We start from the raw sequence: 106,277 nt of genomic DNA on the forward strand, positions 1-106,277 counted from the left end.
TTCTCCCCCCCCCCGCCGGTCTGGCCGGCGGCCTCAGGAACCACGTTGAGCGTTGACAGCACGTCCACCGACAGGACGACTAGACCTTCCGGCAGCCCATAGTCGCGCTGGATGTGCGTGATCTGAGCGCAGCATTGCCGGCCGCTGTAGGTCTGCGTCTGCCGGTCAAACTCGCAGAGGAACAGCTTGTCGCCGACCTGAAAGCCGCGGTCATCCCGGCGGACTTCGGCGCGCTTGCGTCCGGACACGATGTCGCTGAACGGCGTTGGGTCGGCCTTCAGTTCGTGGAGGCGGGTATCAGCCATTGGCGGCCTCCAGAACAGCGATGAGAAGCGCGAGAGCGGCGGTTGAGCCGCGATGGCAATCGCCCGAGCACACCATATCGGCGGGGTCTCGACCCTCATTGATCGACGGGTGGAAGGCGTTGCCATAGGCGGCGAGAGTGTCGTGGTCGCGGGCGCCGACGAAACCCCAACCCTCCGGCACCAGCGCAGCTACGACGCCAAGCAGGACGGCGCGTGGAGCGCGTCCGGACAGAACGGCAACGATGATGCCGAGCAGCGCGAGCGCGGTATCCCCGTCTGTGATGAATTGGTAAATGGCATCCCGGATCACTGCGCACTCTTCGTCGCGCGTCTCAGCGGATCGGGCGCGGGTGATGAGGTCAGCGGTCATGATCGGTCTCCTTCAGCATCAGCGCCGCCTCGCGCATGGCCGGTTGCGCGGCGCTGATGCGCTTGCGGACGGCCTGAACGGCGTCTCGGTGGGACTGGTCGTTGCGCGTGTAGAGGATTACTCGGTTGATGTCGTTCAGGGCGTCCAGCATGGCGCGGGCGGTGCCGATCAGGTCAGCGGCCATTGACGTCCTCCTTCGTCTGCAGGGCTGCGACCAAGACTTCCTTGGCAGCTCGCGCGTGCGCCTCAACCTCTTCCGCCCGCGCCTTCACATCGCAATTCGGGTCGGCATGCCATTTGGCGATGTGGCGAGCTCGGTAGATGGCGCAATTCAACTGACCCATGGCGTTGGTATGCGCCTCCCGCAGCGCCCTCTCCCGCTCCTGCGATGCGGCCAACTCGCCACGCACGCGCTCCAGTGTGCATTCGGTGGCGCCGGCATCTTCCGCCAGACGGTGGCATTCGGCATTGGCGCCCTGCCAGTCGGCTATCGCCTCGTCCCGCTCTGCCGTCATTGCGGCCAGGGAGGCTTCTGCGGTGGTGGCGCGGGCCTCCATCGCCGCATAGTCGGACTGCCATTCGGCCTTGATGCGCTCCACGTCGTAGGGCTTGCCGTCCATCACGAACGCGGCGTCGAAGGCGGCTTTGAACTCCAGCACGGTCGGCATGTGGTCCGGATCGGCGAAGAGCCCGGCCATGGCCTGGATGCCGTCCCACACGCGCTTGGTGGTTGGCTCGTCGGCCATGACGCGGAGCCGCTCGATCTCCGCCCGCTGGGCCTCGGAGTGCTGTCGGATCGCGGCGGCGATGTCCTTCTCGCCGCACAGGCGCATTCCGCTTTCGTGTGACCATCCAACTCGGGCCGCCAGTTCTTCGGGCGTCGGCGTCGCGGCGGTGGGGGTGGCGGTCATTGGGCGGGCTCCTGGGGCTTGCCGTCAGCTTCCCACTCGGCCTTCCAAGCAGCCCGGCAGGAGGCATGGTCCTCGCGGTATGCGGTCTCGTTGTCGTAGGCGGCCACGTCATAGAAGCCGGGGCGGCCGGCGATGGGGCGAAGCTTGATGGCGCCTGCGATCAGCTTCTCGCCGTCACAGTCGTAATCGACTTGAAAGCTCCACCCGAGTGCTTCCATGCGCTCCTTGATGCTTGCTGGCTCAGCCATCACCGGCCCTCCCCTGAGCGGAGGAAATCCTGCGCCTGCTTGAGCACGGTGTAGCTGTCGGTGCCGGGCTGCTGCGCCTCGTCATCCATCTCGAACAGCGCGGTCATCTCTTCGAGGATGCGCCGGCACTCGGCCGTCTCGGTCGTGTCCTGCGCGGGCTGGGCACCAAACACCATGTCCTTGACCGCAAAGGCCCGAACTTCGCCCTTGTCCAAGTCGGTCGCCTCCATCAGCCATTGCGGATCGGGGTGCCATTCCGTGGAGCCGAAGAAAGTCCGGATCGGCTGGACGCGGCGACGGGCGTATTCGCCGCGCCAGTTCGTGTAGCCGAATTCCAGGGGCGGCGCGCCGTCCTGCGCGGGCTGTGCGCCGGGAGCGGCGGCATAGAGCGGCGTGACGCGCCATGCGGGCTTGCCCTCGTGCATCGCCTCGGCCCGGCGTTCCGCGTGCTCCCGAACCTGGGTAAAGAGAGGCTTGTCGTCCGGGAGGATCAGGTCTTCGCACATCCATGCGACGGGCTGCGCTGCGGACGGGGCGGCAGGCGCCGGAGACGGGGCGGCCAGAGCGGCCGCCAGTTGCAAGCGCATCCGCTCGATGGCGCAGCGCTCCATCATCTCAGGATGGCTGCTCCCCACCCAAAGCTTGTGCGCGCTGTCTCCGACCGGCTTTGTCAAATCACGAACGACATGCGTAACCTGTCCGTTGATCTCATATGTGAAGCCCTGGATGCGGTCAGGCTTTCCCGCTTCGATGGCCGCTCGGCACATGTCGTCGGAAATCGTGGTCGTGGTGGTTTCGGTCATGGCGGGCCTCAGGCGGAGGGGGTGGCGGAAGCGATGGCCGCGAGTTCGGCCTTTGCCTCATCAAGGACCTTCTGTGCGTCCGTCAGCCGCTTCTGCGCCGCGGCGCGCTTGTCGTTCTCCAACTGCTCAAGGTACCAATTGGGGATCGGCAGCCCGGCTGCCCGACACCGCGTCACAGGGAGTTCTGGGTTCCAAGGCATGCGCTGCCTTTTTGTCGTCCAGAAGCGCTTCCATTCCGTCGCGAGTGCGGCCGTCCCTTCTTCTTCCGACAGGCATGGGACGGCGGCGTGGCCTTCTCCGCCGATGCGGTAGACCCATGGGGTGCTGCCGGCAGACCTGTCGAGGGTGACCTTCAGTTCATCGGCGGGGGCAAAGCCCCCGCCGAATTGCTTCTTGAAGGCAGCGTTGGCCGGGCGGAGGGAAGGGCCGGCGTCGCTGTCCAGCATCACGAAGTGCGTGACCTTTCCAGCAAGCCACGCCGCCACGATTTCAGCGGGCCGGCAGGCGGCGATTGCCTTGGCCGTCGCCACCCTCTGGCGCTCAAGCGTCAGAGCTTCCTGCCGAGCAGCGGAAAGGCGCTCATCAATCTCAGAGAGTTCGCCGCGCCGCTCAGCGACCCGCGCATCCAGCACTTCGACCGGAGCCTTTTTGAAGACGGCTCCGACGACGGTGATCCGGTCGGACACCCACGGTTCGCCGTCGCTTTCGTAGACATGGCGCACGGCATGCTGCCCTCCGTCGAGGGCGCCGGCATACTGGCAGAGGCTGCCGTCTGCCAAATACACTTCATCACCAATCTTCATGGTCTTGTCGGTCATGCTCATTGTCCTCTATCAGCGTCCAGCCATAGGCGGCGCGGTGGGTTCAGGCGGCCGGGCTGACGGGTTCCTGCTTCCATGCCCAATAGGCGCGGGACAGGCGGTCAAAGCGTTCGGCTGCGTCGTGGTCGGTGTTCAGTTCGCGCTTGCTGCCGATACGGCACAGGGCCTTTAGGGCACTGTCTGCGAGATCGGCCGGCGCGGCGTCGAATGTCGGAGAGACGTAGGCTGGGAAGCGCTCGCGGAGAAAGTCGATGAACAGCTTGTCCTGGCACAGCATGGCCGCCCTCTGGCTGAACGGCAGTTCCGTCCATTTGCGGCGGTCAGGCTCGGCAGGGGTGGCGGCCTGCGGCTCCGGTTCGGTGGCAGGCGGGGCGGGGTTGGTGAACGGGGCGCTTTTCAGCCGGGCGATTGCCACCCAAACTTCCCGGTCAGGCCGTGGCAGGCCTCCAAGAAGCTCCAAGGCCTCGTCCGCTCGCTCCAAGGGCAACTCTATCACAAACTGAGCGACCTTGCGAGTTTTCACCAGCTTGAAGTCTGAAAATGTTCCCGCAGTTACTGCATCAGTCACTTTGTCACCTCTTCGACAAAGCTCAGGCGGTAAATGCGCGCATCGTATCCCTTCGGGACATTCCCGCGTCGGACACGGAGTTTCGCTTCATCCTTAGCGTCGGCAAAAGCGTCGAATACCCTTGGGTCTTCCCACAGAAAGCCGTTTTGGTCCTCAATCAGCAGGGCAAAGTTGCTCATCGGTCATTCTCCGGCATAGCGGCGCGGGCATTCAGCGTCCTGCGGGCGCGCTCGCCACCACGGCACCAAGCCCGGTAGCGATGTCGCAGCCACTTCATGACGATGTTCTCAGCGATCCAGACAGCGTGCCCGCGCGGGTCGTTGTCGAAATCCGAATGGCAGGTGTGGCAGAGGTCCAGCGTGAGATCGTCGGAAGCCTTCAACCCCATGCCGGCGCTTTGCTCGATGCTGACGTGGGCAGCGACGACGGCACCGTTCCAAAGCTGACCGCAGCACTCGCAAGCGCGCCCGTTGGAACTGTCCAGATAGGCGCGGTCCCTGATGCGCTCCGGCTCGCCAAAGGCAAGGGCGGACTTGTCGATCCTCCCCGGCTTGCGGCCTCCCTTCGGAAAGGGAAGCGCGCTTGTGTCGATGCCGGAGGACTGGCGCTTGGCGGTGGTGCGGGGGAGCATGGCCTACTCCGCCGCTACCGAAGGCGTCAGCGATTGCCGGCGGCTTTCCACGCCAGCCTTAAGCGCCTCGTAGGTGTCGGGATCGTCCGTGCCGATCTGCTTCAGCGTGGGGCCGCAGTTCTTGACGAATGCGTTCAGCGCATCGACGGACGGAGCCAGACCGATCCGGCGGCGGAACTCTGCAGCCCACGACTTGGCGTCCTTGGCGGAGAAGGCGCCAGTGTCGAAGGGCTTGGGGCCGCTGTTGCGCTTCTCATCCTCTTCCCGTTCGTTCAGGTCGCGATATTTGCTGTCGTCGAACAGCCCCATGTAGACATCGGCGGCAAGCCCGATGGACAGAAGCGCTTTCCCAAGCGCGTCGGTCATCGCCATCTTGGGCGCTTCGTCATTCGGAAACGTGTTCTGCCCCCGCTTGAGCGTCAGCACATCCCCGCCCCACTGCGGGCCGGTCCAGCGGGCGTTGCTTGGGGCGCCGTTGACCGCAGGCCATGCCGGCGCTTCCCCGGCGGGGACGTACCAGACGCGCACGCAGACGAACACCAGACCGTCGGTGAAGTGAATGCCGACCTGCTCCCATCCCCAGCCCTGCCCGACAGGGCCGAACACCTGCGTCATCCGCTCGATGCGCCAGCAAGGGTCGATCTGGGTTCCACGAAACCCGCCGGTCTTCTGGAAAGGCTTGGTCGCCTTCCTGTCGATGACGCGGAGGGTGTCCCACAGGGCGGTGTTGGCGGTGTCGGTCATGGTCAGGCGTCCTTCGGCTGGTTGCATTTTGCCTCCGGGTCCTTGCGACCGAGGCCATATTTGCATTCGTCGCAGGTCAGTTCTGAGCCATATTCGCAGTCGTAATCCCTGCCGTTTGGGGTGTCGATCATGTAGCCACGGCACTTCGGGTGTCTGCCATTGGTTGGCGTCGGGCCGAACATTGCTCAACTCCTCCGGATCGTGATGGAAGTTCCGCCGTTGCTCATCACGGCGAACGGGAAGCTGTATCCGTCATTCAGCGCGTCCTTCAGCATGGTCTTGTCCACCTCGGACTTGACCTTGGCGAAGCCGGCTTCGATGGCGGCGGCTTCGTCGGTGACGATGACGGAGGCAGGGCGGTTGCCGACCGAGACAGTCGCTTCCGGAAGGCTCAGCTTTTTCATGCCGGCGGCTTCCATCGCAGCGAGGATGGCGCCGCGCATGGTGTCGGCGCTTTCCTCCAGCCGCTTCTTGCGGGCCTGCCGCGCCTTGATTTGCTCAGCGACGGCAGCGGCGGCAGTCTCGTATTCCTCGATCTGCGCCAGCACGGCGGAAATGGCGCGGTCCAGGTCGCATTCGCCTTCCAGCGTATCAGCGAGCGCCTGTGCATCTTCCGCCAGTGCCGGGAAGCGGCGCATCAGCTCGTCACGCAGGATGGAGGCGTTGCGCGTCTCGTGGCGCAGGTTGTTCATCGCATTCATCGGAAGCTCATCGGCTCTGAGTTGTTGAAAATCCCGACGACATCACTGCCGGCGTCGATGAGGCAGGCGTCCACCCATTCCAAGCCGTCCACCTTGGCGCCGATCAGGTCGCGGGTTATGGCATGAGCTCGGGAGATGAGGCGGTGGAGTTCGGCGATCTGTTCGCGGTTCTCCGGATCGGCGGCGCGGGCGTTGAAGGCCATTATGCGGCCTCCTCTTCACGGTAGCGTTCGTTGCAGGATGAGCACGTCTCGCCAAGCAGGTGACAGGTGCAGTCGTCATGGTGAACGATGGGGCAGGATGCAGCGCTGATGCCGTTCAGCCGTGAGCGAAGCCGATCCAAGGCGTCCAAGGCGTTGCGGTTGATGGCGACGCGGTGCCGGATCGTGTGCCATTCAGCATCCCGCGCGTCGATTGATGGGAACCGGCCGTAGGATGCTTCCAAGCCGGCTTCCGCTGCCCGCAGCCCGTCGTTCAGGGCGTCGCGGATGATTGCTAGATCGTCCATGGCATGCGCTCCTATTCGGCAGCGATTGCGGGGATGGTGGCGTGCTCATCGACGTAGCGGTCCAGCTCATCCAGGGCATTGGCGAGGCTGCCGTTCTGGTAGCTGCCGTCAGCGCAAGCCGTGACGCACTTTGGAAAGGCGTACTGGTCGGGCTTGTACCAATGGTGGATGGAGGCATCGACCGCTCCGTTCTTGTGAACCTCGTAGGCAAGGCGGAAGTACCCGTCGATGCCAATCGCGTCGCCCATCCTCTTGGCAGCGGCGGCCATGCGCTCAAACACTTCGATGGCGGGCATCTCGGGCTGGCGGATCGGAGAAATCATGTTCATGGCGTGCCTCACAGGCTAAGGATGAGGATGCCGCCCCAAAGGATGACGGCGCAGACAGCGGAGACGGTGACGCGCACAGCGAGAAAGCCGGCGGCGTCGTGATCGGTGGGGGAGGGGCGGAAGTTCATGGCGTCACTTCCACAGCCAGTCAGCGAGGTGGCGGCCCGACTGAATGCCGAACCCGACAAAGACTAGGCATACAAAGACGCCTACAGCGTCCCAGAAGCTGAAGTTCGCCATGGCTCAGCGCTCCCAGCGTGCGGAGGCGATGGCCTGCAGCGCGATGTTGGCCGCGGCAATGGCCTTGGCGTCGGCGCTGTCGTTGCAGGTTTCGGCGATCTTCTCCAGCGCCTCCAGCAGGGAAGGGGCGGCTTCTCCCCGGTTCATCAACTCCGCGATGGTCTGTGCGCCTTCCTCACCAACAATCCTGTCAGCAACGGCGCAGCGAAACCCAAGCGTGATGGACGTGCCGGTATCGGTTTTCTCTTCAATGGGCCGCTTGTGAATGTTGCGGCCTTCTGCGTAGTAGAGGGGCTTGGTCATCTGTCACTCTCCAATCAGCTTGCCGAAGCAGCCGCGTTAGCTGCTTGGGGAAGCCGGCCCTGACTGGCAGGGCCGCGGTGGGGGTCAGGCTGACCGCTTGGCGAGTTGGCGCAGGCGGCGGGCAGCTTCGCGCTTGCCGGCATGGCGGCGCGGCTCCGGGGCGGGCTCCGGCGCGATGATGGAAATGCGTTCCGGCCGCGGCTCAATCGGCTCGGCACGCTTGAGGGTGATGACCTCTTCGCCGCGCCGTTCCTGCTCCAGCATCAGCAGCGAAGCCATCGCGGCAATCCCAAGGCCGGAAATGTGGTTGAAACGCATTGTGTTGTTCCTTCGGGGAAAAGGTGGCCGCCGGAGTTGTTAGGCCGGCGGCCTAGTGCACCAGGGAGGGCCGGGGATGACGCCCCACCGGCGGGCGATGGGGTCAGACCGGGGCGTAGCGCGGCATGTGCTTGCGGGGGCGCTGATGGGCGTCGTGGTCGCGGCTGGACCGGGCTTGCGCATTCACGATCTCGTTGTGGATCGCGCGGACGGTGGCGTTCAGCTGCTTCTTCCAGTAACGGCTCATGGCTGTCGGTATCCTTGTGTGTTTGTGTGGGTGTGGGGAGAGGGTCAGGCGGCGCGGGCGGCGTAGATCGCGGCGATTTCAGCCTGGATGGCAGGCGCTTCCATTTCGGTGGCAAGGCAGCGGTACTGGTTCTCCAGGGCGTCCCAGCTATCACCGCGCGCCCGGCGGATCGTGACGCCGTAGTTGTGGGCCTTGATCTCGGCTGGCAGGCCATCGCGGTTGCGGTAAATCCACTCAATGGCGGCGCGTTCGGTGGCGGTCATTTGCGGTCCCCGGTGTGGCGCGGTGCGCTGTGTTCCGATGACCAGAAGCTACAACTTCCGTTGTGGATCGTCAACAACAAAAAGTGTGAAGCCGCGAAAAAGTGGGGGTGGCATACTAGGTTGCGCTCAGCTGCCATGGCTCGCGCTTCTGGATGGAGAACTAGATGAGATGCGCTTGGATGGTTGGGCTGCTTGCGATTGCCTTATCCGGCTGCGCAGGCGCGCCACCCGCTTATCAGGCGACTAGGTATTGTGCGGCTAAAGACGGCTTTGCATTCGAAACACGGTCGGCAAGCTGCGCCCCGCTGGCGCAAGAGGTTGCATTCAGTGAGTATCGAGCGCTGAAGGATAAATGGGAGAAGCGGACTAGCGAGCCGTCGAGCGTTGCAGTCAAGCCCTCAGCCCCTGTCGGTTGGGCCGCCAAGAAGGTGCCGGTCACCGCTGCGCTCCAGGCCGCGGCGGAGGAAGCGGTTAGGAAGGACCTGAAAGACCCTGAGTCTGCCCGGTTCCGGCCGCCATTTATGGCATTCAGAGATGAGAGCGGAGACATCGCCGTCTGTGGCTATGCCAACGCCAAGAACTCCTACGGTGGATATGTCGGCTTTGAGCCGTTCAGGGCGTTCATCGGTGAGCGGAAGAACGGCTACTTCGCAGCTGGGGCAGTGTTCGGCGGCGGCAGGTATCCGCAGACATTCTACGAACTGCACCCCATGTGCGATGCGCGGAACTGGTGATAACGAGACGCTGCGTCATCCCGCCGCACCCAACTTGTCACAAATGCGACAAGTTTTGTGACGTAACTATATCCGATGAAACCCGCATAAACCATAGCGTTTCGCTTGGCTGCATACCCACTTATGCGTGCAATGTTACTGCCTTAAAATGCGGCAGTCCGTGCATTCGTAGGCAAAAAGCGGTAGTGTTGCCGCCGTTGCGCCAGACGGCGTGACGGCGGGGCTACCGCCTCCTACAGCGGGCGCCCCCTTAGCTACTAGTCCTTGCTGGCCGCTAGGACATTCGACCGTCATGCACCCCGCCACAGTCGCGCGCTGCATACGGAGATATGTCATTTGGTGGAGCTTATGACCAGTATGCTGTTTTCCCCATCGCGGCATTCACGCCCGGTTTACCACAGCGCCCGCGCCGTCATATCAGCCCGTGATGCCGATCTGCTGCGCCACCCATGCCGCGCCTCCGTCATCGACCTGGAGCGATTATTGGACAAGCTGGAGGGGTCGCACGCGCCGCGCGACGGGTTTTGAGAAACTTCCGGATGGCGCGCTTGAGATTGCATTCACGTTTTGTTCTAATCGGTTCCGACAAATGGTGAGGTGCGCTTTGGGCCAGTCTGAGCGTGGTTATATGTTGGATGAGATTGCCGCTGAGATTGACGGCGCCCCCGATGACATGAGGGCGAGCCTGTGGGGTGTCGTTAGGCTTCTTGCCCCGGCGCTTTCTTCGCCCGGCGGACGGCATCAAGGATCATCTGCAGGTTCTCGTCGGGAACGCCCTTAAGCTCTTCCTCAATGCGCTCCCGGCTGGCTACGGGCTTCTTGTCTGGGGACAGACCCTTTAGCCAGTTCGGGCTTACATTCAGCGCGTCGGCAATCTCGACGATGAATTTGGGATTGAGGGTAAGCCCGCTCTCGATCTTCCCAATCGTCTGCTGCTTTTTCCCAATGCGGTCAGCAAGCTCGGCCTGACTTAGGCCGGCTTCCAACCGAGCTGCGCGAACGCGATCTGCAAGGGTATCCATAGCCAGCATGATACAACGCCCGTTGTGAAGTGGCCCGACACTTTTTGGTGTTGACGGCGTAACAACGAAAGTTGTAACGTTCTGGGCATGGAACACACCGCCAATCCCATCGCCCGAGCCATTGCCATCGTTGGCAGTCAGTGCGCCATGGCTTCCGCCGTTGGCACGACCCAACAGAATGTCAGCCGCATGATGCGGAACGGCCGGGCCAGCCCGAAATTCGCGCCGCGCATTGAGCGCGCGACCGGCGGGCAGATCACACGTCATGAGCTTTGCCCTGATGTTGATTGGGGAGATGACGTCAATGCCACCCACTCCCACCATGGAGCCACCGCATGACCGACCTGATCCATCCCACTGGCGAAGTCATCCATGTTCGCGGCGAGATGCTGAGCCTGACGGACATGTGGCGCGCCGCCGGCTGCCCGACTGACCGCCGCCCCGGCGATTGGCTGGACTCTGCCGATGCAAAGCGCTTCGTCAGTTTCCTTGCCGACACGCTGAACCTGGGGATTACCCACGACGGCGAAAAGGTGGAAAATTCCCACCTTTTGCGCATTGCCAAGGGTCGTAACGGCGGTACCTCTGCGCATTGGCAGATCGGCCTTGCCTACGCGAAATACATCTCGCCTGAGTTCCACATGTGGGCGAATAGCGTTGTCCGTGAGCGCATGGAGGGCAAACCCACGGTCGCTGACGAACTCACCCGCCGCATCGACGGCATCGCCCGCACGACGGTCCACAAGGTCACTGCCATTGAGAAGGTGGTTACGCTGATGGCGTCCGCCCTCGAAGAGCGCGACCGTGAGATTGCCGAACTGACGGACATCGTGAAGGGGCTGGTGAAGTGCGCTGACGGTCGCTTCGCTGCTGTCGATGCCGTCCCGGCCCTTCAGGTCGCCGTTGACGCCAAGGTCCCCAAGTCCGGCCGCCGTCCCATCGTCAAGGCCATCAGCGACAGCCTGTCCCGCCACAGCGCGGAGCGTGGACACGTCGTCCGCCGTGACGCTCGCAACACCAAGCTCTTCACCGTTCATGCGGTGAACGAATGGCGCCTGTCCGGCGGCGATCACCTGATCCGCAAGCTGGCGGCTGACAGCAAGCCCATCGGCGGGCTGTTCGCCATCGACGGCGGCAAGTCCGCCTAACCTTCCCAACCAAGGAGAGACTGAGTGAACGACCACCCCACGAAGACTGCCATCATGTCCGAAGCCGCCATCAATGCCGCTCTTGAAGCGACGCCCGGTGAGCGTGTGACGCTGGAGTACATGCAGAGCCGAATTGTCTCGAAGGACTTCACCGTCCTGCCGGACAGCACGGTCACCATCTGCAACATCACCTTGGACAACGGCTATTCTGTGCGCGGCGAAAGCGCATGCGTCGATCCGGCCAACTTCAACCGCGAGATCGGCCAGCACTACGCCGAGAAGCAGGCCATCGACAAGCTGTGGCCGCTGTTCGGCTTCCTTCTCGCTGAGAAGCGTTTCCGGTCCGCCTGATCCCACAAACACCACGGGCTGCCCCCGATCCCCATCAGTTGGCAGCCCGCAGTTAATCACTGAATGAGGCGTACTATGACCCAACATACCACGCTGGTCAAATCCTACCCCTATCCGGACTGCGCCGTCACTGACGCAGACGGCTGGCGCTCCTACCTCACCCGTGGTGACCGCTTCCACCTTTTCGCGGTCTGCGCTACGGCTGTCGGTGTCTACGTCGCCGTGCTGGCTCTGGTCCTCTCGATGAAGGGGGCGTGAACGATGCGCCAGATCACCATCGAAGAGGCTGAAAGCGTCGCCGGAAAGAGGCTGGACCGACGCCGGAAGTACGCCACCACGGATGACGGGAAGCCCGACGACTGCACCGGCCATCTGCTGTTCTCGCTTGGCAGTTGGACGGAGACATGCACCGGCTGTTTTGAGAGCGAGGACGGCTATCCGATTGGCGCATATGCGCACGACCCGAAACACGGATGCTACGTCGGGGATGGCTGCCCGGAGTGTGGATACACCGGCAAGCGCCGCATGGTCATGTGGCTCCCCCACATCGAGCCGGTGGAGGGCTAAGCCATGCGCATGGGCACTGCAGTCCTCATCCTTGGCGCCGTCTGCATGGCAATCGCACTGGCCGTTGGCGTCGTTGAGGCTCACCTGATCCCCCGTCTCATTGCGGGAGGGCGCTGACATGCCCTCCCATAGCCAATTCCTCAAGCTGGCGCGCCCATGTGACCATCTCATCGGCGGCGCCACGAAGCTCCTCATCGGCTGCGGCAAGTCGGAGCATCATTGCGTAGTTCAGCAAATCTACCGGCTTCGTGAACGGCAAGGTCGGCTCTCCCGTGTCTCTTTGGTGACGAAGCTCTATGCACAGAGCGGTAGCCATAAAGCGACAGTGCCAGTAGCTGCCTTCGGCATGCTTCGCCGCGTCTTTTCGGTAATCAGCGGCACGGGCAAGGCCGTTCGGCGGGCAACGGCGGAACGCTGCTACGGCCATGGCTCAGCGCTTTCCGAAGGTATCGACCACAGCGATTGCCAGTCCTTCGGCTTCCGGCTTGCGATTGGTGATGCTGCCCAGCACGGCCAGCGTGTTCAGCACTGCGGACAGCAGGCGGGCGGCGTCATCACCCTTCGGCGGCGTGATGTTGAGCCCGCTCAGTCCCTTGGCGTCGCTCGGGTTTTCCATGGTTCCGTCTCCATTCAGTCTGTGTACGGACATTTTCGCGCGGGAGGGCAGCAATGAACATCATGCCCACCGGGAACATCTTCCCGACCGCCGGGAAGGCTTTGCGGCCTTCCAAGCCGAAGCTCAGAGACGCTATCGCGCACGGCCTGCACGCTGCCCTGAACGCGACGTTTGCGCCGTTCCTTGGCGGCTCAAAGGCGCTGTCTGCCGCCGCGGAGCGGGACGCCAAGACCTCCTACAACTGGCTTCACGGCAAGACCGTGATGAGCGCCGTTGACTTCCTGATGGTGGCTTTCCGCTGCCCGAAGTTCCGTGCCGAAGTCCGCAAGATGATTGCCAAGGTCGAAGGGCGGGCCGGTGCGGTGCGCAGCAAGTTCAGCAGCATGCGACTGCGGTTCCGCCGTCGGAAGGCGGTGGCGCCATGAACCAAACACCAATCGCTGGTCCGCCCCCGTCAGGTGCCAGCGACGGCGGGGAGGCGCCGGCAAGTGAACTCCCCGCCACCCCATCCCAGCGCCGAGACGACGCGCTCCTTATCGAGACAAGCTCCGGATACCGCCATGACGACCTCTAACAACTTCATTTACGCCGCCCCGGATCGCACCGAGCGTGACGCCGCCATGCGTCGAGACGCTCTGGCGCTGAAGTCCATCGTTGATGACGCCATCGCTGCCGGGCGCGCCACCATCCGCACGATTAGTCCGGTCGATGTCGAGAACTATGACCGCCTGATCGCTGGCATCCGCTTCGCCGAAGACAGCGCCCGCAGCAAGCGCGGCCACATCGGTGCCAAGCGTCCGGCTAACCGCAAGGCCCTGGCCTGGAAGAATGGGGTGTCGGCATGAGCAAGATCATCCCCGCCAACATCAAGTTCACCGACGACCAACTCCGCGCATGGTGCGCCGCCGGCATGACCGACCGTGAAATCTGCGCCGTCGCCAAAGTCAATCCGTCTACCGTTAGCTGCCGGCGCCGCGCCCTTGGCATCGCCATCAAGTCGCAGCGCATCGACCCGGACATGGAGCCCGGCGTCGAGAGCGCCGACCGCTTTCTGAAGGCGTTCGCGCGCCGCTCCAGCCGCCTTGCTCTGCCGGAGAACTCCAAGGCTGCCGAGATTGCCAACAGCTTCGGCCGCCTGTCTCCCGCCGTTCCGGCCATGTCCGCGGCATCCAGCCTGTGCATGGAGGCGTGACATGAACTCCAAGCAGCGAGAAGCCATCGTCCGTGACCTTCACGCCAAAGGGATGACCGACGTCGAAATGTCCATAGAGAGCGGCATGCCGACGGCGACCATCTGGCACATCCGCCGCAGGATTGGCCTTGCATCTAACAGCGCTAGTCCGGTTGGCATCCCATCCCGCACCTCGAATGACGACATCCGCGCATGGATGGAAGAGGGGCTGTCGCGCGCTCAGATGGCGGAACGCAGCGGTCTCGCGGTATCCACGATCAAGGGGCGCTTGCTGGAAATTCGGCAGGCCAATGGCGCCATCCCGAGGACCAAGAAGGGCTCTGATCAGACGCAGCGGTTCCTCTCCGCCTTCCGCCCTGGCTCCTACGCCCCTCCGACGCATTCCCGCATGGCGGAGACCAGCAACCGCGACGGGCGGATCATCGGCCTTCCTGTGGCGATCTGCACCGCCTCCAGCCTGTACGGAGCCTGACATGGCGACGCTGGATACCCGCACCCTTGCTCCCCGTCTCGCTGCGATGCGGCTTAACCGGGAGATCGCCCAAGAGCTTGGCGTCACTGAGGATGACGTTCGTGCCAAGCTGATCGACCTGTGCGTCCAGTACGGTCTTTCCAACAAGCGCGACCTGTGCCGCCTCGCCAAGCGGGGCGCGCTGCAATGAGCCGCTCCGCCCGCGCCATACCTCTGTCCTGCCTCGGTCCTGACGCCCTGCGCCAGATCGACAACGTGCTCTTTGCTGAGCGCGCACAGAAGGAACTGCGGGCGGAGAAGAAGGCCAACAAGTACGGCGCCAAGCGGACGAAAGTTGACGGCATCTGGTTTGACAGTGCCGCCGAAGCCCGTCGCTGGCCCGTCCTGAAACTCGAAGAACGCGCCGGCCTGATCACCAGACTGGAGCGCCAAGTACCCTATGAACTCGTCGTCAACAACCAACCCATCTGCAAATGGATTGCCGACTTTCGCTATGTCCGAGACGGGGAAACCGTCGTGGAGGACTGCAAAGGCGCAAGGACGCGCGACTTCATCATCAAGTCGAAACTGATGAAGGCGCTGTACGGCATCCGCATCCTGGAGACAAAAGCATGAGCAACACGACCAACGCCCGCCTTGGCGCCTACGCCGACCGCCTGGAGCGCATCAAGACCGAGATCAAGGGCCTGCAGGACGACCTGAAAGACCTGAAGGCCGAGATGAAGGGCGAAGGCATCAACCAAGACGCCGTGGACAAGCTGGTCGCCATCCGCATGAAGGACAAGAGCAAGGCGGACAAGCAGATCGAACTCTTCCAAGACATGCTGCTGTACGCACCGCACGTCGGCGTGACCATGGACTTGGTGGAGCCGAACCCCGCCGATCCGACGCCGCTGGAAACCGCCATCGCCGCCGCGCCTCTGTCGCTCGAAGAGATGGCGGAGAAGGTGATTGAAGCCGCCCGCGCTGGAGACCCGCGCGCCCTGTCGGTGATCGCCGCAGCGAAGGTCAGCCCCGATGCCATGGCTGGCGTTGCTGGCGTGATGGCCGGTCAGCCCGGATACTTCGGCACCTTCGCCGTTGGGGGCGCGGCATGACCCCGCTGGAAGCCATCGTGACCTACGCCAAGCCCCATGGTGCGGGCTATGCCGCCGATCTTCGCCGCGGCTACGACGCTGCCGCTCAGTACCCGCTGCTGACCCGCGCTTGGTGGTCGGCTCACCCGATCAACGGCATCAAGGCGCCCGTCGTGTGGCCGCCGGTACAGGGAGATGCGCAATGACAGCCTGCAAAGAAAACCCGTTCCTGCCCGAGAACTGGAGCAAGCCGTTGGGCCGTCATTCCCGTCGCGCACTGACTTCGGACGAACTTGACCGCACCGTAGAGATTTATCGCCAGAAAGGCGCGTCCAAGGCGGCTGAAGAGATCGGCATCGGCATTCATGGAGTATATCACAGACTTCGACGTGCAGGCGCAGAGAGGGATGGCCTGCGCCGGAAGGCTTCCAAAGCAAATGAGCGGGCAAAGGTGATTGCCTCTGAAGTTGATTTGCAAATGGCAGCTTTGCACGACGCGGGCAAATCACTCAGAGAGATAAGCAGACAATTCGGCGTTTCATTCCAGCGCGTTCATCAACGCGTCTCCCGCGCCAAGTCTTGCTCTTTGGAGACAACCGCCGACATCCGCCACTATCCGGAGGCTTGAGCCATGGGAAAGATGCTGTCCTATCGCCTGAAGCCCGTCGCGCCGCGCAAGAAGCAGTTCAGCGAAAAGCGCCTCGATCTGGTGTTGAAGACATCCATTCGGAAGAACGTCGATCCTGACCGTCTTGGCGCCGTCGAATGCACCATCGCCGGCAACATGATGCGGAGCATGATGCACTGGCTTCTGGCGCATCCGCGCTGTTTCGGAGAACTGCTGTCGCTGGCGCAGGAGACGATGCCGGTCTTTGAGGCGTCCGTCCGTGAACCTCTGGTCGGCCGGTTCCCGCTGAACGTCGCCGAAGTGCTGGTCAACATCTCCGCCGACGCCTGCGTCTTGGTGAAGATGAAGTGCATCGACGACGACATCGACCCGGACCTGTTCGCCTACACCATGTACTTTTGGCTCAAGGAGCTTCTGGAGCGCGGCCCGGAACGCGGCGGCCTGTATTTCCATGACGACGGCTCGTTCAACAAGGCGTGGTCCCGGATCGCTGACCATCTGGCGCAGGATCAGGACAAGCTGAACGGAGCCGCGAAGTCCTGCCAGAAGCGCGCCCGGCGGTTTCTGGAGGCTTTCCAGTCCTACGGCTTCTTCGTGGACCCGGCCGCCGCAGCCCATCCTCTCCGGGAGGCCGCGTGATGTCCACACACAGCGACAGCCCCAAATACAGCTACCCCCGCTCGGAGGGGCGGGGGAGCGGTTCGGTCGGTCACTGCTTCTGTGTGGCTGGCTCGTCTCGCCAGTTGTCCAGCGCGAAGTCCAGCAGCGCCAGGATGGCGTCGTTCCGGTTCTCGAACCTCTTGTCGAAACGGAAGCGGTTCACCCGCTCCAGAAGCTCGGGCGACATGATGAGGGTGGTTCGGAACGGCTTGGCGTCGGTCATGACCGGCAGCGTATGCGGCGCGAGCATCATCGTCAAGAAACTCCTGTTGATTAGCGTATTCACTGTGAATATAATACGCTGACTGAAGACGATATTCAATGAGCGCGGCGTCTGGCTGCATGCTTTTCCGAGGTGCCACGATGAGGACCGTTCCCAAGCGCCCCGCCACCGCCCGCCGGTTCGTCGGCCCGCGCACGGTTCAGCAGTTGATTAACGGGGTGAGCATGGATCTTGACGGCATGTCGCCTCACCCGACTGCGGCAGAGGTTCAGGGCGTCATTGACCGGCTGGCCGCGATCCGCGACCGCATTCTGTCGGAGGCGCCGTGATGCCTTCCGCTATCGATTGGTCTCCACGCACTCGGACGGTTGCCGCCATTCTCCGTGGCGCCCGTCCCTCCGTGCAGAAACTCACCATCGCCAAACTGCGGCAGAGCGGCGTCATCCACGCCGACGAAGAAATCTTCCTCTACGCGCGTCTTTGCCTGAAAGGGGCGTGACATGACCGAACAAATCGACCTGCGCCACATCCCGTACATGCCGCTGGTGATCGACCGTCTCCGCCGCTCCAAGGCGTGGCTCCAGTGCAAGCGGCGTCCTGACTTGGCGTTCTACATGATGAACCTCTGGATGCACTCCTGGCACGAGGTGCCGGCCGGCAGCATCGAGGCCGATGACGACGTGCTGGCCGATGCCGCCATGTGCTCGCCTGAACGGTGGGACGAGATCAAGGGCGCAGTGCTGCGCGGATGGGAGCAGGGAGAGGATGGGCGCCTCTATCACCACGTCGTGGTGGAGCTTGCCGACGAGGCTGTTGGCAAGATGCGCAGCAGCCGGGCGCGGACCAAGAAAGCGCGCGAAACCCTTGAAGCCAAACGCAAATCTGAACAGTCGCACGACGGTGACGATGATGGTGACGGTTCTGTCACTGAGTCTGTGACAGACGCTGTGACAGAGACTGTTACAGGCGACGAAGGGAAGGGAAGGGAAGGGAAGACTTCCGGTATTACGGTTCCTAACGGAACCTCCATACCGGGCGCTGATGCGCCGGACGGTGATCTGTTCGCTGGCGCCATCGACCAACGAGACCCGCCGAAGGTCATCTCCATCGATCCAGTCAAGGCGCTCTTTGACCGCGGCGTCGAAATCCTGGGACAGGCTGACGTTCCCGAGAAGGCGGCGCGGCAGATGATCGGGCAGCTTCGGAAGGCGAAAGGCGACCGTGAGGCCATGGCGATCATCACGGACGCGGCCCGGGCGACGCTGCCAGTCGATTACATCCAAGGCGCCATCAACCATGGCAGGCCGGATAGGCGCTCCAACCGCTACGGGCGCGACCAACACGGCATGCTGACCACTGGCGCGGCGATATGAACGAAGACCTTCTCCGGGCAGAAGGTATCAAGCTCCGCAATACCAGTCCCGGGAACCACAAAACCGTTTGTCCGAAGTGCAGCGCGAACCGGCGGAACAAGTCGGACCCGTGCCTCTCGGTCAAGATCGAAGCAACTGGAATAACGTGGCACTGCCACCACTGCGGCGACAAGGGTCACAGAGATGTTGACGACAAAGGCGATAGAACTCCTCGAAAGCCGCCACATCGATCCGGAACTGGCGGCAAGGCTTGGTCTGAGCAGCTTCACCGATCAAGGTGGTGGTGAAGGCATTCAGTTCCCGTACATCGTTGGCGCTGAGACGGTGAACAACAAGTACCGGACCCTGGACAAGCGGTTCCGGCAGGACAAGGACGCGGTTAAGGCGTTCTTCAACTTCAACGTCATCTGCGACCCGACGCTTGCCGACCAGCCGCTCATCATCACGGAAGGCGAGTTTGACGCCATAGCGGCGATCCAGGCCGGCTTTCCCCGGGTGGTGTCGGTTCCGGACGGTGCGCCCAAGGAAGAGATCGGCGACGCTGAGACGACGAAGTACGCCTATCTGGACCACGCCAAGGCCGCGTTGAAGGACGTGCGCGAGATCGTGCTCGCCACGGACGGCGACGGCCCGGGTACGGCCCTGATGAACGATCTGGCGCTGCGTCTCGGCAAGGCCCGGTGCAAGTGGGTCCGCTACCCGAAGAAGCGCGGCACCGATGACCGGCTGAAAGACCTGAACGACGTTCTGATCCACTACGGCGACAAGGGTGTGCGCGCGGTCATCGACGGGGCGCAGTGGTGCAAGGTCGATGGCATTTACCGCATGTCGGAGCTGCCGCCCTACCACAAGGCCGAACCCGTCTCGACCGGCTTCCCGTTTCTGGAGGGACATTACCGCGTCCGCCGCGGTGACTTCTGCGTCATCACGGGCGTTCCGAACTTCGGCAAGTCCACGTTCGTCAACGACCTGTGCTGCCGGCTGGCGGAGAAACAGGGGTGGGTCATCGCCATGGCGTCATTCGAGCAGCATCCGCAGGCAGACCATCGCCGGGCGCTGCGGGAATGGTACTGCGCCCGGCCCGAGCGGGAATGCCTGCCAGAGGAGATCAAGAGCGCCGACGCTTGGATTGACCGGCATTTCGTGTTCATCGTGCCGAGCGATGACGATCTGGCGAACCTGCAATGGACGCTGGACAAGTGCGCCGCCGCCGTCATCCGGAATGGCGCGTCCGTCGTCGTCATCGACCCGTGGAACGAACTCGACCACGACCGCCCGTCCGACATGAGCCTGACCGAATACACCGGCAAGGCGATCAAGGAGTTTAAGCGGCTGGCGCGGTCCCTGGACATCCACGTCATCGTCGTGGCCCACCCCACGAAGCTGAGCAACCCGGGAGGTGAGACGCCGTGCCCGGGGCTCTACGACATCAGCGACAGCGCGCATTGGGCCAACAAGCCTGACGTCGGCATCGTGATCCACAAGCGAGACCCGGCGCACACGGCGGCCATGTGCAAGATCGTGAAGTCCCGATACCACGAAGAGATTGGGCGCCCCGGGACGGTCTGGATGGAATACGACCGCCGGTCCCGCCGCTTCAACCCGGGTGAAGACCCGTCCCAATTCGAGCAATTCGAGGAGCGCATGCAAAAACGTGGCTCCAAGCGCGCGTCCAAGTGACCGCCCTTTCCTCCTGGGAGAAGACCCAACCATGACAACCTATGGAGACCGGGCGCCGTGATTTACCTGAGCGGAGCAATTCGCCCCGAACTCGTCGGGCTCCGGCCTGACCTGGGCGTCATGATGCAGCCGGGTATGGGCAACAAGCCGGATTTCCGGAAGACCAAGCGCGGCTGCGACAATGGGTGTTTCGCCAAGCCGGAGAAGTTCGTGCTGGACGAATATCTCGCGTGGCTCGCCCGCGATGCTGACACTGCCGACCAATGCCTGTTCGCGACTGCGCCTGACGTGGTTGGTGATGCAGTGGCTACGTGGCAGCGCAGCGCTCCGGTCTTCCAGCAAATCCGCGAACTTGGATATCAGGCCGCGCTTGTCGCCCAAGACGGCATTGAGCATACGCAAATCGAGTGGGAAGCCTTCGATGTCCTTTTCCTCGGCGGCACGACCGCATGGAAACTGTCCCACGCCGCCAAAGACCTGACGGCCGAAGCCAAGCGCCGTGGGAAGTGGGTCCACATGGGCCGCGTCAACAGCCTTGTCCGCCTTCGGACAGCTGGGATGTGGGGCTGCGACAGCGCAGACGGAACCTTCCTTGCCTTCGGCCCAGACAAGAACATTCCGCGCCTTATGGCGTGGCTTGACCAAATGCGTCGTGAGCCAGTCTTAAACTTTGGAGCCGCAGCATGAAAACGTACACGGTAAATGTTCCATTCACCGGAGTAATAACCCTCTACATTTCGGCGGATAGCCCATATGAAGCTGTCGCGATAGCAAAGAAAGCAAGTATCAGTTTTTCTGTAATTTCTGATTATCATTCGGACGGTCGTGGACCTGAGTTTGGTGAACCTATAATCGTGGAGGATTAACATGTTTATCACGCACGAACTCGTAGCCAAGTGCAGCTGCCCCAAAGACCATAAGCCGGATTTGTACGAGGTGACAGTTACGACGCGCCGCGTGATCCCGGTCGAAGACATCATCGCCGCTCTGGAAAGGCTTGAGCCTGTCGAGCAGTACCAAGAACAATTCACCGTCGAGTTGGCCCGCGCCATTGGCGCAGAGGTGAAGACTGTCGGCTTCCATTCGGGAGTTAAGACCACATGCGTAGCCTGACCGGAATTGTGGCGCTTGCCGCCTACACCGCCACTATCCCCGCCGCCAATTGGCTGATCGGCAACGCCGGCACTGTCTGCGTGCCGCAGGGGCCGTGCCTGATCCCCGTCGCCCCCGGCTTGATGGCGCCTTCGGGCGTCCTGATGGTCGGCTTGGCGCTGGTCCTGCGTGACCTCGTGCAGCACCAACTCGGCAAGGGTTGGGCGGTGGCGGCCATCCTGTTCGGCGCCCTGCTGTCCGGCTTGCTGGCGCCCGGCCCGCTGGTGGTTGCGAGCGCCACCGCTTTCCTGCTGAGCGAGTTGGCCGACTTCGCGGTCTACGCGCCCCTTCAGCGCCGCCGGCTGATGCTGGCCGTGGCCCTGTCCGGCGTGGCTGGCGCCGTCGTGGACAGCGGCGTGTTCCTCTGGCTGGCGTTCGGCGACCTGTCGTTCATCGCCGGTCAGGTTGTCGGCAAGCTCTGGATGACCGCCGCCGCTATGCCGGTCATCGCCATGGCTCGCCCGCTCTTCGCTCGGGAGGCCGCCCAATGACCGCGACCAAGAACTCCACCCGCCAGATGCACGTCTACCGCGGCACCCCGCATTGCTTCGTGATCGGCGGGGAGGCGCAGGCCCGCGCTCTGCCGGCCGATGGCGAGCCGCGCGCCCGCTGGGCATTCGACGGCGGGGAAGCATGTGGCGATCACATGGACGCCGCCTGGAGCGCCATCGCTCTTGAGCACACACCCGGCTGCGCTTCCTGCTGCCGCAAGCTCAGAGCCGAACTCATCAGGGACGGCAAGCTGGAGCCTCACCAGCGCGTCATAACCAACCCGCAGAAGCGCGCAGCGTGAAAGTGGGGGTGCGGGTTTCTGTGCCGATGCCGCCAGAAGCCCGCCTGCAAACATCGACGAAATTCACAACGACGAGGGAACCATGATCACCGCCACTCTAACCGGCGACGACACCGCCGAAGCCCTGGGCATCACCGTCACCCACCGCACGCCCGTCCTGGCTCTGTGCCGCAAGCTGGAGGAAGCCGGACACGCTGACCAGCCGATGACCGTGCTCCGTGACGGCAAGCCGGTCTTGAACGTCTCCAGCATCCACGGGGCGGCAAAGCGGACGGTCATCGAGACTGACAAGCTGTCCGCCCGGTTCGGTAAGTTCGTGCCCTTCGTCCGGTTCTTCGAGGAACAGGCAGAGGTGGCGGCCTGAACACTCGTTCCGCCTCTCATATCGCGCCGATGGATGCGGTCTGAGGGTGTGGCCGCTACCCATGTAGCCGGGAAGGGCAGAGGCCACTCAGAGACGCGCTGATGAGTCGGCGGAGCGGGCAGGGCATGCGGCGGAATGGCGACGTTGCCAGCGTTAAGACTACGGCAAGCATTGAGGCAAGGGCGCCATAATTGAGGCAAGGGAAAAGTGGGGCGGTTGCAGTTTTGCTCTTCACGCGCCGCAAGTTGTGCTACAATCCAGCCCTAGAAACAGTTCGGGCCGGTTGGGCGCTGTAACGCCACCGCCGGCCCTAACCACTACGATAAACGGGAGTTCAACGATGGCTGTTGATGAATTTGCCGGGAACGGCGCTGAAATGCAAGCGGAGACACCGGAAAGCATATCGGCGCAACTGCGGGCGCTGACAGACGAAACAATGTGCTTCGACGGGCCGGCGACCTATGCCCTGATCGGCCGGGCTGCCGACATGCTGGATGACCTTGCCGCCCGAGAGAACGAAGTGGTGAAGATGGCGTGGGATGCCGGGCAGGCGCAGGCCGTGGAAGCCGCTCGCGAAGAGGGGCGCCAGTCCGCCTTTGCCGCTATGGTCGAGGAAGCCGCCGCTATCACGCTTGGCGCCGCCACCGACCGGCCGTCCACCTACAGCGAATTCATGAATGCGATCCGCCGCGCTACGGACGGTGTGCCGCCGAAGCTCCGCAGTCTGTCATACACCGAGAAGCTGTTGATTGCTGGCGAGATGCTCGTGCGTGATCCGTCTGGCGTGGCAATGGCCGCTGCGGAGTTCAAGGCGAAGGAGCATGCGAATGGCTGACCATCGAAACCATGGCCGCGTTCGCCTCCGTCTTGGCGATGGCGTGAACGGCGAAGACACCATAGGCGTGACGCTTTTCGGTGATGAGTATTCGATGCCGGCGGCGGAATGGAGCGAAATAGCGGGCCGTATCAGTGCGAAGGCGCCGCGAATGAATGGCAGAAATTCGCGGCTGCGGAACACGGCGATGATAGTTGCAGGGGCTTTCCTCATGGGCTGGGCATCTGGCGTCATCACCGAAAAGTATATCGTGTCGCAGGCCCAAGGGAGCCACAGCCATGACTGACGCACCGAAGCTGACCGCCCGTCAACAGCAGGTTTACGACGCGCTCACCAACGATTGGGCCTGTTCCTATGACGTGGCGAGGAGGGCCGGCATTCGCACTCAGAGCCCAACTGAGACGGCCGCGCGGCACTGTATAGCGCTGGTCAAAATGGGGCTTGTGGAAAGAGGGACGGCGCGGTGGTTTGCCAATTGGAGGAAGAAGCAATGACGGCAGCGCGCGAAGCTCTAGAGCGCCTCACCAAGTGGCGTGACACAGGCGACGATCAGGGGGGCTACACTGCTGGAAATCGGGCGTTCGCCAATGACGTGATTTCCCTGCTGGCTTTACTCGAATGGCGGCCTATCAGCGAGGCGCCGAAGGACCGGACCACTATCGTTCGCTGGCACAAGCTGTGGAAGTGCCCGGTGGCTGTGGAGCGCAACGACGGGCGCTTCGTCTATCCATTCGCCGATGCCCCGGAATGGGTATCAGCGGGGCAGGACAAATTGTGGCCGGAGGAAGCCTTCCTCCCGTTTTGGAAGCCCGCAGGCGCCGCCCCTCAGGAGGACAAGCCATGAGCAAAGTCACCGTCCACAAGATCGTGATCAAGGTGGTAGATTTCGAGGGATCGAGCGCCGAAGACGTCGCCTATGCGGTCAGCAACAACAAGTACTTTCCTGGCTCAGTTCTGTCGCACCAGACGGCGACAACCGAATGGGACGGCGACGACCACCCGCTTAATCGTCGCATGACGATGGATGAATTCGACGCATGGATGGCCGCGAACGGTGGAAAGGAGGTGCCCCATGGCTGAGACCATCACCCCGGAACAGCGGGCGCTCATGGCGTTCCCGAACGGCTGCATCCGTGGCCGCACGCTAAAACTGACCGACGCGGTCATGGAGGACATTCGCAAAGCGACTGCCGACGCCATCCGTGCAGCCGAGACGGCAGCCGTAGACCGGTGCGTCGAAGCCTTGCGGGACATGGGCATGCACGAAACCGCCCTGATGCTCCGCGTCACGATGGAGGCCGACAATGCCGTGTGACCACGATCCAAACGACGCCACCGTCCTTCGCACCCCCGTTGACGTGGTAGCCGCTGTATTCGACCTAGAGCCGGCGCCGGCCGCCACGATCAGCGCTGAGGAGATCGCGGAGCTTCGCCCCACCGCTGCTGAAGTCGCCTTTGGCCGGAAATTCGCTATTGGCGCTGAGACGTTGGCGCGCCTCCTCGACGCCATCGAGGCGCTTACCGCCAAGAACCAGCGCCTGACTGACGCGCTGAACACGAGCGTTCTGGGGGCGTGCGAGGAAATAGACGACAGGCTCAAGCCGGAGATCGATCGGTTGACCGCCGAGAATGCCCGGCTGACCAGCGAGAACCGTGATCTGCGGGCGCAGTGCCTCGCCGACTTCGGGCAGAAGTACCAGCCGGAGACCTACGCCGCAGCCAGGGACGGCAGCATCCCCGCAAGCCCGCTGGACGATCCCGAATACCCCGCGCTGATGGCAGAAGCGCTGCGGCAGGCAAAGGCGGGAGACTGACGCTGCCTAGTATACAGGTAGGCTCCCGCTTTGTCGATAAAGTCACCGGCTATCACGTCACGGTCACAGATTTAACAGAACGTGACGCTTGGTGCCGGTTCGACTTTGGCGACGGGAAATGCGGAATGGTCATTTCCCGTGACGCTGCCGCTGATGCGGTGCGCGAATACACGTCGCCGAAAGATTAGCCCTTCGGCGGCGTCTGCCGTTGTGCTATACTTCCGCCAACGCGAATAACCCGCCGTAGGATGGAAGATGGCCGCCCTTCAGCCCGTTCCGAACGCCCGCCGCGTCGGGGTGATTAGCCACCAAGCGCCCGTCCGGCAGTGCCAGGATGAGGTGACGGACTTAGGGACGCCGGAAACCCGGAGGCGGCTCCAAGCGGACAACTGCTTGGTCATGTATCACAAGGACCAATTGGATCAGCAACAGTATGACGCCACATGCCTCATCCGCATGGCGTATCTCCTGATCACCAAGGGCATGGACGCCCGCGTCGCTACGTACGGCGAGACGTTCGGCGGCGGAAAAGACGACTATGAGAGCGTCTATGCCGTGATGGTGCAGGAACACTATCTGGACTGGATCGACGCCATGGCGGAGCGTGCCGCGGCCAATGCACGGGCCAAGCGCGGCGGGAACCGGTGGCGCACGTGGCTCCCCATGGCGGTGATCATTGACGGCATCACGTGCTCAGACATCGCCCATCAGCGCGGAATGAAGCCGCAGACGGTGGCTGAGTATCTGCGGGACGCGCTTGACCTGTTCAATGACGTGCGGTTCGGCAAGCTGCGACGTGAAGAAAAGCGGGCCGCCTAGCAAACATTCGCTCTTGCCGATACCGACTTTGTGCTAAAATAGTCGGGCCGCAGCGGTGCGCTAACACTTGCTGCGGCCCTGACCAACACGAACAAGTGAGGTTCGCTATGGCTGAAAACACTTTGCCCCAAACCAATGCGTCCAAGCAAGGCGCTCGTGATGCCGCCTGTAAGGCAATTTCCATCAACGATGGCGGGGCGTCGCGTCCCGAATGCGAATGGCCGCTGTGTGACTGTGACCCGCACGCTGTGAAGGTGGTTTCAGCGCTTGATGAAATGGGGGGGGCGCGCCGCCGCGCCGGCCGCCCCGATCTCCGGAGACTTTGAGCAAGTCCTTCGCGAGATGGAAGGCGTTGCGATGGAAGAGGACGCGGCTTCTGAATTTGACGATAAGCAGCTAGATCTTATCGCTAACTGGCACGACAGGCTTTTGGCTTCGCGCGTGATTGCGACCAATAAGCCGACTGTTGCGAAGGCCAATCGGGCATGGGTTGGAAGCTCTGCGGAGTCAACTGCTGATGGTCTGTGCCGTGAACTTGCCGCGGTTCTAGATGAGAACTGGATTTTCCTTGCCGTTCACGCTCAGTCCTATGCAGCGGGAAGCGGGCATCCCATGGCGCTGGTGCACGCTGAAATGCTGGCCCGCGTCCATGCTGTGATGACGAAAGCCCATGCTGCCGGCTACGTCCCGAAAGCCAACACGACACGCCTGCCTGTGATCCTTGCCGAGCACGGCTATGACGCCGCCGCCCTCGTGTCTGATGGCGCCAAATCGTCGGCAAATAACCCGGTTGCGCCACATCAACACATTTTCCCTTGACCGTTAGGGGCAGTTGAGCGTACGTTCCAGATAGTCAGTACAATTGCGCCCGGCGATAACTCGCTCGGGCGCTTTGTCGTTTGGGGCCAGCGATGCCGGACACTCCGCCGCCACCCCAAGAAGACACCGCCGTGCCCACCGACAAAGCAGAGCCCGAATATGCCGCTGCTGTCGCTTTGTATGCCGCGATTATACCACGCCGGCCCTTTATGATTGGGGCATGGCCTGAGGACTGACGCCATGCCCGATCCCGCCATCTCACCGGAAACAGTCGGGATCGCGACGGGTGGCGGAGCTTTGGCCCTTGCCGGCCGCATGCTGTGGGGTGTCTGGCGCGGGTGGAAAGAGACAACCCGCGATGACCGCCGCGCCGCACAGGCTGACAAGGCGGAGAGCGACACGATCAAGCGCCTGGAGGCTCACATAGCCCGCATGGAGCAGGCGCAGGCAGCGGCAGAGGAGCGGCATACGGCGGAAATCGCCCGCCTGTCAAAGCGCATTGCCGATCAGGACGCCCGCCTCGAAGAGATGACCAAGCGCCTTGACGACGCCCTAGACGGCAAGGTCAAGGCAATGCTGGAGGCCACACAGGTCCGGGAAGAGAACGCCCAGCTCGAAAGCCGGCTGGCGCAGACCACCATGGACCACGCCAACCTCATGATCGCCCATGCGGAATTGGTGGATTGGCTCGTCCTCAGCGCTGACGTCAATGACGGCCTACGGCAGGCGCCAGAATACCTCAAGGCCAAGGGCTGGTTAGACCACCACAAGCGCACACGATTATCGGAGAAGGCGGCCTAGCGTTGCCATCTGAGCGGCCATTTGTCTGGCGGAAGCCTCTCAAGCAGTTCCAGGGCTGCCATCCACGACTGTGGCGGCGCCTCATGCCCATTGGTCACGACAGTCACATGAGCGGGCCGGTAATCCATTGCCCGCGCCCATCTGGCTTTCCAGCCCCGCCCACCAAGCAGCGCCTCGGCCCGGCGGCAAAAGTCGGTGAGTTGTGGCGCCTGCCTCGCTGAAGCCATCGGATAGCCTCGTTTTGTTTCGTAAATCGAAACATCTTCGCACGGAAGGCCGCTCATGACCAGTTGCCAAGAGGTTTGCGACGCCGCTTCCCACTGCGCCCCATGCGAGGCGCTAGACGATGCCTTCCGACGCATCGACGCGACGGGCAGGGCCTACGTGGAAGGTCTCGACGAAAGCGGGCGCTACGCTGTCCTGAATGGCCGTGTCTATCGCCGCGCTGAATGGGAGTGAGCCATCATGGTCACCGAGCTAGGCCGCATCTCCCGCATATCGACCCGCCGGGCCTATGTGGTGGCGGACATCGAGGGGCACGAACTGGTTCACGAGACCCGCGACGCCGGCTTCTACGATCCGCCGCCCGCGATCGGTGACACGCTCATCCGGCTGGCTGATGGCACGCTGTCGCATCGGCCCGCACGGAGCGCCACGCACAATGACGACATGCCTATCTGCGGCCCGGCCGCGCTGAACGACAGCCTGGACAGACTGGCGCAGACGCTCGCTGAGCGTGAGAGGGAGTGGTGACGATGGACTTTGGTGACGCTATCCGCGCTCTCAAAGATGGGAGGCGCGTGGCCCGCTCTGGCTGGAACGGCAAGGGAATGTGGCTCGGCTTGGTGCAGGGCTATGACTACAACGAGCTCAAGGGCTCCGCCATGGTCGCGGCTCTTGGCTGCACGAAGCTCCCCTGGATCGGCCTGAAGACGGCTGACAATTCGTTCGCGCCGTGGAACGCCAGTCAGGCGGACGTGCTGGCGGATGACTGGTCCATCGTGGAGTGATCGCCATGGCCCGATACATCGCCGGCCGCTGCCCCGCCTTTGCCCGCGCCTCAGACGGCAAGATAGACGCCAGTACAGAGAAGGGCGCCGCTCGCTTGGCCCGGAAGATCGAAGCGACGTGGAGGCGGGCAGGTGTCCAAGGCGTCAAGGCATGGGTGGAGCTGGTTCCGCCCGCTGAAAACGCGATGCCACGCCCGGTGATCCGGTCCAACCTCGTCAACGCCATGCCTCCGAGGTGATGACATGACCGACCCCCGCAAGGCCAAGACGCTTGGCGACGCGGCGCAGAACCCGGACGGCACGTTCAACGGCGCCCGCGCCCTATCGTGGCTGTCTGAGGCGCTGAACCCTGGACGCGGCGCATCGGAGGCGGAGGTGCAGGCCATCTACGACAGGATGCATGCCAAGAAGGCCAAGCCGCTATGACCCGCTCCATGGCCCCCACCATTGCCAAGCTGGAAAGCATGGCGCGCACGGCATCGGAGATCAGCAGCGCCAACCGCCGTGCTGGATACGAGGAAGGCAAGCGCCACGCATACAGGGTCGTCCGACGCTGGATCGTCGGCTTGCTGGCGTGTGGCGGCATCGTCGCTTGGGTGATCGGATAGCCATGAACCGCAAAGCAGACAAGCGGCTGACCAACCTACGGCCAACGCTCGCCACCTTGGACACACGGGCGGCCAAGCCCATGCCCAAGACGGCAGACCCCTTCTACCTGTCCCCTGAGTGGAAGGCGCTCGTAGCCAGACTGATCCAGCAACGGGGCAGACGCTGCGAGATGTGCGGCAAGACCCATGAGGACGACGGCACGCCAACCAGACTGATCGGCGACCACGTCGTGGAGCGACGAGACGGGGGCGCAGACCTAGACCCTACCAACATCCAACTGCTGTGCTCCAGAGAGGGGGGCAACGGCAGGGCTCATGAGGATGGCAAGGTCGGCGGGTGCCACGCTCGGAAGACGGCAAGGGCACGGAATGAGCGGATGGCGCGGCGTTGGGGGTGAAAAAGGGGCGGCGATGCGAAAAATCGTGCATCTATGACCTTTTTCATACTTGACAGGCGCAGATTGCCATGGGGAGTGGGGGGTTTACATCCCAAAGGCTGGTTTGGACGCCGCTACCGGTCCGGGCGCATTCCGAGATTATCTGCCCTTGGTATGAATTATGACCGTCATTTAACCCAAATGGCCGTTTGAATTTATGATTTTGCGGCCAACGGCTTGGATGGAGGAAATCAAATGCCGAGAGGGGGGTATCGGCCGGGAGCTGGGAGACCGCCCGGCTCTGGCAAGACGCGGACCAAGGATCGCGCCGTCATCAAGAAGCTGAAGGCTGCGGAGGCGTCTGTGGTTGTGGAGGTTCCTGCCCCTGAGGCGGATGAGCCGGATCGCGCGCCGCCCGCTGAGGTCGCGCCTGTCGCCCCAAAGGTTCCGGGGCGGTTCAAGTCTGCACTTGAATGGATTATGGACGTCATCAATGACCCGGACGCGCCGCTTGACGCGAAGGTCCGTTTGGCTTCGGCGGCTCTGCCGTTCCAGACGCCGCGGCTTGAGCCTGTAGGGCAGGGCAAGAAGGAGCAGAAGGAAGAGGCCGCAAAGGCTGCTTCCGCTGGTCGCTTTGCCACGCCGGCTGCGCCGCGACTGGTGGCGGACAATACGAAGGGGTAGCCGATGGACTGGTCAACAGCGTGCCCGGATTGGGAGCGGCGCATACTTGCGCGCGAGAGCCTGATCCCCTTCGCGCCGTTGTTTCAGGATCAGGCGGACGCGGCGCTTGACGTGTTCAACTCGCTCCGGATCGTGGATGCCCCCGGCAGCCCGACAATGGGAGAGGCGGCACGCCCTTGGCTTCAGGACTTTGTAGGCTCCATCTTCGGGTCGTACGACGAGCAGACGGGGCGCCGGCTGATCACGGAATACTTTCTTCTGATTAGCAAGAAGAATGCCAAGTCAACTGGCGCGTCCGGGATTATGATGACCGCCCTTCTGCGCAACTGGCGCATGAGCGGTGAGTTCCAGATCATTGCCCCGACCATTGAGGTCGCCAACAACAGCTTCTTCCCGGCGCGGGACATGATCCGGGCGGACCCGGAACTGAACGACTTGCTGCATGTGCAGGAGCATGTGCGGACGATCACGCATCGGCAGACGAAGGCGACGCTGAAGGTCGTGGCGGCAGACAGCGACACGGTGTCTGGCAAGAAGGCCATTGGCACACTGATTGATGAGCTGTGGCTATTCGGGAAACGGCCTAACGCTGAGAACATGCTGCGTGAGGCAATCGGCGGTTTGGCGTCGCGGCCGGAAGGCTTTGTCATCTACGCCACGACGCAGAGTGACGACCCGCCGGCCGGCGTGTTCCGGCAGAAGCTCCAATATGCCCGACAGGTTCGTGATGGAAAGATCGCCGACAAGCGGTTCCTGCCGGTCCTGTACGAGTTCCCTGATGAACTGTTGAAAGACGGCAGGCAGAAGGACAAGTCGTATTTCTACGTCACCAACCCCAACCTTGGGGCATCGGTCGATGTCGAGTTCCTAGAGCGCGAGTTCGACAAGGCGTCGGCCGCTGGCGAGGAAAGCCTGCGAGGCTTCCTGTCCAAGCATCTGAACGTCGAAATCGGCTTGGCGCTGCGCTCCGACCGATGGGTTGGCGCTGACCATTGGGAAGCTGCTGCTGACAAGTCGATCACCCTGGATAGCATCCTGAGCCGATGCGAGGTGGTTGTGGGTGGTATCGACGGCGGCGGCCTGGACGACTTGCTCGGGCTGGCCGTGCTGGGGCGTGAGAAGGGTTCACGGCGTTGGCTGCTGTGGTCCAAGGCGTGGGCGCACGAAACCGTGTTGGAGCGTCGCAAGAGCGAGGCCCCCCGGCTGCGTGACCTTGAACGGGCCGGCGATCTGGTCGTGGTCTCCGACATGGAACAGGCGTTCTCCGAAGTGGCGGACATCCTGGCGGTGGTCGATGCCTCCGGCATGCTGGCCTATGTCGGCCTGGACCCCATGGGTGTCGGCGCACAGGTCGATGCTCTGGCGCTCGTCGGCATCGGTGGCGAGGATGACCCGTCTCCCAAAGAGCGGGTGGTCGGCATCTCGCAGGGCTGGACGCTGAACGGCGCCATCAAGACGGCGGAGATCAAGCTTGCGTCCGGCGCGCTGAAGCATGCCGGGCAAGACCTGATGGCGTGGGCCGTGGGCAACGCCAAGACGGAGCCAAAGGGCAACGCCATCACGATCACGAAGGCGGTTGCCGGCACGGCCAAGATCGATCCGCTGATGGCGGCCTTCGACGCTGTGGCGCTGATGAGCAAGAACCCGCCTCCCATGGGCGGATCGATCTACGAAACAGAGGACCGGTCAGACGGCCTGCTAGTCATCTAGGAGCACACACATGGCACTCTGGTCCGGCCTCTTCCGCGGGCGCGGCGCCGCTGCGGCTGTCGAGAAGTCGTCGGCCGGGGCGCCGACATACGGCGCGATCCCCCCGCTTGGTTCCGTGCCGAGCGCAACGGGACTTCTGGTCAGCCAGTCCACGGCCATGACGGTTTCGGCCGTCTATGCCTGCGTGACCATCCGATCCGAAGACGTGGCGCGCTGCACCCCGACCATGTATCGCGTCAAGGACGATGGCGGCCGGGAGAAGGTCAAGCCAAACGATCATCCGGTTGCCCGGTTGCTGGTGCGCCCAAACCGCATTCAGACGTGGTTTGAGTTCTCGCAGCAGATGGAGGCCGGGCTTGCTCTGAGGGGCAACGCCTATGCCGCCATTCTGCGTGACCGGCGCGGGCAGCCTACCGAACTGATCGCCATCAACCCGGACGCTGTTTTGGTGCTGGAGGCGGTGGACGGGTCAATCTTCTACAACGTCAACCGCATCGGCCTCTTCCAGATTTCGGTGTTGCGTGACTTGCCGGTAGCAATACCGGCAGAGGACATCTTCCACCTTCGCGGCCTGTCCTTCAACATGCTGGCCGGCGCATCGACCATCGGCCTCGCCCGCGATGCTGTCGGGCTGGCGATGGCTCTGGAGCAGCAGGCGGCCCGGTTCGTTGGCAACGGTGCCCGGCCATCTGGAGTGCTGAAGGCAAAGGGAAAGCTGACGGTTGAGGCGGCGCAGCGGTTGAAGGCATCTTGGAATGCCTTCGTGTCCGGCGTCAGCAACGTTGGAACCACAGCCGTCCTTGAGGAAGGGATGGAGTGGCAGCAACTCCAGCTTACCGCCGCCGATCTGGACTTCATCAAACAGCGCGAGTTGCAGATCGCAGAGGTGGCCCGGTTCTACCGGATGCCGCTGTCCAAGCTCGGGTTGGGTGATGCTCAGAAAGCTGGGCAGTTTGCGCAGACGCAGCAAGAATACGTTGCCGATGCGATCATGCCGAGCTTGGAGCGGTGGGAAACCAAGTTCGCCCAAACCTTCGACCTCGATTTGCAGGGGTACGAAGTGGACATGGACGAAAACCGGCTCCTGAGGGCGGACGTGCAGACCCGCTACAACAACGCCCGCATCGGCCTACTGTCCGGCTTCCTGTCGCCGAACGAAGTCCGCATGAGCGAGGGCCTTGGCCCGGTTCCAGACGGCGACACGGTCATGCGCCCGCTGAATATGGCTGCGCTGGGAAGCGACGCCACCGGGACGGCCCCGGATGGAGCCGGAAAGCCGCGAGATGGCGAGTTGCCGGCGGATGCGACGGACGGAGCCGCGCCGAAGGGGGAAGAGGAATGACCACACAGCGCAAGTTCATGTCGGGCTCTGTCGCGGCAGATGCCGGGCTTGGCCCCCGTCAAATCCGGGTGATTGCAAGCGACGCCACCGTAGACCGGGCTGGTGATGTTCTGCGTCCGGAAGGCGCGCAACTGACCCGCTACATGATGAACCCGGTGGTTCTGGCGGACCATGACCCGACCAAGCCAATCGGTACGGCGGCGCCCGAAGTCAAGAACGGTCGGGTGGAGGCGGTCATCACCTTCGCTCCGGAAGGCGTATCCGCCAAGGCTGACGAATACTGCGGGCTGGCGAAAGCTGGCGTCCTTGGTGCTGTCAGCGTGGGCTTCCAGCCCATCGACACCGAGCCCATGAAGGGCGGCGGCGTCTTCTACAAATCGTGGGAACTGATGGAGCTGTCCGTGGTCGCCGTGCCCTGTAATCCTTCCGCGGTCGTCATCGAGCGATCCGCTACCGTCACCCTGTCTGCCGATGAACACGCCGCCTTGAAGGCTGCTGCCGAAGCGCCCAAGAAGATCGTGGACGAAATCCGCGCTCTGGCGAAGTCGGCACCGAAGGGACAACGTGGCGCGCTCCGCCATGCAGCCAACCTTGCAGAGAAAGCGGCTGGCGACATCGTCACGAAAGAAGCCCCGAAGCTGACGCGCAAGGGCCTCTACGAAGTCGGCTGGCTTGCTGGGCTGCTGTCTGAGCTTGGATGGCTGGAGGAATGCGTGGAATGGGAGGCCGCCTATGAAGAGGACGGCAGCCCGATCCCTGACATGCTGGCTGATGCCATGCGGCAGCTTGGACAAATCCTCATCGCCATGACGGTCGAAGAGGTGACGGAATTGGTTGTCGAAGAGGACGCGGAAGGAACCGCGGAAGGCGAAGAGATGATGACCGCCAAGAGCGTGTCGCAGGCTCTAACGCTGAAAGCCGGGCGCGTCCTGTCCGCCAAGAACGAGGCCGACCTTACCACGGCCCGTGATCTGATCGACAACGTCGTGTCGCAGGTTGCGACCGAAGAACCCGAGACGGCGAAAGCCGCTCGCATCCGCGAGGCGGAAGCCCTTCGGCTCCTGATCGCTTAACCCATTCCCGCCGCTGATCGGGAACCATGGCCGCCTCCGGGCGGCTTTTTCTTTGCCCTGGAGACAAGCATGAAGATTGCTGAACTCCGCCTTGCCCACTCGAAGGCGGCGGACGAACTCGTGACCCTGGCCGCCGATGGCGGTGAGGCTTACGAAGCCAAGAAGACCGAAGTCGTGAAGCTGGCTGACCAGATCAAGCGCGTTTCGGAAGCGCAGGAGATCGCCGCCAAGTCGGCCGTTCCGGTTGCCGGTCAGGATACCCCCACCGTTCCGGCCGCCGCCGAAGGTGACCGCTACGTCAAGGAGAAGAGCCTTGTCGTCGGCGGTGTCGTCAAGATGCTCGGCATGGGCAACGGCAATGTCTACGGCGCCCGTCAGGCGTCGAAGGACATCTACGGCGAAAGCCATCCGGTCACCAAGGCCCTGGCTACCAACGTCGGCGCGTCCGGCGGCTTCATCGTCCCGCCCGACTACATGAACGAGATCATTGAACTGCTGCGTCCGGCCGCTCAGGTCCGCGCCGCCGGCCCGCGCAACATCCCGATGCCGCGCGGCACGATGACCATCCCCGGCCAGTCGGCCGCGGCTACCGCCAGCTACGGTGCTGAGAACGCCCGCATCGGCGCCAGCCAGCCGACGCTGAACCAGATCGTCGCCAGCTACAAGAAGCTGACCGCCCTGGTACCGGTGTCCAACGACATGATGCGCTATGCGGACCCGGCCGTTGACGCCTTCGTGCGTGACGATCTGGTCAAGGTCATCGCCCTGCGTGAAGACCTCGCCTTCCTGCTGGGCGACGGTACTCAGGATGCCCCGCGCGGCTTCCTGTCGTTCGCCAACGGCTACGCCGCGCAGGGAGGCGGCACGGCCGGCGCCTACAGCGCGGCCGGAAATTCGACCGCTGCCAGCGGCGGCAACTTCATCACTTCCACCGCGTCCTACACCCTAGCCACCGTGGCGCAGGAACTCGGCGGTCTGGTGAACAAACTGGACGTTGCCAACGTGCCGGAGCGCCGCCGTGTGTGGTTCATGCACCCGCGCAGCAAGAACTACCTGATGAACGTCCAGAACAGCTTGGGCGTCTACGTCTACCGTGACGAGGTGATGCGCGGTTCGCTGTTCGGCTATCCGATCCGCACGACCACGCAAATCCCCGTCAACTACTACAACGGTGACGGCAGCCACACGGATTGCTCCTTCGTCTTCTTGGTGGAGATGGACGAGGCCATGATCCTCGACAGCATGTCGCTGGAACTGGCCGTGTCGCGCGAGGCGTCTTATGTCGGCGCCGATGGCAACACCTACAGCACGTTCCAGAACGACCAGACCCTGATCCGGGCCGTCACGGAGCATGACTTCCAAGTGCGCCATGACGCGGCCATTGCGGTGGCGCAGTTCGTCCGCTGGGCGCCCGCCATCTCCTAATTGAGCAGGGGCCGGCATGCCCCGGCCCCTCTTCTGACCGAAGAGGATTTTCGACATGACGGACATCGTCATTCAGCACAATGTGGGCGCTTACCTGAAGGCCAAGATCGGGTCGGCGTTCGTTTCTGCCACTGCCGGCGGCACTGGCGACAACGCTTCCGTGAACGGCGCTGCGGTGGACCGGCTGAGTTCGTCCACGGGCGCCCTGGCTGCCTCTGGCGTCTTCAACGTCTTCTATTCGGCGACCCTGGCCGCGACCAAGACGCTGAGCCTTACCGCCCTGAAGGTGCAGGACAGCGCCGATGGCTCCACTTGGGCCGACTACCTGACCCCGAGCGCCCCCGGTGTCGTGGCAACTGGCGCTTCCGGCGGATCGACCGAGACCGGCGTCTCGACCCTGGCGGTCGATCTGAACAGCGCACGCCGATATGTCCGCGTGGTGTTCACTCCGGACCTGTCGGCGTCCGGGACCGACACTGCGTCGCTTCTGGCGACCGCTGTCCTGGCCGGCTACGACCGCATCCCGTCGTGACCATAGAGGCCCGGTGGGAAGCCGGGCCTCCCCTGGAGGTTCCCATGCAAACCGTGACGTTCACCCGCGATATGAGGCCGTGGCGCGAAGGCGACAGCGTGCCTCTGCCTGATGACGTGGCTGACGCGCTTGTGGCGAACGGCGAAGCGAAAGACGCCCGCCCGTTCCCCGAGACCGCTACGCCCGTCGAGACTGCCCGCCGTGGCCCCGGACGCCCGGCCCGTTACATGACCAAGGGGGCATGACATGGCCGACCAGTACGCCAACCTTTCGCCAGACCTCGCCAGCCCGTACATCGGCGGGTTCGCTGTGTCCCCGAGTGACAGCGCTGTGCTGTCCCAGCCGACGCGGGCGGTCTTCGTTGGCGGCGCGGGCAATCTCGCTGTGACCTATCTGGACGGATCGACCGACACGCTCCAGTCCGTCACGGCCGGATCAATCCTCCCGATCCGCGTGACCAAGGTCATGGCGACCAACACGACCGCCACGAAGATTTCCGGATTGTACTGAGAGGTATCATGTCCGTCTCGATCATCACCACCGTCATCACACCGGCGTCGTCGTACGACCTGATCGACCTTGCCACAGTGAAGGACGATTGGGGTATTAGCGGGACGGGCGACGATGCCTTTCTGACCCGGTCCATCTCCCGGTGCTCTGCCGCCGCGGCGCAGTTCTGCAACCGCGTCCTAGCATCCGAGACGGTGAAGGACGAAATCCGCATCGACCGTGACCAGTATCCTTATCAGGTCCCTGGCGGCGTGCAGTTCCTTCAGCTTTCCCGCTGGCCGGTGTCGTCGGTGGCTTCTGTGGTCGAAGGCGTCGGCGACAACACCACTACGCTGGTTGCCGGCGACGATTACACGGTCAATAAGGCCAACGGCCAGATTACCCGCATCGGTTCGCAGGGCTACCCCATCGTGTGGCCCGCGTCGCTGATCGTCGTCACCTACACCGCCGGCTATGCCACGGTCCCGAGCGACCTTCAGGACGCCGTGTCCCGTATGGTCTGGACCCGCTACGCCGAACGCCGACGCGATCCGTTCGTGCAGCGTGTCCGGGTCGATGGCGTGGACGACGTGACGTACATCACGCCCAAGGCCGATGCCGGCAACCTGTCCGCCGATGTGTCGGACATTCTGGACAATTACCGGGTTCCACAGATCGGCTGATCATGGCAGCGCAAGACACGATTGCCCGGCTGGACGCCTCGCTGGAGCGGGCGGGAACCGACATCAAGATATTCCGTGCGGCGTCCTTCGTGGAGTGCCGCGCCCGTGTCCGTGGCCTGTCGGCGCAGGAGCTACGTCCCGGCAGCACGAGCGGTCAGGGCGCGTTCCGCGCGATCCTGTCGCCAACGGACTTCGCGGGCGGTGCTGTCCCGTTGCCCTTGAAGGTGACGGACAAGGTGCTGTGGAACGGCTCGCAACGATCCATCACCTACGTGTGGCCGGTCATCATGGACGGTCAAGTGGTGCGCATCGAAGCCGACTTTATGGGGTGACCGATGGCCTCCAACATCGACGTTGTGCGCCGGCAACTCCAACTTCTGAAGAGCGACCTATCGCCGCAAGAATTTGTCAAGATGCACGCCGCGACAGCTCGCGCGGCTCGCGCTGAGTTGGAGGCTGAACAGGGCAAGTATCCCACCACTGTTGTGGTGGATGGTCATCGCGGGGCGTCTGAGGACACTGTCCAGTATGGCGGCGTAATCCAGTATGAATTCCACCCGGCCGGCGATGTCATCGACGCCACTTATGCAGCGCTCATGGAGGCCGCCCCGGTCAAGACTGGCAACTACGCCAAGCACATTTGGATGTATGTGAACCGCGTGCGCCGTGATGCTGCGACAGAGGGCGCAACGGTGGACATCATGCCCGGCGACGAGGTGGTGTTCATCGACACGGTTCCGTACGCCCGCAAGATTGAAGGTTGGCGCGGTCGAAGAAGTCAAAGCCGCCCTGGTCTTTCCGCTCAAGCGCCAAACGGCGTTTTCGAGATTACGGCCAGAGCGCTGAAAGCCCGTTTCGGCAACTACCCGGTCAAAATTGACTTTGACTATCGTGGGGTCATTGAAGGCGGCATCGCTGAAGCTGGTGAAGCGAAATCGGCCGTGCGTGGAAAGAAGGGCCGCTTTGTGGCGAATGGTGGCACTCAGTCGGCCAACCGCTCTGAAAACCGTTGGCCTTCCATCGTCATTGAGGTGCTGAAATGATCGGGCCGGTCGAAAACGCCTTTGTCGATACGCTGGGAAGCGCTGCGACATTTCCGATCCGGTGGCCCAATGATCCATGGCCGAGTGGAACCAGCACGTCAGATGGCAATATGCCGGTGGACGAAAACGGGTCGCCGCTACCCGCTATCGAGGCAGAACTGATTTCCGGTCGCGATCAGACGTTACCTGTCGGCAAGAATGCGGCCGGCAAGCGGACGCATCGCCTACCCGGCATCGTGAGGCTTTATGTCTCGGTGGGGCAGGGGACGGGTCGGGCAGCCATCAATGCTGAAGTGGATGCCATTCTAGCCGCCTTCGACCGCGCCACGCTGATCGACAACTATGCAGGCGCCGAGACCCTCCGCACCGAAGACCCCCGCGTTGATGATGACGTTGCGGGCTACGAAGAGGGAAACCGCTTCGTGAGAATGGTCACGGTTCCATGGGTTTACCTATACCCCACGGTGCAGAAATGAAGCCCTATCTGATCGTGGCCTCCGCCGCATCTGTGTGGCGCGACCTTGATGAATGGGGGAGCCGACCCGCCCGCGTGATAGCCGTTAACCGAATGATGGGGCGCTATCCAGGCAAGATTTGGATGGGGGCTACGCTGCACCACGAATTGGCGGCCGAGTTCCGATTGGAACGCCCCGGCGCATGGCCGCTGGTAGCGCCAGAGGGAGCAGAGGGCGTAACGCGCACCTTCCCCAAGCTTGACCAGTGGAACGGCACCAGCGCGCTTTACGCAGTTCGCATCGCCTTGTCGCGTGGCGCTGATCGCATCGTTCTTGCTGGGGCGCCGATTGATGAAGGGGCGCACTGCTACGAAAGCAAGTCTCTTTCACCCTGGCTCAATCAATACCGGCTTGGCTGGACAAAGATGCTCCCACAGCTTCGCGGGCGCGTCCGGTCCTTGTCCGGATGGACACAGAGTTTGCTCGGCAGTCCCTTCGATGGCGACTGGCTGAACGGCTGATCCCTCCCCCTGAAACCTCTTCACCCGTTCGGATGGTCCGGCGGGAAGCCCTGCCGCTGTCTTTGCGGCGCCTATCTGTGGAGTAAAACATGGCCGTAATTACGTCGTCGGGCTATACGCTCAGCATCGGCACGACCGCCACCAACCCCAGCGGTGACAGCTACACGCTGATCGGCGAAATCGAGAACATGCCGGCGTTTGGCAAGCAGTTCCAGGAAATCACGTTCAACAACGTCTCCAACCGCGAGACGCAGAAGTTCAAGGGGAACTACAACCTTGGAACGGTCACGGTTGACCTTGCCATGGATGTCGCGGACGGCGGCCAGACGGCGCTTATTGCGGCCTTGGACGCTGATGATCTCTACAACTTCCGCTTGGAATACAACGACAGCGCCGGCAGTCATGGCTCTTACCGTATCTTCAAAGCCCGCGTGAACGGCTACACCGAGAACCCCGGCAACGCCGGCACGGTGGTCAAGGCGCAGGCCATGCTGTCGATCCAGAACACGCTGACCCGCACTGCGGCGGCGTAATCGTCCTCTCGGCCGAGAGAGGGCGGGCGCTGCTGTCGGGGCGGCGCCCGCCCACCTTCCCGATACCCCGGCACTCCGATCCGACTAAGAGGATACCATGACCGACATCACCGATTTTGATCTTGCCGATCTGGCTTATGGCGAAACGCTGGAGTACGCCATCAAGCACCCCGTCACTGGCGTTGCGACCACATGGGTTTGGACCATTGCCGGCCCGTCGCATCCAATCACGATTGCTCTGAATGAGAAGATCGAAAAGCGCGACCGAGAGGAAGAGTCAAAATTCACGCAGGCGCGCATCGCGGCGGCAAAGGCCAACAAGCCAGAGCCTGAGCGCCCCCTGCTTTCGGCGCATGACCGCGCCAAGAGAAATGCTACTGACTTGGCAGGGCGTGTCATTAACTTCACGCCTGTGAAGTTGGGCGGTAAGCTAATTGAGTACAGCCCCGACAGTGTTGTTGAGCTTCTTTCAGACCTTTCCAAGGATTGGCTGTTCTCGCAGGTTTTCGGGGCGGCTTACAATAAGCTGGGTTTTATTCCGAACTCCGCAGAGACCTGATCCAGTTTGCGGAGTGGCAATTTCGTCTTTGCCGAAAGGGAGAGGACGATAAAGGGAAGCCCACCCCGAGCGAGCGCGAAACGCTTGAAAGGCGCATGCACAAAGCCGGGCCGGATGAGATGCGGAAGATTGCATTCCGCCTTAGCGGCCCTGTCGCGCTTCCTTGGGATTTGCGCCACTTGTGGGAGTGGTTCAGCGAGTTGTCGGACGCCAGAGGCGGCGGCATGGGGCCGTCGCCGATTACCTATCAAGACATCCTGGCTTGGTCGCGTCTCACGGGGCGCAGACCATCTCCATGGGAAGTCTCTGTCATCCGTGAATTGGATAGCCTATGGCTGTCAATCATGCCGAACCCAAAATCGACATCAAATCCGCTAATTACGGAAAGTGGTGAGATAGACACCAAAGCGATCAAACAAAGCGTGGATCGTTTCTTTGACATGATGGGGATTGAAGAAGTCCCAAACAACAAGAACTAGCCGCCCGGTTCGCCGTGGCGGCTTTTTCTATGGAGACGCACATGGCTACCGAACGTCGCGAGATCGTCACAGTTCTGACTGTTGACGCATCTCAACTCCGGCAACAGGCCGATGCGGCGGCGGCGGTTATCGACAGCCTTGGTCAGAAAATCGTCCGCCTTGCCGATGGCACCGAAGTCGTTCAAACGACGCTGGACAACGGGGCAAAGGCGACGCGCGGGCAGAAAGCGGCTTTGGAAAGCTTGCTTACTGCCATGGACCCTCTCTATGCGGCGCAAAAGAAGATCGCCGACACTCAAGAGGTGATCCGCAAGGCGATGCAGGCGGCGACTGCAGAACTGACCAGCAATGCGGATGCAAGTGAAAAAGCTAAGTCTGCTGCTGCCATTCTGACGGCAAAATCCAAAGAACTGTCCGACATTCAGCTTCAACTGACAACCGGTCTAATTTCCGGTGAAGACGCTATCAAGCGCGTCAGTTCCGCCATGACCTCATCTGCGACTGCAACCAAACTGTCGTACGAGAGCCAGCAAATCCTCCGTTCCGGCATCATCAACACGTTCCAGTCTATCTCTGCCGGCCTGCCGGTTGGGCAGGTTCTGCTGACGCAGACGACGCAGACGGCGCCGGCTTTTGTCGAGATGGCGAAGGGGGCCGGGCTATCCACGACCGCCTTGGTTGCGTTCGCTGCCCCTGCGGCTTTGGCGGCCGGGGCCATCGGCGCTATCGCCCTGAAGCTGATCCAGACGCAGACCGAAATGCGCGCGTTCAACGTCGCGCTGAAGGCTGGCGGGGACCAAGCCAAGGTCACGGCGGACCAACTTGAGGCGATGGTTAAAACCATGCAGCAAAAGGGCGTGTCGCGCTCCGATGCTGTGACCATCCTTTCTGGCGTGTCCAGCATTCAGCAACCGCTTGATGCCTCTCAGATCAAGCAGATTGCCGATCTGGCGCCGGACATGGCGGTAAAGTTTGGCGACGCGGGGCAGGCGTTTCAAAAGGCTGTCGGCTATCTCACCGCCGGTCTTCCTGGGATCAAGGCGGCCTATGAAGAAACTCAATCGCTGTCTTTGGCGCAGTATGAAGCCGCCAGAGCTGCCTTTGAGCACGGGAACCGCGGACAGGCGCTTCAGATCGTTCTTGATGGCCTGAAGGCGAAGTTTGCGGGTTTGCATCAAGATAGCCTTGGGCCGGCTCAGAAGGCAATGGAGGGCCTAAAGACCTCCTACGACGAACTGGCGACCGCAGCGGCGACCCATCCGATCACCATCAAGGTGGCGGTGGAGATGTCCGAAGGGCTTCAGTGGGTCGCGCGGTTTATCAAAGACCCGCTGAACACTGAGTTCCCGACGTTTGGACTAAAGGGCGCTCTTGGCGGCGAGATTGCGCCATTGAACAGCAATCCTCGCGGGCCGTCTGAGGGAGCTTTGACTGGAAACTATCGCCCGTCGTCGTCCTACCCATCAGCCCCCGCCGGCACCCCTGTCCCCGGCGTAAAGCCGTCCACCGTTGACGGCATGACCCCCAAGGAATTGGGAGAGCTTTCCGACTTGCGGCACGCCAACGACCTGTTGGCGGAAGCGATGAAGAAGGTTGGGGCGGCGCGTCAGGTTGCCGTCGCTGGAGCGCAAGCATACATAGCGGCGATCAACGGCGGGAAGTCACCACAAGCGGCGCAGAATGCCCAGCTTGAAGCCGAGCGCATGGCGCGCGTCCAGCTTTCGGCGTCCATTGCTGACCAGACGGCGCAGATCACCATTCAGGCTCGCGAAAGCCTGAACATGGCCGATGCCTACATGCAGTCGGCTGCGGCCGGTGAGCGTGCGTCTGCGATGCGTCAGGCGCAGTTGGACAGCCTGCAATCCGGCATTGATGTTGAGGCGCGCTATCGGCAAATCCTGAACGAGCGGGCGGCCACGCAAGCTGCCACGTCGGCACAGGCGCTCCAGACCTATCAGCAGGAGGTTGCTGGTCGGGAGGCGGTTGCCAACGCCACGATGGAAGGCGTTGACGCGGCTTACAAGGCGGAGATGGCGGAGAAGGTGCGGGTTGGCACCTTGGCCGAAACCATCGCGCTCGAAAACGCCTCCGGTGAGGCGGCTGAGAAGCTGCGGAAGATCATCGAGGCGAAGACCGCCGCCATCCTGGACGACGAGCGGGCGCAGCGTAAGCAGCAGGTGGCGCAGGCCATTCAACAGCAGAAGGACCAGTTGGAGCTTGGTCAGGCACAGTTGCGTCTCATGGGGGCGTCGGCTGAACAGCGGGCGGTGGAGATTGCCCGGCTGCAAGCGCTGGTCTACCTGCGGAACCAGCACATTGACGCCCTGTCGGCTGAAGGGCAGGCGTATATCGCGAATGCCGAGAACATCGCTCGGCAGTCGCTCGAAACAGAGCGGTTGCAGGCGGCCTATCAGGAGCTGGAGCGGTTCGGCGATCAGGCGTTTTCGTCCATCGTTGATGCCGCTGTGAAGGGAGGTGACGCTACCAGCGCTTGGAAGAACGCCGTCAAGGGATTGGCGACAGAGTTCGAGACCCTAGCGGCCAAGATGTTGTTGCTGAACCCCATCAAGAACGCGGTATTCGGCTCCAACCTCCCGACGATCTTTGACTTCGGCTCTATGGGCGGCGGCTCTGCTGCCAACCAGAACGGCGGCATGGGCGGCTTGGGCGGACAAGCGCTGTCTCTAGGCAGCAAGTTCCTGCCGACTGGCGGCATCACCGCAGCTATCGACAGTTGGGGATACTCTGCCCTTGGGCTGGGAACTCCACTGTACGGCTCCGCTGGCCTGACCTCTGCCACTGGTGGGCTTGCCAGTAGCGCCGGGGTGGCGGCAGTTCCGGGCGGCGTGACCAACGTGGCGGCAACGCCATCGGTCACGGGCGTGTCTGCTGGCACGGGTCTATCCGCCTATCTCGGAGCGGCCGGCATCGGCTTTGGCGTCGGCTCCATGCTGCCATCGCTGCTGAACATCCACAGCAAGTTGGCTGGTGGCGCGGTTGGCGGTCTCGGTGGCGCTGGTGCGGGCGCACTGGCTGGCACCTTCCTCTTCCCCGGCGTCGGGACGTTGCTAGGTGCGATCCTTGGCGGCGGCTCCGGCTTCTTGGGCGGCCTTCTCGGCACTCAGAAGCCAAGCGTCGGAAAGACTGCATCCTCTGACGTGACGATTTCCAGCAATGGAAAGAGCGCTACCTACGGTAACATTCTGACTGACAATGAAGGAGACCCGGAGGCCGGGCGCGCTCTCGGACAGTACATTTCGTCTATCTTCACAACTGCGGCGGCCGGCGGCGGAAAGCTGACCAAAGACTTCGGATTTGGTCAAACCGCCAAAGACGGCTACTACATCGCCGGCTCTGTCGATTACAAGAAGTTCGGCGACGACTTCGGCGCGCTGATGCGTTACGCGCTCATCGACCAAGGCGGGTTGAAGGACGGTGGCAAGAACACGCTGGCGGCCATCACCAACAGCAAGAACAAAGACGCTGAAGAGTTTGGCAAGGACGTGGCGTTGGGCGCTGGTATTGACGCCGGCAACACAGCGCTCAAAGAAATGGTCAAGACGTTGGCGGGCGTCACGGACGCGGCGAAAAAGGCCACGACTGAGTCCTTTAAGCCGATGTTTGAGGAACTGGAACGCGCCAAGAAGCTGGGCATCGACGGTGCCTATAAGGACTTGGCTACCGACCAGCTTAAGGCGTATCTGGACCAGCTCCGCAACCCGCCGGACTTCACCCAAGTCCAGACGGACATGGCGACGCTGACCGGTCAGTTCCAGGCCGCTCGGGATGCGTACGCCCAACTCAACCCGGCAATGGTCACCTATGTGGACCAGATCGAAAAGGAGACGCGGGCGCGGGTGGCCGCGAACCTCAACAAGTCGTTGGATCAGCAGATCAACGAGGCGAATGGCAGGGGCTACGTCAACCAGATCAACGGCCTGATGGACAACCTGTCCGCCAACGCCCGGTCTCTGGCGGCAGTGGGAGAGCCGGCGGCGAAGGCCAACGACCTGTACAACGCCAGCCTAACGAGCCTGCTGAAGACCCTGACCACAGACCAGCTTGGCGACGTTGCCCGCACCTTCGGCGGCGACATCGCCACGTTGGCGAACAGCATCACGACGGCGGCGACTGCCACACAGCAGGCGACGCGGTTTGAGGAACTGTTTAGCCAGATCAGGCAGCAGAACATTCAGGAAGACATCAGCAACCTGAATGAACAGATCAACGTGGCGAAGTCGGCGCAAAGTCAGTGGCAAAACCTGCTGACGAGCGTTGGCAACTTCCGCGCATCTCTGCTGACCGGAGACCTGTCTCCGCTTTCCGCTAAGGACAAGGCAAGCGAAAGCTTGTCTCAGTTCTTCGCGGCGGTGGACAAGGCCAAGGGGGGCGATGTTGACGCGGCCGGTCAGGTGCAATCCCTGGCTCAGGCGGCGTTGCAGGCCAACAAAGCCTACTACGCGAGTAGCGAGGACTACGCCCGCATCGTCGGCCAAGTCCAAGATGGCCTTGGCGGCGTGGAAAGCGTGGCGACTAGGCAGGTCAGCCTACAGGCGTCGCAACTCTCGACGCTGCAACAGTCGCTCTCGGTCCAACAGTCCATGTTGGACAAGTTGCAAAACCAGACCAGCCAGACGGACATCAGCGCCGTTCTGTCTGGCCTGAATGCGGGGAACTTGGGCGATCTGGTGAGGTGGGGGCAGCGGCAGGGCAGCGATGTCCTTATGCAGGTCCTACAGACTGCCGACGCCAAGCTTGGGCAGGCTGGCAATAATTACCGCTACCGTGCTGGCGACGACATCATGTCTATCGCCAACCACATGGGGACGGATGACTACCTGTCGGTCGGCAAGTCCATCGGCTTCACCGGCGGCATCGACCAACTCAACCCGTGGATCGTGGCCTACAACAAGCAGTCGGCTTTCGAGACGGCTGTGAAGGCATGGGGCGCAAGCCACGGCTACGAGAACGGCGGCGTCGTCGGCAACGGCATCTATGGCGTGGACAGCGTCATAGCCCGCATGGCCGGGGGTGGAGCGGTCCAACTGGCTGGCGGCGAGTACGTCATGCCTGCGAACCAGACGGCGGCTTACCGGCCGGCTCTGGACGCCATGCGGGCCGGAACCTGGGGCGCGGCGAACGACCGCTACTCTGGCAACGTCCTGCCGTTCCGCGGCGGTCAGTCCGGCGGCTCGTCCAACTCCGATCAGGGCTGGAAAGCGGTCGTGTCCGAACTCCAGGCCATGAACCGAGACCAGACCGACTTGGGCAAGGCGATGGTAACCGAACTGGCGCAGGCCCGCCGGACCAACGCCGCTCTCTTGGAAGAAAACCGCCGCCTGCGTCAGCAGCTTTCGGACACCGAAGGAAAGCGGCAGCCGCGCGCTGCCTACAAATAAGGAGCATCCATGGCTATCCAGTTCGACGTAGCCACGCGCAACGCGATGGCTGACGCCATCACCTCTCAGGTGGGCAGCAATGCCCTCCTGAAAATCTACGACGGCACGCCCCCCGGAAGCGTGGGGGCGTCTCTTTCTGGCAACAACCTGTTGGTCAGCCTGCCGTGCTCCGCCACGTTCGCCCCAGCGGCGTCCGGCGGGGCGCTCACGCTGAACGCCATCACCACGACCAATGCCTCCGCCACCGGCACGGCATCGTTCTTCCGGATCACCACGTCCGGCGGGACGGCCAAGGTGCAGGGCACGGTCGGCACCACGGCGAATGACTTGAACCTGACCAGCACAAGCATCGTCTCCGGCGCTCCGGTGGCGATCAACTCCGCTGTTTTGACCATGCCGGGGGCGTAACATGGCTGTATCCGGAGACATCGCCGCGGCACTCGGAGGGGTTACCGGCGCGCTCTCCGGCGCGGTCGGTGCCGGCGGCACCATATCGTCTACGGTCGGGGCTGTCACATCGTCAGCCAGCGGCGCGTCGGGCGTTGGTGGCTCCATCGCGCGCACGGTGTCGGCTGTCACGTCGTCTGCCATCGGCACGGTGGGGCAGTCGTTCCTCTTCGTCCCTAACATCATCAACCAATACCTCGTGGAAGCGACGTATTGGAACGATGACGACGGGTCAGAGGTGACGGAGTACCTTGCCAATCATGACGTGACATTCGACCCGTCCGACACGGCGCCGTCGCAAGAGTACGAAGGACGGGTGACCGCCGCGCTGCAGATCAGGCGTGAGATGTACTCGGATGGGGCCATCGGCGGGGCGTCCCTGCCGTCCTATGGCTCCATTGAAATCGTGGTTGACGACCTGTTGCGAGACAGCGGCCGGCTCGCAGCGTGGCGGGCAGGGCGGTGGGACGGGCGGTCTCTCCGTGTGCTCATGGGGCCGGAGGGGGCCGCGTATTCGGATCACGTCGTCTTGCTGAACGGTACGGCTACCGGCGCCCCATCCGGCGGCATCGGCGGGCTGTCTCTGCCGATTGCTGATCTGCAGGCGTTGCTCGATAAGCCGGTGCAGACCGTCACCTATCCAGGCACGGGCGGATTTGATGGAGGGGCGGACCTGAAAGACAAGGTGCGCCCCGACGTGCTCGGCACCGTCCGTGCGGCGGTCCCGGTCCCGGTCGATACGGCCAACGGCTGGTATGATCTGTCGTATTCCGGCCTGTCGGTCGTCTATGATGTCTATGATGGCGGCGTCCGCATTCCGCCGACCGCCAGCAATCCGCCAGAGCCGGGGAAGGTCTACACAGACCTTGCCGCCGGCCGGATTAGGGTGGCGACGGCGCCAGTCTATGGCCTTGCCGTGGATTGTGTCGGCGCGGCTGCGTCGGGCTCCAGCGTGGCGGCGACGATCTGCGAATGGATCATAACGGATCGGCTGGGCATCGACATCTCGCGCCTAGATGCATCGGCCTTCGCTGCGTTCGGGGCGGCGGCATCGTCTGCGGTTGGCATGTACCTGACCGAAACGACGACGGCCCTCCAGGTGCTTGACTATCTGGTGCCATCGGTCGGCGGCTACTACTCATCCACCCGCCGCGGCTTGCTGACGGTGGGGCGCCTGCGTGAGCCGGCCGCCACGAGCGCGACTGACCCGACGATTGCCCTGGTGATTGATGACCAAGACATCGAGCCGGGCAGCCTGAAGGTGGAGCCGGTGCCGTCCCCGCCTTACCGGTGGGAAATCGGCTACGCCCGCAACTGGACGGGACAGGTCAACGCTTCACAACTCGATCAGCAGTTCATCAGCACTGACCGCCGATCCTTCATGCTGTCCGAATACCGGGTGGAAGCATCTGTCCAAGCCACGACACAGGCCCGCAACTTGCTGTCCAAGCCGTTGCGATCTGACACAGCCATCGACCAACGCGCCGACGCTGCGGCGGAAGCTCTGCGGCGTCGCGACCTGTTCGGCGTGCCGCGCGTCAAAGTCACGCTTCAAATGCAGACGCAGCCATTCGCATTGGAACTCAATGACGAAGTGTGGCTAGACAGCGAGATCAATGGTATAAATAGGTCGCTCGTCATCATCGGCCTAGATGAAAGCGCGCGGACGAGTTCAGTTTCTCTTACGCTGTGGGGGTGATCGTGGCGGCAAATACCGGATATACGCTGTACGGCAACCTCATTGATACCGCAACCGTATCCGCATCGTCTCAGCTAATACCAGTCTACAACTTGAAGAACATGCAGCCCGGAAAGGTCTGGCGCGCGTCGGGATGCGTTGAGGAAACCGTTACGGTGGACCTTGGCTCAAAGCAGTTCGTCGATGCGTTCGCCGTGGTGAACCAGAACATGAATGGTCGCGGAACGATCCGCGTCCAGTTCGCTACGGATGCCGGCTTTACCGACGTGCTGTTTGATGAGACGAAGCGGGCCATCATGCCGGAAGCCGGGCTTGGGTATGACCCGTTCGGGTGGTCGCTTGGCGGATATCCACGCATGGACGACCCGCAGCGCAACCAAGCGATCCGGACATTCCTGGCGCCGAAGAAGCTCAAAGGCAGATACACGCGGTTCACCTTCAAAAACCCAACCCTTGCCGCCGGATACATCCAAGCCGGGCGCCTGTTTGTCGGTCGCCAGTACATCGACGAATACGGCTTCGAGGCCGGCTGGTCCTACACATGGAATGACCCGTCGCAGATTTCTGACACTGAACGGTCGATCTTCACTGTTTCGCGACCGCGGTTCCGCCTGATGAACGGAAAGTTCCCGGCCATGTCGCCAGAAGCTGCTTTCGGCGCAATGGACCGGATGAAGAAGCAGCTTGGCAAGAGCAAGGATTTGATCGTCTCGGCTTTTCCTGAGGATCAGTGGAGCGCCCAGCGCGCCTACGCGACCAGCATCTACGGCGTCCTATCAGAGACGGCGGCAACCGGAAACCCATTCTTCGAGCGCTTTGACACCACGTTGTCCGCTCGCGAACTCGTGCCGTAAGGAGCAATCATGACGACTTTGCAAGAAAAGCTTGATGCTCTTATCGAGCGCGAGAACGAAGAATATGTCGACCAGATGGAAGACTTCTTCCAGCAGCTTGTGACCGACTACGATGCCGTTAGTGATCGCTTCATTGCGACCAGCACCAGCACGGTAACGGTCGGGGCGGGAACGAAGACCTTCACGCTAAGCGCCAACGGCAAGAGCTTCGCTGTCGGCTCCTACGTCATGGCCTACAAGACCAGTGACCCGACCGTCTACATGATTGGTCAGGTGACGGCATTCAGCGACCCGACGCTTACCATTTCCGTTGGGGATGCCGACTATGGCGGCTCTGGAAGTGCATCGGCTTGGACCATTGCCCTGTCCGCAGCCCCGATCAATGGCGATGCGCGGTATCTCCAGATCGCCAACAGGCCGGCGCCGAACCTAGCTCAAAACAGCAGTTGGCTCGTGATGACCGGCTTCGACCCCGTGACGATGCCGGACGTCGCGGGAACCGGAACCATGGGGACGATCAGCGTCAGCAGCTACACCACGGGCAGCAACGAGGTGACGGTCAGCGCCAGCGATACGCAGGGTCTGGTGGACGGCATGCTGGTGCGCTTCGCCGCGCCTGCCGATGCGGCCATGCGCTACTGCACGCAATCCGATGGGACGACGGTCAACACCTTCAGCTTGCGCGCCTATGAGGTGACCCCCACCAGCTTCAAGATCAGGTTGCCCCTGGGGCGATCCCCCGCGTCGTCGGCAGCGTGCACTGCAACGATGGTGACGCCGGGTGATACGGTCGGCGTCTCCGGCGACGGGCCGGATGGATGGGCCAAAAGCACCACCATCAAGATGTGGCGGGATGTGCATGCCGCCAACCGGCGGGCGGGGTCGAAGTACCAGATTGGCCTGCGCAAGGGCAGCGCATCAGCGGAAATTTTCGCGTGCGCATCCCCGGCGCAGTCCCTGGACCTATACCGGGGGCGGCAGGTGGCCTTTGGGATGGCCGTCAAGCAGGCTTTGCGCGGTGGTACAGGCACGTGGCGGCTCGCAATCAGCGACGGCGCCACCATCACCTATAGCGACCCGGCTCCGGCGACATCGGATTACCAGTGGCTGAGCGTGAGCGCCACGATCCCGGCTGACGCTGCTTCGGTCACGGCATGGCTGGAGACCATCGGCGCAAGCGGTGATGTGTATTACGTCGCCAAGCCGATGATTGCATACGGCCCGGCAATGGACGAGGGCGCCTATTATCCCAGCGCAGGCCGCATCTTCTTCGATCGGAAATTCACGCCGCTCAGCTTCAATACCGTCGACTACACGACGCCAAGCGCTGCCGATGGCTTGGGCCTCTACTCCACGCGGGTTGACATCTACCAAGACACCAACGGCGCGCTCTGCCCGGAGGTCCGGTGGTTGGACGCGCAATTTGAGGGCATTGGGCAGGCCGGCGCCTGCGGGACACCGCTGGCCATCCGGTCCAATGAGTTGACCGGGATCAAATTTGGCGCGGCGCCGATCTATTGCGCCATTGAGGGCGTCATGTGCGCGGCGTCCGGTAGCGTCCAACTCGATCCGTCGGGCGCCTGCTGGGTCTACAGCGGGCTGCCGAACATTTCGTGGAAATACGTGAGCATCGACATCAACGGCGCAGGTGTGTAATGGCCGCGACAGCAGCAATCAACATCGGGGGCCGCTCCATCTCCACCACGGAGGGCGGCGCGAAGGTAGGGACCACGGGTCCTGTCGAGACGGACAGCGTCGTCAGCGTTGGCGGCAAGGGTGGCGCCTATGCCAACCCGCTGACGCTCACTCCAGCCGCCAGCGGATCGGCCGCAACCGTGGTCGCCACCGGCAAGCTGGCGCTCGGGTCCGATGGCGTCGGGGGGCTGGAGGTGCAGAGCGCCGGCCTTCTCGGCAGCTTCCCCCGGATCATCCCAGCGCTAGGGGTCAATGCCGGCCTCGGCCTCTCCAGTCTGGGCGGGTTCTCGGTTCATCTCCAGGCCGGCGGCATCGATCAGATGCGCGTCAATTACGTGGCCGGCGCCGATCGGTATTGGACGGTGGCCGGCAGTGCCGGCGGCAGCCCGATCTTGGGCGTGTCTGGCGGCAACGCAGCCATCGCCGCCACATGGATGCCGGCGGCCGACAACGCGTATTCGCTCGGCACTGCCACGTTCCGCTACGACACGGTGTACTCCGCCACGGGCGCCATCAACACCTGCGACATGAGGGAAAAGACCGATATCGTCGATTGCCCGCTCGGCCTGGACTTCGTGCTTGCGCTGCGCCCGAAGGAATACCGGTGGATCGTCGGCGGGCAGGACGTGGAGCGCGTCGAAGACGGGCACATGGAAGCGGTGATACCTGCCGTGGTCGCGGAGGACGGCACCGTTCTCGCGCCCGAGCGCATCGTACGGGAGCCGCAGTACCGCTACGTCGTCACGCCACGCGAAGGGCGCCGCAAGCATCTCGGCTTGCTGGCGCAGGATGTACGCGCCGCGCTGCCGCCCGGCACAGATTACGCCATGTGGACGCAGGACGACCCGTCCAACCCCGATAGTCGGCAGGGCTTGCGACCTGACCAGCTAATAGCCCCGCTGATCCGGGCGGTGCAAGAGCTGACGGTCCGCGTTCAGGAACTTGAGGCAAAAGCCGCCTAACCGCGACAACACTCCAACCCTACAGGCCGCCAGAGAGCGGCCTTTTTCATGGAGGGCCTGAACTTTGGTGACCATCACTCCCGGCGCAATCGCGAATGCGTGCGCCATCATTAAGCAATTCGAGGGGTGCGAGAAGCGGATGCCCGACGGTAGGCTGCGTGCCTATCCCGATCCGGCAACCGGCGGCGCTCCCTGGACCATCGGCTTTGGCTCCACCGGCAAGGACATCTCACCCGGCACGATCTGGACACAGGCTGAGGCCGATGCCCGTCTGGCGCAGGAAGTGGCGGAGAAGGCCGCCGCGGTTGTGAAGGCAGTCACTGTGCCGGCGACAGATGCCCAGATCGGGGCGGCCATCTCGCTAGCCTACAACATCGGCGCCACCAACTTCGCCAACTCCACCTTGGTCCGACTGTGGAACTCCGGCGCCAGCAAGGAGAGCGTGGCGGATCAGTTCCTTGTCTGGCGAAAGGCGGCAGGGAAGGTGATGCCCGGACTGGAGCGGAGACGGGCCGCTGAGCGAGCGCTTTTTCTCTCTGCCTGACCCAAGCCCGGAATTCCGAGTTTGACCGCCGCCCGGCCAGTCCGTGGCGGCATTTTCATTAACCGGAATTCCGGTTATCAAGCGATATCAAAGCCCTAGGAGACCGACAATGGACGCCACATTCATGGAATGGCTCGGCTATGCCACCCTTTACGCCATCGTCGTCAAGGCGGTGCTGGCGTCCACTCCCACCCCTCCGCCTGAAACGGCAATCGGCAAGGTGTACCGCGCCCTGGAGTGGAGCGTTTTGGTCATCGGAAGGGTCAAGGAGAACGCCGGCCGATGAGCCTCCTTGCCTCCTTACTCGGCTCCCGCTTTGGCTTGGCTGGAGTGGTGGCCGTCATCATGGGCTTGGTCGTCGGTGGCCTGTGGCTGGATCGCTCGTCCCTGAAAGCCGACGTGGCCCAGCGTGACGCCACCATTGCCGCCAGAGACGCGACGATCGCCGAGCAGAACGCCGCGGTGGATCGCATGCGCGCCGATGCACTGGCCGCGTCACAGGCCGCCAGCGACCGCGCCAAGGCCGTCCTGAAGCCACGTCCCAAGCCTTCCACAGCGACCGTGCAGGAGCTCAACCAATGGCTCGTGTCCAAGTAGCCCTTGCCGCCGCTCTCCTGGTCGCGGGATGCGCCACGGAGACGCCTGTGGTCAAGGTGCCCGTCATTGAGAGAGCCGTGCCTCCGGCCGAGCTGGTGGCGCCCATACCAACGCCGGGCGCTATCTTCTCCGCCCCGGCGTCATCCTCCGTGGCGTGCCTCGACCCGGCCGGGCGTGATGCCCTGGTATCGTACGTCGACATGCTGCGCCAGCGGGTGTCTGCCTGGGAGGCGTGGGCCGCCCCGTGAAAGGACGGCCCCGCCTGTCGCTGTCGGTAAAGTGGCGCGCGACGCTCCCCTCTATGTGAACCAGACCGGCGTTCCTTCCGATCTCCCCCGGTACTCCAGAGGAATGGCTTGTCCAGAGGACAGAGGCGCTTGGTCCAATGTGCTTGCGGCGCCCACCGTCAACAGGCGATGCCCGGTCTCAGTTGACCAAGGGCCGAAGCCCCTAAGCGCCGCAACTCTGAGCCCATCGCTGGGCAAACTGTGTGCCGGTCTTTCCCGGCTGTCAGGCCCGGCTTTCGTCTGGGTAAGCCCTGGCTACTCACCGGTGTCGTCTGCCTCTGCGCCGCTTCACGCCAGAGCCTCACGGCTAAGGTCCACAAACGCAGTCCGCTTGGCTGTCTCTAGGACACACACCACCCGCCAAGCGATGATGTGGAACGTGTTGCGGGCCGGACTGGTTACCGGCTGTGTCGGATTAAATCCGAAGGCTTCGGTTCTTTCGCATGTCTGGCCTTCCCTCTCCCTCGCACAAAGGGCGAACCACCAGACCCGAAGGCGTGTACTAATCCACGCCGCCGCAACGCCCCCATTATAGCGCGACCGCCTGATCCGCTCAACCGCCAAGACGCATGGCCGCGCAATTTTCGGCATGTTCACGCAGGATGGGCGCCGAGTCGCGAACCCAAAAACCAGAACGAACGTTGAACTTTACGCGGCATTTTGCTAAAATGGAAACGCCGCGCAGGGAGGTGGAATTCCCGGCGCGGCGCGTATCTGGTTGGTGGGTAGGGGCCGTTCCAACCAGTGTTCCGAGTTTGGACATTAGCATTTCTAATGCGACCCGTCTATTCCGGATGTTGGGCTCCTCACCGTTTTCGGTTCGGTCAACAACTGGAATGGCCGTCGGGGCACTTCACTCTAGGATCGAGGCTTCCGACCCGGTTGCTTGCGGCATAGCGGGGCAACCAAAGCAGGGGTCTTTATACGGCGCGATAGTACCCGCCATGGGGGATATTCATGGAGCCGGTCCGGTTGGTCGCGGCGGTGTCTCTCAGGGGCATCGGCATAGACAATCCCTGGTATAGACGGCCTGAGAACTATGTGGCCCATCCCGCTTGGCGATATACCCTGGAACTGGTCTGGGGTGCGCCGGTCTTAGCGGAAGCAGTCGTGTGCCTAGAAACAGGAATGCTCTACCAGTGTGGCATTCCGCCGGTTCATCTTCAGCCTGCGCTTTGGGCTGCGCCGGCCGCACACCTCGCACCGCTCGCCATCGTGGATGTGGTTCCCATCACAACGGCACCATGCCGAACGGGACCGCGGCGTCATCACCTTGTCCCGGTTGCTCGGCTGCCAGTCCAGTTCGATGCTCATGATTGCTTCTCCAGTCCGTCAGGTAGCGCCGGGCTATCGCATCACCCGAATGTCAGCGGCTCACCAGCGGCGGCGGCAGCGCGGCACCCGGCAATAAAGCGCTTCGTCACTTCGACGTACCCGCCGGCTCTGGCAATGTGCCCGTTCTCTTCTGACGGAGAGACGCGCTCGATGTCAGACAGCAACGCTTCAAGCTCATCCGCCACCTTGAGGCACATGTCAGGCGCGATCTCCCCGTCGCAATCCGAGTGTGTGAAGAACTCGTAGAGGCCGGGGTGGGTATCGGCTTCATATCCGCGCCCCCAATACCACATGCCATCCTCCCGCAACGGGTCAACCACTAGCCCGAACTCGCCTTGCGGGATCGGCCGGTTGTCCATGCCATAGGCATAGTGCGGCGGGAAGCTTCCGCCCATGGCCCGCGCCACCGTCTGTCGGAAGCGGTTGAAAGCGCTGTAGGCTCCATGGAAGGCGTCGTGTGAGCAATCAAGCCCCATGGTCAGTCCTCCACGCTTCGGATGATGGACAGCAGATGGCGCGCGCTGTCGATCACATGCGTGCGGCTGTCGCGTCCTGCGGCGTTCCACCAAACGGCAAAGGCGTCTCGGCCTTGCGCATAGGCGGCTTTGGCGGCCTGGATGATGGCGTCGTCTTCCTTGCTCATGCTGGCTCTCCGGTGTCGGTGGCAGAGGGCAGACGCGCTGCCTCTGCGGGGTGGGTGGCGGACACATACGCAGCCTCAAGGTTCAGCAGGAACTCGGTCGAGACGCCAAGCGCCTTCGCCATCGGCCCCGCCATCTTCCCCATCCGAAGGCGCGGGTCGGTCACGTTCAGCAGGAGGTTGACCGATAGGAGGCTCTGCGCTCTGGCTTCGAATGACTGGATCGGGAACATGCGGATCACGAAGTCAGTCACGGACCAGCCGCGTGCGGCCAGCTCGTCACGGATGAAATGACCGACAGGGAAGGCGGTCGGTATCTGCGCCTCACTCATGTCCCGTCTCCTTCTCGCGGCGGACGCCTGCACCGCCTGACTTGAGGCGCTTTACGAGCTGGTCACGCAGCCGCGGCGACATCAGGTCGTAGGCGATGCAGAACGCCCGGATGCCCAGCGGCACGGCGCGGCTGTTCTTGTCGTCCGGTGGCAGGGTCCAACGCCAGACCGTGCCCTTTTCGGTGCCCAGCCAAGCGGCGAACTCTACCTGTGTCAGTTGGTGCCTTTCGAGGAAGGCGGCGAATTGCATGTGATCCATACCTCCCAATTTAGCGGCAGCGGCGCGGTCTGCCAATGCGATACCGGATCGCTGCCAATGGCGCACTTGATAGTACGACAATGGCACATCAAAGCCCTTGACGCAAGCGGTTTGCCAATGGCACACTATGAAAATCGCGAAGCAACGGAGGCCGATATGGCTCATGAATGTGACTACGCCCGTTCCGGAATGCGTGCGGTGATCCTCCCTGGCGCTGCGGCGGAGCTTCGCCGTCGCAAGTGGGATCGCTGCGACAATCCAAACCGGGACGGGCAGGCTGGAGTGGTTGACTTTGACTACGGCGCCAATACCGCTGACGAGCATGTGGCTGTGTCGTTCGAGGACGGCGGCGGCTCCATCGGGTTTCCGCCCGAATATGTCCGCATCGGCTGACGGAGGCTCACATGGAATGCCCTGAATGCGGCTGTGAGATGGACCATCACGACAGCTACGGCCTGTTCGCCGCACACCAGAGCGGCGCCAAGCATGGCGATATCTTCAAGTGCCCGGACTGCTGCGAGCGTGGCGACGACTGCACTTGGCACAACACGGTGTCGCGGCCGGACGATCTGCGCCCCGGCTATCCCTGCTGACTGCGCCTAGGCGACACACAGGAGAGACGGCGCCATGCCGAAATTCAAAGCAACCATCGAAATGACTGTAATGATTGAGGCTGACAGCAAGGCCATCGCCATGTCTGCGGCACGTGAAGCCGCCCGCGATGGGAGCGATTTTACGGGGGCGGTCATACATCGCGGGAAGCATGTTTTTGCCTCGTGCGACTTCGTTGGGCGCGGGAAGGTCACTTCCCTGGAAGATGCTAGCGCGCCGAAGCGCTGACTGCGCCGCCTAGCCTCTCCTCACCCACCCCTACAACGGAGCAAGAAAATGGCCCTCACAGCCGAACAGAAGGAAGCCAACAAGGCCGCACGTAAGGCCCGCGACAAGGCGTGGCGGGGGCGGTGCAAACTGCGCGACGCTGCGAAGGCGGCGGGTGAAGCGGAGATCGAGGCCAGCGAGTTCATGGCCCGGTATGCTGAAGCCAACGGCAAGGAAGCGATAGCTCAACAGGGGCGCGACGCTGAGTTGGAGCGGATTGATCGCGAGATTGCCCGCTTAAAGGAAGAGCGCGAGCGCGTCGCCGCCGTCTGGCGGGAGGAATTGGCAGTTCACAGGAAGTCCGCATCTGCCGCATGGGACGAGAAGATGGCCGCCGACCGTGATTTGGAGCGTCGCCTTGACGAGCAATTCCCCGACCTGACCGGTGGCGCCCGTTATTACGCCGCGAGTTGGAAGCCTCTCGCCTAGCCTCTCCTCACCACCCCCGATCCCCCAGCGGAAAGACAACGGAGCCTGAGAATGAAGGTCGCATCTGCCCGCGCCAAACTGCGCAAGATCACAGGATCGCAGCACAGCTCAATCATGGAAATCCGCGGCGGAGTGATGTTCTGCGCTGAGTCGCCGTTTTCAGTGTCCTTCGCGCGGTCTGGCCGTACGGTGCAGTCGCAGGCTCGCGTGAATGGTGGTCATGAACTGGTCGTGAAGGCGCAGCTTACTGATGCGCTGATCGCTGATATCGCCTCCTAAACCACGAGGTCGCCATGCCCAAGCCCATCCCCGGCCTTCCCCGCGGCCACGTACCACGCTACCGCCCGCCTGCGGACAACTCTCACCTCTTCGGCAGCTACCGCGAAGAAGCCGCCAGCCTCAAGCGCGCTGCCGACGCCGCTGAATGGGCAGGCGACACCGCCAAGGCTGACGCGCTACTGGCGAAAGCCAAGCAGTGCCGGATTGACGGCGCTACGTGCGACCTGATGCCACTGTTCTGAGGAAACCGATATGACCGACGTGATTTGCCGAGACTGCCGCTTCTATAAGCCGGTCGCCGCGGAAGACAGGTGGCGCTCCCCTGGAACGGAAGGGCGGTGCGGCATCCAGTTGCCGCCAATGCTGGCTAGCCTGACGTGGGGCAAGCACAACAGCAACGTCATCACCAACGAAAACACCGGGTGCTCGCTTGGTGAAAAGGAGGCCGCATGATGAACGCCCAAGAGAAAGCCCGCCAGATCGCCGCCCGCATGTTCGGCTGTGAACCCGGCCAATCCCTCTACACCTTCCACCGTGAAGGCATGTTCTACCCGCTGGCGCTGGGAAGCGACGCCGAAGCCATCGCCAATGCAAAGTGCAACCCCGGCACTCTCAAGGTGGTCAACGAACTGACCGGGGCCACCGTCTGGCCGACGAACTGAGGACACGATCCATGAAACTCAGCCCCGAAGCCCTGGAGACCATGGGCGAAAGCAACAACTCCGTGGATTTCCCTCCCTATGTGTGGGGCCGGCTCTTGTCGGCGCAGCGCAGCAGATCAAGGAGTTACAGGCCGCTCTCTCCACAGCAGAGGCAGACAGGAAAGCCCTCATGGAGGTGGCGCGAGCCGCATTGGCTGTTGATAACCGATCCTACGTCATCCAGGGGAATTGGGCCATCCCTGATGACGAATACGGCGACCTGTCAAATGCATTGGACGCCTTGCCCGCTCACCTCAAGCTGACGGCGGAAGGGAAGACGCCATGACGACAATGAGCGCGATGACATCATCAGGAAGGCCGCCACCGGCAAGATGGAGCGCTACGACGCGCTCATGCAGCTTGGCCGCGTCATGAAGCCCAAGGACGCCATCGCCGCCATCAACGCATACCGAGAGACGCGCGCTGCCAGCATAGGACGGAAGCCATGACCGACCGCATCCTACGACAACTCCCACAGGTCCACCTCTACGGCCAGCCATCATGGCATGAAGACGCCTTTGTCATCGGCAACCGCACCGGCCTGGAGGCTCTACGCTCCGCCATCGACAAGGCGCTCCGCTCTGGCGCCGATGAGGCTCTGGCCTTTGCCATCGACGGAGAGGGGTATGGCATTAAGGTCATTGAGCTGCGTGACGCCATCATGGACGAGATGCCGTTGCCTTACACCGATCCTGATGCGGCGGAGATGACCCGCCGGCCATGGCCCGACGTGGTGCGTGAGTTCCTGCGGGAGTGGAGCATCAGCCGCGGGATAGGCAAGGACTTCTAGTGCGCTTTCCCGCCACGCCAGAACGACAAAGGGCCGCTCCGTGTTGGGCGGCCTTGTTGTTTATGCGCCACGCTCATCCGGGATCGGGAAGGCTGTGCCTGCGGATGCAAATGCAGAAATATATTTACACAATATGTAGGGAAACCCATCGCATTCTAGGCGGATGGACAAACAGGAAACGGAAAGGAAACGAAATGACCAGACGGTTTATTTCGTTGCAGTCCTATTTTGGGAAATTTTTCACTTAACACATAAGGGAGCTTATGGAAATAAGATGCCTTCTTATGCGACATCGCATAAGAAGGCACTTGTGCCCGGCCAATTCGTCACGGTCAACCCGACGCCCACCAGAGCGGCGGTAACCGATGCATCCACGTCGCAACTGCCGCGACAGGAGGCGTTCCTCGGAATCGATGGGACAAAATGTCGCAGCTTCCGCTGTCCCGGAGGAAGATGACCGCGTCCGCCCGGCGTAGCCTCGTCCTTGTCATGGAAGGGAGGTTGACGTGACAGTCTCTTCGAATGAACCAACGCCCATAAATCAAAGGGACCTTCGAAACGCCTTCGGCATGTTCCCGACCGGGGTCACGGTCGTCACCGTGCTTGACGAAGAGGGAAATCCGCGTGGGATCACGGCGAATTCCTTCACGTCCGTTTCACTCGATCCTCCGCTTGTCCTGGTCTGTATCGGCAACCGGTCGTACAGTTTTCCGATCTTCTGCAGCGCGCCATCCTTTGCCGTGAACCTGCTGCACGAGGGACAGGCCGATGTCTCCAGCCTTTTCGCCTCCCGTTCGCCCGAGAAATTCCGCTCAACCGGGTTTGGCCCGAAACACACCGGCGCGCCGGTCCTGACCGATTGCCTCGCTTGGTTCGATTGCACGGTGCATGACCGTGTCTTCGCCGGTGACCATCTCATTCTCATCGGTCGTGTACAGGACTTCGGTCCAAGCGAAACGGCAAGCCGGACAGCTCCGCTCGGCTTCTGCCGAGGCAGGTACACGACGGTGCGCGACTCTCTGGACGCCGGTGCAGAGGCACCCCACGGCATTCAGGTCGGCTACCTCGTCGAGGCGGACGACGGCATCCTGCTGCAGTCCGACGGAGCGGGCGGTTGGCGCCTGCCGGGTGGTCGCAGCCGCAAAGCCGAACGGTCACTGCTTCTGGCTGACGGGGGTACGCTGCCGCTGCGGCCGGATGACAGCTTCCTCTATTCGGTCTTCGACATCACCGGACAGGACGCCGGCTGTCTGGTCTATCGCGCCCGCCTCTCGACCGACGCGGCAACCACGACCCTGCCGCCGGGCTTTCGCTTCTTCGCGCTCGACGCCCTGCCCTTCGAGGCCATGCCGATGCGCGAGACCCGAGCGATGCTGCGCCGCTATGTCCGGGAACGGCAAGCGGATCGCTTCGGCATCTACATCGACTCAAGCGATGGCGGGCGGCTGGCGATGGTCGATGGCAGCACCTCTTCCTGGCCCGGCGCTTTCGCCGAAAACGGCTGACCCTCGCCGCTCCTTCACAAAATATGAGATCGCGATGCACACCACCTGCAGATCGCTCGAAGGCACTCGCCGCGCCCTCTATATCGGCGGACGGTTCGTGGAACCGAAAAGCGGCCGCTACATTCCGAGCTACGATCCCACCACCGCCGAGCCCTGGTACGAGCTGGCCGACGCCGGCGCGGAGGATGTCGACGACGCCGTCGCCGCTGCACGGGCCGCATTCGTCGATCCGGCTTGGCGGCGCATGACCCAGAGCGACCGCGGCAAGCTCGTGCGCCGTCTGGCCGAGCTGATCCTCGCCAACGCCGAAGAACTGGCGCTGATGGAAACCCGCGACAACGGCAAGCTGATCAAGGAGATGCGCGCCCAGATGCGCGCCATCCCCGACAGCTACCTCTACTTCGCGGGGATGGCCGACAAGCTGCAGGGCGACACCATCCCGGTGAACAAGCTCGACATGCTGAACTTCAACCTGCGTGAACCGCTGGGTGTCGTCGGCATGATCACGCCGTGGAACTCGCCGCTGATGCTGCTGACCGGCACGCTGGCGCCCTGTCTGGCCATCGGCAACACGGTGGTGATCAAACCGTCGGAGCACGCCACCGCCTCCACCCTGGCGCTTGCCGAACTGGTCACGGAAGCCGGCTTTCCGGACGGCGTGGTGAATGTGGTGACCGGCGGCGGCGGAACCGCCGGAGAGGCGCTGACCCGCCATCCCGGAATCGCCAAGATCGTCTTTACCGGCAGCACTCAGACGGGCAGCCGCATCGCCGCCAACGCCGCCGCCAACCTCGTGCCGTGCCAGATGGAGTTGGGCGGCAAGTCGCCCCATGTGGTGTTCGGCGACGTGGACATCGAGCGGGCGGTGAACGGCGTGGTCGCCGGCGTCTTCGCCGCCGCCGGGCAGACCTGCGTCGCCGGGTCGCGCTGCTTCGTCGAGGCCTCCATCTACGACCGTTTCGTCGAAGCCCTGGTCGCCCGCACCGGACGCATCACCGTCAACCATCCGATGGAGGAGAACACCGACATTGGCCCGCTCGCCCTGTCGGCCCAGCTCGCCAAGGTCGAGGGCTATGTCGCCTCGGGGTTGCGCGACGGTGCCCGGCTGGCGGCCGGCGGCCGGCGGCCCCAGGCGGCCGGCCTGGAAAAGGGCTGGTACTACGAGCCGACGGTGCTGGCCGACGCGCGCAACGACATGGGCTTCATGCGCGACGAGATCTTCGGACCGGTCGTCGGCGTGGTGCCCTTCGCCGCGGAAGACGAGATGATCGCCATGGCGAACGACACCCGCTATGGCCTCGCGTCCGGCATCTGGACCAGCGACATCGACCGCGCCATGCGCTTCGCCACCCGGATCGACGCCGGCACGGTCTGGATCAACACCTACCGCGCCGCCGCCTACATGTCGTCGAACGGCGGCTTCAAGCAGAGCGGCTACGGCCGGCGTGGCGGCTTCGACGTGATGCGCGAGTTCTCGCGGTCGAAAAACGTCGTCATCGATTATTCCGGCGCCATGCAGGACCCCTTCGTCATCCGGCTGCGCTGACCCGCCCCGACCGGGCTTCTTCTCCCCCGAATAAAGGACCAGGACATGAAGTTCGCCGTCGCGCTCGCCATGGAGCGCTTTTCACCGGACACGCCGATGAGCGACGTGACCAGCACCATGCTGGAGCTGGTGAAAATGGCCGACCAGGGCGGTTTCGAGACCCTGTGGACCGCCGAACATCACACGATCGAGTGCACGATTTCCCCCAACCCCTTCACCATCCTGACCTGGCTCGCCCAGCATACAGAGCGCATCCGCCTCGGCACCGCCACGGTCGTCGCCCCCTATTGGAGCCCGATCCGTCTGGCCGGGGAGGCGGCGCTGTGCGACCATCTGACCGGCGGCCGGCTGGAGTTCGGCATCGCCCGCGGCGCCTACCAGTACGAGTTCGACCGCATGGCCGGCGGCATGCCCCAGCAGGAGGGTGTCGCCTACATGAAGGAGCTGGTGCCGGCGGTGCAGAAACTGTGGGCCGGCGACTACGCCCATGACGGCCATTACTGGAAATTCCCGCTGGCGACCTCGGTACCCAAGCCGTTGCAGACCCCGCATCCGCGCATCTGGGTGGCGGCCCGCGATCCCGGCACCTTCGACTGGGCGGTCGGCATCGGTGCCAGCATCCTGTCGACGCCGCTGGCCGCCCCGGCCGCCGAGATCGCCGTGCTGGGCGAAAAGTTCCGCAAGGCGGTGGCCGACCATCCTGAGGTGCCGCGCCCGCGCTTCATGATGCAGCGCCGCACCTGCTGCTACGAGCGGCCGGAGGAGGCCGAACTGGCAGTGCGGCACAGCATCGACTATGGCCGCAGTTTCGAGAACCTGTTCCAGAACATCGGCACGGTGACCAACGGATTCCCGACCGCCGTTTCCTACGAAAGCGTCGCCGGCCGCGACAATTACAAGCCGGAGAATGTCCTGAAGAACCTCATGTTCGGCACGCCGGACGAGGTGATCGAAAAGCTTCTGGATTACGAGGCGGCGGGCGTGGACCAGTTCTCGCTCGGCCTGTCCTTCAACCTGCCGTTCGAGTTGCAGCGCAAGACGCTCGACCTGTTCACCCGCGAGGTGCTGCCCGTCTTCGCCGCCCGCGAACGGGACCGGCAGCGCGAGGAGGATCGCCGCATTGCCGCGGCGGCGCCGCGCATGGCTGCGGCGGGACGTTGACCATGGCGGCATCCCGTCACTTCACAGTCGGGCCGGTGACGCTGAACTACCGGCTTGACGGCCGGGGTCCGGAGCCGCTGGTCTGCGTCCACGGCGTCGGCTCCTACCTGGAGGCCTGGAGCGGTGTGGTCGAACGGCTCGCCGACCACTTCACCATCCTGACCTTCGACCTGCGCGGCCATGGCGGTTCCACCCGGATCAAGGGCCGCTACGAGATCGACGATTTCGTCGGCGAGACACTGGCTCTGGCCGACCATGTCGGGTTCGACCGCTTCAACCTGGTGGGATTCTCGCTCGGCGGGCTCATCGCGCAGCGTCTGACCTTGAACCACCCCGAGCGCGTCAAGCGTCTCGTGCTGCTGTCCACCGTCGCCAGCCGCAACCCGGAGGAACGGCGGCGGGTGCTGGACCGCCTTGCCGCCTTGCAGGCCGGCCGGCCGGGTTCGCACTATGACGCCTCCCTGTCGCGCTGGCTGACGGAGGGATTCCAGGAGCGGAACCCAGAATTAATTCAGATCCTGCGCCGGCGCAACGCTGAGAACGACCCCGATTGCTATGCCGCCGCCTACCGCGTCCTGGCGGAAACCGACTTCGGCGGCTTCCTCGACCAGATCCGCTGTCCAACCCTGATCGCGACGGGCGAAGAGGATATCGGCTCCAACCCGCGCATGGCCCGCACCATGCACGACAGCATTCCCGGTTCCGAACTGCACATCCTGCCCGGCTTGCGTCATTCGATCCTGATCGAGGCCCCGGACGCGGTGGCGGGGCTGATGGGACGCTTCCTGAAGCCCGCAGACAATCCCGCCAACCATTCCGCCAACCATTCCAGGGAGATCGCAAGCCATGGATGAGCCCCTGCAACGGGCGGGTGAACGCGTCCGACGCGACGTGCTCGGCGACGCCTATGTCGACCGCGCGATGGCTGCGGCCGACGACTTCTCCCGCCCCTTTCAGCAGATGGTCAACGAATATTGCTGGGGTCAATGCTGGGCGGACGGCGCGCTCGACCGCCGCCAGCGCAGCCTGCTCAACCTCGGCATGATCGCGGCGCTGGGCCGCATGCACGAGTTCGAGATTCATTTGCGCGGCGCCATCCGCAACGGCCTTTCCGACGCCGAACTGCAGGCGGCGCTGATCCAGATCGCGGTCTATTGCGGCATTCCCGCCGGCGTCGAGTGCTTCCGCATCGCCCGCAAAATCCGGCAGGAGATCGCCGAAGACGGCACGGGAGGCACGCCATGATCGTCGAGGAACGGATCTACCGCATCCGCTCGGGCAAGCTGCGCGACTATCTGGCGCTCGTGCAGAATGAAGGGCTGGAGATTCAGCAACCGATCCTCGGCTACCTGATCGGTTACTTCGTCAGCGAGATCGGCCCACTCAACCATGTCGTCCATATGTGGGGATACACGGATTTCGAGGACCGCACCGCCCGCCGCCAACGGCTCTCCGAGGATCCGCGCTGGCAGGCCTTCATCCCGAAGCTGACGGCGCTGATCGAAACGGCGGAAAACCGCATCCTTCTGCCGACCGCCTTTTCGCCCCTGAGATGACGGAGTGGCTGCGCCCGCATGCTCCGGTTCACAGGAATGTTCGGGCTGCGTTTCCTCCGTTTGACGGGAAGACAGGAAGAGGTTCAGTTTTTCTAAATGGGCATAAGTAAAAAACTTTGAAGACAGGGAAAGCCCACCGACCACAACGATGGGAGACGGTTGTGACCGAACGACTGAGGGTAGAGAATCTTTGTAAAGTTTTCTCCAAATCTCCCGAGCCGGCTCTGAAAATGCTCGCGGCCGGTGCGAAGAAGTCCGAAGTGCTGGCAAAGACCGGAATTGTCGTAGGGTTGAACGACGTTTCACTGTCGGTGCAGAGCGGCGCCATCTATATGGTTATGGGGCTGTCGGGGTCGGGCAAGTCCACCCTGGCGCGCTGCATCAACCGGCTGAACGAACCGAGCGCCGGCCGCATCCTGCTGGACGGCCAGGACATCGTCGCCGCCGGAGAGGCGGAACTCCGCGACATTCGCCGCACGCGGATCTCGATGGTGTTCCAACACTTCGCCCTGCTGCCCAATCGCACCGTCGCCGAGAACGCGGAATTCGGCCTGAAGCTCCAGGGGGTGTCCCCCCAGGTCCGGCGCCGCCGGGCGGAAGAGGTTCTGTCGATCGTCGGACTGGCGCGCTGGGGAAACCATTATCCCCACGAGTTGAGCGGCGGAATGCGCCAGCGGGTCGGCTTGGCCCGCGCGCTTGCCACAGACGCCGACGTGCTCATCATGGACGAGGCGTTCAGCGCGCTTGATCCGCTGATCCGGACGGAGATGCAGGACGAATTGCTGCGCCTCCAGCGCACGCTGAAGAAGACCATCCTGTTCATCACCCACGACTTCCAGGAAGCGCTGAAGCTCGGCACCCGGATCGCCATCATGGCCGATGGCGAACTGGTCCGCGAAGGCACGCCCCAGTCGATCGTGCTGGAGCCCGGCAGCGACTATGTCGCCGCCTTCACCCGCGAGGTCGACCGCTCGCGCCTGTTCGACGCCCGCTCGGCGATGAGCCCGGTGCAGCCCGTTCCGCTGACCGCCGGACTGTGCCTCGCCGAGACCGGCGATGGCGGCGGGCTGGTGCTGGACGACGGCGGGCACGTCGTCGGCGTGCTGGATGCCGAGACGCTGCGGGGCTTGCGCGAGGGCAAGCCCTATGGGGACGCAAACTTCGGAACCCTCCGCAAGGAATTCGTCACCGTGCGCGAATGCGACAGCCTCCTCGATGCCGCCCGCGCTCACCGGGCCGGACGACCGATGGCGGTCGTCGACGAGGAGGGCCGGTTGACCGGAACGCTCGCCGGCGACCGCATCCTGGCCGGCATCGCGTCGGCCCCTCCTCACCCCGTGGGAGGTCTGCATGCTTGATGCCAACGACCTGAACGTCTTCCCCGTCGACGCCTGGATTCAGGACGGCGTCGCCTGGATCGCGCTGAACCTGCGTCCGCTCTTCCTCGCCATAAAATGGCCGGTCGAATATGTCCTGACGCTCAACATCTTCCTGCTTCAGGAAATCCCCTTCCTCGCCGTCGTGGCGGTGGCGGTGCTGCTGGCCTGGCGGTTGGCAAGCCTGGGCATCGCCTGCTTCACCGGCGTCGCCCTGATCGCCATCGCCGCCCTTGGGGTGTGGTCGGAAGCGATGACGACCCTGTCGCTGATCACCACCGCCATCGTCATCTGCGCGGCCGTCGGCATCCCGATCGGCATCGGCTGCGCCCGCAGCGACCGTTTGTGGGGCGTGGTCCGTCCGATCCTCGACATCATGCAGACCACCCCGACCTTCGTGTATCTGGTTCCGGTGGTGATGCTGTTCGGCGTCGGCACGGTACCGGGCGAGGTGGCGGTGGTGACGGCGGCGGCACCGCCGCTGATCCGCTTCACCAACCTCGGCATCCGCATGGTCGAGACCGAGATGGTCGAGGCGGGCCTCGCCTTCGGCGCCACCAAGCGGCAGCTGCTGTGGGAGGTCCAGCTTCCCCTCGCCGTGCCGACCATCCTCGGCGGCCTGAACCAGACGGTGCTGACCGCGATGGTGATGTCGGTGGTCGTCGCCATGATAGGGGCGGAGGGGCTGGGGCTGGTGGTGCTCCAGGGCCTCGGTCGGCTCGACGTCGGCCGCGCCGCGGTGGGGGGCATCGCCATCGTCCTGCTCGCCATGGTGCTCGACCGCATCACCCAGAAGCTGGCCCAGCCCGGCGGCCCAGGCGGACGCCCGCTGCTTCGCAGCCTGCGGGCGCTGGTCCGCTCCGGCAGACCGGTGGAGGACAAAGGGGTCGCCCGACCGGCCGTCTCCAATCCCGTCATCTCCAGTCCGGACCAGTGATCCCAGCCCGCGCCATACTTCCAGTCCCGGCCTCATCCAATCCCGTCCCGACCCCGTTCGAGGAGACCGCCATGCGCTTCTTCACCGCCAGATCGGCCGTCAAATCCCTGTCCGTCGCCGCGTTCCTCGCCCTGGCCGGCGCCCAGCCCTCGCTTGCCGTCGACCTGCCCGGCAAGGGAAAGACCATCCGCTACGCCCAATCCGACAGCCTGGGCGCCAACTACGTCACCGCCCAGATCGTCTCCGCCGCCTTCAAGGAACTGGGATATTCGGTCAAGCTCAGCACACTCAGCACGACCCTGTTCTTCCAGGCGGCGGCGCAGGGCGACCTGGACATCGCCACCGACATCAACTTCCCCCAGCGCGAACCCGCCTTCCGCAAGGTGGAGCAGCAGGCGATGATCGTCGGCGGCGGACTGATCAAGGAAGGCGGCGTCAACGGCTATCTGATCGACAAGAAGACGGCGGACGCCCATCACATCACCTCGCTGGAGCAGATGAAGGATCCGAAGATCGCCGCGCTGTTCGGCAAGGGCGGCAAGGCCGATCTGGTCAATTGCGATCCCGGCTGGAGCTGCGGCGACGTGGTCGATTACCAGCTCGACAAGTTCGGCCTGAAGGACACGGTCAACTCGGTCCGCGGCAAGTACGAGCCGCTGATGGTGGAGGCCGTCGCCCGCGTCCGCCGCGGCGAACCGGCCTTCTTCTATGCCTGGAGTCCGTCCTGGGTCACCAACACGCTGATCCCGGGCAAGGACGTGGTCTGGCTCCCCACCCCGTTCGACGCCCTGCCGCCGTCGGTGCCCAACAAGGGAACCGCCCTCGTCAAAGGCGTATCGGGCTGCGCCGGCGACGCCGATCCCTGCCGGATGGCCATGGCGTCGTGGAACTGGAACACCGTCGCCAACCGCGACTTCATCGCCGCCAACCCGGCGGTGAAGGCTCTGGTCGAATCCATCGGCTTCCCGCTGCAGACCTGGGCCGGCTGGGAACGCAGCATCAGCGAGAAGGGCGCCAGCGAAAGCCACATCCGCGCACTCGCCCAGGAATGGCTCTCCGCCAACAAACCCACGTTCGAGCAATGGGTCGCCAGCGCCAAGGCGGCAAGCTGAACCGTCGCGCGAACCAGGCAGCGCCCAGTCGAACAGCGCCAAGTCGAACAGGGGCATGTCGCCGGCCGCACTCACCCGGTTCGGCCGGCGACGGGATCGAAATTCAAGAAAATCGAACGGACCATCATGGACATCGGACTGCGAAAAATCTCCACCTTCATCGAGGAGACCATCGTCGAAGGCGGCAAGCCGGCCGAACGGCCGATCACGTCGGTCGTGGTTGCCGCCGTGCTGCGCAACCCCTGGGCCGGCCAGGGTTTCGTCGAAAATCTGCGGCCGGAAATCCTGCGCGTGGCGCCGGTGCTGGGGGCGGAGATGACGCGGCGGCTTGTCGCCCTGATGCCGGCGGAACGTATCGAAGCCTACGGCAAGGCCGCTTCGGTCGGCGTCAACGGCGAGGTCGAGCATGCCTCGGCCCTGATCCATACCCTGCGCTTCGGCAACATGTTCCGCGAAGCGGCGCAGGGAACCACCTTCCTCAGTTTCACCAACACCCGCAACGCCCCGGGCGCGCTGCTCGCCCTGCCGATGATCCACAAGACCGAGACCGGCAAGCGGGCCCATTTCCTGACCGCGAACTTCCAGGTTCCCGACGCCCCCGGTCCCGACGAGTTGCTGGTCGCCATCGGCGCATCGGACGGCAGCCGCGCCCACCCGCGCATCGGCGACCGCTTTCTCGACATGGAGGAGATGGAGGCCGAAAAGGCCGGCGCCCTCACCCCCGCCCGGACCTGAGCCGGACGGAGACACGGAGATTGATGCCGCCGTTGCTGCCGATCATGGCCGCTGCCATTCTGCTTCAGGCCGGCAACGGACTGCTCCAGGCCCTGCTGCCGTTGCGCATGCAGGCACAGGGCCTGTCGGCGGCCGATATCGGCATGGTCGCGTCCGGTTACGGCATCGGCTTCGCCGCCGGCTGCCTTGCCGCCCCCAGGGTGGTTCGCCGTCTCGGCTTCGTCCGTGCCTATGCCGGACTGGCCGCGCTCATGGCGATCCTGGTCCTGGCCCTGCCGCTGGCCGGCGGCGGCATCGGTTGGTTCCTGTTGCGGGCGATGACCGGCGTCGGGTTCGCAGGCCTGTTCACGGTGGTCGAAGGATGGATCGGCACCGGAGCGCAGAATGGCCAGCGCGGGCGCATCCTGGCGATCTACATGGTCACCACCAAGCTGGCGCTGATGGCAGGTCCCCTTCTGCTCGACCCCGGCGGCGACCAGCCCTTCCGGCTGCTGATCCTCCTGATCCTGCTCTCGGTGCTGCCGGTTGCCGCCGCCCGCCCTGCCCGCCCTGCCCTGCCGACGGCCGTGACGCTCGACCTGCGCGGGCTGTTCAGGCTGGCGCCGTCCGCACTGGTCGGCTGCTTCGCGGTCGGCGTGGTAACCGGCACGATGACCGCGTTCGCTCCGCTGTACGGGCTGCGCATCGGCATGTCCGCGTCGGCCGCCGCCACACTGCTCGTTGCGCTCCAGGGCGGCAGCCTGCTCGCCCAATGGCCGCTCGGCGCGCTGTCGGACCGGCGCGACCGGCGCATCGTCATCGCGGCCGTGGCGGCGAACGGCGCCATTCTGTCCGCCGGCATGGCGCTGTTGCCGGCCGGAAGCCCCGATTGGCTGGTTTGGACAGGCTTCGCACTGTGGGGCAGTCAGGTCCTGTGCATCTACGCCCTGTGCGTCGCCCATGCCTGCGACGTGGTCCCACCCGGTCGCATCGTTCCCACGGTCAGCGGCCTGCTGGTGGTCTGGGCCGGCGGAGCGATGATCGGCCCCGTCCCCGGCGCCCTGCTGATGGACAGGTTCGGCCCGTCGGGCCTGTTCGTCTATGCCGCTGCCGGCTGCGCCGGACTGACCGGCTTCGTCCTCGTCCGTCGCGTCATACGGGAACGGGCGCATGCGTCCGGACAAACGGCTTTCTCCCCGCTGCCGGCCGAAAGCCTGACCGGGGTCGCAATCTCCAAGCCGCGCATGATCGTCGACGCGACAGGCGTTGAGACGGCGGACGGCGAACCGCCGGAGGGACGCTGAGGTTCCGGCTTTTTCCGACCGCCATAGTCGGGTTAGAGTCAGCAGGATTTGATCCGGGGCCTGTCCCTTCAGCGGAGGAAACGTGGTCGAGACATCGCGCATCCAGTCGTTGCGCGTGGTGGCAAGCCTGATCAATTCAGGTGGCGATCTGGCGACGGTGCTTCAGCGCCTGGTCCTGGCCGCCTGCCGGCATGCCAACTGGTCGATGGGGTCGATCATGGCGGTGGACGTCGAGCATGGCTATGCCCTGGTCGTCGTCCGTCACGACCCGACGCTGATCCAGCGCCCCCTGCCCGACCGCTGGGAGCTTGCGACCAGCCCATCGCTGGTCGCCCTGCGGCGAAACGAGCCGGTCTTCATCCCCGACGCCCGGGTATCGGAGGAATTTCCCGGTTACCGCCGGGAGGCGTTCGAGCGCGACTATCACAGCGTGCTGGTCGTACCGATGAACTGCACCGACGACAGCGGCCGGCCGCTGGTGCTGAGCGTCGTCTCCCGCAGCATAGTCGAGGTGAGCGAGGAAGACCTGACCTTCATCGGCATGATCGTCCAGCTCGGCGAGATCGCGGTGGAACGCCAGCACCGATTGCGGGCGGAATCCCTTGCCGCCGAACGTTTGCAGCGGGCTCTGGAGGTGAATACGTCGCTTCTGCGGCAAGCGCTGGAAGACGGGGCGATGGCCACTCTCCTGCCGCTCTTCCGCGACCTGCTGCCTTACTCGATCGTCATCGTCGACTTCACCGCAAACCTCGTCACCGCCGACAGGGCGCCTTGCGGCAGCGACATCGGCGATGTCGACTGGCAGGCGGCGGTCGCGACCAGCCTCGGCCCGTCGATCATGAAGGCGGCGCGTGATGCGATCGACCATCCCGCTGCCGGCGAAGCGACCCTGTTCTGGGAGGTCGGCGGCAAGCGCATCCGCACGGCCCCGCGCATCGACCCGCTGACCGCCGACGGCGAGGTGGTCGGTGCGCTGATGATCTTTCCGGGGCCGCAGCCCTACGGCCAGTCCGATCAGCTCCTGCTCGACGGCATCAAGCATGCTCTCAGCATCCAGATGCTGCGCAACGTCATCCGCTTCCGCTACGAGAACCGCACGCTCACCGATCTGTTCCTGGAACTGGTGGAACGGCGCTGGCGCGACCATCGCGACATCGGGGAGCGCGCGCTTCGGCTCGGCCTCAACCTCGTTCTGCCGACCCAGATGATCGTGGTCGGACTGCCCGGCCGCAGTCCGCGGGCGGTGAGCGCCGCAGCAGACCTCCACCTTCCGGTCCAACGGCTGTTGGCGCCGAGCGGGGTTACCGGCACGCTCGTCACCGTGCCGGCCGGACTGGTCTGCCTCATTCCTGCCGTCGACGAGCGCAGCCAGGGACCGGCCAAGCGGTTGATGGCGCAGATCGCGCGTTCCGTCGCCGACATCCTGCACGCCGAACCTTTCGTCGTGCTGACGAGCCGCTGCACGGCTCCGCCGGATTATGCGGAGGCGTGGGAGCGCTCGTGGCGGATGATCCGGATCGCCGAGGAGTTCGGTCGCCCCGGCGTGCTGGATGCCCGGCAGTTCGGCCCGCTGCCGATGCTGCTGGCCGCGGCGAACACCCACGAGGTGCGCGGCTATGTCGCCGACAGCATCGGCGCTCTTGTCGAATACGACCGCCGGCATGGAACGCCCTACCTGGAGACGCTTTCCGCTTATCTGAAGACCGGATGCCGGACCAAGGCCTGTTCCGACCAGCTTGGCGTGCACGTCACCACTCTGCGCTATCGCTTGACGCGCATCGCCGAGCTATTCGGCATCGACGTCGAAAGCCCGGAACGACGCTTCTCGGTCGAACTCGCCATCCACCTGAGCGGGGTTATCGACCAAGCCAATTGATCTCAGCCTCGCCGCTTTCGCCGGGCACGTCCACCCCAACCATGCCCGTCTGCCGCGTCAGATGGACGGGGGATGCATTCGGCGGCCACAGCATTTTGGAGTGCCGGCCCATCCATCGGCAGAGCACCGGCCATGTGCCGGCATGCGCGACGATCAGCGGTGGACGGCCGTCCGCCGGCACTGGCAAGCCGTCGAGTGCCGCGGTGACGCGGGAGTGGAAGCCGGTCAGGCTTTCCCCGTTCGGCACCTGCTCCCGCAACAGATCGGCGGGAATGGCGCCACCCTCAAGATCGCCCCAGCGCCGCTCCTCCAATCCGGCCACAGGCATGACGGGAGCCCTCAGGGCATCAGCCAGAATGGCCGCCGTTTCCAGCGCCCGGCGCTGCGGACTGCTGTAGACGACCGGCACCGTCCGCCCTTCGGCGAGCAGGGCCGCGGCGGCATCCTGCGCCTGCGCCCGGCCCCGTTCGGTCAGCGACACGTCCCGCGACCCGGCGAGCCAGCCGCCGAGATTGCTCTCGGTCTCGCCATGGCGGCAGAAGATCACGGCGTTCAGCATGACAGCCGTCGCGGCAGATCGGCGAACCCATCGAGGATGCCGTCGTGCGGCAGGCCATCGAGCGGCACCCGGGCGTAGCCATAGGGCACCACAAGCACCCGCGCGACCTCCGCTGCGCGGGCGGCGGCCACGTCGTGCTCGTTGTCGCCGACGAAGGCGGTCTCGTCCGGCCGCACCTCCAGCCGATCCAGCAGACCCAGGACCGGCTCGGGCGAGGGTTTGCGGGTCGGGTAGCTGTCGCCGCCGACCACCGCCGCGAAGACGCCGGCAATGCCCAGATCATCCAGAAGCCGCACTGTCGCCCCCATCGGCTTGTTGGTGCAGACGCCGAGCCGCAAGCCTGCTGTCGCCAGGGCCTCCAGCGTTTCGGCGACGCCCGGATAGAGGGCGCTGTGGGCGCTAGGGTCGGCCTCGTAGATGGACAGAAACCGCTGGAGGCAGCGGGCGGCTTCCTCCGGGGCCGGGACCCCGCCGGTGGCGGCCAGCACGCGCTCCACCAGCTTGGGCGCTCCATCGCCGATGAAGGAACGCACCGTCGGCAGATCGACCGGCGGTCGCCCCAGTTCGGCGAGCAGGGCGTTGGAGGAATGCATGAGGTCGGCCGCGCTGTCCACCAGCGTGCCGTCCAGGTCGAAGGCGACGGCGCGGATGGGGCGACGGATGAGGCTGTCGGCGGCGGGATCGGTCACGATGACGGCACCTTATCGGCTGAGGAAGCGGGCCTTGTCGGCCGCGAGGTCGAGAATGATCGGGGCATCCGGGGCGAGCAGAGCATCGCCCGTCTGATGCGGCGCGTCCACCTGCACCAGCTGTCCACCAACGTCAACCGCATAGCGGATCGAGGCGCCCAGGAACTCCCGGTGCCGGACGGTGCCGGTCAGCCGGGCATGGCCGGGGGCCGGGGGGCCGCCGTCCTGGCGGCCATCCTCACGGATTATCAGGTTCTGCGGACGGAACATCAGCTTGCCCGCTGCCCCCGGCGCCACCGACGGCGGCAGCGCCACCGGCGTGACGCCGCCGGCGACGAAGACGGTGCCGCCGTCGCGGCCCTGCACCGTGCCGTCGAGCACATTGGCGGTGCCGAGGAACCCGGCAACGAACAGGTTGGCCGGATGGTCGTAGAGGTCCTGCGGCGTACCGACCTGCTGCACCTTGCCGTCGTCCATCACCGCGATGCGGTCGCAGATGGTGTTGGCCTCCTCCTGGTCGTGGGTGACGAAGATGGTGGTCAGGCCGAGCTTGCGCTGAAGGCTCAGCAACTCCTGGCGCATCTGCACGCGCAGCTTGGCATCGAGATTCGACAGCGGCTCGTCGAGCAGCAGGATCTTCGGCTCGATCACCACGGTGCGGGCGAGCGCCACGCGCTGCTGCTGGCCGCCCGACAGCTGCGACGGCCGGCGGTCGGCCAGATGCTTCAGCCCGACCAGATCGAGGGCGGCATCCACCCGCCGCTCGATCTCGGCGCGGGGCACGCGGCGCTCCTCCAGCCCGAAGGCGACGTTGCGACGCACGGTCATGTGCGGCCACAGGGCGTAGCTCTGGAACACCATGCCGACGTCCCGGCGGTGCGGCGGCAGGGTGGAGATGTCGCGCCCGCCGATGCGGACCTCCCCACCCTGTGCGGTGTTGAAGCCGGCGATCAGCCGCAGGAGCGTGGTCTTGCCGCAGCCGGACGGGCCGAGGAACGCAAAGAACTCGCCCGGCCTGATGGCGAGATTCACGTCCTTCAGGACATGGTTGCTGCCGTAGGAGAGATTGACGCCCTCGATGTCGACGCCGACGCTCTCGATCCGGGGGACGAGCGCGGCCGGAGAAAACTGGTGGTTCATGATGGGGTTCCCTTCGGGGGCTCTGTCAGTGGTCTTGACCGTCAATGGTCCTGGCCGCGTTCGCGGCGACCGCGCTCGATCACGACATGCGACAGGTAGGTGCCAAGACCGACGATGATGACGGCGAAGATGCCCAGCGCCGCACCGGGACCACGCCCGGCTGCCGACTGCATGTAGACGTAGAGGCCGTAGGCCAGCGGCGCATCGCTTTGCGAGTGGACCAGCATGATGGTGGCCGACAGCTCGACCGCCGCCGTTGCGAAGCTGGTGACGAAGCCGGCGAGGATGCCGCCCGACATCAGCGGCACGACGATGCGCCCGACCGTGCGCAGCTTGGTGGCGCCGAGATTCTCCGCCGCTTCCTCCAGCGAGGAGCTGACCTGCTGCAGGGCCGCCGTGCAGGCGCGCAGCGCATAGGGCAGCCGGCGGATCGCCAGCGCGAAGACCAGGATCAGCCAGAAGTTCGAGAGCGGCTGGCCGGAAAACGGCATCGGCACGCCGTAGAAGCTGCGCAGATAGCCGATGCCCAGCACCACCCCCGGCACCGCCAGCGCCGCCATCGCGACGTAATCCAGCCATTGCCGCCCGGGCAGCTTTGTGCGCAGGACCAGATAGGCGATGGCGGTGCCGATCGCCACGTCGAGCAGTGCCGCCAGCGAGGCGTAGAGCAGCGTGTTGGTGATGTACTGTCCGCTCTCGGTGAAGACGGTGTGATAGTGCTTCAGCGTGAAGGAGTCGGGCAGCGGGCTGAAGGACCAGATGGTGGCGAAGGACAGCAGGCCCAGACCGATATGCGGCGCCAGAACCAGCACCAGGATCAGCAGCACGATGCCATAGGCCGTCACCAGTTCCAGCGGCTTCAGGCGCCGCTTGGCCAGACCGCCGCCGCCGCGCTGCACCGTGGCGTAATCCTTGCCGCGCATCGCCAGTGCCGACACCCAGAGCGCCAGCAGCGAGCAGGCGATCAGCACGACGGAGATGACGTAGCCCATCGGGTCGGCGATGCCGATCGAGGAGATGCGCAGATAGGCCTGCGGCGCCAGCATGTCGTTGACGTTCAGCAGCAGGGGCGTGCCGAGATCGTCGAACACCTTGATGAAGACCAGCGAGGCGCCAGCGACATAGCCCGGCATCGCCAGCGGGAAGACGATGCGGCGGAACAGGCGGAAGCCGTGGCAGCCGAGATTCTGCGCCGATTCCTCCATCGCCCGGTCGATGTTCTTCAGGCTGGCCGACAGGTTGATGAGGATGAAGGGGAAATAGTGGATGCTCTGGACGAAGATGACGCCGTTCAGCCCCTCCATGAAGGGGATCGAAAAGCCGAAATGGTCGCGCAGCAGCAGGTTGACCGTGCCGTTGCGCCCGAACAGCAGCTGCATGGCGACTGCGCCGATGAAGGGCGGCATGATCAGCGGGATGATGCCCAGGCTCTGGATCAGCACGGCACCGCGGAACTCGAACCGCGTGGTCAGATAGGCGAGCGGCAGCGCCAGCAGGCTCGCCACCACCACCGACATCGCCGAGACGTAGACGGAGTTGCCGAACGACCGCATGAACAGGTCGTTGCGGAAGAAGTCGGCGAAATTGACCAGGGTGAAGGCCCCCGTCGTCTTGTCCTGGAAGGCGACGAAGATGACCTGGACCACCGGAACGACAAGGAACAGCAGCAGGAAGGCGGCGATCAGCAGCGCGGCCAGCGCCGGCCCCGGCCGCACGCGCGCGATGCGGTCTCGCGTGAGCGCAAGTGACGTCATGGAAAGGCCTGTGATCTGGGGAGAAGAAAGGGGACGCAACCGACGCGTCCCCCGTGCGCGACGCGACGGCGCGTCAGCGCACCAAAGCCATCGCCTCGTCGGCCTTCTTGCGGGCGGCGGCGTAGTTTTCCTTGGCGAAGGCGGCCCACTTCTGCTCGATCTGCGCCTGGCGTTCCGGCACCGCGTCCTTGGCCGACTTGCGCTCCACCGTGAAGGCTCCGGCCAGCTGCGGGTCGGCGGCCTGCTCCGCCGTCACCGGCATGGCGGCGACGAGGTCGCGCGCCTCGGCCAGCAGCGCCTTGGCCTTGTCGTTGGGCTTCTTGGCGAGCGCCGCCTCGCCCTGCTGGATCGCCTTGGTCGCCGCCTTGAGGTCGTCGAGCTGAAAGGTGATGAGCTGGTCGAACAGCGCATCCACCACATTGTAGCGGGCCTGCGAGACGTTGACGTCGAAGTTTATCTGGGCGCCTAGCGACTTGTCCTTGAACGGGTTGGGGTAGCCGGCGGGCGCCTTCTCATAGGTCGCGGGATTGACCGGCAGGCGGCGGATCGCCGGCTCCAGCAGGACCTCCTGGCCCTTCGGCGACAGCAGGAAATCGACGAAGGTCTCGGCTGCCGCCTTGTTGGGGGCGTTCTTCACCACGCCGATGTTGGCCGGCACGATGGTGGTGACGGTGGGATAGACGAACTCCACCGGGAAGCCCGATGCCTGGGAGGACAACGCGAAGAAATCGATGACGATGCCGACACCGAAGGCTCCGGAATTGACGCCGTCCGGCACGCCGAAGCTGCGTTCGGTGATGGTGCGGTAGTTGCCGGCCATCTCCTTGTTGGTACGCCAGCCCTTCTCCCAGCCTTCGCCCTGAAGGATGGTCTCGATGGTCAGGTGCGTCGTGCCGGAGCGCGACGGGGCCGAGATCGCGACATGGTCGTAATAGGCCGGCTTGGTCAGATCGGCCCATTCCTTGGGAACCGGCAGATCGTTGGCCTTCATGTAGCGGGTGTTCCACATGATGCCGTAGCCGGACGCGGCGAAGCCGGAATACATCCCTTCGGGATCATTGACCGGATAGGCGCCGACCTTCTCCGGAATGCCCTCCACCTTGGGCTTGTAGGGCTGCAGGAGTTGGGCGGACTTCAGCACCTCGAACGCATCGGGAGCCGACGCCCAGAACAGGTCGACGCCGTTGTTCGACGCGGTTTCCTGGAGATACTTGACGCCGGCGTTGGTGTTGCGGTTCAGGATCTCGACCGTGACCTTCGGATAGGCCTTCTGGAAGGCCTGCTGGTAAGCGGTCGTCAGGTCCTTGGGAAAGGAGGTGACGATGACCAGCTTGCCGCTGGCGTCCTGGGCGAAGGCGGCGGTGCCGGACAGCAGCAGAACGGCCAGGGCGGCGGCTGCATTGCCAAGGGTGCGCCTGGCGAGCGTGGTGCGAAGCATCGGTGTTGTTCCTCCCGTGATGTCTTATGCTTGGAGGATCAGCAATCCGCATGCCAAAGGGCCAGGTCTTGCGCGATCTGGCTTCGCACGGCATCGATGGGTCAGGATGGGAACATCCACCGGTGCGACTGGGTAACGCCGGGAACATGCACCGGGAATATAGCTGGGGCCGCTCCGCTCACTCCTCCGTGAAATCGTCCCGGCTCAGGCCATGGTGGCGCATCTTCAGATACAGCGTCTTGCGAGTGATCCCCAGCCGCTCCGCCGTTTCGCCGACCCGTCCGCCGCAACGGGCAAGCGCGTCCTCGATCAACTGCTTCTCTATGCGGTCGATCTGGTCGGCCAGCGGCTCGATCTCCGCCGTTCCGGCCGCCGACAGGGCGGAAGAGGCTGGCGTGAGGCCGTCGCCCAGCCCCAGCGCCACCCGTTCGGCGACATTGCGCAGTTCGCGGACGTTGCCCGGCCAGGCGTGGGCGGCGAGGCGACTGAGCGTGGCTGCGTCGAGCGGCGGCGCCGTCCGGCGCGACCGGGTCGCCGCGGCGTCGAGGAAATGGCGGAACAGCAGAGACACGTCCTCCCGCCGTTCCCGCAACGGGGGCAACGGAACGGTGACGACGTTCAGCCGGTAATAGAGATCCTCGCGGAACCTGCCTTCGCCCGCCAGCTTGAGCAGATCCACCTTGGTGGCGGCGATCACCCGCAGGTCGAGCGGGATCGTCCGGTTGGCGCCGATGCGCTCGATGGCGCGTTCCTGCAGGACACGCAGCAGCTTGACTTGGAGATGCATCGGCATGCTCTCGATCTCGTCGAGGAACAGGGTGCCGCCGGCCGCGAACTCCAGCTTGCCGATCCGCCGTCCTTGCGCGCCGGTGAAGGCGCCCGGCTCGTGGCCGAACAGCTCGCTCTCGATGATGGAATCGGGCATGGCGCCGCAGTTCAGCGCCACGAAATTGCCGCTCCGCCGCCGCCCGGCCTCGTGCAGGCTGCGGGCGACCAGCTCCTTGCCGGTGCCGGTCTCGCCGAACAGCAGAACATCGACTTCCGCATCGGCGAGGTTCGCAACGGCGGCACGCAGGCGCTCGATGGCCGGCGAGCGGCCGATGATGCGTCCCTCCAGCCCGCCGTCGGCGAGCTGGGCGCGCAGGCGCCGATTCTCCAGAACCAGCGCGCGGTGGTCCAGGGCGCGCCTCACCACCTCGACCAGATGTCCGGGTTCGGCGGGCTTCTCGATGAAGTCGTAAGCGCCCTCGCGGACCGCACGGATTGCCATGGCGATGTCGCCGTGCCCGGTGATCAGCACGACCGGAACCTCCGGATCCACCGCGCGGATCCGGTCCAGCAGGGCGAAGCCGTCCATGCCCGGCATCCGCACGTCGGTCACCACGATTCCTGGCCAGGATGCTCCGAGCCGTGCCAAAGCCGCCTCGGCCTCCGTCACCGCCAGCACGGCCAGCCCTTCCAACTCCAATGTCTGGCGGCTGGAATCGAGCACTTCCGGATCGTCGTCAATCAGCAGGACGGTCATGGCGGGGCTTTCACGCACGGATCAGGGTGAGGACGAAGGCGGTTCCGCCGGGGCCGCTCTCGGCCACCGACAGCACGCCGCCGAAGTCGCGGACGATGTTGTACGAGATCGACAGCCCCAGACCCAGCCCCGTTCCCATCGGCTTGGTCGTGAAGAACGGATCGAAAATCTGCCCGGCCAGCTCGGCGGCGATCCCGGGACCGCTGTCGCGCACCTCGATAAGGACGGTGTCGGGTTCCCCGGTCTGCACGCCGCCCGAGGCCTCCGCCCGGATCAGGATGCGGCGGACCGGGGCGGCGGCCACGGCATCCAGCGCATTGCTCAGCAGATTGACCAGGACCTGCTCCAGCCGAACCTCCTCGGCACGGACCCGCAAGGGGGTCTCGGCATCCGGCAGTTCGACCGCGACGGCAACCGCCTCTTCGCGCAAACGATCGCCGAACAGCGACAGCGCCCCCTGGATCACCGGCCCCAGTTCAACCGCACCCAGCCGGGTATCGGGGCGCCGGGCGAAGCGCTTCAGGTGGTTCGTGATGTTCGCCATGCGGGACGTCAGGTCGGCGATCTTGCCCAGATTACCGCCGGCCTCCTCCGTCCGGCCAAGCTCGATCAGCTTGCGGCCGTTGTGGGCGTAGGAACGGATGGCGGCGAGCGGTTGGTTCAGCTCATGTCCGACGCCGGCGGCAAGCTGGCCGAGTGCCGCCAGCTTGCCGGCCTGGACCAGTTCCGCCTGCGCCTCGCGCAGCTCGCGCTCGGTGCGCCGGTGCTCGGCGATGGCCCGTTCGAGCCGGTCGTTGGTGGCCCGGAGGTCCGCGGTGCGCTCCTGCACCGTGCGTTCCAGGATGTGCTGGGCCTCCACCCGCTCGGTCATGTCGGTCAGCGTGACGATGAAGCGCTGCTGCTGGCGGCGCCAGAAGGGACGGACGCCGACCTGCACCGGCACGGCCCCGCCGTCCGGACGCCGCCCGGTGGTCAGGATCGACAGGGCCGGCGCGGCGCCCTCCTCGGGACCGGCGGACGCCTGGGCGAAGAACGCCGTGACGCGGGCGGCGCCCTCGGCGTCAAGCCGGTCGGCAAGGCGGGGCGCCCCTCCACCCTGCTCGGCACGACCGTCGGACGGCGGGGCGATCAGGGCGGCGGCGAGCGGGTTGACGAACTCAATCACGCCATCCCCGTCGGTGATCGCCAGACCTGCCTGGGCGTTGTCGATCATCGCTTGGGCATTCGCCTCCTCCACCGCGATGGCCGTGTCGCGGAAAACCAGAAGCGCCGCCGCCATGTCCGACAACTCGTCGTTGCCGCCCAACGGGATCTCAGCCTTCAGGTCCCCGGCGGCGATGGCGCGGGCGGCGTCCCCCAGCCGGGTCAGGCGGGAGATCAGATTGCGATTGACGTAGAGCCACGCCACCAGCACAGCCACCAGCAGGCTGACCACGGCGCTCGCCAGCAGGGAGGAGCGGCCGAACGCGATGGCCTGGGCGGAGCGCCCGGCGGCGGCGCGGGAATCGCTTTCCACCGCCTGGACCTGCCGAGCGATCAGGCCATTCAGCCGGGCCACGATGTCCCGGTTCTGGGCGAGCAGATCCTGCCCACGGGCGGTGGTCTCCAGCTCTTCCCGGCGCAACGCCGGCACACTGCCGTCCGCCCCGCGGGCGAGGGCGAGGAGTTGGCCCACCACCTGCCCCAGCGACACGCCGTCGGGCCAGTCGGCCAGCGCGGTGAGGTCGCGTTGCAGCCGGTCGGCGGTCTCGTCGAGGAATCCGGCATTGTCGTCCAGCATCTCAGGCGTGGCGAGCGTCGCCGCCCGCGCGATCAGCCCGACCGCAAGATTGCCGTTGGCGCCGATCTGCAGCACCGCCTCGCTCCGCCGGTTCTCTTCCCGCAGGACGCGGACGGCATCCGCCGACGGCTTCCCACTTTCTACCGACGCCAGCGCGCTCTGGATGTTGAAGCGCGCGTCCGCCACCAAGGGTTCGATCTCGTCGAGGAAATCAGCGTGCAGCCAGCGCAGACGCTCGATGGCCTCCTGGTTGCGGCGGCCAAGCGCCAAGCGGTGACGTACCGTGCCGTCCAGCTCCGACAGATTGCGGCTGAGCGCATCCACCACCGGACGCAGGCCGGGAACGCCGCCTTCGATGGCGTCCGTCAGTGAATGCAGGGCGGCCAGACGGCGGCCCAGCGCCTCGCGGATCGCGTCCATCTCGGCCTCCGTCCGGCTGCCGGCCAGGACGGGAGCGGTGGCGATGATGGCTCCACCCTCCTCCGCCAGCTTGGCCGCCAGGCCCAGGGCAGGCAGGTGGCTTTCGGCGAACTCGTCGAGCGTGCCGCCCAGCCGGTCATAGGACAGCCAGCCGAGCGCGCAGGCCACAACCGACAGGACCGCGACGGCGACGAAGGCAAGAAAGAGGCGAACCCGGATGCCGAAGCGTACCGGCCACGTCCCGCCACCCATCGCGGACGGCGGGGCCGCCTGGACACTTGCCTGGGCGCTCATGGCCATCCCCCCTCTCCGGCCGCCACGCGCAGGATGACCAGGGCCCGTTCGGATGCCGACAGAGCCGCCTCCAGCCGGTCTTTGGAAAAGGCTCGCCATTCCGCCTCCAGCTCTCCCTGCCGTGCCGAAACCGGCATGCCGCGGGCGGGACGGCGCAGCGCGGCGGAAAAGGCCGGATCGGCAGCCTGGGCGGCGCTGACCGGAACCCCGGTGGCGGCCTTTCGCGCGGCGCGAAGCAGGTCGCGCGCCACCGGATCGGGGGTGGTGGCGAGACGGGTTTCACCCTCGTGGATCAGTTGCCAGACACGGTTGAGCGTCTTCACCCGGAAGGTGATCAGCTCGTCGAACAGCAGGTTGACCAGTTCGTAGCGACGGCTGGACAGGCCCCGGTCGAACAGGAAGAGGTCGTCGCCGGTTTCCCGTGCATAGGGATTGGGGTAGCCGGCGGGTGCGTCGGCATAGCTGTCCGGACGCACCGGCAGCCGTCCGATGTCGGGACGCAGCATCAGTTCCTGCCCGGCTTGCGACAGCAGGAAATCGACGAAGACATTCGCCCCCGCCGGATTGGGAGCACCGCGCAGAATCGCGACGCTGGCCGGCAGGAACACGCTGTCGACCGGATAGGCAAACCGCAAGCCGCCTGTAGCAGGTTGCTTTTCTTCCACCTCCGGCCCCTGCTCCGCCGATTGGCCTACCCCTTGTCCCAGAAAATCGATGGCCAACCCGATGCCGAAACGACCCTTGGCAACCCCTTCCACCACGCCGTAGCTGCGCGCCGTCACCGTGGCAAGGTTGCCTGCGATTTCAAGCCATGTCGCCCAGCCGTGCTCCCAGCCCTGGAGTTGCAGCACCGTCTCCACCATCAGATGCATGGTGCCCGACCGCGACGGCGCTGTGATACCCAGGTGCCGGGCATATCCGGGACGCCGCAGATCCTCCCATCCCCGAGGAGCGGCAATCCCGTGCCGGTCGAGGTAGGACTGATCCCAGACCAGCCCGTAACCGGACAGCGCGAAGCCGAGATAGGTGCCGTCAGGATCGTCGACCGGCTGGTTGCCGATGGTCGACGGGGCACCGGTCGGCCGGGATGCGATCGGGGTCAGCAATCCCGCCGCCTTCAGAACCTCGAACGCATCCGGGGCAGAGGCCCAGAAAACATCGACGCCCTCGCCTTCGCGGTCCTGCAGCCGGGTGATCGCCGCAGTGGTTTTGGTGTTGATCACGCGCAAATGCCGGTCGGGATGAGCGCGCTCGAAGGCTTCCCGCACCGGCTCGTAGAATCCGGCGGGAAACGACGTCAAGACGATGATCGTCCCCGATTCCGTGCCCGTCAGGTCCCGACCTGCTGCTGCGACCGGGGCCAGCAGAACCAAGACGACCGCCAGCCTGCGCGCCAGGTGTCCTCCGCGGCGCAAGACCCAGCTCAGCCCTGCACTCGGATCGCGCGTACGACCGTCCATGCTACCTCCACCGACCACGGCTCCGGAACCGTCCAACACCTCACAGTGCAATGAACTTGTCCAGTTCTGAGCGACGGTGGCGGTTCCGGCGGACAACTTGTTACACACATGATGGCTGTGTTGCATCAGCGGGGCCGACATCGATCCCGCCGCACATGCGCAGCCGAGGCTAGGTCGTTGTTTCCGGAAATCTCACTCGGTGGAAGCGTCTGCCGACCGAGGCACCGGCGCATTGGCCGCGAATGCGGGAATCGTGCGCAAGGTCGCGACGACGGCGGCGATGCGTGGCCAATGCTCAAGAGGAAGGCCCGCCCGCTCCGCGTTGACGGCTTGCGGGAAGAGGACGACGTCCGCGACCGACGGAGCGTCCCCAACGGCGAACCGTCTCTCCGGCTGGCGGGACAACAGGGCTTCGATCGCAGTCAATCCTTCCTGAATCCAGTGGCGGTTCCAGTCCCCGACGGTCATGGAATCGGCGCCCGGAATGGTGCCCAACCGCTTTGCCACGCGGGGCGGCAAAAGGGGATGGATGTCCGATGCGATGGACAGGGCCACCGACCGCGCCAGGGCGCGTTCGGCCGGATCAGCCGGTAAAAGCGCCGGTTCGGGAAACCGCTCGTCGAGATACTCGACAATGGCCAGCGATTGCGTGATCAACGCGCCGTCGTCCGTCAGAAGCGCCGGCACGAGACCCTGCGGGTTGACCGCAAGGTAATCGGCGCTCCGGCTGCGCGCCTCGGCACCGAGGATGGAAATTGGGACGCTCTCGACCACCACCCCCTTCAGGGCCAGCGCAATCCGCACACGGGCGACGGCGGAGGAAATCCGGTCTTCGAACAGCTTCATGTCTTCGTCCTCACTGTTGGGGCGTGGTCACCGCTGCCGATGCGTCGACAGGCTGGTGTGAAAAGGGTGCGACAGAGGAAGGGAGGGGCTGCGAGAGCAGCGCCAGGATGGAAGGCGCCTCGCGGGGGTCATCGTCCCAGGCGCAGGGGGCGGCAGCGAGCCCGATGGCCGCCGCCATTGCCAGAAGAACACGCATCGTGCTGTCTCCCACAGTGTATGCATGATAATAGTTATGATCGTAATCACATCGGCGTGCCGCCAAGGTCGGCGGGTGCGGCGATGGTGATCAGGACAACCGAACTCCCGGTGACGACATGAGCCGCAAGACCGCCAGCACTCCCGCCGCCCCCGCCTCCGACACGCCGGCCGCTCCGCCGGCCGGGAGGTCGCAATCCGCCAGGCTGGCGGATTTCATGTGCTTCACGATCTATTCGGCGAACCTCGCCTATTCGCGGGTCTACAAGCCGGTGCTGGAGCAGCTTGGCGTCACCTATCCCCAGTACATCACCATCATCGCCCTGTGGGAGGAGGATCGGCAGACCGTCAAGAGCCTCAGCGAAACGCTGTTCCTGGAGCCCAGCACCATGACGCCGATGCTCCAGCGGCTGGAGGCGATGGGCTATGTCACGCGGATGCGCGACGATGAGGACGAACGCAGCGTGCGCGTCTCGCTGACCGAGGCGGGGCGCCAGCTTCGCGAGAAGGGTCTGGGCTTCGGTGAGTTGACGGTGAAGGCCTCCGGACTTCCGCCCGACGAGTTCCGCGCGCTCCAGAGAGCGGTCGCCCGATTGCGCGACAACCTCCGGGAGGCCGGCAAGTGAAGGAGCGTGGATGCAAAGGTCCGGGGCCATGCGGGTTTCTCCTCAGCCGAAGGTGAAGGCGTAGGCGTCGACTCCGGGGTCGAGAAAGCGTACTTCGAAGGTCCGTTCCCGCACCGCGCCCGCCTGCCGCACCAGTTGATAGAGTTTGGTTTCCGAAACGGTGCCATAGCCCTCGGCATCCGTATCCGTTCCGTGATCCGGCCCGGGTGCCATGCCGCCGATGGTGACCTGGAAACGCACGGGCTTGCCGTCCTGGGCGGGACCGAGGATCAGGTGCAGGTCGCGCGCCCGGAAGCGGTAGACGATCGCCCCGCCCGCCCGGTTCAGCCGGGCCTGCTCGGCCCCGACCGTCCAGTTGCCGGAAAGCCCCCAGCGGTTGAGCCGCAGCGCACCGACCGTGTAGTCCTGCGGCCGGTCGATGCCGTCCCGTTCCGGCGATGCGAAGTTCGCAGCCTGCCGATAGCCGACATAGGTTTCGCCGGAGCGGATATCGTCGAGGTCGGCGGGCGCCTGCGCGCCCTGCCCCGCCGGGCTGACGAGCCTTCCATCCTCGTCCCGACGTCCGGCGGCCTCTGCCAGCAAATCCTGGATGACCCGTTCGGTCTGCTCGTACCCGCCCTCACCGAACTGATGATGGCGGATCCGGCCCGTGGCATCGGCGATGTAAAAGGCCGGCCAATAGCTGTTGCCGAACGCCCGCCAGATGCGGAAATCATTGTCGATCGCCACCGGGTAGGTGATGGCGAAATCCCGCAACGCCTTCTCCACGTTCGCGATCCGCTTTTCGAAGGCGAATTCCGGGGCATGGACACCGACCACCACCAGCCCCTGGTCCCGGTACTTCTCCGCCCATGCCCGCAGGTACGGCAGCGTCCGGATGCAGTTGATGCAGGAGTAGGTCCAGAAATCGATCAGCACGACCTTTCCCCGCAGTTCCTCCGCGGTGAGCGGCTTCGAGTTCAGCCAGTCCGTCGCACCGTCCAGGGAGGGCAGAAGGCCCTCGACCGGCAGGCTGCTGCGATAGACACGCCGGGCATCGGCGAGCGCGAGGCCCGTCCCGGACGTCTCCAACACACCCGACGTTCCGGAAGCGACCGGGACAGAGGCAGGGGCAAACCTGTTGATCAGCGATTGTTCGACTCCCGTTGTGCCGGCATAGGACAGGCGGGCCAGCAACCCGGTGTCGAGCCCCAAGGCGATGACGCCGACACCGGCAAGGACGGCAATGCCCAGTCCCTGGCGGAGACGCTCCCCAACGCCAAGCGACCGCTTCATTGCCGTCAGCACCCGGCCGCCTGCAAGAAGGGCGAAGGTCAGGGATGTCGCAGCACCCGCCGCATAGGCCGCCAGCAGTAGGGTGGTTTGCAGGCTGGCGCCATGAAGCGCGGCACCGGTCAGGACCAGCCCGAGGATCGGCCCGGCGCACGGCGTCCAGAGCAGACCGGTGGCGACACCCAGCAGAAGCGATCCGCCAACGCCGGCCCGAGCGGACAGCCGATTACCGGCGGCGACAAGCGGACGGCTGAGCATCGCCGCGGCGCGGGGCGACAGGAGCGTCCATCCGAACAGCGCCATCAGCGCGATGGCGGCGGCCCGCCCGGCCCCGTTTGCTTCTACCGCCCAGCCTCCGCCGACGGCGGTCAGCGTGGCGACCCCAGCGAAGCTGGCCACCATGCCGAACAGCATCGGCAGGATGCCGCGGAGCAGCGGCTGCCCCGCCCGGGAAAAGACGAAGGTCACGACCGGCAGGATGCACGGGCTGACGATGGTCAGGGCACCCGCCAGGAAGGAGACAAGAAAAAGGATCATGACTGAACCCTTTCGGGGGCCGGGTGCGGCTTCGCGCCCGCCCCGCAAATCATGGGAAGATCAATTCGAGACCGCCTCGGCCGCCTCGACGATCAGGGTGGCGACGGCCTCGGGCTTGGCGGCGTAGACGGCATGGCTGGCCTCGACCGACCGGACATGGCTGCCGGCCCGGCGGGCCATGTCCAGTTCCAGCTCCGGATTGATCGAGCGGTCGGCGGTCGCCACCAGCGCCCAGCTCGGCTTTGATTTCCATGCCGGCTCCCCGGCCGGCGCTGTGAAGGCATCCTTCGCCGCGAACACCTGGGAGTGGGCGAGGAAGGCCGCGTCGGCCGTCGGAAGGTCGGCGGCGAAGGCACCGGCGAAGGCCGGCGGGTCAAGATAGAGATAGCCGTCGGCGGTGCCCTTGACGGCACCCGGTTCGGCACCGGGCACCGGCTTGCTCTCGGCCAGTTTGGCGAGGCTCTCGCCCTTGTCCGGTTCGAAGGCGGCAACATAGACCAGTGCGGCGACATGGCTGTCGCTCCCGGCCTCGCTGATCACCATCCCGCCATAGCTGTGGCCGACCAGGACGGCCGGGCCGGTCTGAAGCGAGAGGACGCGGCGGGTGGCCGCGACATCGTCGGCGAGCGAGGTCAGCGGCTGCTGAACGATCGATACGGCATAGCCCCTGCCGGTCAGGATGTCGGAGACCTTGCGCCAGCCCGAACCGTCGGCGAAGGCGCCATGAACGATGACCACGGACTTCACCGGGGCGGCGGCGGCCGGCGACCAGGGGACGGCCAGCGACAGGGCCAGACCGAACAGGGCAACCGGAACTTTGCACGGAAGCATGGATGTGTCTCGTTATGTGATTTGCGTCATAATCATTATTTTGATAAGTACATTCACGGAAGGCAGGCTGTCCAGACGGAACGATGCGGACGCCGGCGTGCGGCAGGGAATTTTTGTACCGGCATGTATCAGGCGATGGGGCGGATACAGACCGACACAAACCACCGGACGCGGGCAGCACTCCACCCGTCATAAGACCGCCGAACAGCAGCGGGGTTCGACCGAATGGATCACATCGACCACGTCCTGATCGTCGACGACGATCGCGACATCCGGGAACTGGTTTCCGGCTATCTGAAGAGGAACGGCCTGCGCGTGACCCTCGCCGCCGACGGCCGGCAGATGCGTTCTTTTCTGGAGCGCGACCTGGTGGATCTCATCGTGCTCGACATCATGATGCCGGGCGACGACGGGCTGGTTCTGTGCCGGGAGCTTCGCGCCGGGCGGCATGCCGCGACGCCGGTCCTGATGCTCACCGCGCGCAACGACGAGATGGACCGAGTCCTCGGCCTGGAGATGGGGGCCGACGACTATCTGGCGAAGCCGTTCGCCGCACGCGAGCTGCTGGCCCGCATCAAGGCGATCCTGCGCCGGGCGCGCATGCTGCCGCCCAACCTCCAGATCAGCGAGGCCGGACAGCTGTTGGGCTTCGGCACTTGGCGACTCGACACCGTCGCCCGCCACCTGCTCGACCAGGACGGCACGGCCGTCGCGCTGAGCGGCGCGGAGTACCGGTTGCTGCGCGTCTTCCTCGACCACCCGCAACGGGTCCTGTCGCGCGACCAGCTCCTCAACCTGACGCAGGGGCGCGAGGCGGAGCTGTTCGAACGGTCGGTCGACCTGCTGGTCAGCCGGCTCCGGCAGCGGCTGCGCGACGACGCGCGCGAGCCCAGCCACATCAAGACGGTGCGCAACGAAGGCTATGTCCTGGCGATGCCGGTGGAGATCATGAGGGCACGGTCATGAGGGACGCGGTCATGACGGGCGCAATCCGCCGGCTCCATCGCGTCCTGCATCCGCCGCGTACCTTGCGCTGGCGGCTGTTCCTCATCCTCTTGACCGGGCTTGTCCTGGCGCATGGATTGTCCTTCGGCGCGCTGGTCCTGGAGCGCGCCAGTGCCGCCAAGGCGATGATGCTCGGCGCGCTGGAGCAGGATGTGGCGACCTCGGTCGCCTTGCTCGACCGCCTGCCGCCGGAGGAGCGCGGCCGTTGGCTGGCGGTGCTGGAGCGGCGCACCTACCGGTACGAGCTTGGCCCCGGCCTGCCGGGCGTGCCGGACTTGGGCAGCCGCGGCGCGGAGATCGCCCGCGCCATCAACGGCGGTGCCGGCCCCGACTTCCCGGTGGTGGTCGAGACCATTCCGGGCGACCGCCCGCATCTTCAGGCCCATGTCACGCTTCGCGACGGCTCGCCGGTGACAATCGACGTGACACCGGCGCTCATGCCGCTCGCCGCCTGGCTCCCCCTTCTGCTGACTGCCCAGCTCGTGCTGCTGGTTCTCTGCACCTGGGTCGGCGTGCGGCAGGCGATCCGGCCATTGGCGCGCTTCGCCAAGGCTGCCGAGACTCTCGATCCCGGTGGCACGTCGGCGCGGCTGGAGGAGGACGGCCCGAGCGAAGTCGCCCATGCCGCGACCGCTTTCAACGCCATGCGGGACAGGATCGCCCATTACATGGAGGAGCGCGTGCGGATCCTCGCCGCCATCTCCCACGACCTCCAGACGCCGATCACCCGCATGGCTCTGCGGGTCGAGATGGCGGAGGACAGCCCGGAGAAGGAGCGGCTGCTCCGGGATTTGTCGCAGATCGAACGGCTGGTGCGCGAAGGGGTGGCCTATGCGCGCAGCGCCCATGGCGATGTCGAGACGCCGGCCCGCATCGACGTGGGGTCCTTCGTCGAAAGCCTCGCCTTCGACTATCAGGACATGGGCAAGCCAGTGACCGTCCACGGGCTCTCCGACGCGGTCTTGACCACCCGACCGCACGCGCTGCGCCGCATTCTGACCAACCTGATCGACAATGCCCTGAAATTCGCCGGAGAGGCCGAGATCATGGTGACCCGGGACAGCACCGGCCGGATCGGCGTCGCCGTCCGCGACACCGGTCCCGGCATTCCCGAGCATCAGCTCACCGCCGTCCTCCAGCCCTTCTACCGACTGGAACAGTCCCGCAACCGTGACTCCGGAGGAACCGGACTGGGGCTCGCCATCGCTCACCAGCTGGCGCTGGCGATCAGCGGGTCGCTGACGCTACGGAACCGGCGCACCGGCGGCCTCTGTGCCGAGGTGACGCTCGGCTGACGGGCGGGCTAACCGTTTCCGAAGGCAGTGGCGAAGACCGCCCAGCGCTCCTCGAACAGCCGCAAGAGGGACGGCACGTTCCCCCCCCTGTCATCGCCGAGCCGCAGCCGGTTGTTGACGCCCTCCAGCAGGTCGACCAGGATCCCGCAGACCCAAGCTGGATCGCCGGGCCGCAGTTCGCCCGCGCCTTGGGCGGCGGCGACGCATCCGACCAGCGGTTCCAAGGCATCACGCGACCAGCTCGCCAGCCGCTCCCGGAGAACCGCCGAGATCGCAGCCTCGGCGCTGACGGAGAGGTAGAAGGCGGCGTAATCGCGCGACGACCCGATCTCGACATAACGGAACGCGGCGCGGCGCAACGCGTCGAGCGCCCCCTTTCCCTCCTTGCCATCGGCGGCGGACAGCAGCGCGTCGCGGAACCGCCCGACGTCACGCCCGACCACCGCTTCGAGGAGGGCGGCTTTGTTGGGGTAACGGCGATAAAGCGTGTGCTTGGACACACCGAGTTCGGCCGCAATCTCTTCCAGACCGCTGTTGGCGACGCCCTTGCGGCAGAAGACGGCCCTGGCGCCATCGAGGATGCGCGCATCGATGGCCGCGGCCTGCTCCCTGGTCGGCCGTCCTCCTGGCTTGCGTCCGCCGGTGTCCACGTTCACATCCCTTCAGCTCTCTATCGGCCAGCAAAACAGCACAGGTCCGTTGCGTTTTCCATCGCCATCTGGTATCAGCACGATTACGTGCTGATATTCTGACTCCAACAAGGGGCGACGCATGGCATCAATCTCCCTATCCCGGATCGGTTGGGCCACGCCTGACGGCCACAGCGTCCTGACCGGTGTCGACCTGAATTTCGCACAAGAGCGCACCGGCCTCGTCGGGCGGAACGGCGTCGGCAAATCGACCCTGTTGAAACTCATCACCGGAGAACGTCAGCCGCTCACCGGCACCGTCCGGGTCACCGGCACGCTCGGCCTGCTGAAACAGGCGGTCCGACCCAGCGAGCGGGAAACGGTGGCCGATCTGTTCGGCGTGGCCGGGGAGCTCGCCCTCCTACGCCGCGCCGAGGCTGGGACAGCAAGCGTGGAGGAACTGGCGGACGCCGATTGGACGCTGGCGGAGCGCATCACCGCCGCCCTGGCCCGCGTCGGGCTTGATGCCGCTCCCGAGTCCCGGCTGACGGAACTCTCCGGCGGCCAGCGGACGCGCGCCAGCCTTGCCGCGGCAATCTTCGCCGCACCGGATTTCCTGCTGCTTGACGAGCCGACCAACAACCTCGATCGCTCCGGCCGCGAGGCGGTGATCGCCCTCCTCGCCGGCTGGCGGGCTGGAGCGATCGTCGTCAGCCATGATCGCGAGCTTCTCGACCGGATGGACGCCATCGTCGAACTGACCTCGCTGGGTGCCACCCGATACGGCGGCAACTGGACGCGCTATCGCGAGCGCAAGGCGACGGAACTGGAAGCCGCTCAACAGGATCTGGCCCACGCGGAAAAGCAGGCGACCGAGGTCCGGCGCAAAGCGCAACGCGCGGCGGAGCGGCAGGACCGGCGTGATGCGGCCGGGTCACGGAAGGCGGCGCAAGGCGACATGCCCCGCATCCTGCTGGGCGCGCGCAAGAGCAATGCCGAGGCCAGCCGGGGTGCCGGCGCCAAACTGGCCGACCGCCAGCGGGCGGAGGCCGAGGGAGCGCTCGCATCGGCACGGTCCCGAATCGAGATCCTGCAGGACCTCTCGGTGGCGCTGCCGCCAACCGGGCTCCCGGCCAATAAAACCGTCCTGCGGCTGGACGGGGTCACCGCCGGCCATGACCCGGACCATCCGATCATCCGCGATCTGTCCTTCACCATGGAGGGGCCGGAACGGGTCGCCATCGTCGGGCCGAACGGATCGGGCAAGACGACGCTGGTGACACTGATCGCCGGCGGGATTGGGCCGATGCGGGGGACGGTTTCGGTCGCCGTCGACTTCGCCATGCTGGACCAGCGCGTCGGCATCCTCGATCCCGATGCGTCGATCCTCGACAACTTCCGGCGCCTCAATCCCGGCGCAACCGACAATGCCTACCGGGCGGCACTCGCCCGCTTCCTGTTCCGGGCGGACGCGCCCCTGCAACAGGTGAGAACGCTGAGCGGCGGGCAGATGCTGCGCGCCGGCCTCGCCTGCACGCTGGGCGGCCCGCGGCCACCGGCACTGCTGATCCTGGACGAGCCGACCAACCACCTGGACGTTGAGTCGGTCGAAGCCATGGAGGCGGGGCTGAGATCCTATGACGGCGCCATCCTGCTGGTCAGCCATGACAAGACGTTCATGACCAACATCGACATCAACCGGCGGTTGAATCTCGGCTCAGCGAAAGGCGACGGCCCATAGCCTCTGCCGGCATGACCGATCCGGGACAGGGTCGGGACGATCCCCTCCATCGGGACTTTGTATCCCACTGTATCCGAGGGGCCGGACGGTACAGACGCTTTCACCATGCCCCATGGCCGGACATGCGGGGGATACATCGGCCTCTCATGTTGCGGCCACGGATGAACGCATCTCGGGAGAGAAAGATGGTACGGAAACTGGAGACGGAAACCGCCGGCACAGCCCTGGTCGACCACGGGCGGCGGCGATTCATCGGCACGGCGACCTTCGCAGCGGCGGCGGCCGGCCTGGGGCTGGGAATGGGACGGGCGCAGGCCGCCGAAGCTCTTACCGCCCGGCCGGCGGCGGGCTCTTCCTCGCCCACGGGGTTTAAATCACTGAAGCAGATCAATGCCGGACCGCTCAACATCGGCTATGCCGAGGATGGTCCCGCCGATGGACCGGTGGTCCTCCTCCTGCACGGCTGGCCCTACGACATCCACAGCTATGTGAAGGTGGTGCCCATCCTGGCGGCGGCCGGCTACCGCCTCATCGTTCCCCATCTGCGCGGCTACGGCACGACGCGCTTCTTGTCCGCCGCAACGCCGCGCAACGGCCAGCAGGCGGCCATCGCCGCCGACATGATTGCCCTGATGGATGCGCTGAAGATAAAGACCGCAATCCTCGCCGGCTACGATTGGGGTGCCAGGACGGCGAACATCATGGCGGCACTCTGGCCGGAGCGCTGCAAGGCCATGGTATCGGTCAGTGGCTATCTGATCGGCAGCCAGGAGCTCAACCGGGCGCCGCTGCCTCCCAAGGCGGAGCTGCAATGGTGGTACCAGTATTACTTCGCGACCGACCGCGGCCGCGCCGGTTATGCGAAGTATACGCATGACTTCGCCCGGCTCATCTGGCAACTGGCCTCCCCGAACTGGGCCTTCGACGACGCCACTTTCAACCGGTCCGCGGCTTCCCTCGACAATCCCGACCATGTCGACATCAGCATCCACAACTACCGCTGGCGACTCGGCCTTGCGGAGGGGGAGGCGCAATATGACGCGCTTGAACGGGCGCTGGCGGCGTTCCCGACCATCAAGGTTCCGACGATCACCATGGAAGGCGACGCCAACGGCGCGCCGCACCCTTCACCGGACATGTACCGTGCGAAGTTCACCGGTCGATACGAGCATCGGTTGATCACCGGCGGCATCGGTCACAATCTGCCGCAGGAGGCGCCGAGAGCCTTCGCGCAGGCCGTATTGGATGTTGGCAAAGATTGACCGGGACCTGACCGCAAAAGTGGCACAGGCCTTCCCGGCTGGATGTCGATAATGCGGATGCCCATGAGTTCGCAGCCGACGCTGGCCAAGAGCCCGAAGCCGGCTGATGGTCACGAATCTTGCTTCGCGGCCCCCTGCCCGTGGGTATGGAGGACAGGGGGCTGCGGCAGGCCGAGCATGGATGCCATGCTACGGCGATGGCGGACGATGTCGGCCAAGCTATAGTCGTCCAGGACAGCCAGGAAGGCCTGCAACGCCTCATGCAGAGCGCTGCGCAGGTTGCAGGCCGGACTCAGTCGACAGAGGGGCGGGTCCTGAAGCGCGCCCATGCAGTCGACGATGGCCATGTCCTCTTCGGTGTAGCGGACGACGTCGCCGATCCGGATCTGCTCGGCCGGACGGCCGAGGCGCAGCCCGCCATTCCGTCCCCTCACGGTTTCGATATAGCCGCCACGCCCGAGATCGTTCGCCACCTTCATCAGGTGGTTTTTCGAAATGCCATACACCTGCGCAACCTCGCTGATGGTCGGCAACCCCTCCTGCCGCACAGCGAGGTACATGAGCAGGCGCAGCGCATAATCCGTATAGCTCGACAAGCGCATCGCCGACCAAACCTGTATAAATTCTACATCAATATAGCCGTGCTTCTTAAAACCTGCAATCGACCGTCCGATTCCGTCGGGACGGAACGCCGGCAGAAGCCGCGGTTCAATGGGCGCCGCCCCCGCCCAGATGGTCGGGCTTCTTCAGCAGCAGGGTCGCGAGCAGAGCGACCAGCAGGGCGGTGCCCAGCAGGAAAAATGCATCACTGAACGCCATGACGAAGGCCTGTTTGCGCACAACCGCACCGATGGCGACATAGGCGCGGCGCCCGGCTTCGAGCGGATCGGTGATGCCATGCGACTGGAAGTACCGGGTCAACTGCTCGATGCGGGCGACGGTCGCCGGCTCGAACAACGACACCGCGTGCGACAGGATGTTGGAGTGGAACTGCTCGCGTTTCGTCAGGAAGGTCTGCAGCAAGGCGATGCCGACGGCGCCTCCCAGGTTCCGCATCATGTTGAACAGGCCGGAGGCCGAGCCTGCGTTCTCCTTCTCGATGCCGGCGGTCGCCACCGCCGACAGCGGCGCGAAGACCAGCGCCTGCCCGACGGCGCGCACGATGTTCGGCACCAGCAGTTGGTCTGCGGCGTAGGACGTGGTCATGGCGATGTTCATGAAGGCGCTGCCGGCGAAGAGTGCGAAACCCACGGCGATCAGCAGCCGCGCATCGAATCGCTTCATCAGGCGCGGAACCAGCGGGATCAGCAAAAGCTGCGGCAGCCCGGTCCAGGCCAGTACGCTGCCGATCTGTTCGGCGTTGTAACCCTGGATGCGCGACAGATAGACGGGCAGGACGAAGACGGACCCGTAGAGCGCCACGCCCAGCATGAAGTTCGCAACGATGCCGAACCCGAAGTTGCGCCGCACCAGCAGCCGCAGGTTCAGCAGCGGCCGGGCGCTGCGCAGCTCGATCCACAGGAACAGCCCCAGCGAGACCGCCGCCACGACACTCAGCCGCAGAATGAAGGGCGAACCGAACCAGTCCTCCTTGTTGCCCTCCTCCAGCACAGTCTGCAACGTGCCGAGCCCCACCGCCATCGTGACGATCCCCGGCCAGTCGCCCGTCTTCAGCAGGCCGAGCTTCATGGGCGCGGGGTCCAGCGAGAAGGCCAGCAGGCCGACCATCACGGCGCCGGGGACCAGATTGACGTAGAAGATGTACTGCCAGCCCCAGTTCTCTGTCAGATAGCCGCCGATGGTCGGCCCGATCGCCGGGGCGAAGGTCGCCGACAGGGCGAACAGGGCGAGCCCGATCGACTGCTGCGCCTTGGGCAGAAGCGTGATGATGATGGTGAAGGCCATCGGGATCAGCACGCCGCCGCTGAAGCCCTGGATCGCGCGCAGGATGATCATCTGCTCCAGGTTCGCGGCAAAGGCGCAGAGGACGGAGAAGACGAGAAACAGCACCGCGTTGGTCAGCAGATAGCGGCGGATGGAGAAGACCTGGGCCAGCCAGCCGCTCAACGGGATCACGATGATCTCGGCCACCAGATAGGCGGTGGAGATCCAGCCGCCGTCGTCGATGCCGGCGCCGATGGCGCCCTGGATGTCGGCGAGCGAGGCGTTGACGATCTGGATGTTAAGCACCGCCATGAACGCGCCCAGCGTCGAGCCGGTCACGGCAAGCCAGTTGCGGGTGGAGGCGGTGCCGGCCGGGCCGGCTGCGGCAGGAATGGACATGGTCCTGGTCCTTTGTCCAGAGGGGGGCTCAGCTTGCGGGCGTCGCCGTTTCGCGGGTGTCGATGGTCGGCTCGACCGACATGCCGGGGCGCAGCAGACCCGACAGGGGGCCGGGATCTAGGACAATCCTCACAGGGATGCGCTGCACGATCTTGGTGAAGTTCCCGGTGGCGTTGTCCGGCGGCAGCAAGGCGAATTCCAGCCCGCTGGCCGGGGACAGGCTGTCGACATGGCCCTTCAGCTCGACGCCGGGGAAGCCGTCCACCGCGATCTCCACCGGCTGCCCGGCATGGACGTGGGTCAGCTGGGTTTCCTTGAAGTTCGCGACGACATAGACCGCCTGCAGCGGCACCACGGCCATCAACTGCGTGCCGGTCTGCACATACTGCCCGACCCGCAGCGAGCGGGCACCCACCGTACCGGAGATTGGGGCGGCGATGACCGTGTAGGACAGGTTCAGCCGCGCCTGCTCCAGCGCGCTGTGGCTGCGGTCGCGCTGGGCCACCGCCTTGCCGCGCTCGGTGACCAGAACCGCGATCTTGTTTTCGGCGGCAGCCAGAGCGGCACGGTCGCCACGCAACTTGGCCTGTGCCTGACCCAAGGTCGACTCCGCCTGCTGCGCCCGCTGGGTCGTGCCGTATCCGGTCCGCATCAAGTTGCTGTAGCGCGCGTTTTCCTTCTGCGCGAAAGCGAGGGCGACCTCGCTCGCCGCCACCTCGGCCCTCTCCTGCTCGATCAGCGACCGCTGCAGCACGATCTGGGCGTCCAGGTTGCGGATCGCCGCCTCCGTCGTCTCCAACTCCGCCCGTGCCTGATCCAGCGCCACGCGAAAATCGCGGTCGTCGATCCGCGCCAACGGCTGGCCGGCAACAACACTCTGGTTGTCCTGCACCAGCACTTCGGCGACATAGCCGGACACCTTGGGCGCGATCACTGTATGATCGGCTTTGACATAGGCGTCGTCGGTGCTTTCCAGATGCCGCCCGACCGTCCAGTAGCGATAGCCGGCGTTGCCCGACGCGGCGACGACGCCGAGGAGAGCCAGTGCGAGCGCCATGCGCTTCAGCGCCTTGCGCGTGCCGAGCGCGGCAGGCGCCGCTCCGGCCTCTTTGCCGTGAGTGAGTTCAACCATGGCACCGATCCTTTTCCGAGGGATTGCCGGGAGCCGTGGTCGTCCCGGACCGCGATGTCAGGATGGGTGCGGGGATGCCGGTTGAGAATTTGGGAAAGGCTGGAAAGATTATCCGGCGTGAGTTGATAATCGCGGCGAACCAAGGCGGCGGGGGTGCGCATGGACCGGCTGACGAGCCTGACGGCCTTTGTGCGGGTGGTGGAGTGCGGGGGCTTTTCCGCGGCGGCTCGGCGGCTGAACCTGTCCGTCACCATGGTGAGCAACCATGTCCAGGCGCTGGAGGACCGGCTGGCGGTCCGCCTGCTGAATCGGACCACGCGGCGTGTCAGCCTGACCGATGCCGGTCGGGCGTATTATGACCGCTGCGTCACCATCCTCGCCGAGCTGGAGGCCGCCGACGAGTTGGCCGTGGCGCTGACCGCGACGCCACGGGGCACCCTGCGCCTGCACATCGGCACACACCTCGCCCGCTTCATCGCACCGGTGATCGGCGATTTCGTCGCGCGCTACCCGGCGATTTCGGTGGAGTTGACCATCGGCGAGGCTTCGGTTGACATCGTGGACGAAGGGTTCGACCTGGCGGTGCACCCGTTGCAGCCGCAGAACACCAGCCTGATCTGCCGGCGGCTGACGCCCTGGCGGCATGTGCTGTGCGCGGCGCCGGCCTATCTGGAAAGGCACGGCATTCCCCAAAACCTGGAGGATCTGGCGAACCACAATTGCCTGCGCTACAGCCATTACCCATTCGGCAATGAGTGGCGTTTCACCGGCCCGGACCAGTCGGACCTGTCGGTACGGGTGTCGGGCAATCTGGTGACCAACAGCGCGGAAACCCTGCTGCTGGTCGCATTGAGCGGCGAGGGTTTGCTGCTACTGCCCAGCTTTATCGTACTGGACGCTTTGCGCAGCGGAGCCCTTTGCCGGCTGCTGCCGGACCACCGGCCGGTGGAGTTCGCCATCAACGCCATCTATCCGCACCGCGATCACTTGTCCACCAAGGTGAGAGCCTTCATCGACCTGCTGGCCGTACATTTCGCCCGGCATCGCGAATGGCTGAACCCCTTCGACCCCTCCTCTACGCGGTCGGGAGCCGGACCCGACGGATTGCCACCGCACCAGGACTGAACGGTCCCACCGGCGGCTTCGTCACGCGGTCGACAAACGCAGACAAGAATAATCTCCGTTTCTTGCTTGCGTGACAAAACGCGGACTGATACTGTCTGCGTTATTGGATGGGCAGCCGGATCGCGGTGATCCGCAAGGTTCGAACGCCCGCCGCCGCCATTTCCGGCTTTTCAATCGGGCACCGGACGCCCGTCGGACAGGAGAGGGACTCATGAAAATCGTCGTCATCGGTGGAACGGGGCTGATCGGTTCCAAGCTTGTCGCCATCCTGAGCGCCAGCGGCCATGAGGTCGTGGCCGCCTCGCCCAGCAAGGGCGTGAACACCATCACCGGCGAGGGATTGGACGAGGCACTGGCCGGCGCTGCGGTCGTCGTCGACGTGTCCAATGCCCCGTCCTTCGATGAAACGGTCGTGACCGATTTCTTCCGGACCTCCGGCGGCAATCTGGCCGCGGCCGAGGCGAAGGCTGGTGTCCGCCACCATGTCGCCCTGTCGATCGTCGGCACCGACAGCGTCGCCGACCTCGGCTATTTCCGTGCCAAGATGGAACAGGAACGGCTGATCGCGCAGTCCGGCATTCCCTACACCATCGTCCGCGCCACCCAGTTCCTGGAATTCCTCGCCGGCATCGCCGACGGCCATGCCGATGGCGACACGGTGCGGCTGGCGCCGGTGCAGTTCCAGCCGATTGCAGCGGACGATGTGGCCGCCATCCTGGCCGAGACCGCCCTGGCGCAGCCGCTCAACGGACGCATCGACATCGCCGGTCCGGACCGCGGTCCCTTCGCCGACATCGTCGGCCATTATCTCAAGGCCGTGGGCGACCGCCGCAGCGCCGTCGGCGATCCGGCAGCCCGCTATTTCGGCGGCAGCGTCACCGAATTTTCCCTGGTCCCCACCGGCCCGGCCCGCCTCGGCCGGATCGGCCTGACCGACTGGCTCGAACGGTCCAAGGCCGGCTCCTGATCGACTTTCCGCCCCCGGGGCCTCGTGACCCGGCGTCCAATCAAAACCGTCGATTTCTGAAGGAGCAGACCCATGAAGCGCTTTATCGCCCCCCTCTTGTTCGCGACCCTGCCGTTCGCCACGGCCCTGGCCGATACCCCCCAGTCGAAAAATGCCAAGGTGACTTTGGTTTACGAACACGCACTGCCCGACGTGCCCGGCAAGAGCGTCAAGGGCGTGCTGGTCGAATATGGTCCGGGCGGCTATTCGCCAGCCCATACCCATGCGAAGTCGGCACTCATCTACGCCACCGTGTTGGAAGGGGCGATCCGCAGCAAGGTCAATGACGGCCCGGCCAAAACCTATCGGGTGGGCGAGAACTTTACCGAACTGCCGGGCGACCATCATGGGGTCAGCGCCAACGCAAGCGACACCAAGCCGGCGAAGCTCCTTGCGGTCTTCGTGGTGGACACCGCCGATACGGAGCTGACCACGCCGGACAGGAAGTGACGGGGAAGTTGCGGAACAGGGACGGCTTGCGCTTTGAAACGCAGATTATTAATGTCCCTGTTCCTCTGTTTTCCATCGGAACCGGCCATGGCACATCTCACCGTCAGCGTCGAGTATAGCATTCACTGTCTTCTCTGGCTGGTCTCATCAGGAAACCAGCCATTGAGCAGCCGTGACTTGGCCGAACTGCAGGGCATTTCACCGTCTTTTCTTGCCAAGATCTTCCCGAAGCTTGAAAAGGCCGGACTCGTCATGGCCAGCGAAGGCGTGCGCGGCGGCTATCGGCTGGCCAAAGCGCCGGAGGACATCACCTTTCTGGACATCGTCGATGCGATCGAAGGCGACAAGCCGCTTTTCGATTGCCAGGAAATCCGCGGTCGCTGCGCGGTGTTCGGGGAGCAACCGCCCTCCTGGGCGACATCCGGTGTCTGTGCGGTGCATGCGGTGATGCTGCGCGCGGAAAAGGCGATGCGGGCGGAATTGGCCAAGGAGACACTTGCCAGTGTCGCCAATACATTTGGCCGAAAGGCCCCGCCGGAATTCTCCGACAAAATCGCACACTGGATGCAGGACCGGTTCAATGCCCGGACCTCGACACGCACGTCGCGATCCAAATGAATCGTCCGTCCTCCCCCAGGCGGGACGCTGAGCATCGGACATTGAGCTTGGATGCGGCGTCGGGACTGAGATAACGACCGTAACATTCATAATATATGATTGATTTTTGTCGCCGGCCATCATGTTGCCGTGCGACCGGCTCACGAACCTCATTAAAGAGTGCAGCACGTCGCCCCGTTCATCCGCGCTTCCTGGACATCCATCCAACTCCCGACGCCAAGTGCGACAATCTGTCCGCTCTTAAAGATACATTTTTAGCGCATATTATATCCACAACATCAAGCGGCCGGCGCCAACGGCGACACGCTCGATGCACCTGACACGTCACGCTGTGGACGCCGTCGACAACCGCCGACAGAGCGTACCGGCGCACAGGAGCCGAGGAGCTCAGATCATGAAGACCTTCATCCTCACCACGCATCACACGCCGCGCAACGTCAGTGACCGCATCGCGCTGGGCTTCACCAAGGCGCTGCGCCTGCTGGCCGACACCTTCTTCGCCAAGCGCTATGGACATCGCGCCATTGTGCTGGAAACAGTGGCGGCGGTTCCCGGCATGGTCGGCGCGACGTTGCAGCATCTGCGCTGCCTGCGCCGCATGCAGCATGACCAGGGCTGGATTCACACCTTGCTCGACGAGGCCGAGAATGAACGCATGCACCTGATGACCTTCATCGAGGTGGCGAAGCCGAACTGGCTGGAACGCGTCCTGATCCTGCTGACCCAGGGTGCCTTCTACAACGCTTTCTTCCTGCTGTACCTGATCTCGCCGCAGACGGCCCACCGTGTGGTCGGCTATTTCGAAGAGGAAGCGGTCATCAGCTACACCGGCTACCTCGCTGAAATCGATGCCGGCCGTCATGCGAACCCGCCGGCCCCGCGCCTTGCCATCGATTACTGGCAGCTTCCGGAAACCGCCACCCTGCGCGATGTCGTGCTCGCCGTCCGTAACGACGAGGCCAACCATCGCGACGTGAACCACGGCTTTGCCGATACGCTGGCCGGCCAGCAGTCTGCCAATGGGGATCACTGTGACGAACCGCGCAAGGCGGCTTGATCGAAAGTGTCAAGGTGGCCGTGTTCGCCCGCAATGCGAAAGTCCGGCAGAACCCGGCCGCCAAAGCTCCGGTTCCGACGCTGGCTGTCGCCGGTGAAGAACGTATTTGGGCGGTGCCGCTTTTCGTCTGATGACGTCATCTCTCAAGACTCGGGAGCCTCGGGAGTCCCGGCCCCATTCACTATCTCCAGCCACACGCTACCGAAGGCATTGCTCCAAAAGAGCATGCACGAGGATCTTGAGAAACCTCCGCCATGACCGTATCGTTCTTGTGCCGCAGATAGACTGCGGCGTTCTTTCAGCAAGGAGCTTGCTGAGCATGGTTTCTACCAACAGCACCGGACGCGAGTCCGGCACCCTGTCGTTGCCGAGGAAGACCGCGGTTCCCAATACCCAAGGCGCCCTGGCCACCAGAGCGGATAACGCCTTGGCATACGATTTTTTGGTCTTTGTCGGCCGCTTCCGCCCGTTCCATCTCGGCCATCTCACCGTCATGAAGCGGGCTCTGTCGCTGGGCCGGCATCTGATCGTGCTGGTCGGATCGTCGCGTCAGGCGCGCAGCCACCGGAATCCCTTCCGCTTCGAAGAGGTGCGCTCCTGCATAGCAGGTGCCTTCACCCCGGAAGAGTGGGAGCGCATCACGGTGCTTCCTCTCATCGACCGCTACAACGACCTGGAATGGATCCGCGATGTCCAAGCCGCGGTGCATGGTGTCGTCGTGCAGCACCATCGGCCTGCCGACGGCTCGCCCCCCAAGGTCGGGCTGATCGGTCATTCGAAGGACCACAGCAGCTACTATCTGCGCATGTTCCCGCAATGGGGCGCCGTAGAATGCATGAACTGCCGCGGGATTTCGGCCACGCCCATCCGCGACGCCTATTTCGCCGACGCGGCGGCGGCGCTGGAGGTATGGAAAGAGGCATTGCCCGCGAATGTCACCGCCTTCATGGCGGAGTTCGCGCGCACCGACGAGTACAAGCGGCTGGCCGAGGAAAGCGCCTATATCGCCAAATATAAGGCAGGCTGGGCCAACGCACCTTACCCTCCGACCTTTCTGACCGCCGATGCCGTGGTGGTCCTGTCCGGTCACGTCCTGCTGGTCGAACGCCGGGGCCTGCCCGGACGCGGCCTGTGGGCCCTGCCCGGCGGCTTCGTCGGTCAGCATGAGCGGATCAAGGACGCCATGATCCGCGAGTTGCGGGAGGAGACGAAGCTCAAAATTCCGGCGGGCTTTCTGGAGGGCGGCATCCGCGCCAGCCAGATCTTCGATCACCCCTACCGCTCGACGCGCGGGCGGACGGTGACGCAGGCCTTCCTCATCCAGCTCAAGCCCACCGACGAAGGTTTCCCCAAGGTGCGCGGCGGTGACGACGCCAAATCGGCCCGCTGGATGCCGATCGCGGAAATCGATCCCGAACAGATGTTCGAGGATCACTTCCATATCATCCAAACACTGATCGCGTTGTCCAACAACTGAGTGCGGTGTCCACCCGGCGCTGCAATCCAGCATGACGACCAAGCCCGCCGGACAGACCGGCGGCATTCGGCAAAGGAGCTTTGCCATGTCAACCACTCCGTCCACCACTCTGCGCATCGTCTGCATCCAGGCCAACCCCACGGTCGGCGCCCTCCGCGATAACTTCGCCATTATCCGCCGCCGCCGCGAGCAGTACCGCGGCAAGGCCGACCTGCTGGTGTTCAGCGAATGTTTCGGCACCGGCTATCCGCTTCAGGATCTGGTGCTGCGTCCGGGCTTCCGGCGCGATTTCCGCGCGGCGCTCGACGCGCTGGCGGCTGAAATGCGGGGCGACGGCGGACCGGCGGTGCTGGTCGGCGGTCCGCTCGACGGCGCCGCCCTGCCCTACAACGCCGCCTTTCTCATCGAGACCGACGGTTCGATGAAGATCGTGCTGAAGCACACGCTTCCAAATGATGAGGTCTACGACGAGAAGCGGGTTTTCGCCCCCGGCCCCCTGCCTTCGCCCGTCGATTTCCGCGGCTTCCGCCTGGGCATCGCCATCTGCGAGGATTTCTGGCACGGCAAGGTCGCCCAAGCTCTGGCGGCCGAAGGCGCAGAGGTGCTGATCGTACCGAACGGCTCGCATTTCAGGACCGGAAAGCAGGCGGTGCGGCTCGCCATCGGCCGGCGCACGGTCAAGGCCACGGGCCTGCCGATCCTCTACGTCAATCAGGTCGGCGGACAGGACAGCCTGGTGTTCGATGGGGGAAGCTATGTGATGGACCGGGTCGGGCTGGTGATCGCCCAAGCCGGCTTCCGGGAATGCGATTTCGAAATCACGCTGGAGCGCGGCGACGACGGAGGCGTCGATCTGCGGCGTGGCGACGTGCTCGGCATGCTGCCGAACAATTACCCCGACGAGACCGAAGCCATGTATCGGGCGTTGGTGCTGGGCTTGCGCGACTATGTGAACAAGAACGGTTTTCCCGGCGTGGTGCTCGGCATGTCGGGCGGCATCGACAGTGCTTTGTCGGCCATCGTCGCGGTGGACGCGCTGGGCGCCGGGCGCGTGCTGCCGGTGCGCATGCCGTCGCCCTACACCTCGGCGGAGAGCATGGAGGATGCCGAACGGGCCACCACCCTGCTCGGCACCCGCATGCTGACCGTGCCGATCGCGCCGGCGATGGCCGCCTTCGACGGCATGCTCGCCCCGGTCTTCAATGACCTGCCGGTGCCGTCGGCGGACACCACCTTCGAGAATGTCCAGGCGCGGGCGCGCGGCATGACCCTGATGGCGCTGTCCAACCGGCTTGGGCTGATGGTGCTGAGCACCGGCAACAAGAGCGAGATGAGTGTGGGCTATGCGACCCTCTACGGCGACATGTGCGGCGGCTATTCGGTGCTGAAGGACGTCTACAAGACAGTCGTCTTCCGTCTGGCACGCTGGCGAAACACGCACCGTCCCGAAGGCCTGCTCGGCCCGCAAGGTGCCGTGATGCCCGACCGCATCATCGCCAAGCCGCCGAGCGCAGAACTGCGCGAGGGGCAGACCGACGAGCAGGCGCTGGGCGCCTACGAGCATCTGGACGCGGTGCTCGCCACCATGGTCGAGGGTCTGAACGGGGCGGACCGCGCCGCCGAACTGGCGAGCGCCGCCGTCGCCCAGCCGATTTCCACCGCCTATGCCGAGCGCATCGCCCGCGTGACGGCGCGTGCGCAGTACAAGCGCGACCAGAGCCCTCCGGGCGTCGTCGTCACCGAACGGACCTACGGGCCGGGCTGGCGTCTGCCGGTCACCAACCATTACGGGCTGTGACCCGGTCAGCGAGAACAGGAGGTTTCAGCCATGCTCGTCAATTTCAGCAGCCGCGCCCACAACCACAATTTCGCCACCGACTTCATCGTCCGGTCGCTGCTAGACACCGACTGGTACAAGCTGGCGATGCTGCAGTTCATCTGGCGGCATTTCCGCGACGTGAAGGTCCGCTTCAGCCTGATCAACCGCACCCGCTCGGTGAAGCTGGCCCGGATCATCGACGAGGCCGAACTGCGCCGCCAGCTCGACAATGTGCGCTCGCTGCGCCTGAAGCGGTCCGAGGCGGTCTGGCTGCAAGGCAACACCTTCTATGGGCAGCGCGGGATCTTCCGGCCCGAGTTCGTCGCCTGGCTCGCCGACGACTTCGCCCTGCCCGACTACCGGCTGTCGGAGGAGGACGGCCAGTGGCGCCTGGATTTCGAAGGGTCGTGGGCAAGGACGACGATGTGGGAGATCTACGCCCTCAGTGTCATCAACGAGTTGAAGACGCGCGCCGCGCTCGCCAGCATGACCGAGACCGAACTCGACATCCTCTATGCCCGCGCCAAGGTCCGCCTGTGGGACAAGATCGAAAAGCTGCGGCCTCTCAAGGATCTCAGCCTGTCGGACTTCGGCACGCGACGACGCCACAGCTTTCTGTGGCAGGAATATGTGGTGGAAACGTTGGCGGCCGAACTCGGCCCGCGCTTCATCGGCACCTCGAACACCCACCTCGCCATGAAGCATGACTTGGAGGCCATCGGCACCAACGCACACGAGCTGCCGACGACGGTCGCCGCGCTGGCCCGGACTGATGACGATCTGCGGGCGGCACAGTACGACGTGTTGCGGCTGTGGCAGGAGACCTATGGCGGCGCGATGCTGGTGTTCCTGCCCGACACCTTCGGGTCGACCCAGTTCCTGAAGGACGCACCGGGTTGGGTGGCGGACTGGACCGGCATGCGGGTGGACAGCAAGGAGCCGGTGACGGCGGGCGAGGAATACATCGCCTGGCTGGAGCGCCACGGCCGCGATCCTCGGGAGAAGCGCGTCCTGTTCAGCGACGGGCTGGATGTCGAGGACATCGTGAAGCTTCACCGGACCTTCGGTGGCCGGATCCGCGACGGCTACGGCTGGGGCACCCTGCTGACCTCGGATTTCCGGAACTGCCACCCGCGCAACGGCCAGGGGCTCGATCCGCTGAGCCTCGTCTGCAAGGTGACCGCGGTCGAGGTTGACGGCGCCTGGAAGGGAGCGGTCAAGCTCAGCGACAATTACGAGAAGGCCACCGGCCCGGCTTCCGAGGTCGCCCGCTATCGCGCCATTTTCGGCACCGAGGGCGTCGCGAACGTCCCGGTGCTGGTCTGAACCGGGGGAGAGGAACCATGACCGAGACCATCATGAACCCGGCCGCCGCTCTGGAGGCCGTCGCCGCCGCCCTGCCGGTGCGCAGCACCAGCGTTTCGCTGGCCGGCAAACGGGTTGGCAAGCTCGACGTCGATCCGGTGAACGGGTTCGCCGCCATCGGCGGCGGCAATCTGGCGCCGCCGGTCGCCGATGCCCAGGTCAGCCGCATGATCGCCGAGATCGACCGCACCAACCGCCTGTTCATCGAGGCACACTATCCCATAGCGGTGTTCCTCGACACCCATGAACTGGGCAAACCAGAATACCCCTACCCGCCCCACTGCGAGGCCGGCACCGGCGAAGAGAATCTGGTCGAGGAGCTGTCCTGGCTGGACGGCGCTCCCGGCGTCACACTGATGCGCAAGGACTGCATCAACGGCGTTGTCGGGACGACCGACCTCGCGAGCGGGCGGAACCGGCTGTTCGACTGGATCGCCGCCAACTGCATTGAGACGCTGGT

144 protein-coding genes (1 of these 144 running past the window's edge) are annotated in these 106,277 nt (G+C 64.5%); 100 read left to right on the top strand and 44 right to left on the bottom strand.

The genetic code is table 11. The annotated features are described in order from the left end of the window. The 20 genes from TSO5_RS05610 to TSO5_RS05700 all read right to left on the bottom strand — a co-directional run. A partial coding sequence (locus TSO5_RS05610; RefSeq protein ID WP_158282372.1) for a DUF3850 domain-containing protein occupies positions 1-305 on the bottom strand: 305 nt, incomplete at its 3' end. Continuing rightward, positions 298-675: a hypothetical protein gene (locus TSO5_RS32625; protein ID WP_109150661.1), complete on the bottom strand. Its 378-nt coding sequence runs from the start codon at positions 673-675 to the stop codon at positions 298-300. The genes TSO5_RS05610 and TSO5_RS32625, both read right to left, overlap by 8 nt. Continuing rightward, positions 665-859: a hypothetical protein gene (locus TSO5_RS05620; RefSeq protein ID WP_109150662.1), complete on the bottom strand. Its 195-nt coding sequence runs from the start codon at positions 857-859 to the stop codon at positions 665-667. The genes TSO5_RS32625 and TSO5_RS05620 overlap by 11 nt, the downstream gene beginning before the upstream one ends. Then, positions 849-1,586, bottom strand: a complete 738-nt coding sequence (locus TSO5_RS05625; RefSeq protein WP_146203688.1) for a hypothetical protein — start codon at positions 1,584-1,586, stop codon at positions 849-851. The genes TSO5_RS05620 and TSO5_RS05625 overlap by 11 nt, the downstream gene beginning before the upstream one ends. After that, positions 1,583-1,834 carry a hypothetical protein gene (locus TSO5_RS05630; RefSeq protein WP_109150664.1) on the bottom strand — a complete coding sequence of 84 codons (252 nt, stop codon included), beginning with the start codon at positions 1,832-1,834 and terminating at the stop codon, positions 1,583-1,585. The genes TSO5_RS05625 and TSO5_RS05630 overlap by 4 nt, the downstream gene beginning before the upstream one ends. Then, positions 1,834-2,637: a hypothetical protein gene (locus TSO5_RS05635; RefSeq protein ID WP_109150665.1), complete on the bottom strand. Its 804-nt coding sequence runs from the start codon at positions 2,635-2,637 to the stop codon at positions 1,834-1,836. The genes TSO5_RS05630 and TSO5_RS05635 overlap by 1 nt, the downstream gene beginning before the upstream one ends. A gap of 8 nt (positions 2,638-2,645) precedes the next feature. Next, the gene (locus TSO5_RS05640; RefSeq protein WP_109150666.1) at positions 2,646-3,455 is read right to left on the bottom strand and encodes a hypothetical protein; all 810 of its coding nucleotides are present in this window, start codon (positions 3,453-3,455) and stop codon (positions 2,646-2,648) included. A 46-nt stretch (positions 3,456-3,501) separates the two neighbouring features. Continuing rightward, positions 3,502-4,026 carry a hypothetical protein gene (locus tag TSO5_RS05645; protein ID WP_146203689.1) on the bottom strand — a complete coding sequence of 175 codons (525 nt, stop codon included), beginning with the start codon at positions 4,024-4,026 and terminating at the stop codon, positions 3,502-3,504. After that, positions 4,023-4,205 (bottom strand): hypothetical protein, encoded by a 183-nt coding sequence (locus TSO5_RS05650; protein WP_109150668.1) that lies wholly within the window; start codon positions 4,203-4,205, stop codon positions 4,023-4,025. Before TSO5_RS05650 ends, TSO5_RS05645 begins: the two co-directional genes overlap by 4 nt. Next, complete coding sequence (locus TSO5_RS05655) at positions 4,202-4,657, bottom strand: hypothetical protein (protein WP_109150669.1); 456 nt, start codon at positions 4,655-4,657, stop codon at positions 4,202-4,204. The genes TSO5_RS05650 and TSO5_RS05655 overlap by 4 nt, the downstream gene beginning before the upstream one ends. Positions 4,658-4,660: 3 nt before the next feature. Next, positions 4,661-5,401 (bottom strand): hypothetical protein, encoded by a 741-nt coding sequence (locus TSO5_RS05660; protein ID WP_109150670.1) that lies wholly within the window; start codon positions 5,399-5,401, stop codon positions 4,661-4,663. Positions 5,402-5,403: 2 nt separating this feature from the next. Beyond that, positions 5,404-5,583, bottom strand: coding sequence for a hypothetical protein (locus TSO5_RS05665; RefSeq protein WP_109150671.1), 180 nt, complete (start codon positions 5,581-5,583; stop codon positions 5,404-5,406). Positions 5,584-5,586: 3 nt separating this feature from the next. Then, on the bottom strand, positions 5,587-6,102 hold the full coding sequence (locus tag TSO5_RS05670; protein ID WP_109150672.1) for a siphovirus Gp157 family protein: 516 nt from the start codon (positions 6,100-6,102) through the stop codon (positions 5,587-5,589). Then, a complete protein-coding gene (locus TSO5_RS05675; protein ID WP_109150673.1) occupies positions 6,099-6,305 on the bottom strand; it encodes a hypothetical protein in 207 nt (68 codons plus the stop codon). The genes TSO5_RS05670 and TSO5_RS05675 overlap by 4 nt, the downstream gene beginning before the upstream one ends. Continuing rightward, a complete protein-coding gene (locus TSO5_RS05680; protein WP_109150674.1) occupies positions 6,305-6,610 on the bottom strand; it encodes a hypothetical protein in 306 nt (101 codons plus the stop codon). Before TSO5_RS05680 ends, TSO5_RS05675 begins: the two co-directional genes overlap by 1 nt. An 11-nt stretch (positions 6,611-6,621) precedes the next feature. Next, positions 6,622-6,939, bottom strand: coding sequence for a hypothetical protein (locus tag TSO5_RS05685; protein ID WP_109150675.1), 318 nt, complete (start codon positions 6,937-6,939; stop codon positions 6,622-6,624). Between the two features lie 243 nt (positions 6,940-7,182). Further along, complete coding sequence (locus TSO5_RS05690; protein ID WP_109150676.1) at positions 7,183-7,482, bottom strand: hypothetical protein; 300 nt, start codon at positions 7,480-7,482, stop codon at positions 7,183-7,185. Between the two features lie 84 nt (positions 7,483-7,566). After that, entirely contained in the window at positions 7,567-7,800 is a 234-nt protein-coding gene (locus tag TSO5_RS05695) for a hypothetical protein (RefSeq protein ID WP_109150677.1), read from the bottom strand. A 103-nt stretch (positions 7,801-7,903) separates the two neighbouring features. Continuing rightward, positions 7,904-8,047, bottom strand: a complete 144-nt coding sequence (locus tag TSO5_RS32630) for a hypothetical protein (RefSeq protein ID WP_158282373.1) — start codon at positions 8,045-8,047, stop codon at positions 7,904-7,906. 44 nt (positions 8,048-8,091) lie between these two features. After that, positions 8,092-8,310 (bottom strand): hypothetical protein, encoded by a 219-nt coding sequence (locus TSO5_RS05700; RefSeq protein ID WP_109150678.1) that lies wholly within the window; start codon positions 8,308-8,310, stop codon positions 8,092-8,094. 179 nt (positions 8,311-8,489) lie between these two features. Between TSO5_RS05700 and TSO5_RS05705 the strand changes: the two genes are divergently transcribed. Together TSO5_RS05705 and TSO5_RS32115 are read left to right on the top strand one after the other, a co-directional pair. Beyond that, on the top strand, positions 8,490-9,044 hold the full coding sequence (locus tag TSO5_RS05705) for a hypothetical protein (protein WP_109150679.1): 555 nt from the start codon (positions 8,490-8,492) through the stop codon (positions 9,042-9,044). Positions 9,045-9,392: 348 nt separating this feature from the next. Further along, on the top strand, positions 9,393-9,572 hold the full coding sequence (locus TSO5_RS32115) for a hypothetical protein (RefSeq protein ID WP_146203690.1): 180 nt from the start codon (positions 9,393-9,395) through the stop codon (positions 9,570-9,572). 170 nt (positions 9,573-9,742) lie between these two features. On the opposite strand, the gene TSO5_RS33230 is transcribed toward TSO5_RS32115, so the two are convergent. Next, positions 9,743-10,333, bottom strand: a complete 591-nt coding sequence (locus TSO5_RS33230; RefSeq protein WP_247870604.1) for a helix-turn-helix transcriptional regulator — start codon at positions 10,331-10,333, stop codon at positions 9,743-9,745. 68 nt (positions 10,334-10,401) lie between these two features. Here TSO5_RS33230 and TSO5_RS05720 point away from each other — a divergent pair, with 68 nt between their 5' ends. From TSO5_RS05720 to TSO5_RS05735, 4 genes are all read left to right on the top strand, one after another. After that, complete coding sequence (locus TSO5_RS05720; RefSeq protein ID WP_109150681.1) at positions 10,402-11,214, top strand: KilA-N domain-containing protein; 813 nt, start codon at positions 10,402-10,404, stop codon at positions 11,212-11,214. 24 nt (positions 11,215-11,238) lie between these two features. Beyond that, the gene (locus TSO5_RS05725) at positions 11,239-11,565 is read left to right on the top strand and encodes a Gp49 family protein (protein WP_247870605.1); all 327 of its coding nucleotides are present in this window, start codon (positions 11,239-11,241) and stop codon (positions 11,563-11,565) included. Between the two features lie 75 nt (positions 11,566-11,640). Next, a complete protein-coding gene (locus tag TSO5_RS05730) occupies positions 11,641-11,823 on the top strand; it encodes a hypothetical protein (protein ID WP_109150682.1) in 183 nt (60 codons plus the stop codon). A 3-nt stretch (positions 11,824-11,826) separates the two neighbouring features. Further along, positions 11,827-12,132, top strand: coding sequence for a hypothetical protein (locus TSO5_RS05735; RefSeq protein WP_109150683.1), 306 nt, complete (start codon positions 11,827-11,829; stop codon positions 12,130-12,132). A gap of 97 nt (positions 12,133-12,229) precedes the next feature. Here TSO5_RS05735 and TSO5_RS05740 read toward each other — a convergent pair whose 3' ends face one another. Both TSO5_RS05740 and TSO5_RS05745 read right to left on the bottom strand, forming a co-directional pair. Further along, complete coding sequence (locus tag TSO5_RS05740) at positions 12,230-12,559, bottom strand: hypothetical protein (RefSeq protein ID WP_109150684.1); 330 nt, start codon at positions 12,557-12,559, stop codon at positions 12,230-12,232. A gap of 3 nt (positions 12,560-12,562) precedes the next feature. Continuing rightward, positions 12,563-12,748, bottom strand: coding sequence for a hypothetical protein (locus TSO5_RS05745; protein WP_109150685.1), 186 nt, complete (start codon positions 12,746-12,748; stop codon positions 12,563-12,565). A 53-nt stretch (positions 12,749-12,801) separates the two neighbouring features. Between TSO5_RS05745 and TSO5_RS05750 the strand changes: the two genes are divergently transcribed. The 10 genes from TSO5_RS05750 to TSO5_RS05790 all read left to right on the top strand — a co-directional run bounded on the left by TSO5_RS05750 (position 12,802) and on the right by TSO5_RS05790 (position 16,755). Then, positions 12,802-13,173 (top strand): hypothetical protein, encoded by a 372-nt coding sequence (locus TSO5_RS05750; RefSeq protein WP_109150686.1) that lies wholly within the window; start codon positions 12,802-12,804, stop codon positions 13,171-13,173. A 135-nt stretch (positions 13,174-13,308) separates the two neighbouring features. Beyond that, complete coding sequence (locus TSO5_RS05755) at positions 13,309-13,593, top strand: hypothetical protein (RefSeq protein WP_109150687.1); 285 nt, start codon at positions 13,309-13,311, stop codon at positions 13,591-13,593. Next, entirely contained in the window at positions 13,590-13,940 is a 351-nt protein-coding gene (locus TSO5_RS05760) for a hypothetical protein (RefSeq protein WP_109150688.1), read from the top strand. The genes TSO5_RS05755 and TSO5_RS05760 overlap by 4 nt, the downstream gene beginning before the upstream one ends. Before the next feature lies 1 nt (position 13,941). Further along, positions 13,942-14,412 carry a hypothetical protein gene (locus TSO5_RS05765; protein WP_109150689.1) on the top strand — a complete coding sequence of 157 codons (471 nt, stop codon included), beginning with the start codon at positions 13,942-13,944 and terminating at the stop codon, positions 14,410-14,412. A 1-nt stretch (position 14,413) separates the two neighbouring features. After that, complete coding sequence (locus tag TSO5_RS05770) at positions 14,414-14,602, top strand: hypothetical protein (RefSeq protein WP_109150690.1); 189 nt, start codon at positions 14,414-14,416, stop codon at positions 14,600-14,602. After that, positions 14,599-15,027: a DUF1064 domain-containing protein gene (locus tag TSO5_RS05775; RefSeq protein WP_109150691.1), complete on the top strand. Its 429-nt coding sequence runs from the start codon at positions 14,599-14,601 to the stop codon at positions 15,025-15,027. The genes TSO5_RS05770 and TSO5_RS05775 overlap by 4 nt, the downstream gene beginning before the upstream one ends. After that, the gene (locus TSO5_RS05780) at positions 15,024-15,509 is read left to right on the top strand and encodes a GapR family DNA-binding domain-containing protein (RefSeq protein WP_109150692.1); all 486 of its coding nucleotides are present in this window, start codon (positions 15,024-15,026) and stop codon (positions 15,507-15,509) included. Before TSO5_RS05775 ends, TSO5_RS05780 begins: the two co-directional genes overlap by 4 nt. After that, the gene (locus tag TSO5_RS05785) at positions 15,506-15,694 is read left to right on the top strand and encodes a hypothetical protein (RefSeq protein WP_109150693.1); all 189 of its coding nucleotides are present in this window, start codon (positions 15,506-15,508) and stop codon (positions 15,692-15,694) included. Before TSO5_RS05780 ends, TSO5_RS05785 begins: the two co-directional genes overlap by 4 nt. After that, positions 15,691-16,116 carry a hypothetical protein gene (locus TSO5_RS32120; protein WP_146203691.1) on the top strand — a complete coding sequence of 142 codons (426 nt, stop codon included), beginning with the start codon at positions 15,691-15,693 and terminating at the stop codon, positions 16,114-16,116. Before TSO5_RS05785 ends, TSO5_RS32120 begins: the two co-directional genes overlap by 4 nt. A gap of 3 nt (positions 16,117-16,119) precedes the next feature. Then, on the top strand, positions 16,120-16,755 hold the full coding sequence (locus TSO5_RS05790; RefSeq protein ID WP_109150694.1) for a hypothetical protein: 636 nt from the start codon (positions 16,120-16,122) through the stop codon (positions 16,753-16,755). Between the two features lie 70 nt (positions 16,756-16,825). On the opposite strand, the gene TSO5_RS05795 is transcribed toward TSO5_RS05790, so the two are convergent. After that, positions 16,826-17,029 (bottom strand): hypothetical protein, encoded by a 204-nt coding sequence (locus TSO5_RS05795; protein WP_109150695.1) that lies wholly within the window; start codon positions 17,027-17,029, stop codon positions 16,826-16,828. Positions 17,030-17,139: 110 nt separating this feature from the next. Between TSO5_RS05795 and TSO5_RS05800 the strand changes: the two genes are divergently transcribed. The 47 genes from TSO5_RS05800 (at position 17,140) to TSO5_RS06030 (ending at position 53,169) form a co-directional block, all read left to right on the top strand. Next, positions 17,140-17,328: a hypothetical protein gene (locus TSO5_RS05800; RefSeq protein WP_146203692.1), complete on the top strand. Its 189-nt coding sequence runs from the start codon at positions 17,140-17,142 to the stop codon at positions 17,326-17,328. Between the two features lie 171 nt (positions 17,329-17,499). Next, a complete protein-coding gene (locus TSO5_RS05805) occupies positions 17,500-18,372 on the top strand; it encodes a DUF1376 domain-containing protein (RefSeq protein ID WP_109150697.1) in 873 nt (290 codons plus the stop codon). A gap of 183 nt (positions 18,373-18,555) precedes the next feature. Then, complete coding sequence (locus tag TSO5_RS05810; RefSeq protein ID WP_109150698.1) at positions 18,556-20,052, top strand: bifunctional DNA primase/helicase; 1,497 nt, start codon at positions 18,556-18,558, stop codon at positions 20,050-20,052. Between the two features lie 57 nt (positions 20,053-20,109). Further along, positions 20,110-20,739, top strand: coding sequence for a hypothetical protein (locus tag TSO5_RS05815; protein WP_109150699.1), 630 nt, complete (start codon positions 20,110-20,112; stop codon positions 20,737-20,739). 180 nt (positions 20,740-20,919) lie between these two features. Beyond that, positions 20,920-21,165 (top strand): hypothetical protein, encoded by a 246-nt coding sequence (locus tag TSO5_RS05820; protein ID WP_109150700.1) that lies wholly within the window; start codon positions 20,920-20,922, stop codon positions 21,163-21,165. Beyond that, a complete protein-coding gene (locus tag TSO5_RS05825; RefSeq protein WP_109150701.1) occupies positions 21,153-21,695 on the top strand; it encodes a VUT family protein in 543 nt (180 codons plus the stop codon). The genes TSO5_RS05820 and TSO5_RS05825 overlap by 13 nt, the downstream gene beginning before the upstream one ends. Beyond that, positions 21,692-21,997 (top strand): hypothetical protein, encoded by a 306-nt coding sequence (locus tag TSO5_RS05830; protein ID WP_109150702.1) that lies wholly within the window; start codon positions 21,692-21,694, stop codon positions 21,995-21,997. The genes TSO5_RS05825 and TSO5_RS05830 overlap by 4 nt, the downstream gene beginning before the upstream one ends. 82 nt (positions 21,998-22,079) lie before the next feature. Beyond that, positions 22,080-22,361: a hypothetical protein gene (locus tag TSO5_RS05835; RefSeq protein WP_109150703.1), complete on the top strand. Its 282-nt coding sequence runs from the start codon at positions 22,080-22,082 to the stop codon at positions 22,359-22,361. Between the two features lie 340 nt (positions 22,362-22,701). Next, the gene (locus TSO5_RS05840) at positions 22,702-23,196 is read left to right on the top strand and encodes a hypothetical protein (RefSeq protein ID WP_146203693.1); all 495 of its coding nucleotides are present in this window, start codon (positions 22,702-22,704) and stop codon (positions 23,194-23,196) included. Next, complete coding sequence (locus TSO5_RS05845; protein ID WP_109150705.1) at positions 23,189-23,482, top strand: hypothetical protein; 294 nt, start codon at positions 23,189-23,191, stop codon at positions 23,480-23,482. Before TSO5_RS05840 ends, TSO5_RS05845 begins: the two co-directional genes overlap by 8 nt. After that, a complete protein-coding gene (locus TSO5_RS05850) occupies positions 23,475-23,690 on the top strand; it encodes a hypothetical protein (protein ID WP_109150706.1) in 216 nt (71 codons plus the stop codon). Before TSO5_RS05845 ends, TSO5_RS05850 begins: the two co-directional genes overlap by 8 nt. Further along, the gene (locus TSO5_RS05855) at positions 23,687-24,040 is read left to right on the top strand and encodes a hypothetical protein (RefSeq protein WP_109150707.1); all 354 of its coding nucleotides are present in this window, start codon (positions 23,687-23,689) and stop codon (positions 24,038-24,040) included. The genes TSO5_RS05850 and TSO5_RS05855 overlap by 4 nt, the downstream gene beginning before the upstream one ends. Continuing rightward, on the top strand, positions 24,037-24,276 hold the full coding sequence (locus tag TSO5_RS05860) for a hypothetical protein (RefSeq protein ID WP_109150708.1): 240 nt from the start codon (positions 24,037-24,039) through the stop codon (positions 24,274-24,276). Before TSO5_RS05855 ends, TSO5_RS05860 begins: the two co-directional genes overlap by 4 nt. Further along, positions 24,269-24,511, top strand: a complete 243-nt coding sequence (locus TSO5_RS05865) for a hypothetical protein (protein ID WP_109150709.1) — start codon at positions 24,269-24,271, stop codon at positions 24,509-24,511. The genes TSO5_RS05860 and TSO5_RS05865 overlap by 8 nt, the downstream gene beginning before the upstream one ends. After that, positions 24,501-25,010, top strand: a complete 510-nt coding sequence (locus tag TSO5_RS05870) for a hypothetical protein (protein WP_109150710.1) — start codon at positions 24,501-24,503, stop codon at positions 25,008-25,010. Before TSO5_RS05865 ends, TSO5_RS05870 begins: the two co-directional genes overlap by 11 nt. Positions 25,011-25,265: 255 nt before the next feature. After that, positions 25,266-25,829 (top strand): hypothetical protein, encoded by a 564-nt coding sequence (locus TSO5_RS05875; protein WP_109150711.1) that lies wholly within the window; start codon positions 25,266-25,268, stop codon positions 25,827-25,829. Between the two features lie 357 nt (positions 25,830-26,186). Beyond that, on the top strand, positions 26,187-26,648 hold the full coding sequence (locus TSO5_RS05880) for a hypothetical protein (protein WP_146203694.1): 462 nt from the start codon (positions 26,187-26,189) through the stop codon (positions 26,646-26,648). Between the two features lie 240 nt (positions 26,649-26,888). Beyond that, the gene (locus TSO5_RS05885; protein WP_109150713.1) at positions 26,889-27,449 is read left to right on the top strand and encodes a hypothetical protein; all 561 of its coding nucleotides are present in this window, start codon (positions 26,889-26,891) and stop codon (positions 27,447-27,449) included. A 465-nt stretch (positions 27,450-27,914) separates the two neighbouring features. Continuing rightward, positions 27,915-28,202, top strand: a complete 288-nt coding sequence (locus TSO5_RS05890) for a hypothetical protein (protein ID WP_109150714.1) — start codon at positions 27,915-27,917, stop codon at positions 28,200-28,202. Between the two features lie 2 nt (positions 28,203-28,204). Beyond that, entirely contained in the window at positions 28,205-28,459 is a 255-nt protein-coding gene (locus TSO5_RS05895) for a DUF2829 domain-containing protein (protein ID WP_109150715.1), read from the top strand. A gap of 243 nt (positions 28,460-28,702) precedes the next feature. Next, the gene (locus tag TSO5_RS05905; RefSeq protein ID WP_109150717.1) at positions 28,703-28,885 is read left to right on the top strand and encodes a hypothetical protein; all 183 of its coding nucleotides are present in this window, start codon (positions 28,703-28,705) and stop codon (positions 28,883-28,885) included. Positions 28,886-28,893: 8 nt separating this feature from the next. Beyond that, positions 28,894-29,067: a hypothetical protein gene (locus TSO5_RS32635; protein WP_158282374.1), complete on the top strand. Its 174-nt coding sequence runs from the start codon at positions 28,894-28,896 to the stop codon at positions 29,065-29,067. Positions 29,068-29,237: 170 nt separating this feature from the next. Then, entirely contained in the window at positions 29,238-29,465 is a 228-nt protein-coding gene (locus TSO5_RS33235; protein WP_247870616.1) for an HNH endonuclease, read from the top strand. Between the two features lie 459 nt (positions 29,466-29,924). After that, positions 29,925-30,128, top strand: a complete 204-nt coding sequence (locus TSO5_RS32125; protein ID WP_146203695.1) for a hypothetical protein — start codon at positions 29,925-29,927, stop codon at positions 30,126-30,128. A 3-nt stretch (positions 30,129-30,131) separates the two neighbouring features. Further along, positions 30,132-31,838 (top strand): terminase large subunit, encoded by a 1,707-nt coding sequence (locus TSO5_RS05925; protein WP_109150721.1) that lies wholly within the window; start codon positions 30,132-30,134, stop codon positions 31,836-31,838. 10 nt (positions 31,839-31,848) lie between these two features. Then, positions 31,849-33,180 (top strand): phage portal protein, encoded by a 1,332-nt coding sequence (locus TSO5_RS05930; RefSeq protein WP_109150722.1) that lies wholly within the window; start codon positions 31,849-31,851, stop codon positions 33,178-33,180. Continuing rightward, the gene (locus TSO5_RS05935) at positions 33,177-34,253 is read left to right on the top strand and encodes a hypothetical protein (protein ID WP_109150723.1); all 1,077 of its coding nucleotides are present in this window, start codon (positions 33,177-33,179) and stop codon (positions 34,251-34,253) included. Before TSO5_RS05930 ends, TSO5_RS05935 begins: the two co-directional genes overlap by 4 nt. 69 nt (positions 34,254-34,322) lie before the next feature. Then, the gene (locus TSO5_RS05940) at positions 34,323-35,678 is read left to right on the top strand and encodes a phage major capsid protein (RefSeq protein ID WP_109150724.1); all 1,356 of its coding nucleotides are present in this window, start codon (positions 34,323-34,325) and stop codon (positions 35,676-35,678) included. A 55-nt stretch (positions 35,679-35,733) separates the two neighbouring features. Continuing rightward, positions 35,734-36,210: a hypothetical protein gene (locus TSO5_RS05945; RefSeq protein WP_109150725.1), complete on the top strand. Its 477-nt coding sequence runs from the start codon at positions 35,734-35,736 to the stop codon at positions 36,208-36,210. A gap of 246 nt (positions 36,211-36,456) precedes the next feature. Then, positions 36,457-36,720, top strand: a complete 264-nt coding sequence (locus TSO5_RS05955) for a hypothetical protein (RefSeq protein WP_109150727.1) — start codon at positions 36,457-36,459, stop codon at positions 36,718-36,720. 8 nt (positions 36,721-36,728) lie between these two features. After that, the gene (locus tag TSO5_RS05960) at positions 36,729-37,382 is read left to right on the top strand and encodes a hypothetical protein (RefSeq protein WP_109150728.1); all 654 of its coding nucleotides are present in this window, start codon (positions 36,729-36,731) and stop codon (positions 37,380-37,382) included. Between the two features lie 2 nt (positions 37,383-37,384). Further along, positions 37,385-37,714, top strand: a complete 330-nt coding sequence (locus TSO5_RS05965) for a hypothetical protein (RefSeq protein ID WP_109150729.1) — start codon at positions 37,385-37,387, stop codon at positions 37,712-37,714. Between the two features lie 3 nt (positions 37,715-37,717). Beyond that, on the top strand, positions 37,718-38,425 hold the full coding sequence (locus TSO5_RS05970) for a hypothetical protein (RefSeq protein WP_109150730.1): 708 nt from the start codon (positions 37,718-37,720) through the stop codon (positions 38,423-38,425). Next, positions 38,422-38,901 (top strand): hypothetical protein, encoded by a 480-nt coding sequence (locus TSO5_RS05975; protein ID WP_146203696.1) that lies wholly within the window; start codon positions 38,422-38,424, stop codon positions 38,899-38,901. The genes TSO5_RS05970 and TSO5_RS05975 overlap by 4 nt, the downstream gene beginning before the upstream one ends. Beyond that, positions 38,898-39,401, top strand: coding sequence for a hypothetical protein (locus TSO5_RS05980; RefSeq protein ID WP_146203697.1), 504 nt, complete (start codon positions 38,898-38,900; stop codon positions 39,399-39,401). The genes TSO5_RS05975 and TSO5_RS05980 overlap by 4 nt, the downstream gene beginning before the upstream one ends. Positions 39,402-39,490: 89 nt before the next feature. Beyond that, the gene (locus TSO5_RS05985; protein WP_109150733.1) at positions 39,491-39,934 is read left to right on the top strand and encodes a hypothetical protein; all 444 of its coding nucleotides are present in this window, start codon (positions 39,491-39,493) and stop codon (positions 39,932-39,934) included. Positions 39,935-40,031: 97 nt separating this feature from the next. Beyond that, the gene (locus TSO5_RS05990; protein WP_109150734.1) at positions 40,032-40,493 is read left to right on the top strand and encodes a hypothetical protein; all 462 of its coding nucleotides are present in this window, start codon (positions 40,032-40,034) and stop codon (positions 40,491-40,493) included. Between the two features lie 95 nt (positions 40,494-40,588). Continuing rightward, positions 40,589-40,972: a hypothetical protein gene (locus TSO5_RS32130; RefSeq protein ID WP_146203698.1), complete on the top strand. Its 384-nt coding sequence runs from the start codon at positions 40,589-40,591 to the stop codon at positions 40,970-40,972. A gap of 41 nt (positions 40,973-41,013) precedes the next feature. After that, a complete protein-coding gene (locus tag TSO5_RS05995; RefSeq protein WP_109150735.1) occupies positions 41,014-46,371 on the top strand; it encodes a hypothetical protein in 5,358 nt (1,785 codons plus the stop codon). 9 nt (positions 46,372-46,380) lie between these two features. Then, positions 46,381-46,779: a hypothetical protein gene (locus TSO5_RS06000; protein WP_109150736.1), complete on the top strand. Its 399-nt coding sequence runs from the start codon at positions 46,381-46,383 to the stop codon at positions 46,777-46,779. 1 nt (position 46,780) lies between these two features. Further along, entirely contained in the window at positions 46,781-48,517 is a 1,737-nt protein-coding gene (locus TSO5_RS06005) for a hypothetical protein (RefSeq protein WP_109150737.1), read from the top strand. A 2-nt stretch (positions 48,518-48,519) separates the two neighbouring features. Then, the gene (locus tag TSO5_RS06010) at positions 48,520-49,371 is read left to right on the top strand and encodes a hypothetical protein (protein ID WP_146203699.1); all 852 of its coding nucleotides are present in this window, start codon (positions 48,520-48,522) and stop codon (positions 49,369-49,371) included. Between the two features lie 9 nt (positions 49,372-49,380). Beyond that, positions 49,381-51,027 carry a hypothetical protein gene (locus TSO5_RS06015; RefSeq protein ID WP_109150739.1) on the top strand — a complete coding sequence of 549 codons (1,647 nt, stop codon included), beginning with the start codon at positions 49,381-49,383 and terminating at the stop codon, positions 51,025-51,027. Continuing rightward, on the top strand, positions 51,027-52,028 hold the full coding sequence (locus TSO5_RS06020; protein ID WP_109150740.1) for a tail fiber domain-containing protein: 1,002 nt from the start codon (positions 51,027-51,029) through the stop codon (positions 52,026-52,028). The genes TSO5_RS06015 and TSO5_RS06020 overlap by 1 nt, the downstream gene beginning before the upstream one ends. 67 nt (positions 52,029-52,095) lie before the next feature. Beyond that, positions 52,096-52,572 carry a lysozyme gene (locus tag TSO5_RS06025; RefSeq protein WP_199230809.1) on the top strand — a complete coding sequence of 159 codons (477 nt, stop codon included), beginning with the start codon at positions 52,096-52,098 and terminating at the stop codon, positions 52,570-52,572. 109 nt (positions 52,573-52,681) lie between these two features. Next, complete coding sequence (locus TSO5_RS32900) at positions 52,682-52,858, top strand: hypothetical protein (RefSeq protein ID WP_199230810.1); 177 nt, start codon at positions 52,682-52,684, stop codon at positions 52,856-52,858. Further along, the gene (locus tag TSO5_RS06030; protein WP_109150741.1) at positions 52,855-53,169 is read left to right on the top strand and encodes a hypothetical protein; all 315 of its coding nucleotides are present in this window, start codon (positions 52,855-52,857) and stop codon (positions 53,167-53,169) included. The genes TSO5_RS32900 and TSO5_RS06030 overlap by 4 nt, the downstream gene beginning before the upstream one ends. A 1,403-nt stretch (positions 53,170-54,572) precedes the next feature. Here the strand turns inward: TSO5_RS06030 and TSO5_RS06040 are convergent. Genes TSO5_RS06040 through TSO5_RS06055 form a run of 5 tightly spaced genes read right to left on the bottom strand, consistent with a single transcriptional unit; the run spans position 54,573 to position 56,013 of the window. Then, positions 54,573-54,770 (bottom strand): hypothetical protein, encoded by a 198-nt coding sequence (locus TSO5_RS06040; protein WP_109150743.1) that lies wholly within the window; start codon positions 54,768-54,770, stop codon positions 54,573-54,575. 41 nt (positions 54,771-54,811) lie between these two features. Further along, positions 54,812-55,267, bottom strand: a complete 456-nt coding sequence (locus TSO5_RS06045; protein ID WP_109150744.1) for a hypothetical protein — start codon at positions 55,265-55,267, stop codon at positions 54,812-54,814. A gap of 2 nt (positions 55,268-55,269) precedes the next feature. Further along, positions 55,270-55,434, bottom strand: a complete 165-nt coding sequence (locus TSO5_RS32640) for a hypothetical protein (protein WP_158282375.1) — start codon at positions 55,432-55,434, stop codon at positions 55,270-55,272. Then, entirely contained in the window at positions 55,431-55,763 is a 333-nt protein-coding gene (locus TSO5_RS06050) for a hypothetical protein (protein WP_109150745.1), read from the bottom strand. Before TSO5_RS06050 ends, TSO5_RS32640 begins: the two co-directional genes overlap by 4 nt. Then, positions 55,756-56,013, bottom strand: a complete 258-nt coding sequence (locus TSO5_RS06055) for a transcriptional regulator (RefSeq protein WP_247870606.1) — start codon at positions 56,011-56,013, stop codon at positions 55,756-55,758. The genes TSO5_RS06050 and TSO5_RS06055 overlap by 8 nt, the downstream gene beginning before the upstream one ends. Here TSO5_RS06055 and TSO5_RS32135 point away from each other — a divergent pair, their 5' ends adjacent. From TSO5_RS32135 to TSO5_RS06155, 22 genes are all read left to right on the top strand, one after another. Further along, positions 56,014-56,415 (top strand): hypothetical protein, encoded by a 402-nt coding sequence (locus TSO5_RS32135; RefSeq protein ID WP_158282376.1) that lies wholly within the window; start codon positions 56,014-56,016, stop codon positions 56,413-56,415. Positions 56,416-56,426: 11 nt separating this feature from the next. After that, positions 56,427-56,615 (top strand): hypothetical protein, encoded by a 189-nt coding sequence (locus TSO5_RS32140; RefSeq protein WP_146203701.1) that lies wholly within the window; start codon positions 56,427-56,429, stop codon positions 56,613-56,615. A gap of 34 nt (positions 56,616-56,649) precedes the next feature. Beyond that, positions 56,650-56,862 carry a hypothetical protein gene (locus tag TSO5_RS06060; RefSeq protein ID WP_109150747.1) on the top strand — a complete coding sequence of 71 codons (213 nt, stop codon included), beginning with the start codon at positions 56,650-56,652 and terminating at the stop codon, positions 56,860-56,862. Positions 56,863-56,910: 48 nt separating this feature from the next. After that, positions 56,911-57,330 (top strand): hypothetical protein, encoded by a 420-nt coding sequence (locus tag TSO5_RS06065; RefSeq protein WP_109150748.1) that lies wholly within the window; start codon positions 56,911-56,913, stop codon positions 57,328-57,330. Positions 57,331-57,381: 51 nt separating this feature from the next. Next, positions 57,382-57,609: a hypothetical protein gene (locus tag TSO5_RS06070; protein WP_109150749.1), complete on the top strand. Its 228-nt coding sequence runs from the start codon at positions 57,382-57,384 to the stop codon at positions 57,607-57,609. Positions 57,610-57,623: 14 nt separating this feature from the next. Continuing rightward, entirely contained in the window at positions 57,624-57,851 is a 228-nt protein-coding gene (locus tag TSO5_RS06075) for a hypothetical protein (protein ID WP_109150750.1), read from the top strand. Positions 57,852-57,861: 10 nt separating this feature from the next. Beyond that, entirely contained in the window at positions 57,862-58,062 is a 201-nt protein-coding gene (locus TSO5_RS06080; protein WP_109150751.1) for a hypothetical protein, read from the top strand. Further along, entirely contained in the window at positions 58,059-58,271 is a 213-nt protein-coding gene (locus TSO5_RS06085) for a hypothetical protein (protein WP_109150752.1), read from the top strand. The genes TSO5_RS06080 and TSO5_RS06085 overlap by 4 nt, the downstream gene beginning before the upstream one ends. Positions 58,272-58,440: 169 nt before the next feature. Continuing rightward, positions 58,441-58,596: a hypothetical protein gene (locus TSO5_RS32645; RefSeq protein WP_158282377.1), complete on the top strand. Its 156-nt coding sequence runs from the start codon at positions 58,441-58,443 to the stop codon at positions 58,594-58,596. Positions 58,597-58,755: 159 nt separating this feature from the next. Then, positions 58,756-59,100, top strand: coding sequence for a hypothetical protein (locus TSO5_RS06095; RefSeq protein WP_109150754.1), 345 nt, complete (start codon positions 58,756-58,758; stop codon positions 59,098-59,100). A 569-nt stretch (positions 59,101-59,669) separates the two neighbouring features. After that, complete coding sequence (locus tag TSO5_RS06100) at positions 59,670-60,605, top strand: flavin reductase family protein (protein WP_109150755.1); 936 nt, start codon at positions 59,670-59,672, stop codon at positions 60,603-60,605. Positions 60,606-60,639: 34 nt separating this feature from the next. Beyond that, the gene (locus tag TSO5_RS06105) at positions 60,640-62,151 is read left to right on the top strand and encodes an aldehyde dehydrogenase (protein WP_109150756.1); all 1,512 of its coding nucleotides are present in this window, start codon (positions 60,640-60,642) and stop codon (positions 62,149-62,151) included. Positions 62,152-62,196: 45 nt separating this feature from the next. After that, a complete protein-coding gene (locus TSO5_RS06110) occupies positions 62,197-63,312 on the top strand; it encodes an LLM class flavin-dependent oxidoreductase (RefSeq protein WP_109150757.1) in 1,116 nt (371 codons plus the stop codon). Between the two features lie 2 nt (positions 63,313-63,314). Continuing rightward, complete coding sequence (locus tag TSO5_RS06115) at positions 63,315-64,166, top strand: alpha/beta fold hydrolase (RefSeq protein ID WP_109150758.1); 852 nt, start codon at positions 63,315-63,317, stop codon at positions 64,164-64,166. After that, entirely contained in the window at positions 64,159-64,557 is a 399-nt protein-coding gene (locus tag TSO5_RS06120) for a carboxymuconolactone decarboxylase family protein (RefSeq protein ID WP_109150759.1), read from the top strand. Before TSO5_RS06115 ends, TSO5_RS06120 begins: the two co-directional genes overlap by 8 nt. Further along, entirely contained in the window at positions 64,554-64,868 is a 315-nt protein-coding gene (locus tag TSO5_RS06125) for an NIPSNAP family protein (RefSeq protein WP_109150760.1), read from the top strand. The genes TSO5_RS06120 and TSO5_RS06125 overlap by 4 nt, the downstream gene beginning before the upstream one ends. Positions 64,869-65,029: 161 nt before the next feature. Then, positions 65,030-66,226, top strand: a complete 1,197-nt coding sequence (locus TSO5_RS06130; protein WP_109150761.1) for a glycine betaine/L-proline ABC transporter ATP-binding protein — start codon at positions 65,030-65,032, stop codon at positions 66,224-66,226. After that, complete coding sequence (locus tag TSO5_RS06135; RefSeq protein ID WP_109150762.1) at positions 66,219-67,181, top strand: proline/glycine betaine ABC transporter permease; 963 nt, start codon at positions 66,219-66,221, stop codon at positions 67,179-67,181. Before TSO5_RS06130 ends, TSO5_RS06135 begins: the two co-directional genes overlap by 8 nt. Positions 67,182-67,252: 71 nt before the next feature. Next, positions 67,253-68,293: a glycine betaine/L-proline ABC transporter substrate-binding protein ProX gene (gene proX, locus TSO5_RS06140; RefSeq protein WP_109150763.1), complete on the top strand. Its 1,041-nt coding sequence runs from the start codon at positions 67,253-67,255 to the stop codon at positions 68,291-68,293. 126 nt (positions 68,294-68,419) lie between these two features. Continuing rightward, positions 68,420-69,028, top strand: coding sequence for an amino acid synthesis family protein (locus tag TSO5_RS06145; RefSeq protein WP_109150764.1), 609 nt, complete (start codon positions 68,420-68,422; stop codon positions 69,026-69,028). Between the two features lie 23 nt (positions 69,029-69,051). Further along, positions 69,052-70,311, top strand: a complete 1,260-nt coding sequence (locus TSO5_RS06150; protein ID WP_109150765.1) for an MFS transporter — start codon at positions 69,052-69,054, stop codon at positions 70,309-70,311. Positions 70,312-70,393: 82 nt separating this feature from the next. Next, the gene (locus tag TSO5_RS06155; protein WP_109150766.1) at positions 70,394-72,187 is read left to right on the top strand and encodes a helix-turn-helix domain-containing protein; all 1,794 of its coding nucleotides are present in this window, start codon (positions 70,394-70,396) and stop codon (positions 72,185-72,187) included. Here TSO5_RS06155 and TSO5_RS06160 read toward each other — a convergent pair. From TSO5_RS06160 to maiA, 9 genes are all read right to left on the bottom strand, one after another. Next, a complete protein-coding gene (locus TSO5_RS06160; RefSeq protein WP_109150767.1) occupies positions 72,168-72,746 on the bottom strand; it encodes a histidine phosphatase family protein in 579 nt (192 codons plus the stop codon). The two genes, TSO5_RS06155 and TSO5_RS06160, sit on opposite strands and share 20 nt — an antisense overlap. Then, on the bottom strand, positions 72,740-73,435 hold the full coding sequence (gene gph / locus TSO5_RS06165; protein ID WP_247870608.1) for a phosphoglycolate phosphatase: 696 nt from the start codon (positions 73,433-73,435) through the stop codon (positions 72,740-72,742). Before gph ends, TSO5_RS06160 begins: the two co-directional genes overlap by 7 nt. Before the next feature lie 12 nt (positions 73,436-73,447). Continuing rightward, positions 73,448-74,575 (bottom strand): ABC transporter ATP-binding protein, encoded by a 1,128-nt coding sequence (locus TSO5_RS06170; protein WP_109150768.1) that lies wholly within the window; start codon positions 74,573-74,575, stop codon positions 73,448-73,450. Positions 74,576-74,616: 41 nt separating this feature from the next. Beyond that, positions 74,617-76,329 (bottom strand): iron ABC transporter permease, encoded by a 1,713-nt coding sequence (locus TSO5_RS06175; RefSeq protein WP_109150769.1) that lies wholly within the window; start codon positions 76,327-76,329, stop codon positions 74,617-74,619. Between the two features lie 73 nt (positions 76,330-76,402). Then, positions 76,403-77,767: an extracellular solute-binding protein gene (locus TSO5_RS06180; protein WP_109150770.1), complete on the bottom strand. Its 1,365-nt coding sequence runs from the start codon at positions 77,765-77,767 to the stop codon at positions 76,403-76,405. Between the two features lie 178 nt (positions 77,768-77,945). Then, positions 77,946-79,292, bottom strand: a complete 1,347-nt coding sequence (locus tag TSO5_RS06185) for a sigma-54 dependent transcriptional regulator (RefSeq protein WP_109150771.1) — start codon at positions 79,290-79,292, stop codon at positions 77,946-77,948. Positions 79,293-79,302: 10 nt separating this feature from the next. After that, on the bottom strand, positions 79,303-81,786 hold the full coding sequence (locus TSO5_RS06190; RefSeq protein WP_247870609.1) for an ATP-binding protein: 2,484 nt from the start codon (positions 81,784-81,786) through the stop codon (positions 79,303-79,305). Then, on the bottom strand, positions 81,783-83,387 hold the full coding sequence (locus tag TSO5_RS06195; RefSeq protein WP_247870610.1) for an extracellular solute-binding protein: 1,605 nt from the start codon (positions 83,385-83,387) through the stop codon (positions 81,783-81,785). Before TSO5_RS06195 ends, TSO5_RS06190 begins: the two co-directional genes overlap by 4 nt. Positions 83,388-83,438: 51 nt before the next feature. After that, a complete protein-coding gene (gene maiA, locus TSO5_RS06200; RefSeq protein WP_109150773.1) occupies positions 83,439-84,092 on the bottom strand; it encodes a maleylacetoacetate isomerase in 654 nt (217 codons plus the stop codon). A 314-nt stretch (positions 84,093-84,406) separates the two neighbouring features. On the opposite strand from maiA, the gene TSO5_RS06210 reads away from it, so the two are divergent. Next, positions 84,407-84,913, top strand: a complete 507-nt coding sequence (locus TSO5_RS06210) for a MarR family transcriptional regulator (protein WP_109150775.1) — start codon at positions 84,407-84,409, stop codon at positions 84,911-84,913. 42 nt (positions 84,914-84,955) lie between these two features. Here TSO5_RS06210 and TSO5_RS06215 read toward each other — a convergent pair whose 3' ends face one another. Together TSO5_RS06215 and TSO5_RS06220 are read right to left on the bottom strand one after the other, a co-directional pair. Further along, a complete protein-coding gene (locus TSO5_RS06215; RefSeq protein ID WP_109150776.1) occupies positions 84,956-86,722 on the bottom strand; it encodes a cytochrome c biogenesis protein DipZ in 1,767 nt (588 codons plus the stop codon). 60 nt (positions 86,723-86,782) lie between these two features. Next, complete coding sequence (locus tag TSO5_RS06220) at positions 86,783-87,553, bottom strand: alpha/beta hydrolase (protein WP_109150777.1); 771 nt, start codon at positions 87,551-87,553, stop codon at positions 86,783-86,785. 225 nt (positions 87,554-87,778) lie between these two features. Between TSO5_RS06220 and TSO5_RS06225 the strand changes: the two genes are divergently transcribed. Continuing rightward, the gene (locus TSO5_RS06225; RefSeq protein ID WP_109150778.1) at positions 87,779-88,519 is read left to right on the top strand and encodes a response regulator; all 741 of its coding nucleotides are present in this window, start codon (positions 87,779-87,781) and stop codon (positions 88,517-88,519) included. Positions 88,520-88,530: 11 nt separating this feature from the next. Beyond that, entirely contained in the window at positions 88,531-89,853 is a 1,323-nt protein-coding gene (locus tag TSO5_RS06230; protein WP_109150828.1) for a HAMP domain-containing sensor histidine kinase, read from the top strand. Between the two features lie 8 nt (positions 89,854-89,861). Here TSO5_RS06230 and TSO5_RS06235 read toward each other — a convergent pair whose 3' ends face one another. Next, on the bottom strand, positions 89,862-90,509 hold the full coding sequence (locus TSO5_RS06235; protein ID WP_199230812.1) for a TetR/AcrR family transcriptional regulator: 648 nt from the start codon (positions 90,507-90,509) through the stop codon (positions 89,862-89,864). 115 nt (positions 90,510-90,624) lie between these two features. Between TSO5_RS06235 and TSO5_RS06240 the strand changes: the two genes are divergently transcribed. Both TSO5_RS06240 and TSO5_RS06245 read left to right on the top strand, forming a co-directional pair. Then, the gene (locus TSO5_RS06240; protein ID WP_109150779.1) at positions 90,625-92,223 is read left to right on the top strand and encodes an ABC-F family ATP-binding cassette domain-containing protein; all 1,599 of its coding nucleotides are present in this window, start codon (positions 90,625-90,627) and stop codon (positions 92,221-92,223) included. A 185-nt stretch (positions 92,224-92,408) separates the two neighbouring features. After that, positions 92,409-93,485 carry an alpha/beta hydrolase gene (locus tag TSO5_RS06245; protein WP_109150780.1) on the top strand — a complete coding sequence of 359 codons (1,077 nt, stop codon included), beginning with the start codon at positions 92,409-92,411 and terminating at the stop codon, positions 93,483-93,485. 110 nt (positions 93,486-93,595) lie between these two features. Here TSO5_RS06245 and TSO5_RS06250 read toward each other — a convergent pair whose 3' ends face one another. The 3 genes from TSO5_RS06250 to TSO5_RS06260 all read right to left on the bottom strand — a co-directional run bounded on the left by TSO5_RS06250 (position 93,596) and on the right by TSO5_RS06260 (position 96,900). Next, entirely contained in the window at positions 93,596-94,087 is a 492-nt protein-coding gene (locus TSO5_RS06250; protein WP_109150781.1) for an Rrf2 family transcriptional regulator, read from the bottom strand. Between the two features lie 106 nt (positions 94,088-94,193). Continuing rightward, the gene (locus TSO5_RS06255; RefSeq protein ID WP_109150782.1) at positions 94,194-95,768 is read right to left on the bottom strand and encodes an MDR family MFS transporter; all 1,575 of its coding nucleotides are present in this window, start codon (positions 95,766-95,768) and stop codon (positions 94,194-94,196) included. A 28-nt stretch (positions 95,769-95,796) separates the two neighbouring features. Next, positions 95,797-96,900 (bottom strand): HlyD family secretion protein, encoded by a 1,104-nt coding sequence (locus TSO5_RS06260; RefSeq protein ID WP_109150783.1) that lies wholly within the window; start codon positions 96,898-96,900, stop codon positions 95,797-95,799. Positions 96,901-97,059: 159 nt separating this feature from the next. Here TSO5_RS06260 and TSO5_RS06265 point away from each other — a divergent pair, with 159 nt between their 5' ends. From TSO5_RS06265 to TSO5_RS06305, 10 genes are all read left to right on the top strand, one after another. Further along, positions 97,060-98,025 carry a LysR family transcriptional regulator gene (locus TSO5_RS06265; RefSeq protein WP_109150784.1) on the top strand — a complete coding sequence of 322 codons (966 nt, stop codon included), beginning with the start codon at positions 97,060-97,062 and terminating at the stop codon, positions 98,023-98,025. 211 nt (positions 98,026-98,236) lie between these two features. After that, positions 98,237-98,992 carry an SDR family oxidoreductase gene (locus tag TSO5_RS06270; RefSeq protein ID WP_109150785.1) on the top strand — a complete coding sequence of 252 codons (756 nt, stop codon included), beginning with the start codon at positions 98,237-98,239 and terminating at the stop codon, positions 98,990-98,992. A gap of 72 nt (positions 98,993-99,064) precedes the next feature. Beyond that, a complete protein-coding gene (locus tag TSO5_RS06275) occupies positions 99,065-99,481 on the top strand; it encodes a cupin domain-containing protein (RefSeq protein WP_109150786.1) in 417 nt (138 codons plus the stop codon). An 87-nt stretch (positions 99,482-99,568) separates the two neighbouring features. Next, entirely contained in the window at positions 99,569-100,099 is a 531-nt protein-coding gene (locus tag TSO5_RS06280) for an Rrf2 family transcriptional regulator (RefSeq protein WP_109150787.1), read from the top strand. 394 nt (positions 100,100-100,493) lie between these two features. After that, positions 100,494-101,156 carry an alternative oxidase gene (locus TSO5_RS06285; RefSeq protein ID WP_109150788.1) on the top strand — a complete coding sequence of 221 codons (663 nt, stop codon included), beginning with the start codon at positions 100,494-100,496 and terminating at the stop codon, positions 101,154-101,156. After that, positions 101,153-101,287 (top strand): hypothetical protein, encoded by a 135-nt coding sequence (locus TSO5_RS33605; RefSeq protein ID WP_282183490.1) that lies wholly within the window; start codon positions 101,153-101,155, stop codon positions 101,285-101,287. The genes TSO5_RS06285 and TSO5_RS33605 overlap by 4 nt, the downstream gene beginning before the upstream one ends. Before the next feature lie 188 nt (positions 101,288-101,475). Continuing rightward, positions 101,476-102,633, top strand: a complete 1,158-nt coding sequence (locus TSO5_RS06290) for a bifunctional nicotinamide-nucleotide adenylyltransferase/Nudix hydroxylase (RefSeq protein WP_109150789.1) — start codon at positions 101,476-101,478, stop codon at positions 102,631-102,633. An 85-nt stretch (positions 102,634-102,718) separates the two neighbouring features. Continuing rightward, positions 102,719-104,431 (top strand): NAD+ synthase, encoded by a 1,713-nt coding sequence (locus tag TSO5_RS06295; protein WP_109150790.1) that lies wholly within the window; start codon positions 102,719-102,721, stop codon positions 104,429-104,431. A gap of 30 nt (positions 104,432-104,461) precedes the next feature. Continuing rightward, positions 104,462-105,778 (top strand): nicotinate phosphoribosyltransferase, encoded by a 1,317-nt coding sequence (locus TSO5_RS06300; RefSeq protein WP_109150791.1) that lies wholly within the window; start codon positions 104,462-104,464, stop codon positions 105,776-105,778. A gap of 17 nt (positions 105,779-105,795) precedes the next feature. Further along, positions 105,796-106,277: the 5' portion of an isochorismatase family protein gene (locus TSO5_RS06305; RefSeq protein WP_109150792.1), read on the top strand. Its footprint extends 271 nt past the window's final position; 482 of the gene's 753 nt are visible here — the first part of the coding sequence; the start codon lies at positions 105,796-105,798; the stop codon falls past the right edge of the window.

The sequence above is a fragment of the Azospirillum sp. TSO5 genome (assembly GCF_003116065.1).
Lineage (GTDB): Bacteria > Pseudomonadota > Alphaproteobacteria > Azospirillales > Azospirillaceae > Azospirillum.

Bases quoted from the DNA above. Each gene is read 5' to 3' on its own strand.
- TSO5_RS06150 (WP_109150765.1), top strand. From the start codon at position 69,052: ATGCCGCCGTTGCTGCCGATCATGGCCGCTGCCATTCTGCTTCAGGCC.
- TSO5_RS05865 (WP_109150709.1), top strand. From the start codon at position 24,269: ATGGCTGAGACCATCACCCCGGAACAGCGGGCGCTCATGGCGTTCCCG.
- TSO5_RS05750 (WP_109150686.1), top strand. From the start codon at position 12,802: ATGAACATCATGCCCACCGGGAACATCTTCCCGACCGCCGGGAAGGCT.
- TSO5_RS05965 (WP_109150729.1), top strand. From the start codon at position 37,385: ATGGCAGCGCAAGACACGATTGCCCGGCTGGACGCCTCGCTGGAGCGG.
- TSO5_RS06070 (WP_109150749.1), top strand. From the start codon at position 57,382: ATGAAGGTCGCATCTGCCCGCGCCAAACTGCGCAAGATCACAGGATCG.
- TSO5_RS05735 (WP_109150683.1), top strand. From the start codon at position 11,827: ATGCGCCAGATCACCATCGAAGAGGCTGAAAGCGTCGCCGGAAAGAGG.
- TSO5_RS06260 (WP_109150783.1), bottom strand. From the start codon at position 96,900: ATGGTTGAACTCACTCACGGCAAAGAGGCCGGAGCGGCGCCTGCCGCG.
- TSO5_RS05700 (WP_109150678.1), bottom strand. From the start codon at position 8,310: ATGACCGCCACCGAACGCGCCGCCATTGAGTGGATTTACCGCAACCGC.
- TSO5_RS05905 (WP_109150717.1), top strand. From the start codon at position 28,703: ATGACCGACCCCCGCAAGGCCAAGACGCTTGGCGACGCGGCGCAGAAC.
- TSO5_RS06160 (WP_109150767.1), bottom strand. From the start codon at position 72,746: ATGCTGAACGCCGTGATCTTCTGCCGCCATGGCGAGACCGAGAGCAAT.
- TSO5_RS06095 (WP_109150754.1), top strand. From the start codon at position 58,756: ATGACCGACCGCATCCTACGACAACTCCCACAGGTCCACCTCTACGGC.
- TSO5_RS32635 (WP_158282374.1), top strand. From the start codon at position 28,894: ATGGCCCCCACCATTGCCAAGCTGGAAAGCATGGCGCGCACGGCATCG.
- TSO5_RS05655 (WP_109150669.1), bottom strand. From the start codon at position 4,657: ATGCTCCCCCGCACCACCGCCAAGCGCCAGTCCTCCGGCATCGACACA.
- TSO5_RS05635 (WP_109150665.1), bottom strand. From the start codon at position 2,637: ATGACCGAAACCACCACGACCACGATTTCCGACGACATGTGCCGAGCG.
- TSO5_RS05835 (WP_109150703.1), top strand. From the start codon at position 22,080: ATGATCACCGCCACTCTAACCGGCGACGACACCGCCGAAGCCCTGGGC.
- TSO5_RS06055 (WP_247870606.1), bottom strand. From the start codon at position 56,013: ATGCAATTCGCCGCCTTCCTCGAAAGGCACCAACTGACACAGGTAGAG.
- TSO5_RS32630 (WP_158282373.1), bottom strand. From the start codon at position 8,047: ATGAGCCGTTACTGGAAGAAGCAGCTGAACGCCACCGTCCGCGCGATC.
- TSO5_RS05620 (WP_109150662.1), bottom strand. From the start codon at position 859: ATGGCCGCTGACCTGATCGGCACCGCCCGCGCCATGCTGGACGCCCTG.
- TSO5_RS05885 (WP_109150713.1), top strand. From the start codon at position 26,889: ATGCCCGATCCCGCCATCTCACCGGAAACAGTCGGGATCGCGACGGGT.
- TSO5_RS06075 (WP_109150750.1), top strand. From the start codon at position 57,624: ATGCCCAAGCCCATCCCCGGCCTTCCCCGCGGCCACGTACCACGCTAC.
- TSO5_RS06100 (WP_109150755.1), top strand. From the start codon at position 59,670: ATGTTCCCGACCGGGGTCACGGTCGTCACCGTGCTTGACGAAGAGGGA.
- TSO5_RS06135 (WP_109150762.1), top strand. From the start codon at position 66,219: ATGCTTGATGCCAACGACCTGAACGTCTTCCCCGTCGACGCCTGGATT.
- TSO5_RS06220 (WP_109150777.1), bottom strand. From the start codon at position 87,553: ATGCTTCCGTGCAAAGTTCCGGTTGCCCTGTTCGGTCTGGCCCTGTCG.
- TSO5_RS05650 (WP_109150668.1), bottom strand. From the start codon at position 4,205: ATGAGCAACTTTGCCCTGCTGATTGAGGACCAAAACGGCTTTCTGTGG.
- TSO5_RS05675 (WP_109150673.1), bottom strand. From the start codon at position 6,305: ATGGCCTTCAACGCCCGCGCCGCCGATCCGGAGAACCGCGAACAGATC.
- TSO5_RS06255 (WP_109150782.1), bottom strand. From the start codon at position 95,768: ATGTCCATTCCTGCCGCAGCCGGCCCGGCCGGCACCGCCTCCACCCGC.
- TSO5_RS05765 (WP_109150689.1), top strand. From the start codon at position 13,942: ATGAACTCCAAGCAGCGAGAAGCCATCGTCCGTGACCTTCACGCCAAA.
- TSO5_RS05880 (WP_146203694.1), top strand. From the start codon at position 26,187: ATGGAAGAGGACGCGGCTTCTGAATTTGACGATAAGCAGCTAGATCTT.
- TSO5_RS05990 (WP_109150734.1), top strand. From the start codon at position 40,032: ATGACCGACATCACCGATTTTGATCTTGCCGATCTGGCTTATGGCGAA.
- TSO5_RS05995 (WP_109150735.1), top strand. From the start codon at position 41,014: ATGGCTACCGAACGTCGCGAGATCGTCACAGTTCTGACTGTTGACGCA.
- TSO5_RS05625 (WP_146203688.1), bottom strand. From the start codon at position 1,586: ATGACCGCCACCCCCACCGCCGCGACGCCGACGCCCGAAGAACTGGCG.
- TSO5_RS05745 (WP_109150685.1), bottom strand. From the start codon at position 12,748: ATGGAAAACCCGAGCGACGCCAAGGGACTGAGCGGGCTCAACATCACG.
- TSO5_RS05660 (WP_109150670.1), bottom strand. From the start codon at position 5,401: ATGACCGACACCGCCAACACCGCCCTGTGGGACACCCTCCGCGTCATC.
- TSO5_RS05705 (WP_109150679.1), top strand. From the start codon at position 8,490: ATGGTTGGGCTGCTTGCGATTGCCTTATCCGGCTGCGCAGGCGCGCCA.
- TSO5_RS32120 (WP_146203691.1), top strand. From the start codon at position 15,691: ATGACAGCCTGCAAAGAAAACCCGTTCCTGCCCGAGAACTGGAGCAAG.
- TSO5_RS05760 (WP_109150688.1), top strand. From the start codon at position 13,590: ATGAGCAAGATCATCCCCGCCAACATCAAGTTCACCGACGACCAACTC.
- TSO5_RS32645 (WP_158282377.1), top strand. From the start codon at position 58,441: ATGGAGGTGGCGCGAGCCGCATTGGCTGTTGATAACCGATCCTACGTC.
- TSO5_RS05935 (WP_109150723.1), top strand. From the start codon at position 33,177: ATGACCACACAGCGCAAGTTCATGTCGGGCTCTGTCGCGGCAGATGCC.
- TSO5_RS05690 (WP_109150676.1), bottom strand. From the start codon at position 7,482: ATGACCAAGCCCCTCTACTACGCAGAAGGCCGCAACATTCACAAGCGG.
- TSO5_RS06015 (WP_109150739.1), top strand. From the start codon at position 49,381: ATGACGACTTTGCAAGAAAAGCTTGATGCTCTTATCGAGCGCGAGAAC.
- TSO5_RS05805 (WP_109150697.1), top strand. From the start codon at position 17,500: ATGACCGAACAAATCGACCTGCGCCACATCCCGTACATGCCGCTGGTG.
- TSO5_RS05975 (WP_146203696.1), top strand. From the start codon at position 38,422: ATGATCGGGCCGGTCGAAAACGCCTTTGTCGATACGCTGGGAAGCGCT.
- TSO5_RS05755 (WP_109150687.1), top strand. From the start codon at position 13,309: ATGACGACCTCTAACAACTTCATTTACGCCGCCCCGGATCGCACCGAG.
- TSO5_RS05790 (WP_109150694.1), top strand. From the start codon at position 16,120: ATGGGAAAGATGCTGTCCTATCGCCTGAAGCCCGTCGCGCCGCGCAAG.
- TSO5_RS33230 (WP_247870604.1), bottom strand. From the start codon at position 10,333: ATGACGTGTGATCTGCCCGCCGGTCGCGCGCTCAATGCGCGGCGCGAA.
- TSO5_RS05940 (WP_109150724.1), top strand. From the start codon at position 34,323: ATGAAGATTGCTGAACTCCGCCTTGCCCACTCGAAGGCGGCGGACGAA.
- TSO5_RS06230 (WP_109150828.1), top strand. From the start codon at position 88,531: ATGACGGGCGCAATCCGCCGGCTCCATCGCGTCCTGCATCCGCCGCGT.
- TSO5_RS05665 (WP_109150671.1), bottom strand. From the start codon at position 5,583: ATGTTCGGCCCGACGCCAACCAATGGCAGACACCCGAAGTGCCGTGGC.
- TSO5_RS06115 (WP_109150758.1), top strand. From the start codon at position 63,315: ATGGCGGCATCCCGTCACTTCACAGTCGGGCCGGTGACGCTGAACTAC.
- TSO5_RS06000 (WP_109150736.1), top strand. From the start codon at position 46,381: ATGGCTATCCAGTTCGACGTAGCCACGCGCAACGCGATGGCTGACGCC.
- TSO5_RS05795 (WP_109150695.1), bottom strand. From the start codon at position 17,029: ATGATGCTCGCGCCGCATACGCTGCCGGTCATGACCGACGCCAAGCCG.
- TSO5_RS06060 (WP_109150747.1), top strand. From the start codon at position 56,650: ATGCCGAAATTCAAAGCAACCATCGAAATGACTGTAATGATTGAGGCT.
- TSO5_RS06190 (WP_247870609.1), bottom strand. From the start codon at position 81,786: ATGAGCGCCCAGGCAAGTGTCCAGGCGGCCCCGCCGTCCGCGATGGGT.
- TSO5_RS06125 (WP_109150760.1), top strand. From the start codon at position 64,554: ATGATCGTCGAGGAACGGATCTACCGCATCCGCTCGGGCAAGCTGCGC.
- TSO5_RS06005 (WP_109150737.1), top strand. From the start codon at position 46,781: ATGGCTGTATCCGGAGACATCGCCGCGGCACTCGGAGGGGTTACCGGC.
- TSO5_RS05640 (WP_109150666.1), bottom strand. From the start codon at position 3,455: ATGACCGACAAGACCATGAAGATTGGTGATGAAGTGTATTTGGCAGAC.
- TSO5_RS06245 (WP_109150780.1), top strand. From the start codon at position 92,409: ATGGTACGGAAACTGGAGACGGAAACCGCCGGCACAGCCCTGGTCGAC.
- TSO5_RS05895 (WP_109150715.1), top strand. From the start codon at position 28,205: ATGGACTTTGGTGACGCTATCCGCGCTCTCAAAGATGGGAGGCGCGTG.
- TSO5_RS05775 (WP_109150691.1), top strand. From the start codon at position 14,599: ATGAGCCGCTCCGCCCGCGCCATACCTCTGTCCTGCCTCGGTCCTGAC.
- TSO5_RS32140 (WP_146203701.1), top strand. From the start codon at position 56,427: ATGGAATGCCCTGAATGCGGCTGTGAGATGGACCATCACGACAGCTAC.
- TSO5_RS05840 (WP_146203693.1), top strand. From the start codon at position 22,702: ATGGCTGTTGATGAATTTGCCGGGAACGGCGCTGAAATGCAAGCGGAG.
- TSO5_RS05785 (WP_109150693.1), top strand. From the start codon at position 15,506: ATGACCCCGCTGGAAGCCATCGTGACCTACGCCAAGCCCCATGGTGCG.
- TSO5_RS05695 (WP_109150677.1), bottom strand. From the start codon at position 7,800: ATGCGTTTCAACCACATTTCCGGCCTTGGGATTGCCGCGATGGCTTCG.
- TSO5_RS33235 (WP_247870616.1), top strand. From the start codon at position 29,238: ATGTGCGGCAAGACCCATGAGGACGACGGCACGCCAACCAGACTGATC.
- TSO5_RS06270 (WP_109150785.1), top strand. From the start codon at position 98,237: ATGAAAATCGTCGTCATCGGTGGAACGGGGCTGATCGGTTCCAAGCTT.
- TSO5_RS06265 (WP_109150784.1), top strand. From the start codon at position 97,060: ATGGACCGGCTGACGAGCCTGACGGCCTTTGTGCGGGTGGTGGAGTGC.
- TSO5_RS06300 (WP_109150791.1), top strand. From the start codon at position 104,462: ATGCTCGTCAATTTCAGCAGCCGCGCCCACAACCACAATTTCGCCACC.
- TSO5_RS06065 (WP_109150748.1), top strand. From the start codon at position 56,911: ATGGCCCTCACAGCCGAACAGAAGGAAGCCAACAAGGCCGCACGTAAG.
- TSO5_RS06085 (WP_109150752.1), top strand. From the start codon at position 58,059: ATGATGAACGCCCAAGAGAAAGCCCGCCAGATCGCCGCCCGCATGTTC.
- TSO5_RS05960 (WP_109150728.1), top strand. From the start codon at position 36,729: ATGTCCGTCTCGATCATCACCACCGTCATCACACCGGCGTCGTCGTAC.
- TSO5_RS05825 (WP_109150701.1), top strand. From the start codon at position 21,153: ATGCGTAGCCTGACCGGAATTGTGGCGCTTGCCGCCTACACCGCCACT.
- TSO5_RS06295 (WP_109150790.1), top strand. From the start codon at position 102,719: ATGTCAACCACTCCGTCCACCACTCTGCGCATCGTCTGCATCCAGGCC.
- TSO5_RS05830 (WP_109150702.1), top strand. From the start codon at position 21,692: ATGACCGCGACCAAGAACTCCACCCGCCAGATGCACGTCTACCGCGGC.
- TSO5_RS05930 (WP_109150722.1), top strand. From the start codon at position 31,849: ATGGCACTCTGGTCCGGCCTCTTCCGCGGGCGCGGCGCCGCTGCGGCT.
- TSO5_RS05925 (WP_109150721.1), top strand. From the start codon at position 30,132: ATGGACTGGTCAACAGCGTGCCCGGATTGGGAGCGGCGCATACTTGCG.
- TSO5_RS05680 (WP_109150674.1), bottom strand. From the start codon at position 6,610: ATGGACGATCTAGCAATCATCCGCGACGCCCTGAACGACGGGCTGCGG.
- TSO5_RS06280 (WP_109150787.1), top strand. From the start codon at position 99,569: ATGGCACATCTCACCGTCAGCGTCGAGTATAGCATTCACTGTCTTCTC.
- TSO5_RS05860 (WP_109150708.1), top strand. From the start codon at position 24,037: ATGAGCAAAGTCACCGTCCACAAGATCGTGATCAAGGTGGTAGATTTC.
- TSO5_RS06170 (WP_109150768.1), bottom strand. From the start codon at position 74,575: ATGAACCACCAGTTTTCTCCGGCCGCGCTCGTCCCCCGGATCGAGAGC.
- TSO5_RS06240 (WP_109150779.1), top strand. From the start codon at position 90,625: ATGGCATCAATCTCCCTATCCCGGATCGGTTGGGCCACGCCTGACGGC.
- TSO5_RS06250 (WP_109150781.1), bottom strand. From the start codon at position 94,087: ATGCGCTTGTCGAGCTATACGGATTATGCGCTGCGCCTGCTCATGTAC.
- TSO5_RS05720 (WP_109150681.1), top strand. From the start codon at position 10,402: ATGACCGACCTGATCCATCCCACTGGCGAAGTCATCCATGTTCGCGGC.
- proX (WP_109150763.1), top strand. From the start codon at position 67,253: ATGCGCTTCTTCACCGCCAGATCGGCCGTCAAATCCCTGTCCGTCGCC.
- TSO5_RS05850 (WP_109150706.1), top strand. From the start codon at position 23,475: ATGACTGACGCACCGAAGCTGACCGCCCGTCAACAGCAGGTTTACGAC.
- TSO5_RS05890 (WP_109150714.1), top strand. From the start codon at position 27,915: ATGGTCACCGAGCTAGGCCGCATCTCCCGCATATCGACCCGCCGGGCC.
- TSO5_RS32130 (WP_146203698.1), top strand. From the start codon at position 40,589: ATGCACAAAGCCGGGCCGGATGAGATGCGGAAGATTGCATTCCGCCTT.
- TSO5_RS06040 (WP_109150743.1), bottom strand. From the start codon at position 54,770: ATGAGCATCGAACTGGACTGGCAGCCGAGCAACCGGGACAAGGTGATG.
- TSO5_RS06175 (WP_109150769.1), bottom strand. From the start codon at position 76,329: ATGACGTCACTTGCGCTCACGCGAGACCGCATCGCGCGCGTGCGGCCG.
- TSO5_RS06285 (WP_109150788.1), top strand. From the start codon at position 100,494: ATGAAGACCTTCATCCTCACCACGCATCACACGCCGCGCAACGTCAGT.
- TSO5_RS06195 (WP_247870610.1), bottom strand. From the start codon at position 83,387: ATGTCGGCCCCGCTGATGCAACACAGCCATCATGTGTGTAACAAGTTG.
- TSO5_RS06045 (WP_109150744.1), bottom strand. From the start codon at position 55,267: ATGGGGCTTGATTGCTCACACGACGCCTTCCATGGAGCCTACAGCGCT.
- TSO5_RS05685 (WP_109150675.1), bottom strand. From the start codon at position 6,939: ATGAACATGATTTCTCCGATCCGCCAGCCCGAGATGCCCGCCATCGAA.
- TSO5_RS32900 (WP_199230810.1), top strand. From the start codon at position 52,682: ATGGACGCCACATTCATGGAATGGCTCGGCTATGCCACCCTTTACGCC.
- TSO5_RS32125 (WP_146203695.1), top strand. From the start codon at position 29,925: ATGGACGTCATCAATGACCCGGACGCGCCGCTTGACGCGAAGGTCCGT.
- TSO5_RS05800 (WP_146203692.1), top strand. From the start codon at position 17,140: ATGAGGACCGTTCCCAAGCGCCCCGCCACCGCCCGCCGGTTCGTCGGC.
- TSO5_RS05630 (WP_109150664.1), bottom strand. From the start codon at position 1,834: ATGGCTGAGCCAGCAAGCATCAAGGAGCGCATGGAAGCACTCGGGTGG.
- TSO5_RS05730 (WP_109150682.1), top strand. From the start codon at position 11,641: ATGACCCAACATACCACGCTGGTCAAATCCTACCCCTATCCGGACTGC.
- TSO5_RS06145 (WP_109150764.1), top strand. From the start codon at position 68,420: ATGGACATCGGACTGCGAAAAATCTCCACCTTCATCGAGGAGACCATC.
- TSO5_RS06275 (WP_109150786.1), top strand. From the start codon at position 99,065: ATGAAGCGCTTTATCGCCCCCCTCTTGTTCGCGACCCTGCCGTTCGCC.
- TSO5_RS05780 (WP_109150692.1), top strand. From the start codon at position 15,024: ATGAGCAACACGACCAACGCCCGCCTTGGCGCCTACGCCGACCGCCTG.
- TSO5_RS05955 (WP_109150727.1), top strand. From the start codon at position 36,457: ATGGCCGACCAGTACGCCAACCTTTCGCCAGACCTCGCCAGCCCGTAC.
- TSO5_RS05740 (WP_109150684.1), bottom strand. From the start codon at position 12,559: ATGGCCGTAGCAGCGTTCCGCCGTTGCCCGCCGAACGGCCTTGCCCGT.
- TSO5_RS05980 (WP_146203697.1), top strand. From the start codon at position 38,898: ATGAAGCCCTATCTGATCGTGGCCTCCGCCGCATCTGTGTGGCGCGAC.
- TSO5_RS05855 (WP_109150707.1), top strand. From the start codon at position 23,687: ATGACGGCAGCGCGCGAAGCTCTAGAGCGCCTCACCAAGTGGCGTGAC.
- TSO5_RS06290 (WP_109150789.1), top strand. From the start codon at position 101,476: ATGGTTTCTACCAACAGCACCGGACGCGAGTCCGGCACCCTGTCGTTG.
- TSO5_RS06080 (WP_109150751.1), top strand. From the start codon at position 57,862: ATGACCGACGTGATTTGCCGAGACTGCCGCTTCTATAAGCCGGTCGCC.
- TSO5_RS06180 (WP_109150770.1), bottom strand. From the start codon at position 77,767: ATGCTTCGCACCACGCTCGCCAGGCGCACCCTTGGCAATGCAGCCGCC.
- TSO5_RS06225 (WP_109150778.1), top strand. From the start codon at position 87,779: ATGGATCACATCGACCACGTCCTGATCGTCGACGACGATCGCGACATC.
- TSO5_RS05875 (WP_109150711.1), top strand. From the start codon at position 25,266: ATGGCCGCCCTTCAGCCCGTTCCGAACGCCCGCCGCGTCGGGGTGATT.
- TSO5_RS32640 (WP_158282375.1), bottom strand. From the start codon at position 55,434: ATGAGCAAGGAAGACGACGCCATCATCCAGGCCGCCAAAGCCGCCTAT.
- TSO5_RS05970 (WP_109150730.1), top strand. From the start codon at position 37,718: ATGGCCTCCAACATCGACGTTGTGCGCCGGCAACTCCAACTTCTGAAG.
- TSO5_RS05845 (WP_109150705.1), top strand. From the start codon at position 23,189: ATGGCTGACCATCGAAACCATGGCCGCGTTCGCCTCCGTCTTGGCGAT.
- TSO5_RS05985 (WP_109150733.1), top strand. From the start codon at position 39,491: ATGGCCGTAATTACGTCGTCGGGCTATACGCTCAGCATCGGCACGACC.
- TSO5_RS06110 (WP_109150757.1), top strand. From the start codon at position 62,197: ATGAAGTTCGCCGTCGCGCTCGCCATGGAGCGCTTTTCACCGGACACG.
- TSO5_RS06185 (WP_109150771.1), bottom strand. From the start codon at position 79,292: ATGACCGTCCTGCTGATTGACGACGATCCGGAAGTGCTCGATTCCAGC.
- TSO5_RS05945 (WP_109150725.1), top strand. From the start codon at position 35,734: ATGACGGACATCGTCATTCAGCACAATGTGGGCGCTTACCTGAAGGCC.
- TSO5_RS06020 (WP_109150740.1), top strand. From the start codon at position 51,027: ATGGCCGCGACAGCAGCAATCAACATCGGGGGCCGCTCCATCTCCACC.
- TSO5_RS05810 (WP_109150698.1), top strand. From the start codon at position 18,556: ATGTTGACGACAAAGGCGATAGAACTCCTCGAAAGCCGCCACATCGAT.
- TSO5_RS32625 (WP_109150661.1), bottom strand. From the start codon at position 675: ATGACCGCTGACCTCATCACCCGCGCCCGATCCGCTGAGACGCGCGAC.
- TSO5_RS06030 (WP_109150741.1), top strand. From the start codon at position 52,855: ATGAGCCTCCTTGCCTCCTTACTCGGCTCCCGCTTTGGCTTGGCTGGA.
- TSO5_RS06210 (WP_109150775.1), top strand. From the start codon at position 84,407: ATGAGCCGCAAGACCGCCAGCACTCCCGCCGCCCCCGCCTCCGACACG.
- TSO5_RS06120 (WP_109150759.1), top strand. From the start codon at position 64,159: ATGGATGAGCCCCTGCAACGGGCGGGTGAACGCGTCCGACGCGACGTG.
- TSO5_RS05820 (WP_109150700.1), top strand. From the start codon at position 20,920: ATGTTTATCACGCACGAACTCGTAGCCAAGTGCAGCTGCCCCAAAGAC.
- TSO5_RS06050 (WP_109150745.1), bottom strand. From the start codon at position 55,763: ATGAGTGAGGCGCAGATACCGACCGCCTTCCCTGTCGGTCATTTCATC.
- TSO5_RS05770 (WP_109150690.1), top strand. From the start codon at position 14,414: ATGGCGACGCTGGATACCCGCACCCTTGCTCCCCGTCTCGCTGCGATG.
- TSO5_RS05670 (WP_109150672.1), bottom strand. From the start codon at position 6,102: ATGAATGCGATGAACAACCTGCGCCACGAGACGCGCAACGCCTCCATC.
- TSO5_RS06215 (WP_109150776.1), bottom strand. From the start codon at position 86,722: ATGATCCTTTTTCTTGTCTCCTTCCTGGCGGGTGCCCTGACCATCGTC.
- TSO5_RS32115 (WP_146203690.1), top strand. From the start codon at position 9,393: ATGACCAGTATGCTGTTTTCCCCATCGCGGCATTCACGCCCGGTTTAC.
- maiA (WP_109150773.1), bottom strand. From the start codon at position 84,092: ATGAAGCTGTTCGAAGACCGGATTTCCTCCGCCGTCGCCCGTGTGCGG.
- TSO5_RS06105 (WP_109150756.1), top strand. From the start codon at position 60,640: ATGCACACCACCTGCAGATCGCTCGAAGGCACTCGCCGCGCCCTCTAT.
- TSO5_RS05870 (WP_109150710.1), top strand. From the start codon at position 24,501: ATGCCGTGTGACCACGATCCAAACGACGCCACCGTCCTTCGCACCCCC.